This is a genomic window from Flavobacterium ovatum (assembly GCF_040703125.1).
Classification (GTDB): Bacteria; Bacteroidota; Bacteroidia; order Flavobacteriales; family Flavobacteriaceae; genus Flavobacterium; species Flavobacterium ovatum.
On record NZ_CP160035.1, the window covers coordinates 1095756 to 1211098 of the forward strand.

72 protein-coding genes and 1 tRNA gene (2 of these 73 cut by a window edge) are annotated in these 115343 nt (G+C 35.6%); 33 read left to right on the forward strand and 40 right to left on the reverse strand.

Translation table 11 applies throughout. The features are described 5' to 3' along the window. From ABZP37_RS04835 to ABZP37_RS04845, 3 genes are all read left to right on the forward strand, one after another. On the forward strand, positions 1-292 hold the 3' portion of the coding sequence (locus tag ABZP37_RS04835; RefSeq protein ID WP_366186088.1) for a TonB-dependent receptor. 2483 nt of this gene lie to the left of the window's left edge; 292 of the gene's 2775 nt are visible here — the last part of the coding sequence; its start codon lies off the left edge, out of view; it ends in the stop codon at positions 290-292. Between the two features lie 248 nt (positions 293-540). Continuing rightward, a complete protein-coding gene (atpD, locus tag ABZP37_RS04840) occupies positions 541-2052 on the forward strand; it encodes a F0F1 ATP synthase subunit beta (RefSeq protein WP_366186089.1) in 1512 nt (503 codons plus the stop codon). Positions 2053-2131: 79 nt separating this feature from the next. Then, complete coding sequence (locus ABZP37_RS04845) at positions 2132-2413, forward strand: F0F1 ATP synthase subunit epsilon (RefSeq protein WP_366186091.1); 282 nt, start codon at positions 2132-2134, stop codon at positions 2411-2413. Between the two features lie 505 nt (positions 2414-2918). On the opposite strand, the gene ABZP37_RS04850 is transcribed toward ABZP37_RS04845, so the two are convergent. Then, entirely contained in the window at positions 2919-5594 is a 2676-nt protein-coding gene (locus ABZP37_RS04850) for a reprolysin-like metallopeptidase (RefSeq protein ID WP_366186093.1), read from the reverse strand. A gap of 217 nt (positions 5595-5811) precedes the next feature. On the opposite strand from ABZP37_RS04850, the gene ABZP37_RS04855 reads away from it, so the two are divergent. From ABZP37_RS04855 to bioB, 4 genes are all read left to right on the forward strand, one after another. Further along, positions 5812-6744 (forward strand): bifunctional riboflavin kinase/FAD synthetase, encoded by a 933-nt coding sequence (locus ABZP37_RS04855; protein ID WP_366186094.1) that lies wholly within the window; start codon positions 5812-5814, stop codon positions 6742-6744. Positions 6745-6855: 111 nt separating this feature from the next. Continuing rightward, on the forward strand, positions 6856-7305 hold the full coding sequence (locus tag ABZP37_RS04860; protein ID WP_366186095.1) for a hypothetical protein: 450 nt from the start codon (positions 6856-6858) through the stop codon (positions 7303-7305). A gap of 78 nt (positions 7306-7383) precedes the next feature. Further along, a complete protein-coding gene (locus tag ABZP37_RS04865) occupies positions 7384-7821 on the forward strand; it encodes a hypothetical protein (RefSeq protein ID WP_366186097.1) in 438 nt (145 codons plus the stop codon). A 91-nt stretch (positions 7822-7912) separates the two neighbouring features. Beyond that, a complete protein-coding gene (gene bioB, locus ABZP37_RS04870; RefSeq protein ID WP_366186098.1) occupies positions 7913-8998 on the forward strand; it encodes a biotin synthase BioB in 1086 nt (361 codons plus the stop codon). 52 nt (positions 8999-9050) lie between these two features. Here the strand turns inward: bioB and ABZP37_RS04875 are convergent, their stop codons facing one another. Beyond that, complete coding sequence (locus tag ABZP37_RS04875) at positions 9051-11522, reverse strand: hypothetical protein (protein WP_366186099.1); 2472 nt, start codon at positions 11520-11522, stop codon at positions 9051-9053. A gap of 136 nt (positions 11523-11658) precedes the next feature. Then, the gene (locus ABZP37_RS04880; RefSeq protein WP_366186101.1) at positions 11659-19029 is read right to left on the reverse strand and encodes a T9SS sorting signal type C domain-containing protein; all 7371 of its coding nucleotides are present in this window, start codon (positions 19027-19029) and stop codon (positions 11659-11661) included. A 239-nt stretch (positions 19030-19268) separates the two neighbouring features. On the opposite strand from ABZP37_RS04880, the gene ABZP37_RS04885 reads away from it, so the two are divergent. Further along, positions 19269-19721 carry a RecX family transcriptional regulator gene (locus tag ABZP37_RS04885; protein ID WP_366186103.1) on the forward strand — a complete coding sequence of 151 codons (453 nt, stop codon included), beginning with the start codon at positions 19269-19271 and terminating at the stop codon, positions 19719-19721. Between the two features lie 205 nt (positions 19722-19926). On the opposite strand, the gene ABZP37_RS04890 is transcribed toward ABZP37_RS04885, so the two are convergent. From ABZP37_RS04890 to ABZP37_RS04930, 9 genes are all read right to left on the reverse strand, one after another. Next, the gene (locus tag ABZP37_RS04890; protein WP_366186105.1) at positions 19927-21081 is read right to left on the reverse strand and encodes a beta-ketoacyl synthase N-terminal-like domain-containing protein; all 1155 of its coding nucleotides are present in this window, start codon (positions 21079-21081) and stop codon (positions 19927-19929) included. A 118-nt stretch (positions 21082-21199) separates the two neighbouring features. After that, positions 21200-23152, reverse strand: coding sequence for an OmpA family protein (locus ABZP37_RS04895; protein ID WP_366186107.1), 1953 nt, complete (start codon positions 23150-23152; stop codon positions 21200-21202). Positions 23153-23163: 11 nt separating this feature from the next. After that, the gene (locus ABZP37_RS04900) at positions 23164-24093 is read right to left on the reverse strand and encodes a type IX secretion system membrane protein PorP/SprF (protein WP_366186109.1); all 930 of its coding nucleotides are present in this window, start codon (positions 24091-24093) and stop codon (positions 23164-23166) included. A 41-nt stretch (positions 24094-24134) separates the two neighbouring features. Continuing rightward, positions 24135-38657 (reverse strand): gliding motility-associated C-terminal domain-containing protein, encoded by a 14523-nt coding sequence (locus ABZP37_RS04905; protein WP_366186111.1) that lies wholly within the window; start codon positions 38655-38657, stop codon positions 24135-24137. 874 nt (positions 38658-39531) lie between these two features. After that, positions 39532-40803 (reverse strand): adenosylmethionine--8-amino-7-oxononanoate transaminase, encoded by a 1272-nt coding sequence (gene bioA / locus ABZP37_RS04910; protein WP_366186112.1) that lies wholly within the window; start codon positions 40801-40803, stop codon positions 39532-39534. Positions 40804-41347: 544 nt separating this feature from the next. After that, complete coding sequence (bioD, locus tag ABZP37_RS04915) at positions 41348-41965, reverse strand: dethiobiotin synthase (RefSeq protein WP_366186114.1); 618 nt, start codon at positions 41963-41965, stop codon at positions 41348-41350. 222 nt (positions 41966-42187) lie between these two features. Then, on the reverse strand, positions 42188-43333 hold the full coding sequence (locus tag ABZP37_RS04920) for a pyridoxal phosphate-dependent aminotransferase family protein (RefSeq protein ID WP_366186116.1): 1146 nt from the start codon (positions 43331-43333) through the stop codon (positions 42188-42190). Positions 43334-43399: 66 nt separating this feature from the next. Next, positions 43400-44014, reverse strand: coding sequence for a 50S ribosomal protein L25/general stress protein Ctc (locus ABZP37_RS04925; RefSeq protein ID WP_366186119.1), 615 nt, complete (start codon positions 44012-44014; stop codon positions 43400-43402). A gap of 110 nt (positions 44015-44124) precedes the next feature. Further along, positions 44125-45066 (reverse strand): ribose-phosphate pyrophosphokinase, encoded by a 942-nt coding sequence (locus tag ABZP37_RS04930; RefSeq protein ID WP_366186121.1) that lies wholly within the window; start codon positions 45064-45066, stop codon positions 44125-44127. Positions 45067-45283: 217 nt separating this feature from the next. Here ABZP37_RS04930 and ABZP37_RS04935 point away from each other — a divergent pair. Next, positions 45284-45363 (forward strand) — tRNA-Leu (locus tag ABZP37_RS04935). Positions 45364-45564: 201 nt separating this feature from the next. On the opposite strand, the gene ABZP37_RS04940 is transcribed toward ABZP37_RS04935, so the two are convergent. From ABZP37_RS04940 to ABZP37_RS04960, 5 genes are all read right to left on the reverse strand, one after another. Beyond that, positions 45565-48255 carry a DEAD/DEAH box helicase family protein gene (locus ABZP37_RS04940; protein ID WP_366186123.1) on the reverse strand — a complete coding sequence of 897 codons (2691 nt, stop codon included), beginning with the start codon at positions 48253-48255 and terminating at the stop codon, positions 45565-45567. A gap of 78 nt (positions 48256-48333) precedes the next feature. Beyond that, positions 48334-48687 carry a four helix bundle protein gene (locus ABZP37_RS04945; RefSeq protein WP_366186125.1) on the reverse strand — a complete coding sequence of 118 codons (354 nt, stop codon included), beginning with the start codon at positions 48685-48687 and terminating at the stop codon, positions 48334-48336. Positions 48688-48710: 23 nt separating this feature from the next. Continuing rightward, positions 48711-49688 (reverse strand): virulence RhuM family protein, encoded by a 978-nt coding sequence (locus ABZP37_RS04950; protein ID WP_366186127.1) that lies wholly within the window; start codon positions 49686-49688, stop codon positions 48711-48713. Between the two features lie 51 nt (positions 49689-49739). Further along, a complete protein-coding gene (locus tag ABZP37_RS04955; protein WP_366186129.1) occupies positions 49740-50093 on the reverse strand; it encodes a four helix bundle protein in 354 nt (117 codons plus the stop codon). 40 nt (positions 50094-50133) lie between these two features. Next, a complete protein-coding gene (locus ABZP37_RS04960) occupies positions 50134-51780 on the reverse strand; it encodes a site-specific DNA-methyltransferase (protein WP_366186131.1) in 1647 nt (548 codons plus the stop codon). Between the two features lie 361 nt (positions 51781-52141). Between ABZP37_RS04960 and ABZP37_RS04965 the strand changes: the two genes are divergently transcribed. From ABZP37_RS04965 to ABZP37_RS05010, 10 genes are all read left to right on the forward strand, one after another. Then, positions 52142-55309, forward strand: coding sequence for a TonB-dependent receptor (locus ABZP37_RS04965; RefSeq protein WP_366186133.1), 3168 nt, complete (start codon positions 52142-52144; stop codon positions 55307-55309). A 12-nt stretch (positions 55310-55321) separates the two neighbouring features. Then, positions 55322-56920: a RagB/SusD family nutrient uptake outer membrane protein gene (locus ABZP37_RS04970; RefSeq protein ID WP_366186135.1), complete on the forward strand. Its 1599-nt coding sequence runs from the start codon at positions 55322-55324 to the stop codon at positions 56918-56920. A gap of 19 nt (positions 56921-56939) precedes the next feature. Next, on the forward strand, positions 56940-58517 hold the full coding sequence (locus ABZP37_RS04975; RefSeq protein ID WP_366186137.1) for a DUF4955 domain-containing protein: 1578 nt from the start codon (positions 56940-56942) through the stop codon (positions 58515-58517). Positions 58518-58810: 293 nt separating this feature from the next. Next, positions 58811-62929, forward strand: coding sequence for a two-component regulator propeller domain-containing protein (locus ABZP37_RS04980; protein ID WP_366186139.1), 4119 nt, complete (start codon positions 58811-58813; stop codon positions 62927-62929). A 238-nt stretch (positions 62930-63167) separates the two neighbouring features. Beyond that, positions 63168-64355 carry a glycoside hydrolase family 88 protein gene (locus tag ABZP37_RS04985; protein ID WP_366186141.1) on the forward strand — a complete coding sequence of 396 codons (1188 nt, stop codon included), beginning with the start codon at positions 63168-63170 and terminating at the stop codon, positions 64353-64355. Positions 64356-64368: 13 nt separating this feature from the next. Then, the gene (locus ABZP37_RS04990; protein ID WP_366186143.1) at positions 64369-65940 is read left to right on the forward strand and encodes a sulfatase; all 1572 of its coding nucleotides are present in this window, start codon (positions 64369-64371) and stop codon (positions 65938-65940) included. 4 nt (positions 65941-65944) lie between these two features. Beyond that, positions 65945-67507, forward strand: a complete 1563-nt coding sequence (locus tag ABZP37_RS04995) for a sulfatase (protein ID WP_366186145.1) — start codon at positions 65945-65947, stop codon at positions 67505-67507. Positions 67508-67516: 9 nt separating this feature from the next. Continuing rightward, positions 67517-69235, forward strand: a complete 1719-nt coding sequence (locus ABZP37_RS05000) for a family 43 glycosylhydrolase (RefSeq protein ID WP_366186147.1) — start codon at positions 67517-67519, stop codon at positions 69233-69235. Between the two features lie 19 nt (positions 69236-69254). Beyond that, the gene (locus ABZP37_RS05005; RefSeq protein WP_366186149.1) at positions 69255-70367 is read left to right on the forward strand and encodes a hypothetical protein; all 1113 of its coding nucleotides are present in this window, start codon (positions 69255-69257) and stop codon (positions 70365-70367) included. Positions 70368-70950: 583 nt separating this feature from the next. After that, positions 70951-71754 (forward strand): DUF1080 domain-containing protein, encoded by an 804-nt coding sequence (locus tag ABZP37_RS05010; RefSeq protein WP_366186150.1) that lies wholly within the window; start codon positions 70951-70953, stop codon positions 71752-71754. A gap of 269 nt (positions 71755-72023) precedes the next feature. Here ABZP37_RS05010 and ABZP37_RS05015 read toward each other — a convergent pair whose 3' ends face one another. The 3 genes from ABZP37_RS05015 to ABZP37_RS05025 form a co-directional block, all read right to left on the reverse strand. Next, positions 72024-73523, reverse strand: coding sequence for a T9SS type A sorting domain-containing protein (locus ABZP37_RS05015; protein WP_366186151.1), 1500 nt, complete (start codon positions 73521-73523; stop codon positions 72024-72026). A gap of 145 nt (positions 73524-73668) precedes the next feature. Continuing rightward, the gene (locus ABZP37_RS05020; protein WP_366186153.1) at positions 73669-74970 is read right to left on the reverse strand and encodes an MFS transporter; all 1302 of its coding nucleotides are present in this window, start codon (positions 74968-74970) and stop codon (positions 73669-73671) included. 98 nt (positions 74971-75068) lie between these two features. Further along, positions 75069-76091, reverse strand: coding sequence for a LacI family DNA-binding transcriptional regulator (locus tag ABZP37_RS05025; RefSeq protein ID WP_366186155.1), 1023 nt, complete (start codon positions 76089-76091; stop codon positions 75069-75071). A gap of 374 nt (positions 76092-76465) precedes the next feature. Between ABZP37_RS05025 and kduI the strand changes: the two genes are divergently transcribed. From kduI to pth, 4 genes are all read left to right on the forward strand, one after another. After that, the gene (gene kduI, locus ABZP37_RS05030; RefSeq protein WP_366186156.1) at positions 76466-77308 is read left to right on the forward strand and encodes a 5-dehydro-4-deoxy-D-glucuronate isomerase; all 843 of its coding nucleotides are present in this window, start codon (positions 76466-76468) and stop codon (positions 77306-77308) included. Positions 77309-77326: 18 nt separating this feature from the next. Further along, positions 77327-78121 carry a gluconate 5-dehydrogenase gene (locus ABZP37_RS05035; RefSeq protein WP_366186158.1) on the forward strand — a complete coding sequence of 265 codons (795 nt, stop codon included), beginning with the start codon at positions 77327-77329 and terminating at the stop codon, positions 78119-78121. A gap of 21 nt (positions 78122-78142) precedes the next feature. Next, complete coding sequence (locus ABZP37_RS05040) at positions 78143-79318, forward strand: DUF4861 family protein (protein WP_366186160.1); 1176 nt, start codon at positions 78143-78145, stop codon at positions 79316-79318. A 400-nt stretch (positions 79319-79718) separates the two neighbouring features. Further along, positions 79719-80345, forward strand: a complete 627-nt coding sequence (gene pth, locus ABZP37_RS05045; RefSeq protein WP_366186162.1) for an aminoacyl-tRNA hydrolase — start codon at positions 79719-79721, stop codon at positions 80343-80345. Between the two features lie 226 nt (positions 80346-80571). Here pth and ABZP37_RS05050 read toward each other — a convergent pair whose 3' ends face one another. Continuing rightward, a complete protein-coding gene (locus ABZP37_RS05050) occupies positions 80572-81288 on the reverse strand; it encodes a DsbA family oxidoreductase (protein ID WP_366186163.1) in 717 nt (238 codons plus the stop codon). Positions 81289-81793: 505 nt separating this feature from the next. Between ABZP37_RS05050 and ABZP37_RS05055 the strand changes: the two genes are divergently transcribed. From ABZP37_RS05055 to ABZP37_RS05080, 6 genes are all read left to right on the forward strand, one after another. Further along, on the forward strand, positions 81794-82657 hold the full coding sequence (locus ABZP37_RS05055; RefSeq protein ID WP_366186165.1) for a hypothetical protein: 864 nt from the start codon (positions 81794-81796) through the stop codon (positions 82655-82657). Positions 82658-82698: 41 nt separating this feature from the next. Then, positions 82699-83748 (forward strand): substrate-binding domain-containing protein, encoded by a 1050-nt coding sequence (locus ABZP37_RS05060; RefSeq protein WP_366186166.1) that lies wholly within the window; start codon positions 82699-82701, stop codon positions 83746-83748. A 76-nt stretch (positions 83749-83824) separates the two neighbouring features. After that, complete coding sequence (locus ABZP37_RS05065; protein ID WP_366186168.1) at positions 83825-85342, forward strand: sugar ABC transporter ATP-binding protein; 1518 nt, start codon at positions 83825-83827, stop codon at positions 85340-85342. A 170-nt stretch (positions 85343-85512) separates the two neighbouring features. Next, a complete protein-coding gene (locus ABZP37_RS05070) occupies positions 85513-86484 on the forward strand; it encodes an ABC transporter permease (RefSeq protein WP_366186170.1) in 972 nt (323 codons plus the stop codon). A 5-nt stretch (positions 86485-86489) separates the two neighbouring features. Next, the gene (locus tag ABZP37_RS05075) at positions 86490-87986 is read left to right on the forward strand and encodes a mannitol dehydrogenase family protein (RefSeq protein ID WP_366186172.1); all 1497 of its coding nucleotides are present in this window, start codon (positions 86490-86492) and stop codon (positions 87984-87986) included. Further along, on the forward strand, positions 87986-88876 hold the full coding sequence (locus ABZP37_RS05080) for a carbohydrate kinase (protein WP_366186174.1): 891 nt from the start codon (positions 87986-87988) through the stop codon (positions 88874-88876). Before ABZP37_RS05075 ends, ABZP37_RS05080 begins: the two co-directional genes overlap by 1 nt. Before the next feature lie 384 nt (positions 88877-89260). Here the strand turns inward: ABZP37_RS05080 and ABZP37_RS05085 are convergent, their stop codons facing one another. Further along, positions 89261-90745 (reverse strand): mannitol dehydrogenase family protein, encoded by a 1485-nt coding sequence (locus tag ABZP37_RS05085; RefSeq protein WP_366186176.1) that lies wholly within the window; start codon positions 90743-90745, stop codon positions 89261-89263. Between the two features lie 138 nt (positions 90746-90883). On the opposite strand from ABZP37_RS05085, the gene ABZP37_RS05090 reads away from it, so the two are divergent. Together ABZP37_RS05090 and ABZP37_RS05095 are read left to right on the forward strand one after the other, a co-directional pair. Continuing rightward, positions 90884-91678, forward strand: coding sequence for an NUDIX hydrolase (locus ABZP37_RS05090; protein ID WP_366186178.1), 795 nt, complete (start codon positions 90884-90886; stop codon positions 91676-91678). 206 nt (positions 91679-91884) lie between these two features. Continuing rightward, positions 91885-93915, forward strand: coding sequence for a recombinase (locus ABZP37_RS05095; RefSeq protein WP_366186180.1), 2031 nt, complete (start codon positions 91885-91887; stop codon positions 93913-93915). Positions 93916-94065: 150 nt separating this feature from the next. Here the strand turns inward: ABZP37_RS05095 and ABZP37_RS05100 are convergent, their stop codons facing one another. The 17 genes from ABZP37_RS05100 to aspS form a co-directional block, all read right to left on the reverse strand. After that, positions 94066-95280, reverse strand: a complete 1215-nt coding sequence (locus ABZP37_RS05100; protein WP_366186182.1) for an MFS transporter — start codon at positions 95278-95280, stop codon at positions 94066-94068. 178 nt (positions 95281-95458) lie between these two features. After that, positions 95459-96829 (reverse strand): NADH-quinone oxidoreductase subunit N, encoded by a 1371-nt coding sequence (locus ABZP37_RS05105; RefSeq protein WP_366186183.1) that lies wholly within the window; start codon positions 96827-96829, stop codon positions 95459-95461. 178 nt (positions 96830-97007) lie between these two features. Continuing rightward, complete coding sequence (locus tag ABZP37_RS05110; RefSeq protein WP_366186184.1) at positions 97008-98444, reverse strand: NADH-quinone oxidoreductase subunit M; 1437 nt, start codon at positions 98442-98444, stop codon at positions 97008-97010. 9 nt (positions 98445-98453) lie between these two features. Next, complete coding sequence (nuoL, locus tag ABZP37_RS05115; RefSeq protein ID WP_366186185.1) at positions 98454-100337, reverse strand: NADH-quinone oxidoreductase subunit L; 1884 nt, start codon at positions 100335-100337, stop codon at positions 98454-98456. Positions 100338-100343: 6 nt separating this feature from the next. Continuing rightward, positions 100344-100664, reverse strand: a complete 321-nt coding sequence (nuoK, locus tag ABZP37_RS05120) for an NADH-quinone oxidoreductase subunit NuoK (protein WP_264620581.1) — start codon at positions 100662-100664, stop codon at positions 100344-100346. A gap of 1 nt (position 100665) precedes the next feature. After that, positions 100666-101178 (reverse strand): NADH-quinone oxidoreductase subunit J, encoded by a 513-nt coding sequence (locus ABZP37_RS05125; protein WP_366186186.1) that lies wholly within the window; start codon positions 101176-101178, stop codon positions 100666-100668. Next, entirely contained in the window at positions 101178-101723 is a 546-nt protein-coding gene (locus ABZP37_RS05130) for an NADH-quinone oxidoreductase subunit I (RefSeq protein ID WP_366186187.1), read from the reverse strand. The genes ABZP37_RS05125 and ABZP37_RS05130 overlap by 1 nt, the downstream gene beginning before the upstream one ends. A gap of 223 nt (positions 101724-101946) precedes the next feature. Then, the gene (gene nuoH / locus ABZP37_RS05135) at positions 101947-102999 is read right to left on the reverse strand and encodes an NADH-quinone oxidoreductase subunit NuoH (RefSeq protein ID WP_366186188.1); all 1053 of its coding nucleotides are present in this window, start codon (positions 102997-102999) and stop codon (positions 101947-101949) included. Continuing rightward, positions 102999-104048: a 2Fe-2S iron-sulfur cluster-binding protein gene (locus ABZP37_RS05140; RefSeq protein WP_366186190.1), complete on the reverse strand. Its 1050-nt coding sequence runs from the start codon at positions 104046-104048 to the stop codon at positions 102999-103001. The genes nuoH and ABZP37_RS05140 overlap by 1 nt, the downstream gene beginning before the upstream one ends. Positions 104049-104130: 82 nt before the next feature. Beyond that, on the reverse strand, positions 104131-105498 hold the full coding sequence (gene nuoF, locus ABZP37_RS05145; RefSeq protein WP_366186191.1) for an NADH-quinone oxidoreductase subunit NuoF: 1368 nt from the start codon (positions 105496-105498) through the stop codon (positions 104131-104133). Between the two features lies 1 nt (position 105499). Then, positions 105500-106030 (reverse strand): NAD(P)H-dependent oxidoreductase subunit E, encoded by a 531-nt coding sequence (locus ABZP37_RS05150; protein WP_366186193.1) that lies wholly within the window; start codon positions 106028-106030, stop codon positions 105500-105502. Positions 106031-106081: 51 nt separating this feature from the next. Continuing rightward, a complete protein-coding gene (locus ABZP37_RS05155) occupies positions 106082-107320 on the reverse strand; it encodes an NADH-quinone oxidoreductase subunit D (protein WP_366186195.1) in 1239 nt (412 codons plus the stop codon). Positions 107321-107355: 35 nt separating this feature from the next. Continuing rightward, complete coding sequence (locus ABZP37_RS05160; protein ID WP_366186197.1) at positions 107356-107877, reverse strand: NADH-quinone oxidoreductase subunit C; 522 nt, start codon at positions 107875-107877, stop codon at positions 107356-107358. Positions 107878-107879: 2 nt separating this feature from the next. After that, positions 107880-108428 carry an NADH-quinone oxidoreductase subunit B gene (locus ABZP37_RS05165; RefSeq protein WP_366186199.1) on the reverse strand — a complete coding sequence of 183 codons (549 nt, stop codon included), beginning with the start codon at positions 108426-108428 and terminating at the stop codon, positions 107880-107882. Between the two features lie 102 nt (positions 108429-108530). Then, positions 108531-108896, reverse strand: a complete 366-nt coding sequence (locus ABZP37_RS05170; RefSeq protein WP_366186200.1) for an NADH-quinone oxidoreductase subunit A — start codon at positions 108894-108896, stop codon at positions 108531-108533. A 230-nt stretch (positions 108897-109126) separates the two neighbouring features. Further along, positions 109127-109321: a cold-shock protein gene (locus ABZP37_RS05175; protein ID WP_108739554.1), complete on the reverse strand. Its 195-nt coding sequence runs from the start codon at positions 109319-109321 to the stop codon at positions 109127-109129. Positions 109322-109429: 108 nt separating this feature from the next. After that, the gene (aspS, locus tag ABZP37_RS05180; RefSeq protein ID WP_366186202.1) at positions 109430-111184 is read right to left on the reverse strand and encodes an aspartate--tRNA ligase; all 1755 of its coding nucleotides are present in this window, start codon (positions 111182-111184) and stop codon (positions 109430-109432) included. Positions 111185-111405: 221 nt separating this feature from the next. Here aspS and ABZP37_RS05185 point away from each other — a divergent pair, with 221 nt between their 5' ends. Then, positions 111406-111753, forward strand: coding sequence for a membrane-binding protein (locus ABZP37_RS05185; RefSeq protein ID WP_366186204.1), 348 nt, complete (start codon positions 111406-111408; stop codon positions 111751-111753). 182 nt (positions 111754-111935) lie between these two features. Next, on the forward strand, positions 111936-112283 hold the full coding sequence (locus tag ABZP37_RS05190; RefSeq protein WP_366186206.1) for a membrane-binding protein: 348 nt from the start codon (positions 111936-111938) through the stop codon (positions 112281-112283). A gap of 91 nt (positions 112284-112374) precedes the next feature. Here ABZP37_RS05190 and ABZP37_RS05195 read toward each other — a convergent pair whose 3' ends face one another. Next, positions 112375-115343 carry the 3' portion of an efflux RND transporter permease subunit gene (locus ABZP37_RS05195; RefSeq protein ID WP_366186208.1) on the reverse strand. It continues 499 nt past the right edge of the window, so the window shows 2969 of its 3468 coding nt (coding positions 500-3468); its start codon lies off the right edge, out of view; the stop codon is at positions 112375-112377.

Sequence of the window (115343 nt, forward strand, 5' to 3'; positions counted from 1 at the left end):
TACTCCAAAGCATAGAGTAAAAGCTACTGTTGGTAATACGAAACTTTTTAAAAATTTCGGATTCAATACAAGTGTAAGATGGAATGAAAGCTATTTATGGCAATCAACAATGGCTGATGGGATGATTTCTGCAGCAACTGTTGTAGACGCACAAATTAATTATGGGTTGCCAAGTTTAAAATCTGTTGTTAAATTTGGAGCGACAAACATTGGAGGTAAAGAATATACCCAGGTTTTAGGAGCTGGATCAATAGGGCATCAATATTTTGTTTCTTGGACACTTAATCCATAAAAGTAATTTTGACATATGATAGTTAAAACCACCTCCTTTTAAAGCGAGGTGGTTTTCTTTTTTGAGTAAATTCGTTGTATTTTATGGTGTGATAAATGATTCATTAAAAAAAGGAACTTTTTTATATAAAAAATTATTGATTTTTTGTTTTAAAAAAATTATCTTTGCAATCTGAAAAAACAGTCAATCAATATTTTTGGTTGTTTGTATTCATAAACCTAATTAGCTATTTATTAAATACATAAGTAATGTCAAGAGTAATAGGAAAAGTTGCGCAAATCATTGGTCCAGTAGTCGATGTAGTTTTCAACGGTAAAGATGTTGAACTTCCGAAAATTTATGATTCATTGGAAATCATAAAAAAAGATGGTACTAAATTAATACTAGAAGTACAATCTCATATTGGTGAAAACACTGTTCGTACCGTATCTATGGACTCAACAGATGGTTTGAGTAGAGGTTATGAAGTAGTAGGGACAGGAAATCCTATCCAAATGCCAATTGGAGCAGATGTTTACGGACGTTTGTTTAACGTGGTTGGAGATGCTATTGACGGATTGCCAGAGTTGCCTAAAACAGGTGAGAATGGAATGTCAATTCACCGTCAAGCGCCAAGATTTGAAGATTTATCAACTTCGTCAGAAGTTTTATTCACAGGAATCAAAGTAATCGATTTAATTGAGCCTTATGCAAAGGGTGGTAAGATTGGATTGTTCGGTGGTGCAGGTGTTGGTAAAACAGTATTGATTCAAGAGTTGATTAACAATATTGCAAAAGGTCACGGTGGACTTTCAGTATTCGCAGGAGTAGGTGAAAGAACTCGTGAAGGTAATGACTTACTTCGTGAGATGTTAGAGTCAGGTATTATTAAATACGGTGAGGAATTCATGCACTCTATGGAAAATGGAGGATGGGATTTGTCTAAAGTAGATTTACCAGGAATGAGAGAGTCAAAAGCTACTTTCGTTTTCGGACAAATGAATGAGCCTCCAGGAGCTCGTGCTCGTGTAGCATTATCTGGATTATCTATTGCAGAATATTTCCGTGATGGAGCAGGAACTGACCAAGGTAAAGATGTATTATTCTTTGTTGATAACATTTTCCGTTTTACACAGGCAGGTTCAGAAGTTTCAGCACTTTTAGGACGTATGCCATCTGCGGTAGGTTACCAACCAACATTGGCAACTGAAATGGGTGCTATGCAAGAGCGTATTACATCTACAAATAAAGGATCAATTACATCAGTACAAGCGGTTTATGTACCAGCGGATGATTTAACTGACCCGGCTCCAGCAACAACATTTGCTCACTTAGATGCTACAACGGTATTGTCACGTAAGATTGCTGAGTTAGGTATTTATCCAGCAGTAGATCCATTGGATTCTACTTCTCGTATATTGACTCCACAAATTCTTGGTGATGAGCATTATGACTGTGCACAAAGAGTAAAAGAGATTCTTCAAAAATACAAACAATTGCAAGATATTATTGCTATTTTAGGTTTGGAAGAATTGTCTGAAGAAGATAAATTAGCTGTTTCTAGAGCACGTCGTGTTCAACGTTTCTTATCTCAACCTTTCCACGTTGCTGAGCAATTTACTGGATTAAAAGGAGTTTTAGTTGATATCAAGGATACTATCAAAGGATTTAATATGATTATTGACGGTGAATTAGATCACTTGCCAGAATCAGCTTTCAACCTTAAAGGTACAATTGAAGAAGCTATCGAAGCTGGAGAAAAAATGTTAGCAGAAGCTTAATAATAAGTTATGAGTTATGAGTTATGAGTTTTTCAGTAAACTTATAGCTCATAATTTATAATTCATAACTCAATAAATTATGATTTTAGAAATTGTATCACCAGAGAGGTCTTTATTTCAAGGAGAAATTACTTCAATATCTGTTCCAGGTGTTGATGGGAGTTTTCAAATTTTAAATAATCACGCACCTATAGTTTCTATACTTCAAAAAGGAATAGTAAGTATTAATGCTTCAAGCTTTATGTTTAGTAAAGAATCAAATGATTTATTTACTAAAGTAAGCGATCAAAATTATACTTTAGCTATTTCTTCAGGAACTATTGAAATGAAAGATAATAAAGTAATTGTTTTAGCAGACTAAAATAATTAACTGAATTTTGATATTAAAAGCCCTACTATTTGTAGGGCTTTTTGTTGTTTAAGGTGTGTCTCCTTATGCCAAAGTATGGCTTAAGCTGGATTATGCCATTTGTGTTTTATGTCTAGAGAGTAAGAGTGATTCGCATTTGTTAGGTTGTGTGTATTAAAAGGTTTGTTGAAGAGTAATATGTTCTCGACTTTGTTTATTTTGATAATAGCCAAGTCAAGAAACAAACGCAAAGACTAAAAGGTGTTGTTATCCAAATGAGGTGATTAGTATGAGGAGTTGACAAGTAATACCAATAATGTTTGTAAAATTGTTCAATTGTCAGTTCGCACACAGTCGAGAATTGCTATTACTTCTCGACTGCGCTCGATGTGATAAAAATTAGATTGGACTATGCGGTTTTGGTGTAAAATAACTTTTTCATGGGGATCTTACTGCCAAAAAAAGCCGTGCTTAAGTATGAGCCGGCTATTCTTTTGATTGATTGTGTCTTTTGAAATTAATTCACAATGATTTTCTTTATTATTTTTTTATCACCCACTATTAATTGTAAAAAGTAAATTCCTGATTGCGCATTAGGGATTTGTATGTCTTTCTCAAATAGTTCTGTTTGTGGGAATTCTTTTCCGAGTACTTTTCTACCAAGTGCATCGAGTATTTCTATTCTTATAATACTGGTAGAATCACTTTCAAATTTAACTTTGAATTTACCATTGTTTGGGTTTTGATAAAGAGTGAAATTTAGAATCCTAAATTCAGGTTGTTTTAGTGTAAAGGTCTTAGTGCAAATTGTAATTGATGCGGAGTTTAAAGTTCCAGTATCGTCTGGGTATGCGTCTCTAATTCGGAAGGTCCAGTTTCCTTCAGGATTCTCTCCATTAAAAGCGGATAATGCGCCAAAAGGAGCCACTGTTTGTAGTGTGCTTAGCCCGCAACTTAAATCGGAGCCCGAGTCATCATAAGCTAATGATAAAGTTCCATTGGTATCGCTGCAACTTCTATTAAATAATTTGACAGTTGTTCCTCTAGGGCTTACAACTTCCATTTGTATGTCGGATAAAAAAGCATGTGTTAGTCCAACTTTAAAATTAATGTCTGAAACCTCACCTTCTGTAGCCTGATGAGTTATTGTTCTAGTGGTGTAGGTTGTGCTTTGTGCAATCGTGAAAGGGGTAGAATAGGTGTAATTATTACAAGAATAATCTATTGTGTATCCAATTGAAAATGCTTGGCTATTTAATGCATAATAGATGTTATTTGTTGGTTCAATTAGTAGTCTGCAGTTTTTCTCAGTTATATTAGGGACTGTAATGATTTGGGACCCATCATTTGGAGTACTTGAAGCAAGTGTTATTGGGTAAGTTACACCTCCGTCAATAGAAAGTTTAATATTGACATTTGTAGAACCGGGCAAATTGTTAGAATTGTTTACTGTCCAATTGATTGTTTCGTTTGTGCCCTGTGTCCAAGTTAAGTTTTCAGTATTTTGTGAACTTATAGAAAATGGTCCTTCTGTTCCGCTAACTGTTACAATCATCTCGTCAGAGTTTGTTTGCGCTGTTCCTAATGTGGCATTATCTCTACCAGTTAACACAAAATGAAGTGTTCTGGCCACATTTGAAACAGATTCCCAGCTGCTAGTTAGTTTATTAGCTAAAACATTGTTAAAAGGAGGCATGTATCTAGTTGGGTTGGTTGTAGGGTATAGGGATCGGAATAAAGGACCGCTATTTTTAGTAGTAAGAGCAAAGCTATTGGCTTGACTAGCACCATTGGATGCGGAATCATTTTGTTCCCAACAGTAAGTAATAGCATCTCCTTCGGAGTCAGAACCTGTTCCTTTTAAAATAAATGCGGTTCCTTTTGGAATGGTATAATCAGTTCCAGCATTTATTGTTGGCGGATTATTGGTGATTGTAGCGCTTACTGGACAGGATTTTGTACTTAAGTTATTTTGTATTTGTGAAATACTTGCAAATGAAAAGTAATCATCAGAGTTTGCTTGAATATCATAATCATCTGTTACACCAGCATATCCCATAATAGTAGATCCGCTTCCTGGCTCAACATTTACTCCCGTATCTTCAATTTCATGTGAAAAAGTATGATTTGCACCTAGTTGATGTCCCATTTCGTGGGCTACAAAATCAATGTCAAAAGTGTCTCCTTGGGGTTTTCCGTTGCTAGGAGAGGTATAGGCGCTCCCTTTTCCGTAAGGATTACTTGGGCTAGGATTATCGCAAACACAACCAATACAACTTGCATTTCCACCTCCTCCAGATCCTCCAAATAGATGTCCTATATCATATTCGCTATTTGTAATAACAGTTGTTAGAGTGTTTTGTAGTTCTAATGCCCAGTTTTCAAGTGAATTGGAGTTTGAATAGGGGTCGCTTGCTGCGTTAGTATATATTATTAAATCATTATTGGCTATAATGTTTAGTTTTACTGCTAAATCCCGATTAAATATTGCATTTACTCTTGTCATCGTTGCATTCATGGCGGCTAATGCACCTTCTTTTGTGCCACCATGATAAGTGGTATATTCTCCAGTACACGACAAGGCTAGTCGTAATGTTTTGAAAATCGTAGTATTCGATGAAAGCTTAGCTGTTTGACCTAATAGTTTTTTGTTTAATGCAATGTCTTCGGTTTTACAACTAAATGGAAGGCTTCCTTTGCTTCTGCTTTTTGAAGAAAATAAAATATATTTCGATTGTTCTTCAGGGTCAGATTCTATGAATTCAGTAGTAGTATCTGTTCTCAAAACCATAGTCTGGATTCCTTTTGGAGATATGCTAAAGTGCAATTTTGCTTTTTTATCTGTAATTCCTTTTCCTTCGTATGCTCTTATTTCGGGATATTTTGATTGTAGTTCAGGTTCAAAATTTGAGTATTCTTGTATTAAATACGTTTCTAAAACCCCCTCAATATTGGGTATAGTGATTTCAACGGCTGATTTTTTGGCTGTTTTGTTGTCTAGCTTTGTTAAGTATTGTTTTAATAATGGTAAATCAAGTTCAAAAAATAATTTTTTGTCGATTATTGATTCTACGGTATTTTTATTTGAAATAGTTGAAGGAGTAGGATTTACTCTTTTCCAAGGTGATTGATTTTGGGCATAAAATTGTAAATAGCTTGTAAAGACTAGTAATATTAAAGCATATTTTTTCATAATAAATACAAATATAGTAAATCAAAAATAAGGGATTTTAATTTAAAATATTAAACTTGAGCTCTTTTTAAATGGTATTTTCAATTGTTTTAGTAAAACAATCTTTTTCTTTAACTAAAAAGTAGAAAACCTTTATAAAAATAAGCCAAAATCAATTCTTGAAACGACTACAATTAAAATAGATATTATAAATTTGCAATACCATAAAACAATTACATTGAAGATTTTTCATTCTATAAAAGATTTTAATTCCTCTAAGAAAACAATTTTGACTTTGGGTACCTTTGATGGGGTACATATAGGTCATAAGAAAATATTGGAGAAATTAATTCAGAGTACCCAAAATAAGGAATATGAAAGTCTAGTGTTGACTTTTTTTCCACACCCAAGAATGGTACTTCAAGAAAAATCTGAAATTAAATTACTGAACACTATTCCGGAAAAAGTAAAGTTGTTAGAGGCAATAGGTATTGAGAATTTAGTTATACATCCCTTTGATGAAAGTTTTTCACGATTAACAGCCGAGGAATTTGTTACGACTATTCTAGTGGATCAATTTCGAATTCATAAAATCATCATCGGTTATGATCATCGTTTTGGAAGAAACAGAACGGCGGATATTGATGATTTAATAGGTTTTGGTGAAAAATATGGTTTTGAAGTCGAGCAAATTTTAGTTCAAGAATTAAATGATATTTCTGTTAGTTCTACAAAAGTTAGGAAAGCTATTGGTGAAGGGGATATTAGTCTTGCTAATAGTTATTTGGGGTATGATTATTTTTTGACAGGTTTGGTTTCTGAAGGAAAACGTTTAGGACGAACTATTGGCTTCCCTACCGCCAATTTAAAAATTAAAGAAGACTACAAGCTGATCCCTTTGAATGGGGTATATGTAGTAAAAAGCATTCTTAATAATGTAACTGTTTTTGGATTGATGAATATTGGTTTTAATCCTACCATTGGGGAGAATAAATTGTCAATCGAGGTTCATTTTTTAGATTTTGATGCTGATTTATATGATCAAGAAATTGAGGTCGCATTTTTGCATTATATTCGAGCCGAACAAAAATTTGATTCTTTTGAGTTGTTAAAAAGGCAAATTGAAAAAGACAAAAATGCGGCGCAGGCTTATATTAAAAAATTGCAGTAAATAGCAAAAGAATTCTTCATTCGTTCTGTATTTATTCAAAATTTTCCGTAAATTTGACATGTATTCCGTTGTTTATCAAAGAAGTATTTGTTAATTTTTAATATTATACAGATGAAAATATCAAAAGAATTTTTAAACGGTTTTCTGATTTTTATAGGTATTGGACTCTATTTTTTATTGATGGAGTTTGCGGGCTTATCTAATTTGTTCTATTTGCGTTTCTTTAATATCTTGTTCGTTTTTTACGGTGCCGACCGAACCCTGAAATCTAATTTTGCTGAAGGAAAGCTTCTTATTTCTGAAAATGCAATTTCGGCACTTTTCACGGCACTTATTGGTGTGTTCTTAAGTATTGTGGGGCTTATTGCTTATAGTTACTTACAAGGTGGGGATGAATTTGTACAAAGACTATCTAAGACTCTATTGTTTGGAGGAAACCCTTCAATTATGACCTATTCTATCTCATTGCTTTTTGAAGGAATTGTTTCCGCTGTAATTGTTACTTTTATTTTAATGTTAAGTTGGGATAATCGGTATGTTTCGAACAAGAATCACAATTAATGTTTTATAACTTCTAGCTCGGTTTTTTGTAGGTTTAAGATTATTTTTGTTTTATTTTTATTTAAAAAAAAAGGAAATATGAGAGTTTCAAAGGAAATAATAAATGGAAGTATCATTTTTAGTGGAATTGCTCTTTATTTTATGCTAATGAACGTGTTAGGGTATGCGGATTTGTTTTATTTGCGACTTTTTAATGTTCTTTTTGTTTTTTATGGAGTGAATAGATCTATTGAGATGAATCTTTCAGAAGGTAAAAAAAAATTTATTGAAAATGCTACATCAGCTATGATTACCTCGGTCATAGGGGTGGTTATGAGTGTTGTTGGACTAGTGGTATATAGTTACATAAAGGGAGGAGATGCTTATGTTCACTCTTTGTCTAAAACTTTTTTATTTGGCGGAAACCCGTCAATTGAGGCATATTCTATTTGTCTTCTTTTTGAAGGAATAGCTTCTTCTGTTATTGTTACCATGTTGTTAATGTTGTACTGGAATAACCGTCTCTCTACGGATTAATGCTGTTGTTGTATACTATTTAGCTTTTCGGTATTTTAGATTGCTTCATTAGAACTATTTGACTACTTTTGGAGCTTTAAAAAACGTATCGATGAGTATCACAAAACACAATTGGACAAAAGAGGAAATTATAGCTATATACAATAAACCTATGATGGATTTGCTTTACGAAGCAGCATCTATACATAGAGAACATCATGATCCTAATGTTGTTCAAGTTTCAACATTATTGTCTATAAAGACAGGTGGATGTCCAGAAGACTGTGGGTATTGTCCTCAGGCAGCTCGCTATCATACGGATATAGAAGGAAACGACTTAATGAGTGTTAATCAAGTAAAAGCGCAAGCATTACGTGCAAAGTCCGGTGGATCTTCACGTGTGTGTATGGGTGCTGCTTGGCGTAACGTTAAAGACGGTCCTGAATTTGACCAAGTGTTAGAAATGGTCCGTACGATCAATAAATTGGATATGGAAGTATGTTGTACCTTGGGAATGATTACTGAAAACCAAGCACAACGTTTAGCTGAGGCAGGATTATATGCTTACAACCATAATTTAGATACTTCTGAAGATTATTATAAAGAAGTTATTTCTACAAGAGGTTTTGAAGACCGTCTTCAAACTATAGAGAATGTACGTAAAACCAATGTTACTGTTTGTAGTGGTGGAATTATTGGTATGGGTGAAAGTGTTGAAGACAGAGCGGGAATGTTAGTAGCGCTGTCTACACTAAATCCTCAGCCAGAATCAGTGCCTATCAATGCATTAGTTGCTGTTGAAGGGACCCCTATGGAAGAAGAAAAACCAGTTGAAATCTGGGAAATGATTCGTATGGTAGCTACCTCCCGTATTATTATGCCAGAAACGCAAGTTAGATTGTCAGCAGGAAGAATGAATATGAGTAGAGAAGGTCAAGCTATGTGTTTCTTTGCTGGAGCAAATTCTATTTTTGCAGGTGATAAGTTGTTGACGACTCCAAACCCAGATGTTGATGAAGACATGAAAATGTTTGAGTTATTAGGATTAAATCCTCAAAAAGCATTTACTAAAGTAACACAACCACAAACTGTAGAAGCAGTTGATTCTCAATATTCATCATTAGGTGAAAAACCAAAATGGTCTCGGCCAGGTCATGAAATTGAGAGAAATTTAGAAGCCTCTCAAAAAGGAAAATAATAAAAGATTAGAAACCGTCTCAAATTTGAGGCGGTTTTTTTATGAATAGATTTTAATAAACAATCTTTTTTACTATTAATTGTTTGTTCTTTAAGACTATTTTGACCACTAAAATTTGATTTTCTGAAGGTAAATCAAGAGCAGTATATTGGTTGGAATTTATGTTTTTCCTTTTCAGCAATTGATTTCCTATTAAGTCTATAATTATAATTTCTTCGATATTTTCATTCAAAGATTTAATTTTTATACAGTGGTTTTTTTTGTAGATGAGGATGTCTTTTGAGCTTTTTTCTATCGAGTTTCTGGTGAGCTTGTCGTTAGTATATCGCAATATAAATCGATTGTCAAAGATACCCTTTTCTGATGTGAAAGTATAAGGTCCGTCTTTGATGTTTCTGATAGAGTTCGTTATTTTATCCTCAATATAAATGGGTTTATTGATGAAGTTGCCATCTACTTGTGATAAATTAATACTGAATTCACCTGAGATATCAGAACGATACCCTAACGGAACAATGTCCAATTCATCAAAGGGGAGGCCTTTTCCTTGTATGACAAGTTTTTTATTTCCAATAGTGCTATAAAAATCGATATAAGGATTGCTGTCAAAAGTTTGACCGTCAAAATTGTTTTCAAAATCATTTGACGCATTCGTTATGTAGCCTACTAAAATTTGTTTGTAGGCACCTTGATTATTAGTTAGATTTAACCAAATTCTATTTTTATTAATAACATTATTTCTTACGGTAGTGTAAGTTTTGAAAAATTGAGAGTTGTTTAATAAGGTATCTTCATTCCCTATCCGCATACTATTGCTGAATTTTATGTTTCCTGTGGTGCTTCCAGTTACAAAAAATCCTTGACCAGCGGCAATATTTCCAGTTGGGATGTCGGTATTTGTTCTTCCAGAAATTGTTGGGGTTTGAAAGGCTGCTACTCCTCCAGTTAAATTATAGGACGCATAATCGTCAGATGTATAGGCATATTTTCCACTACCTGCTGTTCCATTAGTGATATTAGTAGCCAATTGGATGGAAGTATTATGTGTCCAAAAAAAGAGTGTACCATCGATCAGAGTAGAATTTTGGGTAATAAAGGAATCTGCATCAATAGCTGAGGGGTAGGGGTTTCCAATAAGATTCGAGTGGTCATTTCCTGTTATTGGAGTACTAATTATTCCATTATTTGGTATTCCAATGAAGGAGGCTAGTTGAATATTTGGTGGATTGGGTGATTTGTTGCTTTCAGGGCCTCTAATGATATATCCTATCCCTTTATTCATAATTGTACTTGCGCTTTCTTGTCTCCAATTATTGATTGTTGCATTATAGGAATACCATTTTCCTGACAGTGTATTAGGGGAAACAGCGCCAATGGTAAATCCTGTTACAGGTGAAGACCAATAGGTATAGTCTAAATTACTAACGGGAGTTGTTTGCCTTTGATAGGTAATGGATCCAAAGTTTGTAGCGAAGTCATTAAGTTGAATTAGGCTGGCATTATTGTCAAATGTTAGTTTGCCTCCAACGATATTTAATCCATTTGTGATTTTAAGAGTATGTCCTCCATGAATTACAACATTTCCGGAATTAACCTGACAACTACAACATTCTATAGGGTTTGTTGAGGAGTAATAGTTGTTGAATACGATGTGATTGACGTTGCTGGGGTTTCCATTAGACCATGAAATTCCATCCCATGTGGTGGTATTAGAATTAATAGAGACTTCAGTAGAAAATGCTGATGAACAATAATTATTTGCTATTTTAAATTTGTGATTACCGGCATTGATATTTACTACGGTGGCGGTGTTTCCAATTCCTCCAGATTGAATTAAAGAGTTATCTTGATATAAGTCCCAGGTTCCAGGTGTAGGTAAGTTAATTAATGTTACTGTCCCTGTTTTGCTATTACAGTCGGGTTGTTTAATTGTATCTATAGTTGGAGTAGGTGAATTACAACTAACAATTCCATTAAATGAGAATTCATTAATACTAAAAGTTCCTGTAGTGTTACTCCCGCCCCAAGCATAGAATCGGAAAGTTATGTTTAGATTAATATTTTGAAATTCTGAACTTGATAGATCAATCGGCTGTGGAGTAGTTTCAGATCCTGAATTAAGAATTGTAGGGGTACTTATATTGTTAGTAAAACCATCTACACTAGATCTAAAAGCAAAGTTTATTGGCCCTGCCGTGGCTGAAATTTGTGCCTTATATTCTAAAGTAGTAAGGTTTAATTTGTAGCCTGATTGAGGGGTTATGCTGAATTCAAAATAATCATTGGTGTCAAGGTTTGACGTGTTCCAATCTCGTGCGTTATACCTGTTGCCTCCTGTGTTTCCGTTAATGCCAGTTCCTCTTCCTATTCCGGAGACATTGAGATTTTGGTCGAATGTTTGTCCATTAATGTAAGGATTCGTCAGGCTAGGGTTTGTATCATTAATACTATTTTTAAAAATACTTTGTCCATACGAGTTAAGTGGAATCCAGATAATTATTATATGAAGTAGTATTGTTCTCATTTGTCTATACTTTTACGATTCTATTAATCTTAAAAGTATAGACAAATGATTATTCTTACAATACCCACTTTTAGTGATTTTTCAAAAAAAAATCCCATCCGTTACTGGATGGGATTTTGAAATAGTATTTTACAGATTAAAAAACGATTTTTTTATTTATGGTTTTACCGTTATTCAGCTTCACTTTGATAAGTATCATTTGTTCTGTTGTAGGAATGTTTGTAAGTAATAGCTCTGGATTATTAATTTTTAATTTGTGCAAAAGTAATTTACCTGTAAAGTCAAATAATAATACTTCACTGATTAATTCAGAAGAAGCAATTTTAATTTCATTCTCATTTTGAGAAATGATTAGGCCATTATTTAGTGTTTCAATTTCTTCAACACCAAGAGTGTTTTGTATTTTATAAGTTAATACAAAACGGTTGTTGAAAATGCCTTTAGCGGTAGTAAAGGTATATCCGTTCTCTTTTAAGTTTTGTGTTGTATTGTTTAGTTTATCTTCTAAATAAATATTTTGATTACTTAATGTACCATCTGTTTTGTCAATTGAAATGGTGAACTCACCAGCAATTGTCGAACTGTATCCAAGTGGAACCAAATCTGTATCTTGAAAAGGTAAAGCTCTTCCTTGAATTGTTAAAGGGGTATTTTTATTAATACTATAAAAGTCAATAAAGCTATTTCCGTCATAACTTACTCCATCATACCCTCTGTCATAATCATTCGTAGCTCCAGTAATATAACCAATCAACATTTGTTTTAAAGCCCCTTGGGTATTAGTCAGTTTTAGCCAAACTCTATTTTTTTCGATTTTGTTCGTAGCTGTATTCTTTGCCGTTTTAGAGCTAGCAGCGGGTTTGAAAAATTTGGAATTATTCAATACTTCTCCAGAAGTGCCTAAGCGCATACTATTCGTGAAAGTTGCTGTTCCACCAGATAATCCTGTGGCTATAAAACCTTGTCCAGCACCAATTATTCCGTTTGTTACTTCAGGACTAGCACTTCCTGTGAAGTTGTAAGTTATATAATCATCTGATGTATAGGCGTATTTTCCGCTTCCAGCAGTCCCAATAGTTATATCCGTAGCTAATTGAATAGCCGTTCTGTGTGCCCAGAAGTACAAAGTTCCTTCTAATGCACTATTGTTAGCAAATAAAAAGGCATCTGCATCAACTCCAGAAGGATATGGGTTTCCGATAAGGTTAGACGCATCTCCTCCAACGATAGAAACCCCTATGTTACCATTGTTTGGTTTTCCAGAAAAAGGAGCTGTTACCACAGTAGAGCCTGTGTTAAAACCAGTTCCTTCCCCTCTAACAATGTAGCCGACCCCTGGATTCATGGAAGTTGAAGCACTTGCTTTTGCCCAATAATTACCAGAGGCATTAAAAGAATAATATAAAGTTCCTGCTTTAATTCCTCCTAAAGTGAAGCCGGCTACGGGGGATGACCAATAGGTGTAGTCTGTTTTTAATACAGTTCCTGTTGTTCTATTATAGGTAATGTTTCCAGAATTAATCGCATCATTATTAATTTGTACTAAGCTGGCGGTGTTTTCAAAAGTTAAAGAGCCAGATCCTAAAATTTCCACTTCATTAACTATTGTCATTGTTCGACCAGTTCCAATTGTTACGTTTGCTCCTCCAGTTACTTTGCAAGAGCAACCTAAAATATCAATGTTAGCGTCTGTAGCTGAAGAATAATTACCAGAAAAAACGAGTTTGTCATTTAATGAAACTGGAGAACCTTGACTCCAAGAACTTCCATTCCACGTATTTGTTTTTGATTTATTCAGAACAATAGTTTCGCTTGGAGGTGATGTGCAGCCTAAGCTTGTTGTTGTGAAATTATATAAACCATCATTTAAGCCTGTGATTGTCATTGTAGTTCCAGTAATAATATAAGTAGTTGTTGCTGTTCCAGTTTGATTAATGGTTCCTGAAGGTGGTAGACTACTTAGAACCACACTTCCAGTTTCGCTTATACAGTTTGGTTGGGTTATTGTTCCTATAGTTGGTTGTGATGGAATTGGGTTTACTGTTATTGTCGCATTTGTACTTGCATTTGTACAAGTATTTCCTGTTGTGGTAACAGAATATGGGAAAGAGCCGCTTCCAGTAGGAGTTCCGCTAATAGTTACTGTTGCTCCAGAAACAGTACTTGTAACACCTGCAGGCAATCCTATTACAGTTGCTCCAGTAGCACCACCTCCTAAAGTCATTGTAATAGCGGTCATAGCAGTGTTTTGACAAACCGTTTGATTAGAAGCCGCAGTGATTGTATGTGTTGGATTTACCGTTATAGTTTTAGTTGCAGTAGTAGTATCACAAGCTCCACCGGAAGTTGTTAGAGTTAAAGTAATGCTTCCTGATTCGCTTGCACTAGCTGTATAAGTTGCAGTTGATGGATTATTAGCGTTAGTCCAAGTTCCTGCGCCTCCAGTCCAAGTACCACCAGTTGCACCACCACCTACAGAACCGCCCATAGCAGCTGAAGTGGCTCCTTGGCATATGGCACTTACTGCCGTTCCAGCAGTTGCCGTAGGATTAGGATTTACCGTTATGGTTTTAGTTGCAGTAGTAGTACCACAGGCCCCACCAGAAGTTGTTAAAGTCAAAGTAATATTTCCTGATTCGCTTGCACTAGCTGTATAAGTTGCAGTTGATGGATTATTAGCGTTAGTCCAAGTTCCTGTGCCTCCAGTCCAAGTACCACCAGTTGCACCACCACCTACAGAACCGCCCATAGCAGCTGAAGTGGCTCCTTGACAGATGGCACTTACTGCCGTTCCAGCAGTTGCCGTAGGATTAGGATTTACCGTTATGGTTTTAGTTGCAGTAGTAGTACCACAGGCCCCACCAGAAGTTGTTAAAGTCAAAGTAATATTTCCTGATTCGCTTGCACTAGCTGTATAAGTTGCTGTTGATGGATTATTTGCATTAGTCCAAGTTCCTGTACCTCCAGTCCAAGTACCACCAGTTGCACCACCACCTACAGAACCGCCCATAGCAGCTGAAGTTGCTCCTTGACAGATGGCACTTACTGCCGTTCCAGCAGTTGCCGTAGGATTAGGATTTACCGTTATGGTTTTAGTTGCAGTAGTAGTACCACAGGCCCCACCGGAAGTTGTTAAAGTCAAAGTAATACTTCCTGATTCGCTTGCACTAGCTGTATAAGTTGCAGTTGATGGATTATTAGCGTTAGTCCAAGTTCCTGCACCTCCAGTCCAAGTACCACCAGTTGCACCACCACCTACAGAACCGCCCATAGCAGCTGAAGTGGCTCCTTGACAGATGGCACTTACTGCCGTTCCAGCAGTTGCCGTAGGATTAGGATTTACCGTTATGGTTTTAGTTGCAGTAGTAGTACCACAGGCCCCACCAGAAGTTGTTAAAGTCAAAGTAATATTTCCTGATTCGCTTGCACTAGCTGTATAAGTTGCAGTTGATGGATTATTAGCGTTAGTCCAAGTTCCTGCGCCTCCAGTCCAAGTACCACCAGTTGCACCACCACCTACAGAACCGCCCATAGCAGCTGAAGTGGCTCCTTGACAGATGGCACTTACTGCCGTTCCAGCAGTTGCCGTAGGATTAGGATTTACCGTTATGGTTTTAGTTGCAGTAGTAGTACCACAGGCCCCACCAGAAGTTGTTAAAGTCAAAGTGATGCTTCCTGATTCGCTTGCGCTAGCTTTATAAGTTGCTGTTGATGGATTATTTGCATTAGTCCAAGTTCCTGCGCCTCCAGTCCAAGTACCACCAGTTGCACCACCACCTACAGAACCGCCCATAGCAGCTGAAGTGGCTCCTTGGCATATGGCACTTACTGCCGTTCCAGCAGTTGCCGTAGGATTAGGATTTACCGTTATGGTTTTAGTTGCAGTAGTAGTACCACAGGCCCCACCAGAAGTTGTTAAAGTCAAAGTAATATTTCCTGAATCGCTTGCACTAGCTGTATAAGTTGCAGTTGATGGATTATTAGCGTTAGTCCAAGTTCCTGCGCCTCCAGTCCAAGTACCACCAGTTGCACCACCACCTACAGAACCGCCCATAGCAGCTGAAGTGGCTCCTTGGCATATGGCACTTACTGCCGTTCCAGCAGTTGCCGTAGGATTAGGATTTACCGTTATGGTTTTAGTTGCAGTAGTAGTACCACAGGCCCCACCAGAAGTTGTTAAAGTCAAAGTAATATTTCCTGAATCGCTTGCACTAGCTGTATAAGTTGCAGTTGATGGATTATTTGCATTAGTCCAAGTTCCTGTACCTCCAGTCCAAGTACCACCAGTTGCACCACCACCTACAGAACCGCCCATAGCAGCTGAAGTTGCTCCTTGACAGATGGCACTTACTGCCGTTCCAGCAGTTGCCGTAGGATTAGGATTTACCGTTATGGTTTTAGTTGCAGTAGTAGTACCACAGGCCCCACCGGAAGTTGTTAAAGTCAAAGTAATACTTCCTGATTCGCTTGCATTAGCTGTATAAGTTGCAGTTGATGGATTATTAGCGTTAGTCCAAGTTCCTGTACCTCCAGTCCAAGTACCACCAGTTACACCACCACCTACAGAACCGCCCATAGCAGCTGAAGTGGCTCCTTGACAGATGGCACTTACTGCCGTTCCAGCAGTTGCCGTAGGATTAGGATTTACCGTTATGGTTTTAGTTGCAGTAGTAGTACCACAGGCCCCACCAGAAGTTGTTAAAGTCAAAGTAATATTTCCTGATTCGCTTGCACTAGCTGTATAAGTTGCAGTTGATGGATTATTAGCGTTAGTCCAAGTTCCTGCACCTCCAGTCCAAGTACCACCAGTTGCGCCACCACCTACAGAACCGCCCATAGCAGCTGAAGTGGCTCCTTGACAGATGGCACTTACTGCCGTTCCAGCAGTTGCCGTAGGATTAGGATTTACCGTTATGGTTTTAGTTGCAGTAGTAGTACCACAGGCCCCACCAGAAGTTGTTAAAGTCAAAGTAATATTTCCTGATTCGCTTGCACTAGCTGTATAAGTTGCAGTTGATGGATTATTAGCGTTAGTCCAAGTTCCTGCACCTCCAGACCAAGTACCACCAGTTGCATCACCGCCAACTGAACCACCCATAGCTGCAGAAGTACTCCCTTGACAAATAGCTGCCAAAGCACCACCTGCATTAGCAGTAGGATTTTGGTTTACGGTTATAGTTTTGGTAGCTGTCGTTGTCCCACATGATCCACCTGAAGTTGTTAGAGTTAAAGTAATACTTCCTGATTCGCTTGCACTAGCTTTATAAGTTGCAGTTGATGGATTATTAGTGTTAGTCCAAGTTCCTGCACCTCCAGACCAAGTACCACCAGTTGCATCACCGCCAACTGAACCACCCATAGCTGCAGAAGTACTCCCTTGACAAATAGCTGCCAAAGCACCACCTGCATTAGCAGTAGGATTTTGGTTTACGGTTATAGTTTTGGTAGCTGTCGTTGTCCCACATGATCCACCTGAAGTTGTTAGAGTTAAAGTAATACTTCCTGATTCGCTTGCACTAGCTTTATAAGTTGCAGTTGATGGATTATTAGTGTTAGTCCAAGTTCCTGCACCTCCAGACCAAGTACCACCAGTTGCACCACCACCAACTGAACCACCCATAGCTGCAGAAGTACTCCCTTGACAAATAGCTGCCAAAGCACCACCTGCATTAGCAGTAGGGTTAGCGCTAACGGTAACGCTTATTGGATAAGTTGTACTAGTGCAAGAAGGAGTATAAGTAAGCACAGTTAAATTTCCGTTGTATGTACCGCTAGCAGTGCTATATGGTACATTAATTGTAATTGATCCAGACGTGCCACTCAAGCTATTAGTTTGATCGCTAAAACCAGCAGTGTTTGCGGCAGCATTAAAATCGATATTCCATTGTGCTGGGCTTCCAGTTGTTGCAGAATAAGAAAGTGAGGCTGTTGTTGATGTTTGACAAACTATAGGGTTAACTCCTAAAGTAATAGTTAATGTAGGATTTACTGTTACTGAAAAAGCAGAAGAATAAACAGATGTACAATTTCCGTTGCCTACTAAAGCTCTATACTCCCATGTACCAGCTGTTGAAGGTGATTCTGAATAAGTTGTTGTTGTGTTTGTGATATTAGTCCAAGAACCTCCATTTAATCTTTTTTCCCAACGTATAATTGTTCCCACGTATCCTGAACCTAATGTCATATTCCCTGTAGAACCATTAAGGCAAATAGGCGTATTTCCACCATTAACGGCTCCACCTACGGGAGTTTGGTCAACTGCGATTGTTCTTGTAGACGAATAAGTTTCAGGGCAAGAACCACTTTTTATTAATGCTCTGTATTGCCAATTACCGTCTGAAAAAGGTGTTTCAGAATAGGTTGTAGACCCTCCGTTTCCAACATTCGTCCAACCTCCATTGTTTACTTGCCTTTCCCATTGAATAATTGACCCTGTATGGCCACTTAAAGTCATGGTTCCAGTACTTCCTCCTTGACAAAAAGGTGTTGTTCCCCCAGAAATTGAGCCTCCGACTGTCGTTGGATTTATAGTTACAGTTACTGTGTTTGAATTTGTAGAAGCACAACTACCGCTCGTTACAACCGCTCTGTAATATCGAGTTGCGGTTAATGTTCCCATTTGTGCACTAGTTAATGTAGAAGATGTCGCTCCTGAAATATTTGAAAAAGTACTATTGTTTGTTGATGATTGCCACTGAATTGTCCCCGTTTGACCTGAAAGAGTAATATTTGAAGGTGAGCTACCATTACATATGGTTTGGTTTGAGGATGCTGTTCCTCCAGCACTTGTAGGACTTACTGTTATAGATACTGCTTTTCTTACAGTGGTGTAAGATGAATATATAGCTTCAACATAATAAGTTGTTGTAGAAGTGATTGTAGGAGTTGTATATGATGCACCTGTTTTTAAAAGTGTTCCTCCACTTGCGGCATCGTACCATTTGTACGTAGCTCCATTGGATGGGTTAGCTGTAGCGGTCATTGTTGAAGTACCTGAATTACAAATAGAACTTGTTGACGCAGATGCGTTAACTGAACTATATCCTCCATTGCTTATAAAAGTTGCAAAGTTTGATAATGCTGACCCTCCATTGCAAGAAGCGACTTTAATGTTTCCAATCGTTATTAAATCTGATGCTCCACAATTATTGTCAGATTTTAAACTCCCACCTGGCTCAATAGTTATGGAGGACCCTTCTGCTAAAGCTAAATTTTTATTATTACCTCCGTCAAAATCAAGAATAGCTTTATCTCTAATGATAAATTGTATTGGACCTAAACAAGTAAGGTTGAAATCAACATTCATGGCTACAATGGTTGGGGTAGTGCCATCTCCAATGTATACGATTTTATTTACACCTATGCATGAATTTAAAGGACTAGAACTCGCACTGTTATTTCCGCAATCGTATGAGCTGGCATTGATATTCCCTGTTAATGTACATTGTGAATTAACATTGTGAACAAAAAAGAATAACATTATTAAAACCCTAAATATTTGTCTCATAAAAGTAATATGATCTCGTGATGAACGAATTTTCAACTCGCAAATTTATTATTCCCTAACTTAATTACGAATTAAAGACGATAATAGGTTTTTTTTATCGATTAAGTGTATGATTTAACAGTTGTTAAGTGTATTTATGATTGATAGAGAGGGTATTGTGAATTATTATTGAAAATTATTTAGTTACTATGTTAGATGAATTTTGTAATTTTCCCTTTTTAAAACACTATAAAAAATCAATGCATATTCTCCAAGAAGTAAAACGAAAAATAGAATTTTATTGTATTTACCAAGATCGTTGCCATGAAGAAGTAATTTCTAAATTACGCGAAATGCAAATGGATAGAGATGAGGTTGATGTCATCATAAGCCAGCTCATTACTGATAATTTTCTAAATGAAGAGCGTTTTGCCTGCAGTTATGCTCGGGGGAAACACCGTATCAAGCATTGGGGTAAAATTAGAATTACCAACGAACTGAAATTTCGAAAAATCAATCAAACCTTAATTAAAATCGCTTTAAAGGAAATAAAGGAGGAGTATGATTCTAATTTTGAAATTTGGTCTCAAAAACATTGGGAAACGATAACCGAAAAGAATGTCTTGAAAAAGAGAAAAAAATTCTGTGATTATTTTTTAAGGAGAGGGTTTGAGTCTTTTTTGGTTTATGATCGCGTCAAGGAATTGGAGTAAAATAATCCGTACGATTTTGGGACGCTGATAAAACGGATTTTCTAATGCAAAGACACGGATAAAAACAGATTTTTTTAATTGAGGTTATGAGGTGTTTTTTTTGGGAACACAGATTTTAGAAATTTAAGAAATCATAATAATCTTTGTAATAAATGATAAAAAAGTATTGTAATCTATGTTTTTTTAAAATCAAAAATTGTTAATCTTAAATACTCAGCAATATACTCACAGCATTTCCGCCAAAACCAACCGAATTCACTAATACTTTTCGAATCGGTTTTGTTTGTTGTTGTGCTTTCGCAAAAGGAACAGGGATGAATTGATTGTATTGTAACATCATGACTGCTAATTCAATACTTAACATGCCCGAAGTACCAAAAGTATGTCCTGTCTTCCATTTATTGGTAGTTAACAAAGGCAAATTTTCACTGAATATTTTCTGAATTGCTTTGTATTCTGTCAAATCACCTTTTACAGTTCCGGGTGCATGCATAACAATAGCATCAATATCTGACATGTCAATATTTGCTAAAGCCATTTTCATCGATTTTTGGAAACAAATTGCTTCTGCTGAAATCGAAATATTATGTTCCAAAATTTCAGTAGCATAACCAAAACCTTCCACATAGGCCAGAGCATTTTCTTTTTCACCCAATTCCAAACAGCATACTGAGGCACCTTCGCCCAAAATCATAGTGTTTTGCTTTTTATCTAAATCCAAAGCTCTGTTAGGATATTCGTCTTGATTTTTAGAATAGATTTTTAATGCTCGCATTTGCCCAATGGTAAAATCGGTCAATGGTGCTTCACTACCACCAACCAAAAATTTTGTTGCCATCCCAGCTTTCAACCAAGCAATTCCGTTCAATAGAGAATGTAAGGCAGTAGAGCAAGTAATAGAATGGGATATTTCTGGACCAGTAGTTTGTAAATCATGTGCAACCCAAGAAGAAATATTTCCCAACGTAGTAGTAGGGGAGGCGAGCGTCTGTGCTTTTCCAGATTCCAAATATTCTTTATAGTGTTTTTCAAATAAGTCCGTCGCACCTCGAGAAGAACCAATATTGATTCCAAAATCATCCCCTTTTGTCCAGCCAGCTTGAGCAATGGCTTGGCGCGAAGCACTGATAGCTAGTAAAACTGTTTTGTCCAGCGATTTATACTTGGAGTCCGATGCGCTTAATTTTTTTAAGCTAATAGCATCTTCATTGCTAATAGCGCCCACTAAAGTTTCTTGATGGTCCAAAAACTGTTTAGAAAAACAAGTTTTAGAATTCAAGTAATTGTTCCAGATTTCAAGTGGTTTCGAACCCAAAGGAGAGATAGAGGCTAAGGCAGTAATGGCAATTTTTTGTGACAAGGATATCAAATTTAGGTTGCAAAGATAATCAAAGGTTTTAGTACCCCAAAGATTCTATACTGTAATGCAAAAAGGGTTTGACTTTATTTAGTCAAACCCTTTTGTAAGTTTAATTTTTTTAATCTACTGCAACAACAATAAATTCACTTCGTCTATTCAATTGATGTTGTTCTTCAGAACAATTAGAATTGTTTGTTGGCTCGCAAGAACAATCATTCAATAATTGTGACTCACCATAGCCTTTAGCGGTTAGTCTACTGGTTTCAATTCCATTTTTAATTAACCAATCCCTTGTTGATTTTGCTCTTCTGTCTGACAATGCCTCATTGTAAGTAGCGGTTTGTCTGCAGTCAGTATGGGAACGAATATCGATTTTTATTTTTGGATATTCTTTCATTACAGCTAAGACTTTTTCTAGCTCAAAAGCAGCGTCTTTTCTAATAAATGATTTATCTAAATCAAAATAAATTATAGGTATGTTTAATGTTTTAGCTAAATCAGAACCGATCCCAAACATTTTTATACGTTTGTCTAGGCCAATTGAAAGTTCACTATCACCCATTTTTTTGTCAATACTAATTTTACCTTCATTAGTTTCAAAATCCCTTTTCTCGGCTCTGACATAATATTTTTTACCACAATCTATGTCTTTGTAACGATATTTACCTGTTGCATTAGTGTACGTTTCTTTTATAAAAGTGAAATTTTCATCAAGTAAACTTACTCTTGCATTGTCGATTGGTTTCCCTGTTTCATTTTCTGAAATAGTACCAAATAGGTTTTGTTCACATTTTAGTTTTCTCGTTTCCGAGAATTTATAAATATCGTCATAACCATGTCCACCATCTCTATTGGAAGTAAAAAATCCTATTCTACTTTTACTGTCAATGAAAAAACCAAAGTCATCTTTATTTCCGTTAATAGGTTCTCCTATGTTTTTAACTTCACTAAAGGTATTTCCTTTTATATCCGTTACAAAGACATCTAGACCTCCCAATCCTGGACGTCCATCAGAGGCAAAGTACAATTCGTTGTCATCAGAAATGAATGGGAATGTTTCTCTTCCTTCAGTATTAATGCTTTTTCCTAGATTTTCTGGTTTAGAAAATGTTCCATCAAAATTAATAGTCACTTTAAATAAATCAGATTGACCTAGTGTTCCTGGCATGTTGGATGCAAAGTACAACTCTTTGTCATCTGGACTCAAAGCTGGATGCGCAATGCTATAGTCATCACTATTGAAAGGGAGTTCAATAATATTGGTCCATTTATCATTTTCTAGCGATGCTCTGTATATTTTTAATAAAGTTATTTTTTGACTGTCTTTACCTTTTTTTCCATCCAAGAAGTTGTTACGTGTAAAGTACATTGTCTTACCATCTCTAGTAAATATTGGAGTTGATTCGTGAAATTTTGAATTAATTTTGTTTGCAAATCTAACGGGTTTCCCTAAACGGCCATTTGGAGTAACTTCTGCACTATATAAATTGGTAAAAGATTGATTGGTCCATTTAAATACTCTTCTATATACACCTACAGTGTCTCTTGCAGATGCAAATATTAATTTGTTTCCAAAGAAGGCAGTTCCGTAATCTGAGTAGTTTGAGTTTATACCTGCATCTTCAATATTGAAACGACCCGAGTTTGCTTTAATGTCTTCCAGGTAATCTTTATTAGAAGCATATAATTTTGCTCTTTGATCATTACCAGATTTGGCATTAAATTCTTCCAGTACTTTATTAGCTCTTTTGTATTCACCAATAGACTTTAAGCATTGTGAAAATCTATAGTAATATTCAGGTTCTTGGTTTGCATTCATCGCAAATAACTCTTCGTACCATCTACCTGCTTTACTCAATTCAGCATTAAAATAGTAAGCGTTGCCTAATTTTTGGAACATTTTTTCATCCTTATAGCCTTTTTCAGCTACTCGTTCATAAGTTTTAATTGCATCAATAAAGGAAAAACGCTCATATTGTTTGTCAGCAGCTTCAACACTTGCTTTTTGTGAAAACGCTTGAAGTGCTGCTAAGAATAAAAAAGTACTGTATATAATTTTTTTTAATTTCATTTTCTTAATTATTAGAAGAATCTAGGAGAAACGATTCGGTCATATTTATTAAATAATTCGTATCTCAAAAATATCTCATGTGACCCTGAATTATAATGTGCTAATTTGGTCGTTTCTAAATCGTAACCATAGCCGATAAACCACGAGTCGGTGGCTTGAAAACCGACCATTGCACTAACTGCAGCACTCCATCGGTAAGAAAGGCCAGCGACAAATTTTTCATTCACCATAAAGTTTGCTGAAAGGTCAAGTTGTAACGGTGCTCCTTGCGTTATTTTAGTTAAAAATGAAGGTTTGAATTTGATGTCATCAGTTAAATAATATACATATCCAGCTGTCAAAAAGTAATGTAAACGTTCTTTGGCAATATAACTTATCGAACCACTTCCTTTGTATTTATCAAAATGAGAGGTTTCGATAAAGTTTGGAACAGATAATCCAATATAGGAATTGTCAGAGTAAAAATAAACCCCAGCGCCTATATTAGGAGAAAATCTATTATCAACGTTGCCGTCACCAAAACTTTTATCGGGTGTTAAATAGGTAAGTTTGTTGAAATCAATATTAAGTAAATTCACAGATGCTTTAAGTCCGAATGATAATCTAAAGTTGTCTGAAGTTTGAACGCTGTATGAGAAATTGAAACCTACATCCGTTTCATCTGTTGGTCCGATTTTATCATTTAATATCGATAGTCCTAAACCCATATTACCTCCATTTATTGGCGAATGAATTGAAACATTGTTTGTAACTGGCGCACCTTCAAGTCCCACCCATTGGGTACGATGTAATACAAAAATGCTCATTTTTTCTCGCATACCTGCATAGGCTGGGTTGATACTCATACTGTTGTACATGTACTGAGTGAATTGCGCATCTTGTTGTCCATAACTAAAAGTAGTCATGAATATTAAAATCAATATGGTTATTTTACTTTTCATTTTTTTTTATTTAAAACCTAAGACATTTTCTCAGAAATTGATTATCTATTTAAATATAAGTAACCTGCTTTTTGATGTAATACTGCATCAGTGTCTTTGTAGTTTACAATGTAATAGTATGTTCCTGTAGGCAATTCTGAAGACTGACTTACCGTTACTCTTCCTTCTGAAATTCCTTTAAATGCTCTGTCGGTATTGTTGTATTGTTCTCTTTCGAATACTAATACACCCCATCTATTATAGATTTGCACTGTGTTTTCAGGATAACATTCTAACCCTCTAACATAAAACACATCGTTATCACCATCACCATTTGGTGATACCGCTTTTAACGGCTCCACAACACAACCAACGATACCCACTACTGTTGATTCTTCTTCAAAACTACTTGTACTTGACGATACCGCGGTTACATCTACTCCAAATCTAGTTTTACCAATAACAGAAGCTTGATTAGAAACAGTTCCGAATCTAATATCATCTTGAGTCAAAGAGTATGTGGCATAATAAGCAGTAGTGTTTATTTCTCCAATTGCTAAAATAGAGATTGGACTTCCTGTCACGACAACTCCTGGTAATAAATCAGAAAGACTTATATTATATAGGGTAACATTTCCAGTATTTTGAATTTTGAAGTTATACTGTATTTTTTCACCAGCTTGTGCAAAACCATCGTTGTTTTCATCGACAAAGACACCTGTTTTTAATAAAGAGATTATTCCTTTTTGTTGTAAAGGGGTCTCTGTTTTGGTGTCATTATCTACTGTTGTTCCGGAGATATCTTGAACATTATTTCCTTTAGGGTCTTGACCTTTAGCCAAAGCAGTATTAATTACTTTACCATTGTCAATATCCGCCTGAGTTAATACATAGGTGCCTTTTATAGTTGCATCAGTATCACCTGGTAATAAAGTAATAATAGTATTGTTGCTAATGTTTGGAATTAGTGGATCTGTCACTTTAATGTTGATTACAGTCACGTCACCAGTATTTTTCACTGTGAAGAAATAATTTATTTTTTCTCCAACTTGAGCAAAACCATCATTGTTTGTGTCTACAAAAGCGGCAGTTTTAACTAAAGCAATCGAAGGATTTTGAGACAATGGAGTCATTGTACAATCCAAACATTCAGGATCTTTAGTACAAGTCGTGCAAGGCGTAGGATCGGTAGAAGTTCCCGTTACAGGATTTCCTTTAGGATCTTTCGCAGTTGCAGTTGCCAAGTTGTAAACGATACCTGCATTGATATCCTCTTGTGTAAGAGTATGAGTAGCAGTGAATGTAGTGTCATCAGAAGTTCCTATAGCAAGAATTGCAATTGGACCTCCAGAAACTACTGCATTATTATCGGTTACAGTTACATTAGTTAAAGTAACGTTTCCTGTGTTTTTTACTACGAATGTGTAGTTGATTTTATCCCCAACATTCGTTTTTCCATCACCGTTAGTATCTACATACCTACCATCTTTAGTAATCGAGATCGAAGGATTTTGAGACAATGGCGTCATTGTACAATCCAAACATTCAGGATCTTTAGGACAAGTGGTACAAGGTGTTGGATCGGTAGAAGTTCCTGTTACAGGATTTCCAACAGGAGGAGTACCTTTTGCTAAAGCTAAATTGTAAACAACTCCTATGTTGATGTCTTCTTCAGTTATATTATATAATGCTGAAAATGTATTTGTATCACTTTCATTACTATTCAAGCCTATTGGCCCACCATTTACAGTTACTTTGTTGTCTGTTACAGTTATTCCTGTTAGAATTGAACCACCAGTGTTTTTTACCGTAAAGGTATATTTAATTTGATCTCCTACGTTTGTTTTTCCATCAGTGTTAGTATCAACATAAGTTCCTTCCTTTGTAATAGAGATAGAAGGGATGTAAACAGAAACTTTAACAATTGCATCGTCACAGTTCGTAGTTAAGTTTATGTTTTCACATATTTTGTAAACCAATTCATAGTCACCCGCTGGTGTTCCAGGCGCAATTTTTACGTCAGTCCCAACAAGTGTGATTCCTGCATTAGTTGCAGAAACAAAAGAAGTAGTCACTTTAGTTGGATCAACAAGAACTCCGTTTAATTTATCATTCACCAATACATTAGTGAAAGCTGTACCACCTGCTAAACCGTTTACGGCAGTAGGAGCAGTGTCATTATTAGCTTCGATAGTTGCAGCGGATACTTTTACTTTAACAATTGCATCGTCACAGTTCGTAGTTAAGTTTATGTTTTCACATATTTTGTAAACCAACTCATAGTCACCCGCTGGCGTACCAGGCGCAACTTTTACGTCAGTCCCAACAAGTGTGATTCCGGCATTAGTTGCAGAAACAAAAGAAGTAGTCACTTTAGTTGGATCAACAAGAACTCCGTTTAATTTATCATTCACTAGTACATTAGTAAAAGCTATTCCGCCTACTAAACCGTTTACGGCAGTAGGAGCAGTGTCATTATTAGCTTCGATAGTTGCAGCGGATACTTTTACTTTAACAATTGCATCGTCACAGTTCGTAGTTAAGTTTATGTTTTCACATATTTTGTAAACCAACTCATAGTCACCCGCTGGTGTTCCAGGCGCAATTTTTACGTCAGTCCCAACAAGTGTGATTCCAGCATTCGTTGCAGAAACAAAAGAAGTAGTCACTTTAGTTGGATCAACAAGAACTCCGTTTAATTTATCATTCACCAATACATTAGTGAAAGCTGTACCACCTGCTAAACCGTTTACGGCAGTAGGAGCAGTGTCATTATTAGCTTCGATAGTTGCAGCGGATACTTTTACTTTAACAATTGCATCGTCACAGTTCGTAGTTAAGTTTATGTTTTCACATATTTTGTAAACCAACTCATAGTCACCCGCTGGCGTACCAGGCGCAACTTTTACGTCAGTCCCAACAAGTGTGATTCCGGCATTAGTTGCAGAAACAAAAGAAGTAGTCACTTTAGTTGGATCAACAAGAACTCCGTTTAATTTATCATTCACTAGTACATTAGTAAAAGCTATTCCGCCTACTAAACCGTTTACGGCAGTAGGAGCAGTGTCATTATTAGCTTCGATAGTTGCAGCGGATACTTTTACTTTAACAATTGCATCGTCACAGTTCGTAGTTAAGTTTATGTTTTCACATATTTTGTAAACCAACTCATAGTCACCCGCTGGTGTTCCAGGCGCAATTTTTACGTCAGTCCCAACAAGTGTGATTCCAGCATTCGTTGCCGAAACAAAAGAAGTAGTCACTTTAGTTGGATCAACAAGAACTCCGTTTAATTTATCATTCACTAGTACATTAGTGAAAGCTATTCCGCCTACTAAACCGTTTACGGCAGTAGGAGCAGTATCATCATTAGCTTCGATTGAAGCAGCAGACACTTTCACTTTAACAATTGCATCGTCACAGTTCGTAGTTAAGTTTATGTTTTCACATATTTTGTAAACCAACTCATAGTCACCCGCTGGCGTACCAGGCGCAACTTTTACGTCAGTTCCAACAAGTGTGATTCCGGCATTAGTTGCAGAAACAAAAGAAGTAGTCACTTTAGTTGGATCAACAATAACTCCGTTTAATTTATCATTCACTAGTACATTAGTGAAAGCTGTTCCGCCCACAAAACCGTTTACGGCAGTAGGAGCAGTATCGTCATTTGCTTCGATAGTTGCAGCAGATACTTTTACTTTAACAATTGCTTCGTCACAGTTTGTAGTTAAGTTTATGTTTTCACATATTTTGTAAACCAACTCATAGTCACCCGCTGGCGTACCAGGCGCAACTTTTACATCAGTCCCAACAAGTGTGATTCCGGCATTAGTTGCAGAAACAAAAGAAGTAGTCACTTTAGTAGGATCAACTAAAACATTGTTTAATTTGTCATTCACCAATACATTAGTGAAAGCTGTTCCGCCCACAAAACCATTTACGGCAGTAGGAGCAGTATCATCATTAGCTTCGATTGAAGCAGCAGACACTTTCACTTTAACAATTGCATCGTCACAGTTCGTAGTTAAGTTTATGTTTTCACATATTTTGTAAACCAACTCATAGTCACCCGCTGGTGTTCCAGGCGCAACTTTTACGTCAGTCCCAACAAGTGTGATTCCGGCATTAGTTGCAGAAACAAAAGAAGTAGTCACTTTAGTTGGATCAACAAGAACTCCGTTTAATTTATCATTCACCAATACATTAGTGAAAGCTATTCCGCCTACTAAACCGTTTACGGCAGTAGGAGCAGTATCATCATTAGCTTCGATAGTTGCAGCGGATACTTTTACTTTAACAATTGCTTCGTCACAGTTCGTAGTTAAGTTTATGTTTTCACATATTTTGTAAACCAATTCATAGTCACCCGCTGGTGTTCCAGGCGCAACTTTTACGTCAGTCCCAACAAGTGTGATTCCGGCATTAGTTGCAGAAACAAAAGAAGTAGTCACTTTAGTTGGATCAACAAGAACTCCGTTTAATTTATCATTCACCAATACATTAGTGAAAGCTGTACCACCTGCTAAACCGTTTACGGCAGTAGGAGCAGTATCATCATTAGCTTCGATTGAAGCAGCAGATACTTTTACTTTAACAATTGCATCGTCACAGTTTGTAGTTAAGTTTATGTTTTCACATATTTTGTAAACCAATTCATAGTCACCTGCTGGTGTTCCAGGCGCAACTTTTACGTCAGTCCCAACAAGTGTGATTCCGGCATTAGTTGCAGAAACAAAAGAAGTAGTCACTTTAGTTGGATCAACAAGAACTCCGTTTAATTTATCATTCACTAGTACATTAGTGAAAGCTGTACCACCTGCTAAACCGTTTACGGCAGTAGGAGCAGTATCATCATTAGCTTCGATAGTTGCAGCAGACACTTTTACTTTAACAATTGCATCGTCACAGTTCGTAGTTAAGTTTATGTTTTCACATATTTTGTAAACCAACTCATAGTCACCCGCTGGTGTTCCAGGCGCAACTTTTACGTCAGTCCCAACAAGTGTGATTCCTGCATTAGTTGCAGAAACAAAAGAAGTAGTGACTTTAGTTGGATCAACAAGAACTCCGTTTAATTTATCATTCACCAATACATTAGTGAAAGCTGTACCACCTACTAAACCGTTTACGGCAGTAGGAGCAGTATCGTCATTCGCTTCGATAGTTGCAGCAGACACTTTCACTTTAACAATTGCATCGTCACAGTTCGTAGTTAAGTTTATGTTTTCACATATTTTGTAAACCAACTCATAGTCACCCGCTGGTGTTCCAGGCGCAATTTTTACGTCAGTCCCAACAAGTGTGATTCCGGCATTAGTTGCAGAAACAAAAGAAGTAGTCACTTTAGTTGGATCAACAAGAACTCCGTTTAATTTATCATTCACCAATACATTAGTGAAAGCTGTACCACCTGCTAAACCGTTTACGGCAGTAGGAGCAGTATCATCATTAGCTTCGATTGAAGCAGCGGATACTTTTACTTTAACAATTGCTTCGTCACAGTTTGTAGTTAAGTTTATGTTTTCACATATTTTGTAAACCAACTCATAGTCACCCGCTGGCGTACCAGGCGCAACTTTTACGTCAGTCCCAACAAGTGTGATTCCGGCATTAGTTGCAGAAACAAAAGAAGTAGTCACTTTAGTTGGATCAACAAGAACTCCGTTTAATTTATCATTCACCAATACATTAGTGAAAGCTGTACCACCTACTAAACCGTTTACGGCAGTAGGAGCAGTATCATCATTAGCTTCGATAGTTGCAGCGGATACTTTTACTTTAACAATTGCATCGTCACAGTTTGTAGTTAAGTTTATGTTTTCACATATTTTGTAAACCAACTCATAGTCACCCGCTGGCGTACCAGGCGCAACTTTTACGTCAGTTCCAACAAGTGTAATTCCGGCATTAGTTGCAGAAACAAAAGAAGTAGTCACTTTAGTTGGATCAACAAGAACTCCGTTTAATTTATCATTCACTAGTACATTAGTGAAAGCTGTACCACCTACTAAACCGTTTACGGCAGTAGGAGCAGTATCATCATTAGCTTCGATAGTTGCAGCGGATACTTTTACTTTAACAATTGCATCGTCACAGTTTGTAGTTAAGTTTATGTTTTCACATATTTTGTAAACCAACTCATAGTCACCCGCTGGCGTACCAGGCGCAACTTTTACGTCAGTCCCAACAAGTGTGATTCCGGCATTAGTTGCAGAAACAAAAGAAGTAGTCACTTTAGTTGGATCAACAAGAACTCCGTTTAATTTATCATTCACTAGTACATTAGTAAAAGCTATTCCGCCTACTAAACCGTTTACGGCAGTAGGAGCAGTATCATCATTAGCTTCGATTGAAGCAGCAGACACTTTCACTTTAACAATTGCATCGTCACAGTTCGTAGTTAAGTTTATGTTTTCACATATTTTGTAAACCAACTCATAGTCACCCGCTGGCGTACCAGGCGCAACTTTTACGTCAGTCCCAACAAGTGTGATTCCGGCATTAGTTGCAGAAACAAAAGAAGTAGTCACTTTAGTTGGATCAACAAGAACTCCGTTTAATTTATCATTCACCAATACATTAGTGAAAGCTGTACCACCTGCTAAACCGTTTACGGCAGTAGGAGCAGTATCATCATTAGCTTCGATTGAAGCAGCGGATACTTTTACTTTAACAATTGCTTCGTCACAGTTTGTAGTTAAGTTTATGTTTTCACATATTTTGTAAACCAACTCATAGTCACCCGCTGGCGTACCAGGCGCAACTTTTACGTCAGTCCCAACAAGTGTGATTCCGGCATTAGTTGCAGAAACAAAAGAAGTAGTCACTTTAGTTGGATCAACAAGAACTCCGTTTAATTTATCATTCACCAATACATTAGTGAAAGCTGTACCACCTACTAAACCGTTTACGGCAGTAGGAGCAGTATCATCATTAGCTTCGATAGTTGCAGCGGATACTTTTACTTTAACAATTGCATCGTCACAGTTCGTAGTTAAGTTTATGTTTTCACATATTTTGTAAACCAACTCATAGTCACCTGCTGGTGTTCCAGGCGCAACTTTTACGTCAGTTCCAACAAGAGTGATTCCAGCATTCGTTGCCGAAACAAAAGAAGTAGTCACTTTAGTTGGATCAACAAGAACTCCGTTTAATTTATCATTCACTAGTACATTAGTGAAAGCTATTCCGCCTACTAAACCGTTTACGGCAGTAGGAGCAGTATCATCATTAGCTTCGATTGAAGCAGCAGACACTTTCACTTTAACAATTGCATCGTCACAGTTCGTAGTTAAGTTTATGTTTTCACATATTTTGTAAACCAACTCATAGTCACCCGCTGGCGTACCAGGCGCAACTTTTACGTCAGTCCCAACAAGTGTGATTCCGGCATTAGTTGCAGAAACAAAAGAAGTAGTCACTTTAGTTGGATCAACAAGAACTCCGTTTAATTTATCATTCACCAATACATTAGTGAAAGCTATTCCGCCTACTAAACCGTTTACGGCAGTAGGAGCAGTATCATCATTAGCTTCGATTGAAGCAGCGGATACTTTTACTTTAACAATTGCATCGTCACAGTTCGTAGTTAAGTTTATGTTTTCACATATTTTGTAAACCAACTCATAGTCACCCGCTGGTGTTCCAGGCGCAACTTTTACGTCAGTCCCAACAAGTGTGATTCCGGCATTAGTTGCAGAAACAAAAGAAGTAGTCACTTTAGTTGGATCAACAAGAACTCCGTTTAATTTATCATTCACTAGTACATTAGTAAAAGCTATTCCGCCTACTAAACCGTTTACGGCAGTAGGAGCAGTATCATCATTAGCTTCGATTGAAGCAGCAGACACTTTCACTTTAACAATTGCATCGTCACAGTTCGTAGTTAAGTTTATGTTTTCACATATTTTGTAAACCAACTCATAGTCACCCGCTGGCGTACCAGGCGCAACTTTTACGTCAGTCCCAACAAGTGTGATTCCGGCATTAGTTGCAGAAACAAAAGAAGTAGTCACTTTAGTTGGATCAACAAGAACTCCGTTTAATTTATCATTCACCAATACATTAGTGAAAGCTATTCCGCCTACTAAACCGTTTACGGCAGTAGGAGCAGTATCATCATTAGCTTCGATAGTTGCAGCGGATACTTTTACTTTAACAATTGCTTCGTCACAGTTCGTAGTTAAGTTTATGTTTTCACATATTTTGTAAACCAATTCATAGTCACCTGCTGGTGTTCCAGGCGCAACTTTTACGTCAGTTCCAACAAGAGTGATTCCAGCATTAGTTGCAGAAACAAAAGAAGTAGTCACTTTAGTTGGATCAACAAGAACTCCGTTTAATTTGTCATTCACTAGTACATTAGTGAAAGCTGTACCACCTGCTAAACCGTTTACGGCAGTAGGAGCAGTATCATCATTAGCTTCGATTGAAGCAGCAGACACTTTTACTTTAACAATTGCATCGTCACAGTTCGTAGTTAAGTTTATGTTTTCACATATTTTGTAAACCAACTCATAGTTACCCGCTGGCGTACCAGGCGCAACTTTTACGTCAGTTCCAACAAGTGTGATTCCGGCATTAGTTGCAGAAACAAAAGAAGTAGTCACTTTAGTTGGATCAACAAGAACTCCGTTTAATTTATCATTCACTAGTACATTAGTGAAAGCTGTACCACCTACTAAACCGTTTACGGCAGTAGGAGCAGTATCGTCATTCGCTTCGATAGTTGCAGCAGACACTTTCACTTTAACAATTGCATCGTCACAGTTTGTAGTTAAGTTTATGTTTTCACATATTTTGTAAACCAACTCATAGTCACCCGCTGGCGTACCAGGCGCAACTTTTACGTCAGTCCCAACAAGTGTGATTCCGGCATTAGTTGCAGAAACAAAAGAAGTAGTCACTTTAGTTGGATCAACAAGAACTCCGTTTAATTTATCATTCACCAATACATTAGTGAAAGCTGTACCACCTACTAAACCGTTTACGGCAGTAGGAGCAGTATCATCATTAGCTTCGATAGTTGCAGCAGACACTTTTACTTTAACAATTGCATCGTCACAGTTTGTAGTTAAGTTTATATTTTCACATATTTTGTAAACCAACTCATAGTCACCCGCTGGTGTACCAGGCGCAACTTTTACGTCAGTTCCAACAAGTGTGATTCCGGCATTAGTTGCAGAAACAAAAGAAGTAGTCACTTTAGTTGGATCAACAAGAACTCCGTTTAATTTATCATTCACCAATACATTAGTGAAAGCTGTACCACCTGCTAAACCGTTTACGGCAGTAGGAGCAGTATCATCATTAGCTTCGATAGTTGCAGCAGACACTTTCACTTTAACAATTGCATCGTCACAGTTCGTAGTTAAGTTTATGTTTTCACATATTTTGTAAACCAACTCATAGTCACCCGCTGGCGTACCAGGCGCAACTTTTACGTCAGTCCCAACAAGTGTGATTCCGGCATTAGTTGCAGAAACAAAAGAAGTAGTCACTTTAGCAGGATCTACAATAACATTGTTTAATTTATCATTCACCAATACATTAGTAAAAGCTGTTCCGCCCACAAAACCATTAACGGCAGTTAGAGCAACGTCGTCAATTGCATCGATAACAGGCTTGGCTACTGTTAGTGTAACTTTTGCCTCATCACAATTAAGAGGATTTATGTTTTCACATATTTTGTAAACCAATTCATAGTTTCCAGCAGGAGTTCCTGCGACAACATTTACATCAGTTCCCACAAGAGTGATTCCGGCATTAGTTGCAGAAACAAAAGAAGTAGTCACTTTAGTTGGATCAACAAGAACTCCGTTTAATTTATCATTCACCAATACATTAGTGAAAGCTATTCCGCCCACAAAACCATTCACAGGAGTTGTAGCAACATCATCAATTGCATCGATAATAGCAGAAAACACTTTAACTGATACAGTTGCTGTTGAACAAGCGCAATTAGCAGAAACACTACATATTTTGTATGTTAAACTATAATTACCTGATGGTGTCCCAGGTGCTACTAATACATTTGTTCCAGAAAGAGTAATTCCAGAATTTGTTGAAGAAACAAATGAAGTTGTAACTTGTGAATTAAGTACTGGTTGATTGTCAAAGGTATCATTGCCTAAGACGTTAGTAAATGAAGTACCACCTGTAAATCCATTAACTGAATTTCCAATGTCATTTTTAGCTAAAATTTTGGCTTCATTGATGTTAATTGTTTGCGTTGCTGTAGATATATTTAAACATAAGTCTTTAGCTGTCCAAGTTCTAGTTATAGAATAAGATCCATTACAGTTTGGAGTACTAGCAACGTCTTTATATGTTAAAGTAACATTACTACAATTATCTGTTGCTACTGCTTGTTGGAAAGAAGGAGTAGCAGTGTATGAAATTGATGTTTCAGCAGGTAGAGTTTCGAATATTGGCGCTGTAGTATCTTCAATAGTAATTACTTGCGTAAAAGTAGTGCTTGTGTTTAAACAAACATCTTTAGCAATCCAAGTGTTGGTGTATGTCCCGCTATTAGCACAAGACCCCGCTACAAAAGCACCAGAAGTTTTAGTATATGTTACCGTTCCACCACAATTGTCAGTAGCAACAGGAGCTAAAGCTTGTGCAGTAGTCAAACCGCTAGCATCACTACATTGAATAGTTTTGTTTAAAGAACTTGCTGCTGAAGTCCAAGTAGGAGCAGTGTTGTCAATAATAGTTATTACTTGTGTAAAAGTAGTACTTGTGTTTAAACAAACATCTTTAGCAACCCAAGTGTTGGTGTATGTCCCGCTATTGGCACAAGACCCTACTACGAAAGCACCAGAAGTTTTAGTATATGTTACCGTTCCACCACAATTGTCAGTAGCAACAGGAGCTAAAGCTTGTGCAGCAGTTAATCCACTAGCGTCACTACATTGAATAGTTTTGTTTAAAGAACTTGCTGCTGAAGTCCAAGTTGGAGCAGTATTGTCAATAATAGTTATTACTTGCGTAAAAGTAGTACTAGTGTTTAAACAAACATCTTTAGCAATCCAAGTGTTGGTGTATGTCCCGCTATTGGCACAAGACCCTACTACGAAAGCACCAGAAGTTTTAGTATATGTTACCGTTCCACCACAATTGTCAGTAGCAACAGGAGCTAAAGCTTGTGCAGTAGTCAAACCGCTAGCATCACTACATTGAATAGTTTTGTTTAAAGAACTTGCTGCTGAAGTCCAAGTTGGAGCAGTGTTGTCAATAATAGTTATTACTTGCGTAAAAGTAGTGCTTGTATTTAAGCAAACATCTTTAGCGATCCAAGTGTTGGTGTATGTCCCGCTATTTGCACAAGACCCTGCTACGAAAGCACCAGAAGTTTTAGTATATGTTACCGTTCCACCGCAGTTATCAGTAGCTACAGTAGTTAAAGCTTGTGCTGCAGTTAATCCGCTAGCGTCACTACATTGAATAGTTCTGTTTAGGTTTTCTGCAACAGTAGTCCAAGTTGGAGCAGTGTTATCAATAATAGTAATTACTTGCGTAAAAGTAGTGCTTGTATTTAGACAAACATCTTTAGCGATCCAAGTGTTGGTGTATGTACCGCTATTAGCACAAGACCCCGCTACAAAAGCACCAGAAGTTTTAGTATATGTTACCGTTCCACCACAGTTGTCAGTAGCTACAGGAGCTAAAGCTTGTGCAGCAGTTAATCCGCTAGCGTCACTACATTGAATAGTTTTGTTTAAAGAACTTGCTGCTGAAGTCCAAGTAGGAGCAGTGTTATCAATAATAGTAATTACTTGCGTAAAAGTAGTGCTTGTGTTTAAACAAACATCTTTAGCAATCCAAGTGTTGGTGTATGTTCCGCTATTGGCACAAGACCCCGCTACAAAAGTACCAGATGTTTTAGTATACGTTACTGTTCCACCACAATTGTCAGTAGCAACAGGAGCTAAAGCTTGTGCAGTAGTCAAACCGCTAGCATCACTACATTGAATAGTTTTGTTTAAAGAACTTGCTGCTGAAGTCCAAGTTGGAGCTTTAGTATCTTTTACGTTTATTTTTAAAATTCTTTTAACTGATTTTCCACATTCGTCAGTAGCGGTCCAAGTTCTAGTTAAGACGTAATTGTTTGCGCAATTACCATTTGTTTTTACTTCATTAAAGGTAACTACAGCATTTCCACAATTATCAGTAGCAGTTAGTGTTTCTGCAGCGGGAACACTGTCACATTCTACTGTTATCTCATCAGTGATTGTTGATGGTGTTGTGTAGTTTGTAGAACAACCAAATTCAACATTATGTTGTCTTCCATTACCTGATTGACTTCCATTTCTAGATATAACACCTACTCTAAATATTAAACCCGTAACACCTTGGTATCGTGCAGAAATGTTAACTTGTGGGTTCGAATTTGAAACTCCATTATATTCTGTGGTTCCTGCAGTTGCAACAATCCATTGTGAACTATTACTGATCGTTAATTCTGTTGGACTATCAACAGTATAATCTGCAGTTAATTCAGTCCAGTTCTGTTCAGCAAAATTATTATTTCCATCTATATCACTAAAATTAGCATAAAATGAAGGCATATTTACCAGCGCATTTGTAGTAGCATCATAAAAATCGATTTTATATTCGATCCATGCTTGTTGTCCCGTTCCATTTACTGAGAAATTTGTTTGAGGTGTAAAACCATCTGTAGAAGTACTGTTAGAATTATCATCTAAAAGTTTAACGGTTGCATTTTGTAATCCATTTATTTTTACTAATGCATAGATATTTGGTGCAACGTTTGGAAATTTAAAGACTTCATTTAATAAAAAAGTATTTATATTTCCGTCCCCTGAAACTTCAGTGTAACTAGTGAATTTTAAAGCTGGCATGTTTTCACATAATGGTTGGTTGTTAGTGTTTCCATTAGGAAAACTGGTGAAAGTTGGATAAATATCGTCACTGATTGTAAAAGTAGCTGTTGTCGTTGCTGTATTTCCACAATTATCTTTAGCTGTAAAAGTTACAGTCGCTGACCCTGTAGCACCACATAAATTTGATAGAGCAGTGTAATCGTGAGTCCAAGTTATTGATGTATTAGAACAAGTTGTTGTTGCGCTAGCGCCACCATGAGTACTTAGCCAATTATTTAATTCGGTAGTATTGCCAGAACCATTACATTGTGCCTTGAAGTTTGCTGCAATTGTGGTAATTGTAACCGTTGATTGTTTAGGTGTTGGTTTGGATTTTGAAATATTGTTAGTTAAATCAGTATCATATTCATTTCCAGAAACGGAAGCAATATTTTCATAAGCCCCTGTTGCTTTTACTTTTGCAGTAATAGTTAGCGTAGCGGTTCCTGAATTTTCAATTGAACCTATTGTCCATTTTCCTGTTGAAGAATTATAGTTGCTAGAACCATTGTCACTTACATAAGTGTAGCCTGAAGGCAATAGGTCGCCTACGATTACTCCAGTTGCATTATTTGGACCATTATTGGTGACTTTTAAAGTAAAAATCACATTTTCACTAAAATTTGGAGAACTATTATTGACTATTTTAAGGATTAATAGATCAGCTTTGACATAAGTGATTGTAATGCTGGCTTGGTTTGAAACAAGTCCAGTTGTATCTTTAATAGTGTATTTGATAGGAGTAGGGTCAGCTTTAAATGTTGCTAATGGGGTAAAAGTAACCATCCCATCAGAATCAACGGACCAAGTTCCTTCACCTGAGACAATTAATGAGTTTTGAACTCCAGATAATGTTTGATTTAAGTCTACCGTACCTTTATCTAAATTATTGTTTGCATCAGAGTCATTTAATGTTACATTAAGACTTACGTTTCCAGTAGGTTGATCAGTTTTGGAATCCTTTACTGCAACTGGTGCTGTTGGTACGTCAAATGAAACTTCTCCGAAGCTTAATGAGTATTGTCTAACATTAGAGTTGCCAATTGATCTACCATATCTAAATTTTACAGTGTTGGTATTTGGATAATTTACTACTGCAATGTAGGGGGTGTCAGTTATCTTAATCGGGTCTACTGAGCTAGTTTCCCCTTGAAACCTTGTGAAAGGTGGGGTCTTTGTAGTAGATACAGTTAAAGTTGTAGGGGTATTTAAGGTGTAATAGGCAGTACTAGGAATAATTGCTTCAAAATATTCGTTACCATCAATGTCTAGGGCCTCTAACTTAAATGAATTAAGTTCAACAAGAAGTTTTGAAGAGGTGAAATAAGTTCCAGATTTATAAAATTCAAATATAAACTCGACATAACCTCCATCTTTTGTTGTTTTTATCGTGGGCTGAAATCTATTTAGAAGAAGGCCGGATCCATTATTTGCATTATCTACATCTACGAGTACAGCATCTTTTATACCGTTAATAGTAACAACGGCATCCACTTTAACACCGTCAACTGTGACAACATTGTAATAAATGTATTTAGCACCTGCAGTTTTATCAGTACCACTTCCATCTATGTAGGTTGGATTTTCGAAAATAGGCACTTGAGCTGATATTATTGAAGAAACAAATAATGTTACTAATAAAAAGGTAATAAAAATTGCTTTTTTACTAAAAAAGTTCAAACCGTAATTGTTTTCCATATTATAAATTCTTGTGGTATTTTACCTTTTAATTGTAATAAATAGTATCTGAAAAAGATTACACTATTTAGTTTAAAGAGTGCAAATTATAAATATATTGTAGGAAAAAAAAGGTGAATAGCCTTGAGTTAATAAATACTCGATTAAATAAAGAAAAAAACGTTGTATGACAGATTTTGTTAAAACTAATGTAAGAAAATATATGTTTTTGTCTGTTTAAGCCGCATTATGATAACAATTAAATTGAGATTTTAATTGTTATCATAAAAATCAATAACACTTTTTTAAAATAGGGATATTTTTTTAACAATTGTTTTTTTAGCTTAATCTCATTTTTAAATTTAAAAGTGTTTAAAGCCCTTTCAATCAGGTTGTAGTTTTTCTTTAATTGAGCATCGGTCATTACATAAGGAGGTGAAATGTAAACGATTTTCCCAACAGGGCTTAGAATCACTCCGTTTTCGAAAAAGAAATTATATAGTTTATTACGGAAAGCACCATAATATGATTCTTGGTTTTCGGTTTTAATTTCCAAAGCAAATTAACGCCCAAAACGCGAGTTGTTTTTACTTTAGGACGCTGTTTTATTTTATTTTCAAAAGCCAAATGACTGCTGTGAACCCGTACAATGTTTGCTTGCTATAAATATATTGTAGGAAAACGAAGGTGGATAGCCTTGAGTTGATAAATACTCGATTAAACAAAGAAAAAAACGTTGTATGACATATTTTGTTAAAACTAATATAAGAAAATATACGTTTTTGTCTGTTTAAGTCGCATTATAACAACAATTAAATTGAGACTTTAATTGTTGTTATAAAAATCAATAATACTTTTTTAACAATTGGTTTTTTAGCTAAATCTCATTTTTAAATTAAAAAGTATTTAAAGCCCTTTCAATCAGGTTATAAGTTTTTGTCAATTGAGTATCGGTCATTACATAAGGAGGTAAAATGTAAACGATATTCCCAACAGGCCTTAGAATCACCCCATTTTCGATAAAGAAATTGTACAATTTATTTCGAAAAGTACCATAATACGATTCTGCATTTTCGGTTTTAATTTCCAAAGCAAAAATAACGCCCAAAACGCGAGTTGTTACCACCTTGGGATGCTGTTTTATTTTGGATTCAAATACCAAATGACTTTTATTTACACGAGCAATGTTAGCCTGCATTTCGTCCGATTGTAACAATTGCAAACTCGCCAAAGCCGCTGCACAACCCGTAGGATTGGCCGTAAATGTATGCCCGTGAAACAATGCTTTGTTGATGTCGTCATCATAAAAACCATCAAAAATTTCTTGAGTAAAACTCGTAATCGCCATAGGGATAGCGCCACCAGTTAAGGCTTTCGAAATACACATCATATCGGGCATTTCGGTCAAGTAATCGCAGGCAAAATTCTTTCCTGTTTTTCCAAAACCCGTCATCACTTCATCAGCAATTGTAAAAACCTGATTTTCTTTGCAAATTGCAATTAATTTATCCAAAACTTCGGCTTCATACATCACCATTCCAGCCGCACCTTGTACCAAAGGCTCAAATATAAAAGCAGCAAATTCATTGGTAACCGCCAAATCCTTCAAAGTTTTCAGTGACAGTTCTTCATTTCCAGCGGTAGGAACAGGAATTCGTACCACTTCAATCAAAGAATCTTTAAAAGCTTCCATGAAAAACGAAATACCACTTGCCGCCATCGCTCCAAAAGTATCGCCATGAAAAGCGTCTTCAAAAGCGATAATTTTCGTTTTCTTCACCCCTTTATTAAAAAAGTACTGCATCGAAACCTTAATCGCAATCTCCACAGATGTCGAACCGTTATCCGAATAGAATAGTTTATTTTGATTCGCAGGCAAAACCGCTATCAGCTTTTCCGAAAGTTCCACCGCAGGCTCATGCGTAAATCCGCCAAAAAGCACGTGTTCCAAAGTCGTCAACTGCTTATAAATCGCATCGGCAATCACAGGATTCGAGTGACCATAAGGGTTCACCCACCAGGACGCAATCGCATCAATATACTCCTTGCCGTCCTCGTCCCACAACAAGGCGCCTTCGCCTTTGACAATCGCAATAGGTCTTTGTGCTGTTTTATGTTGTGTATAAGGATGCCAATTGTGCTTTTGATTTCTTTCTGCTAATGTCATGGGTGTAGTTTGTGGCAAAGATACACAGTCATTCTAGAACACCCTTGTTTGGTAGGTTGTTTTTTTCTAACCCTCGAAGGGTTTCAGATCCTTCAAGTGCTGATGACGTAAAATATAATGAATAATTTGGGCGTGCCACCATCTAGAAATAGGGGCAACAATCTTTGCGGTTATAAGCCCCTATTCCTAGCAGCTGTCAGGCTTTCGGTGCTACTTCGGTAGCTCACCTCAATCCTTCACGCGAGCGCTATAATCGATTATGATTGTCAATATTCATTGACGTTTTTGAAATAGACGGGTTGAAACCCGTCCCTGTAACGTGTGTCGAGCCTACGGCTCTTTACGCTCAATGTGTTGAATCTGTATGATGACAAAATCAATCTCGAAGTGTTGGGACTTTAATTGTTATTCTTCTTCGATTCAATGTGATAAAAACCCTTTGTGAACCCTGTGCTTTCTCTGTGTCTTAGTGGTTAAGTCAAAAATCAACAATCGTTAATTAAAAAAAAATCTTTGTGCCTTCTCCGTGTCTTTGTGGTTAAAATCACAAATTCAGCAGCTTTTCTCGAAACAAATCCGCATATTCTTTAACTACATTTTGGTCAAAATAAGGCTCTTGTTCAATTCGGCCCAAAAATTTCACTCCTGTTTTCTTCAAAATAATCGATTCTGTTGCTTGATTTTCATCACCACTAAAGATGATTCCAGCAACCTGTAGATTCCTATTTTTCAAAGCTTCAATAGTCAACAAAGTGTGATTGATACTTCCTAAATAATGTCTCGAAATCACAATTATTTTATAATCGGGTTTGATGAGATCAATAATGGTATCGTTATCATTTAGCGGAACAAATATTCCACCAGCAGCTTCAATAACCAAATGGTTTGCGGTTTCTGGTTCTGTGATTTGGTTGATGTCAATCGTAATTCCGTCCAATGCCGCCGCATGATGCGGACTTGCAGGAGTCAGCAACGCATAGCTATTGTTGTGAAATTTCGATTTGGCATTCGACACATACGATTTTACCTTTATAGTGTCCGAATTTTCTAAATCTCCCGCTTGTATGGGTTTCCAGTAATCAGCTTCTAATGATTGGGTGATAATAGCCGAGGCAACGGTCTTGCCAACATCGGTAGATATTCCTGTGATAAATAATTTCATGTGTTAGTATTTCGCAAAGATTCACAAAGATAGAAAAGAAGATTCACAAAGTTTTTATAAAACACTGTTTCGAAAAGCAACATTTTCTTAATGGTCTAATGTAAAACGTGTACAGCTTCAAGATGTAGAATTTGCTATAAAGTTGTATGGAGTTAATAAAACGCTTAATTTTCTTAATGGTTTAAAAAGATAGTTGTTAACTTAAATGCTAGTATAATTGTTTTAAAACACAAAAGAACTCAGTAAAGATAGTAGTTCTGTTATTTCCTCTTTTGTGTTATAGCTATGCAAACAAAAACGCAAACGTTCTTGGCCTTCGGGAACAGTAGGCGATAAGATGGCTTTGACTTCAAAACCTTTCTCTTGCAACTGCCTTGCAATAGTTTTTACTTTTTCGTTCCCTGGAATAATCGCGCATTGTATTGCCGACTTGGAACGAACAAATAAAGGTTGCAATCCTGCCATTTTTTTCTCTTGGTTGAACCACAATATGTTCTCTCGTAAGCGAGATATATTTTCAGATTGAGCTTCTAAATTTCGATAAGCAATTCCAATCGTCGCTACAGCATGCGGATTCAGTCCAGTGGTATATATAAAACTTCGAGCAAAATTGACTAAATAGGATTGTAAATCTTTCGATCCTAAAACGGCTGCCCCATGACAACCCAATCCTTTGCCAAAAGTCATAATTCGGGCAAAAACTTGGTTTTCGATTCCTAAATATTGTACCAGTCCTTGTCCGTTTTCGCCATAAACACCAAGGGCATGAGCTTCGTCAATGACCAAATAGCAATTGTATTTTGTAGACAGAATGGCTAATTGTCCTAAATTGGGACTGTCGCCGTCCATAGAAAAGACACTTTCTGTAGCAATGTAAATGGGAGTATTGGAGGTGTTGAATTTTAGAATCAAGCGTTCTAAATCTTCAAAATCGTTATGGTCGTATTTGTATGCTTTTGCGTGTGACAACTGAATTCCGTCACGAATCGAAGCGTGACACAATTCGTCATACAAAATGAAATCGCCTTTTTGTGGAACTGAACTAAAAAAACCCACGTTAGCATCATAACCAGAATTAAATATCAAAGCTGATTCCGATTGGTGGAAGTTGGCAATTTCTTTTTCTATTGTAGAATATACTTCATGGTTTCCAGAAATGAGTCTAGAACCAGTAGCGCCGTTTTGAGTGTAATTAGTATCAAGTAAATATTGATGCGTTTGCTCAAAAATAACTTTGGACTGCGAAAATCCGATATAGTCATTAGATGAAAAATCTATTCTGTTGGAAGTGGTTCCCAATTGTCTTAACGCATTGGAATCTGTTCTTTTTTGGAGTTTGGCAAGAAGTGATTGAGGAAGTGTCTTCATGAACCAAAGGTAAAAAAAAAGACTGTCTTTTGGGACAGTCTTTTTGGTAGAGTATTTGAAAAAATATTATTTTTTCTTTCCTTTTGCAGGAGCTCCTTTTGCTGCTTTCGCTGCTTCTTGAGCTGCTTTCATAGCTGCACGAGAAATTCTTACTTGACAAACAACTGTGTTGTCTGGGTGCATGATTGCGTACTCAGGTGCACCAACTTGTGTAACGTACAATTTGTTACCCATTTCAAGTGGAGTAATGTCAGCTTCAACAAAATCAGGAAGATTTTTTGGTAAAGCTTTAACTTTTAATTTACGATTGTTCAAACGTAAAACACCACCTGCAAGAACACCTTTAGATACACCTGTAACTTTTACAGGAACTTCAATAGTAACTTCTTTATCTTCAAAAGTTTGAAAGAAATCTAAGTGTAAAATTTTGTCAGACACTGGGTGAACCTGAATGTCTTGTAAAATTGCATTTAATGATTTACCATTTTCCAATTCAATCACAACTGTATGTGCGTTTGGAGTGTAAACCAAAGTTTTAAATGCTTTTTCTTCTGCTGAAAAGTGCACTGGTTGATCTCCTCCGTATAAAACGCAAGGAACCGCTCCAGCATTACGTAAGGCTTTAGTTGCTACTTTGCCCACGCTTTCTCTTTCTGATCCTTTAATTGTAATCGACTTCATTGTAAAATATATAATTGTTAATAATTCATTTTTTTAGTCCTAAGCATTTAGTCCTAAGTCTTTAGTAAATTTTCTGTAGTCTGTAGTTTTTTACTAAGGACTTCTTCTAGTTACATCAAAAACTTCCCGCTGATAGAGTTGTTGTGTTGTACCATGTGCATTACTTCTGCAAATAATGGTGCACAACTTACTACTCTGATTTTTTTAGATTCTTTCTTTAATGGAATAGAATCGGTAACGATTAATTCTAATAACTTAGAGTTTTCTATTTTTTCGTAGGCATCTCCAGATAAAATAGCATGTGTACAAATAGCTCTAACGCTTAATGCTCCTTTTTCAATCATTAAGTCAGCAGCTTTAGCAAGTGTTCCACCAGTATCAATCATGTCGTCTACTAGTATTACGTTTTTGCCTTTTACTTCACCAATTAATTCCATGGTTGCAATAACGTTGGCTTCTTTTCTTTGTTTGTAACAGATAACCACTTCTGAATTTAAAAATTTAGAATAAGCATAGGCTCTTTTAGATCCACCCATGTCAGGTGATGCGATCATAAGGTTGTCTAATTTTAGACTCTCTATATAAGGTAAGAAAATAGTAGAGGCAAAAAGATGATCTACTGGTTTTTCAAAGAATCCTTGAATTTGATCTGCATGCAAATCCATAGTCATGATACGAGTTGCTCCGGCAGTTTCTAATAATTTAGCCACTAATTTAGCTCCAATCGGAACTCTTGGCTTGTCTTTTCTGTCTTGTCTTGCCCAACCGAAGTAAGGAATTACAGCAGTAATGTGTCTTGCTGATGCGCGTTTTGCAGCGTCAATCATCAATAAAAGTTCCATTAAATTATCTGCAGATGGAAAAGTTGAGCATACAATAAATACACGTAATCCTCTGATAGACTCTTCATAAGAAGGTTGGAATTCTCCATCACTATAGGTAGACATTGTCATTTTTCCTAGTGGGATACCATATTTATCAGCAATCTTCTCAGCAAGATAGACACTTTGTGAACAAGCAAATATTTTAGCTTCTGGTTCTGTATGTGACATTTAATTTGTTGTTTTGTAGTTAGTTAGTGTGCCCTGTTTTTACGAACTGCAAATTTAGAAAAAAAATCGAACTCTGAAAGAGAAAATTTTAGTTTTTTTATTAGAATGTTTTGATTTTTTTTATACATTTGCACCGTGTTAAAGAAACAAGATGTTTGACTACCATTAAATATCTCTTTATTGCGTTGAAATGACTGTCGTCATTTCTGTCTGCTAAGCCCGGATGGCGGAATTGGTAGACGCGCTGGTCTCAAACACCTGTGGGAAACCGTGCCGGTTCGACTCCGGCTCCGGGTACTTAAAAGCCTCTTAATCGTATGATTGAGAGGCTTTTTGCTTTTTAGGGGTAAAAGGGTGGCCAACTTTTTTGTATCTACTTTCCACTTTTACTTCTTTTAATAGTTTTTAATCCTAATATTAAATAATTGGATAAAAAAACTCCCATAAAGCTTTTGCAATATGAGAGTGTTTGGTATTAGGAATTTTTCTAATAGTATTCTAAAGTTCGCTTATAATTTGAATGAAATTTTTAGCCGTATAACATCCCTCAACATTTTTGTTTTCAAATACCATAAAGTATTTGTAATTATTACCAGATTTTTCAGCCCATTTCTTTCCTAAGATATTTTTAGCTTTACTATCATCGTTATCCAAAAAGTCTCCTTTTGTTTCTACTAAGATAATGTTGCCTTTTTGAGTCTGTAAAATAAAATCAGGATAATGATTAGTGCTAAATCCATTTAAATAAAAACCTTTGTCTTTGCTTACTGAATTTCTATGCCAAAATAAAATGTTTTCTTGCGATGCTACATCCATTATTAAGCGCTGTTCGAAGCTGTTCATATCGCCTTCTCGTTCATACAAAGATTTGTCTATTTTAGCACCCTCTTTGGTATGAACTAGTGTTTCTTTAAATTTAAAACTTGGTTTCACGATAATTTTATTGGTGTCTAACAATCTGCCGAATTCTTCTTTTGCAAATTGGTTTGACAACTCAATAATTTTAGCTTTGATTTTATAAACGTAGTTGTACTCATTATTAACGGCATCAATTATTTCTTCTGTCGTGAACTCACTAAAGATGCGTTCTATGTATTTTCTAATTTCGGGCTCTGTAATTGGAGTCATGTTCCCGATTTTAGAAATCATTATATTCGTAATGTCTTTTACTTGTTTCTCTTTCGGTTTCGCTACAATAGCATTTACAAGTAGTTTTTTGGCTTGAATGCTAAATTTAGAAATCATGGCATCTTTACGTACTTCGTCATAATCTACTTTTACAATTTCAGCACTAACGCTATTGAAATCAATTTCAATATCTTTTGAGGAAAGTTTAAAATTGGATAATAATTGTTCTTTGTTTAAGAAAACTTCGCCCTGACTTAACTCTTCAAAAATTAATTCTTGACTTAAGATATCGGCATCAAGTTTTTTGTAAAATTGAGGTAATTCAATATTTTCTGCTACTTGATGGAAGTGTTCTACTATTTTATATCTTTTTGGCTCTTTTCCCATTTCTCTTAAAAGGTATTCCGTATTGTCTCCAGTATCTGTAGTCAATCTAGTTTCAAATGCTTTGCCTTCCTCAATTGCTTTTTGTGTGATTTTATTTAGTGCTCCTGTTTTAATTGTTGACGAAGTGTTTTGTGTTGGATCATAATCAATAGCACTTACATTAATATTCGTAATATCAGCATCATCAAAAGATTTATCTGTTACAACTTCTGTACTGCCAAACAATTCATTAGTCAATGCTTCTTTATCCGATAAAGGAGCGGTTGCTGTTTCGTTTATAATTTCTTCGGCATAATAATCTTTGTTACTAAAACCTGCATCTTGTAATCCTTTAACAATATTGTCTAAAGTTTCATTGAATTTAGCCGAAGCAGTTAAAACGAAAGAAAGATTCAATAACGGTTCTTTATGTTTGATTACATAAGGTTGGCGCAAAACACGTCCTAAGATCTGTTCTACTTCCACTGCGGAAGATTTGTCGGCCAATGAAGCAAGGATGTAAGCAAATGGACAATCCCATCCTTCTTTTAAAGCATTGATTGTTATGATGTATCGAACAGGACATTTTCCGTCCATCAAATCAATTCCTTTTAGCTCGTCCAAACCACTGACTTTGATCTTGATTTGTTCTTCGGGAATTTTTAACTCGATTAGTTTTTCTTTAATCTTAATATAGGTGGTATTGTCGCTTCCTTTGATATTAGATTGCGCTTGAAATAAAATAATAGGTCGTATCATTTTTCCACCATCCAAATGTTCTTGAATCGCCAATTGTTCTAACTGTCTTTGTAAATGCAAAGCACTATTAATTACCTCTTCTTTTCGGCTATGGTTGTAAACGATAACAGGTAATTTTACCATGTGTTCCTTCTTTAACTCAATGGCATTTACATAACTAACTATGTTACTATTTTTCTTTGGAGTTGCAGTTAGATCTAAAATAAAAGAAGGATTAAGATTTTGGAGCATTTCAATACTTAAATCACTTTCGGCATTGTGACTTTCATCAACAATGACTAATGGGTTTAAGCTTCTAATCACGTTTATTAAAGCGCTTTCGTCAGTGTCGGGCAAAACTAAATCTTGTGCCACAATACTATCTCTAAAAGCTTCCAAAGCGCCATTTTGTTGGTATATTTTGCGGTCGTCTTTTTTCTTAGAATTGATTCGTAAACTGCTGAAATTGAAAACAAAAATATTTAATTGTTCGGAGACAGAGGTAGGGTTGAAATTTGCGCCTTGCAAGAGGCTCTCTTTTTCATAAACTTCTACACTATGGTTGAATAAAGTATTTAATTTTTGACGGTAAGGGTGTGCCGAATCAGAAAGATTGGAGGCTGTTTGTTGCAGCAGATTACTCCAGGGCACAAGCCAAACAACCGCCTTAGGACGACTACTGTCATAACTGCTAAATATAGAGTGAATAGCATTGCAAGCAATGAAGGTTTTACCTCCAGCTGTTGGTACTTTTATAGCAATGTGTGGTGTGTTTTTGATGTTATCTTTATAGGGTGTCATTCCGCTATAAGTACCGTCAAGTTTCAGTTCATAGGCACCAACTTTGTCTTCCCAATACTGTTTAAAGGCAAGGGTTGGTGTGTCATAATTTTGGAGATATTCTAAAAATACATCTAAATCGGTAATAACTTGTTGCTGATAGGATTTTAACTCCATTTTTATGAGTTATGAGTTATGAATTATGAATTATGAGTTGTTCAGTGCAACTCCTAATTCATAACTCCTAATTATTTTCTATTTTTTACTTTTCGTTGTAATAATAATGCTTTTTAAAATTTTCAATAGTTCAGAAGCGTCCTGATTTATACTTTCAAATTCAGCTTCTGTTATGTAATTGGTTGCTTTTAATAATTCAAACCAATACATTGATTCGTCACATTCTTTTTGAGAAATGGCAAGTTTATGAATAAAATCAGCTTTGCTTTCTCCGTTTAACGCTTCACGTACATTGGCGCCAATTGATGTTCCTGAACGTAATAGTTGCTTGCTCAATACGTATTCTTTTCGCTCGGAAGTCAGTAATTGATATAACTTTACGATACGTATGGCAAACAGAAAACTTTTATTTTTAATAATACTTTCACTCATAACTCCTAATTCATAACTCCTAACTATTTCCCCAATCCCTTAACAACTTTGTCAAAGTCGGAGATTATTTTTTGGGTTTTATTAAATGTCTCATATTCTTTTATCGCCTTTTTATCAGCAGTAATTTTTTTTATTTTGCCTTTTCCTTCAAGTACTTTATAGTCATTGAAAGTAAGGAATTTATTCACGCTAGTAGCTAATCCTTGCATTGTGAACGTGTTTTCTCGTTCTATCAACCCTTCAATGTAATCAAAATAACCCGTAACGGTTCGCTCTAATTGTTTGATTTCTTTTTCCTGTAAATAATTTTTAGTAATTATAACATCCGATTTTAGTATTCTTCCTTCGGGTGCGTTTTTCCACGAAGTTAATCCCATATTTTCTTTTTTGCTATCAGCTGAGATAGCAATAATTTCGGCTGCAGTATTGCCTGTTATGGCAAAATGGAATTTATTTTGAATCGTTGCGTAAAAGGCTTTAGTTATTTCGGCATTGTTATCGTAATCAATGGAGCACTCTGCAAAAATATCGGTTACTTGTTGGTATATTCTTCTTTCGCTTGCACGTATGGAACGAACTCTTTGTAATAACTCTCTAAAATAGTCTTTGCCAAAAAGTGTTTGTCCTTGTTTTAACCGATCATCATCAAGTACAAATCCTTTAATTATGTATTCTTTTAGGGTTTGCGTTGCCCAAATTCTAAACTGTGTCGCTTTGGTCGAATTTACTCTATAGCCTACAGAAATTATAGCATCTAAATTATAGAATTTTGTATTGTATATTTTACCATCCTCGGCAGTATGTTCCAAAATGGAACTAACTGAATTTTCTTCTAGTTCGCCCGATTCAAAAATATTGATTAAGTGCTTTGTGATAGCAGGTCTCTGTACCCCAAATAATTCAGCAATAGCTTTTTGAGTAAGCCAAACTGATTCGTTTTGAAGCAAAACATCTACGCGAACCACTCCGCTTGGGGCGGTATATAATATGAAATCAGTCATTTTTATAAAGTTATGAATTATGAATTATGAGTTGCCCGGAAAAACTTCTAATTATTTTTTATTTTTGGTTGTAGTAATAATGCTTTTCAAAATTTTTAATATTTCTAGGGCATCTTTATTTATACTTTCAAATTCAATTTCTGTTATGTAATTCGTTTCTTTTAATAATTCTAGCCAATACAAACTTTCGTCACATTCTTTTTGAGAAATGGAAAGTTTATGCACAAAATCGGCTTTGCTTTGGCCATTGATTGCCTCACGAATATTTGCTCCAACTGAAGTTCCAGAACGTAATAATTGTTTAGACATTACAAATTCCTTTCGGTCAGAAATAAGTAATTGATATAATTTTACAATTCTAATTGCAAACAAAAAACTCTTGTTTTTAATAATACTCTCACTCATTTTTTGAATACCCAAAAATTCATAACTCATAACTCATAACTCAAAATTTAGTTATATCTCTTGGGATTTTCTTGAAGATAATATGATGCTTCAACATAAAATCTTTTTCTAACAAACAATTGTCAGCATAGATGATGTATTGACTGGCTTTGTGTTTTATTCGTGCCATAAAATCATAATCTACTGTAGTAACAGCATCTTTGGTATAATAAAAATAATAATCGGTTTGGTCTTTTGTGCCAATGCGAAAATTGTCTTGTTCTAAATTTTGAATTTTAGCAAATGCCGTTCTGGTCTCCGAATACCAAATGTATTTCAGGATATTGTCAATACCAACGGCTTCGTTCAAAACGTCTTCTTCCAGAAATAAAGGTTCGCCCAATTCATAATAATCAAAACTACCGCCTGTGCCTTCTATGGCTTTTTTATCTTCCCCGTAGCCATTTATGACTCTTTTTACTCGCTCGGCAGTAATAGTATTGGCGTAGTCTTCCATTTCTATTAAAATGAACTTTCTGTTGCCGCCATCTTGCTTGTTCAAATTTAAAACTGCATGAGCCGTTGTTCCTGAACCTGCGAAGCTGTCGAGGATTATGTCGTCTTCATCAGTAGCAATGGTCATAATTTGCCTTAATAACATTTCTGGTTTTGGGAAGTCGAAAATTGATTTCCCAATAAGTTCTGTGATCTCTTTGGTTCCCTTTATAGAGTGAAAATTTTTATTATCCCAAGTTGTTTTAGCAGTTTGAGTTAGTTTTCTTTCTTTTTGAAATATTCTAATTTCATTGTCATTGCCTTTATAAGCAATTAAGTCTTCATTTTGTTTTCTAGCTTTATCAGTGCCCCAACACCAAACACTATCCAACCCTTCGACCGTGCTTGCAAATACTTGCAGCCAACTTTCTACAGGATCTACACTAACTTGAAATAATCCATTACTGTCTGGATTATTTATATCTACATAAAAGGGGTAACGAAGATTTGGTCGGTTATTAGAATTGAAAGACTTAACATTTCTATTTCTTAACCCTTTTAAATTAAATCCTCCTTTTTCATCAAAATACACATATTTTGTTCCTTCAACTTCAATTTCATTTAAGTAAAGATCATTTGCTTTTTTAGCAAAAACGAGAATATATTCATGTGTTTTAGCAAAAAAACCATATCGTCTCCCTTCAGGTTTTACTATAACTGTAATTGTAGAAATGTAGTTAGATTCTCCAAATATTTCAGTACATAAAAACCTTAGATTTGTCATTTCATTTTCATCAATACTAATAAAGATTGCACCATTGTCAGCTAGTAATTTATGTAATAATTTCAATCTTGGGTACATCATACACAACCATTTGTCGTGACGTGTTAGATCTTCGCCATCACTACCCACGACTTCGCCCAACCATTTTTTAATTTTTGGGTGGTTTACATTGTCATTATACACCCAACTTTCGTTTCCGGTGTTGTAAGGTGGGTCAATGTAGATGCATTTTATCTTGCCTTCGTATTCGGGCAAAAGGCTTTTCAAGGCTTCCAGGTTGTCGCCGTGAATTATTTTGTTACCACTGTTGTTGGGTTCCGTTTGCTCAATGCCATCCGTAAAACCATATTGTGGTTCTAATATTTTATAAGGCACATCTTGATGATGGTTGATTACTTTTTCTTTTCCAATCCAGTTTAGTGTAGGCATTGCAATTCTTGTATTTTATTAAGTTGGGTAAAAATAGGATATTATTGTCAAACAATTATGGGAGTTCTGTAACGGTATCAAAAAAACAGTGTCAAAACGATCAATATAAGTGCCAAATTTTCGGGAGTTAACCTTGTTTAATTATTTTAAATCATCATAAATACTACTATTTTTGATAGGGGATTTTTTAATTATTAATACGTAGCCCCCCTGTTTTACTGAGTTTTTTTAGAGTACGAACAAAATACACCTCTTCAAAGGTCGATTTGTACCACTTTTTTCTCTTTCGATAAAAGTAATTTTACCTTATTGAAATTGATTACTAATAACCAACTAAACCATTATGAATAAAATTAACTACATGAAACAAAAAAAGAAGTTATTGATTTCTGACTTTAATAGAATGATTGCACTTGTTTTATTACTCACTATACCAGTGATCGCAAATGCACAATCAAAAGTTGTGACAGGAAAAGTACTAGATGAGTTAAGTGATCCATTACCCGGAGTTACTGTAATGGTTAAAGGAACCAAAACAGCTACTCAAACTGATGGTGACGGAAATTTTAAATTACAAGCAAATCCAACGAGTCAACTGACTTTCTCTTACATCGGGTTTAAATCAAAAACAGTTTCGATAAGTAATAAAGCTATAATCAATATTACTCTTGAGGGAAACACAACTTCACTTGATGAAATAGTGGTAGTAGGATACGGAACTCAAAAAAGAAGTGACCTTACTGGTTCCGTAGGGAAATTGTCAGTGGAAGATTTACAAAAAGCACCTGTACGTTCTTTTGACGAAGCTTTGGCGGGACGTATCGCAGGGGTACAAGTAACATCCTCTGATGGTCAGCCAGGATCTGGAGTGAATATCGTCATTCGTGGAAACAATTCGGTTACGCAAGACAATTCTCCTTTGTACGTAATTGATGGCTTTTTAATTGAAAACCCAAATAACAACGCAATCAATCCACAAGATATTGAGTCATTAATTGTTTTGAAAGACGCATCTGCAACAGCTATTTATGGTGCTAGAGGAGCAAATGGAGTAATCGTTATTACAACTAAAAAAGGAAAATCAGGAAAACCAGTATTTAGTTTTGATGCTTCCTATGGTTTTCAAGAGAATTTGAAAAAAACAGATGTTTTGAGTCCTTATGAGTTTGTCAAAGCGCAAATTGAATTTGATCCAACACCAATTTCTGGTAATAGCTACAAATCACCTACACAGATTTATTTGTCTGACGGAAAAACGTTGGATTATTACAAAGGTATTGCGGGCAAAGATTGGGAAGGTAAAGTGACCAGAGTAGCTCCTATGAAAAATTATAATTTTGCTGTAAGAGGCGGGAATGAAAAAACAAAATACGCTTTCTCTACTTCGTTAAATGACCAAGATGGGATTTTGATTAATTCCAACTACAAACGTTTTCAAGGCCGATTGAATGTAGATCATACCATTAATAAGAAGTTTAAATTAGGTTTTAGTACCAACTATAGCCACTTGGATCAAACAGGAATTAGTCCATCACAATCACAATTTAGTTCGTCTACAAATATTATGTTCTCAGTTTGGGGATACAAACCTTTGGACTCAGGTTTGACAAATCTTGAAGAAGAACTTTTGGATCCAGATGTGAATCCTGTAAATGATTATAGAGTAAATCCATTATTGAATTTGAGTAATTTGTATCGTTTGAATACCACTAAAAATTTCAATACAAATGCTTATTTTGAATATAATATTATACCAGATTTAAAATTGAGGGTTACAGCTGGCGTTAACGAAACAAGAGTACAGCGTAACTCTTTCAATAATACCAATACGCAATACGGATATGTAGGCAGTAATAATGGAATTAATGGTTCTATTGATTATGCGCAAAAAAGCAATTGGTTAAATGAAAACACCTTGACTTGGAATAAGAAAATTAATAAAAAACATTTAATTAATTTACTCGGTGGTTTTACATTACAAAAAGAAACTACTAAAAATTATGGTAGAAGCGCTAATCAAATTCCACTAGAGTATGAGTCTCTTGGTTTGAACGGTTTAGATAAAGGGACGCAATTACGAGTAGACACTTTTGAATCCTTATGGTCAATGGCTTCATTCTTAGGTAGAATAAATTATAATTATAATTCTAAGTATTTGTTTACAGCTTCTATAAGAGCAGATGGTTCTTCAAAATTTCCTGCAGACAATCATTGGGGGTATTTTCCATCGGCGGCTGTATCATGGAAATTTAGTAATGAAAACTTCCTTAAAAACAGCAAAGTTTTATCAGAAGGAAAAATACGTTCTAGCTACGGTCAAACAGGAAACAATAGAGTGGGAGATTTTGATTACTTGACAAATTATTACAATCCCTTAGAAAGTAATTATGTGTTTGATAATAATTATGCTCCTAATGTAGTGGCAACCAACTTGGGTAATTCTAAGTTAAAATGGGAAACTACAGAGCAAACAGATTTAGGGTTGGATTTAGGGTTTTTTAAACAGCGCATTACCATATCGGCAGATGTGTATAAAAAAACAACCAAGGACTTATTGTTAAAAGCTTCTTTACCACAATCTTCTGGATTTAATACTGCAATCAAAAATGTGGGGAGTATTCAAAATCAAGGTTTAGAGTTGACTTTGAATACAGAGAATATTAAAACTAAAGACTTCTCATGGTCTACTTCTTTTAATATTGCTTTTAATGAAAATAAAGTTTTGGCTTTGAGTGATAATCAAACGACTTTAGAGAGTACGTTGCGTTGGGATACACAATGGGAAAATACGCCTGCATACATCGCAACAATCGGAAAACCATTAGGAATTATGTATGGTTACATGGCTGATGGTACTTACAAGTATAGCGATTTTGATAAAGATGGAAGTGGTATATATACTTTAAAATCTAATGTAACTACAAACGGAAATAGCCGAGCCAACATTCAACCAGGAGACATAAAATATCAAGATTTGAATGGTGATTTGATTGTAAATGCTGATGATTATACTGAAATAGGTCATGGGTTACCAAAGCATACTGGTGGATTTACAAACAACTTTAGGTATAAAGGGTTTGATTTGAATCTGTTTTTCCAATGGTCTTATGGGAATGATATCATGAATGCCAACAGAATTGTTTTTGAAGGAAATACTAAAACGGCCTCTTACTTGAATCAATTTGCAAGTTATGCTGATCGTTGGACTCCTGAAAATCCAGATTCTGATATTTATAGAACAAGAGGATATTTTGGAGGAGGATATTCTTCACATTATGTAGAGGATGGTTCTTTTCTTAGACTTAAAACGGTTTCTTTTGGATATAATCTAGATGCTAAAAGAATAAAATCAATCGGTTTAAAATCAGTTCGACTTTATGTTTCTGCTCAAAACTTGTACACTTGGACTAAGTATTCTGGACCAGATCCTGAGGTGAACACTTATAATTCAGCTTTAACATCTGGATTTGACTACTCAGCGTATCCAAGATCAAGAACAATCACTTTTGGTACTAACATCTCATTCTAAAAAATAAAAAAGATGAAAAAGACACTATTATTATTACTTATAACTGCACTAGGAGTCGTATCATGTGACGATTTCTTGAATACTGAACCGATCAATAAAATTTCAATCAAACAATATTATACCGATGAAGCGGGATTAACCCAAGCTTTGGCAGGTGTTTATGACCAGCTAGGTAGTGATGCCTTGTATGGAAACGGTATGTTTTTGCGTTACAATGGCTGTACGGATGAGGGATATTATGCTCGAAGCACCGTTTCAACAGGTGTGTTTGTAAATAATTTTGACCCAACAAACTCTGACATCAATAGTTTATGGCAAAGTTGTTATTTGGGAATTAATCGTGCTAATGATTTAATTGCTAATGTAGACTTGCCCGTGATGGATGAGAATAAACGAAAAATTATTCTAGGGGAAGCTATATTTCTAAGAGGGTATTATTACTTTTTATTGGTATCTCACTTTGAAAATATTCCTTTGATACTAACACCAACAACTAGTCCTAATGATGTTTATGTGGCACAAACACCTATGAAAGACGTTTATAGACAAATTCTAAAAGACATGACAGATGCGGAAGAGAAAGTCAGTACTTCAACAGAATTTGGTTATTCCAGTCGTGTTTCAAAAACAGTAGTACAAGGAATTTTGGCTAGAGTTTGTTTGCAAATGTCAGGATACCCAATGAACGATGCTACTAAATTTGCAGACGCATTATCATGGGCCAAAAAAGTACAAACTTCAGGGGAACATGGACTGCGAACTACTTATAATTCTAGTTTGACCAATAGCGCATACAGTCAAATTTTTATTAATCATGCTCAAGATGTTTATGATATTAAAGAAAGTATGTGGGAGATTGATTTCTTAGGAAACAGAAGCGATGGAAACCTAGAGACTGGTCGTGTAGGGAATACTAATGGAATTACCATGACTAGTGCAGCTCTAACGCAAACATTAGGATATAGTTATGGTTTTATCAAAGGAACCGCACGACTGTATAAAGGGTATAAGACGGGAGATTTACGTCGTGACTGGGTGTTAACGCCGTTTACTTATAACAACGCTACTGGTGCCAAAGTGCCAATAACAATAACGACTGGTTACGGAAGAGATTGTGCGAAATGGAGAAGAGAATTTGAGTTGTCATCCCCAAAAAATAAAAACCATGGACCAATTAATTTTCCAGTATTACGTTATGCGGATGTATTGTTAATGATTGCCGAAGCTGAAAATCAAGTAAACGGACCTACAACTATTGCTTATGACGCATTGAATCAGGTAAGAAGACGTGGTTTTGGTCTGAATATCGCAACAGCTAGCGTAGTAGCAGATGCAGCCGCAGGACTGTCTAAAGCAGATTTTCAATTGGCAGTAGAGAACGAACGTATGTTGGAATTGTGTTTTGAAGGGACACGTCACCTGGATTTAATTCGTTGGAATAAATATGTGAGCACTATGAATTCTGTTGGGAATGAAATCGCAACCAATGGAGGAGCACAAGCTTATGGAGGTTTGGGAGGTAAAAATGTTACTGCACGTCATTTGGTTTATCCTATACCCGCCAAAGAAAGATCGGTGAATAAAAAGTTAGATCAAAATAAAGATTGGTAGTTTTACAAATAGTTTAAAAATGATACAATTAAAAATAAATAGGATGTTTACACCAAGAATAAACCAACTGTGTTTAGGAATGTTGTCTTTATTTATGGGTACTACTTTTTGTAATGCCCAAAAACAAGCACAAATTTTCAAAAACTATCAAAAGGACGCCACTGTGCTCCCCGATTTTTCCTATGCGGGCTATCACAATGGAGAAATTGGAATTCCGAACGACTTGAATTATAAGGTTTTTGATGTAACTGCTTATGGCGCAAAACCCAATGATGCTGTTTCGGATAAAGTGGCCATTCAAAAAGCGATTCAAGCGGCAAATGCAAATGGTTCTGGGATTGTTTTTTTTCCAAAAGGACGCTTTTTGGTGAATGAAGATGGGGATGATTTGTCTCGAATAGTTTCCAAAGGAAGTAAAATCATCTTTAGAGGAAGCGGATCTGGTAAGGATGGCACCGAATTGTTTATGAAAAATACTTTGCAACCTACAGATCCAAAAAAAATGTGGACTGTACCTACTTTGTTTTCTTTTACCAGTAATGGTAGCGATAAAAAAGTGGGAGATGTTGCGGCTTCCGCCAAAGTAGGAAGCTTTGATTTAGAGCTGAGTACTAGCAAAGGATTGAAAGCAGGAGATTGGATTGTTTTGAAGATTCTAGATACTAATCCAGATTTCATAAAGTCGGAATTTGGTGAAGTAGCAGTGAATCCTACTTGGACGTATATTACAGACAAAGGTTTGGAAATACGTGTGATGTACCAAATTGCAAAAATAAAAGGACAAACGATCACATTGGCAGCGCCGATTCCGTATGCAGTAGATGCTAAGTACAAATGGGAAGTGTATAAATTTGCCAATAGTGAAGAAATTGGTATCGAAGATATAGCCTTTGTGGGCAACTGGAAAGAGAAGTTTGTGCATCACGCTTCTTGGATACACGATAGTGGTTATTCGCTAGTGAGTATATCAAAAACCACCAATTCATGGATGAAAAATTGTCGTTTTACGGATTGTAGTTCGGCAGCAACAATTTCGCAGTCTGCTAATTTTACGGCTTTGAATTGCATAATTACAGGCACAGGTGGTCACAATGCGATTGCTTCTAATGGTAGTACTAATGTTTTGATTGCAAAATGTGTTGACGAAGCTTCGCAATGGCATTCTTTTGGCGCATCGCATTGCTCGATGAATACGGTGATTTGGGATTGTACGTATCCAGCAACGACTTGTTTTGAGTCCCATTCTAGTCAGCCTCGCAATACGTTGCTTGATGGTGTGACAGGAGGATTTATGAGCAGTAGAGCAGGTGGATCTGTTTTTAATATGCCCAATCATATGCAAGGATTGGTTTTGTGGAATTATACACAAACGAGCCCTGTATTGAAAAACTTCGAATTTTGGCCTCCCAAAGAAATTTACTGGAAATTGTTGAAACCCACCATTGTTGGATTCAAAAGTGAAGGAACTACTTTCATTAAAGAGCAATTGCGTTATGGTGAGTCACTAGATGGTTTGGTTGAACCGGCTTCCTTGTATATCGCTCAATTAAAAATAAGACTTAAGAAAGTACCTGCTTGGGTTAGCGAACTTCCTTAATTTGTTTAATTCTTGAAAATAACACCTCTTTTTCGTACGCTTGTCCTACGAGAAGTAGGTGTTTTTTCGGTTATTTAATTGGGGAATATTTTTGTAATCTTGTGCTTTGCGTGAGTGATGGAGGCAGGCTACCGAAGTAGCGCCGAGAGCCCGACAGCCTAATGCAATGTGGCCGATGCGCGCAAACAACTTTTGGCCAGATTGAGTTAGGGTGGCACGCCCAAATAATTTTAAGAAAGACTTGGCTTGATTTTAATTTGTACTTTGGAGGATTAGTAATAGTGTATCGTAATATGAAAAAAAGTATTTATCTCATTTTGTTTTTGATTTTGGTGGTTCCTTTTCAATTCGTTTTTGGGCAGGAATCGGATAATTTAAAATTCAAACATTTTTCGTCGAAAGAAGGGTTGTCACAGAGTTCTGTGATTACCATTTTTCAGGATAGTAAAGGCTATATTTGGTTTGGCACCAGAGATGGTTTGAATAAGTTTGACGGGAACAAATTTACCATTTATCGTTCTAATTATCGCGATAATAAGAGTTTGAGCAACAGTTGGGTGACTTCTATTTATGAAGATAGCAAAGGTATTTTGTGGATAGGTACGAAGGACGGGCTGAATAAATACAACGCTAGTAAAGATAATTTTAAGCAGTATCATGCGTCAAATAAAGGCAATAGCATTTCGAATAACGAGATTTGGGGAATTACTGAAATTTCGCCTCAGGTTTTGATGGTAAGCACATCTAAGGGGATGAGTAAATTGAATACCAAAACAGATGTTTTCAACCATTGGTTTCATGATTTAAAAAATAAAAACTCGATTAGTGACAATAGAACCCGAGGTTTTTTGAATACAAAAGACGGTAGATTGTGGATTATGACGGTTAACGCTATTGATGTTTATAATCCTAAGAAAAATAGTTTTGCTCACTACAATTATCCTGAAAGAACTTTGAAGGAATCGCATGTTAACAATGCGCCAACACTTTTTGAGGCCAAAAACGGAAAAATATGGATGGGCTATGAAGGTGGGTTGGCACTTTTTAATCCTCAAAAATTGATTTTTGAACCTTATAAAATGGGAGTAACGAGTTCGGTGCGAACCTTGTATGAAGATAAAAATCATCATTTATGGATAGGTACATATTCGGGTTTGTATATTTTGAATAGCCAAAAACAAGAGGTTAAGAAGTATGTTCATAACGAAAATGATTCCAAAAGTTTGAGTCAGAATTCGATTTATAAAATCATAGAGGATTCCAAAGGAGATGTTTGGATTGGAACTTGGGCAGGCGGAATTAATTATTTTGATCGTAATTTTGATCGTTTTAAACAATTGACGGCAGGGACTAAAAATACCATGCTGAATTACAAAGTAGTGAGTTCTATAGTGGAAGAATCTCCAAATACATGGTGGATTGGAACTGAAGGAGGCGGACTGAATGTGTATGATAGAAGTACAGGATTGTTTAGTTATTTTACAAAAAATGATAATCCTAATAGCATTAGCTCCAACAATATCAAGTCGATGATTAAGGACAGAGAGGGGAATCTGTGGATAGGAACGCATGATGGAGGACTGAACTTTTTGAATAGCAAAGCAAAGCCTTATCGATTTTATCATTTTGATAAAACTGTTTCGGATGGTTTAAATATCAAGGATTGCAGGATTTTGTCTTTGTTTGAAGATAGTAATCGAAACATTTGGATAGGAACTTTGACCAATGGCTTGATTTTTTACAATAGAGAGACACAAATGTTTACAAAATTGCAAAAAGGAACTAAATCTATCTCCTGTATTGTAGCATCGTCTGATCCAAAATATATTTTAATTGGTGGTACCAAAGGATTGGAAAAAGTAACTATTGATACTCAAAAAATAAGTGCTATTTCATTGCAAAGTGAGAACGATGATTATCATTTGATTAAATCAATTAATTGTATTTATGAGGATACAAATAAAAATTATTGGCTAGGAACCGAAGGTCAAGGCCTATTTGTTTTCCATTCGAAAACTAAAAAAACTGTTAATTACGGCAAAGCAGAGGGATTGCCAAATGAAATAATTTACGGCATTGTACCCGATAAAAATGATTTGTGGATAAGTACAAATGATGGGCTGAGTAAATTGGATTTGAAAACGAATCAGTTTGAGAATTTTGATGAATCGGATGGGTTGCAGGGAAACGAATTTAATTACGGCTCTTTTTTGAAAACCTCACAAGGAGAGTTGATTTTTGGTGGACAAAATGGGCTGAATTATTTTTATTCTAAAAGTATAAAACCCAATACTCATTTTCCGGCATTGGACATTTATGCACTAGAAGTGAATAATAAACCTTTCCTGAAAATCACCGATTCTATCAAAGAAATTAAGCTGAAATACAATCAAAATGATTTTAACATTGATTTTGTGGCCTTGTCCTTTTCGCAACCAAATAAAAATAATTATGCGGTAAAACTGGAAGGTTTCGACCAAGAGTGGAGTTACATTGGCAACAAAAAAACGGTTACTTATACTAATATTGATGAAGGAACTTATGTTTTTAAAGTAAGATCGTCCAACAGTAACGGTCTTTGGAACGAAAAAGAAACTACAATAAAAATAAAAGTATTGCCTGCACCTTGGCATACTTGGTGGGCGTATTTGATTTATTTTCTTCTTATTTCGACGGCTTTGTATTTTGTTCGAAAGTTAATTATGATTCGAGTAGAAGAAAGAAACGAACTTAAAAACGAGAAGATTGAAAAGGAAAAGCTAGAAGAAGTTAATAAACTGAAATTACAATTTTTTACCAATATTTCTCATGAGTTTAGAACGCCGCTTACTTTGATTGTAGGGCCAGTGGAACAGTTGGTGAAAAACAAAGGCAATAATGATTTTGTAAAAAGAAACCTTGATACGATTCAGCGCAATACCAAAATTTTACTGCAATTAATTAATGAATTATTGGACTTCAGAAAAAGTGAAGACGGGAAATTCAAACTCAATGCTTCCAAAGATAATTTGATTCCGTTTGTCAAAAACATCAAACTTTCTTTTGAAGAATTGGCACGACAAAAACAGATTAATTACGTTTTTTCGACCACAGATGCAGAAATTGAAATTTGGTTTGATAAAATCAAGATGAACAAGATCTTTTTTAATTTGTTATCCAATGCTTTTAAGTTTTCGAGTGATAACAATAATTTGTTTCTCAATATTTCTAAAGTCAAAAACACAGAGCCTTCCGAGATAAAAGAGTTTGTGAAAATAGATATCATCAACTTTGTAAAGGTTATTCCAGCAGAACATATCAAGTTTATTTTTGAACGTTTTTATCAATTAGATCAAAAAGATGCTGAAACTGGTACCGGAATCGGACTCTCGTTAACCAAAAATTTGGTTGAACTTCACAAAGGAAAAATAGAAGTAAATAGTTCTGCCGAAAACGGAACTTGCTTTAGTGTGTATTTGCCAATAGGTAACGCGCATTTGTCTGCTGAAGAATGTGTAGATGAATATGATGAAACATTGGTAAACTTAGATTTTCAAAAACCAATTTTGACTCCTATGATCCCAATGTTGGAAGACGAAGAAACGGAGGAAGAAATCGCTGCATTTGATAAAGCAGTACCCACGGTTTTGATAGTAGAAGATAATTTGGATGTACGCAATTTTGTAAAAAGCATCTTTGCAAATAAATACAATGTACTGGATGCCGAAAATGGAAAAGATGCTATTGAAATTGCTCAAAAAGCACCAGTCGATTTGATTATTAGTGATGTGATGATGCCCATCATGGATGGATTTGAGTTGTGTAAAAAAATAAAAACGGATATTATAACCAGTCATATTCCAGTCATTTTATTAACAGCCAAAACCTCAGATGTACATCGCGATGAAGGCTATAAATTGGGAGCCAATGCTTATATTACTAAACCTTTTGATGCCGAAATTTTAGGGATTAGAGTAGATAATTTATTGGGAACTAGAAAGCAGTTAATATCTAAATTTAAAAAAGATATTATTCTAGAACCGAAAGAGTTGACGATCACTTCTGCCGATGAGGTTTTTCTCGAAAAAGCCATTAAGATTGTAGAAGACAATATCTCTGATACCGAGTTTAATGTAATTACTTTTACCGAACAAATGAATATGAGTCGCTCTGTTTTGTTTCGAAAAATGAAAGTACTCACAGGACAATCTATTAATGAATTTGTGCGAACGATTAAACTAAAAAGAGCTGGGCAATTATTGATTCAAAGCCAAATGAATATATCGGATGTGGCTTATGAAGTTGGGTTTAATGATTTGAAATATTTTAGAAAATGTTTTAAAACCTTATTCGAAGAAACTCCTAGCAGTTATAGATCCAAAAACGCAGTAGATAAAAATATTCCTTTTGAGGACGACGAAGAGGATTCTTAATTATTCAGTTACTATAAAAAGCAGTTTGTAAGGAACTGCTTTTTTTAGGTGTCGATTCTGTTAAAATATTGTTTGTAGTTGTAGTTTGCTGTTTTATATGTAGTTATGTTTTATATGTTTTGATATAATGAGCTTTTTACCCCCTACATAAGGACAATTTATCGCCTATTATTGTTCGAAAAGCGGCGGATATTGCAACTTAATTAGAGCATTATAATTAATTATCAAATAAAATAAAATGAGAGTTGTAAAATCATTTATCGCCCTACTATTTATTGGCAGCTTGTTGCAAGGCTGTATGTCTTCAACCACGATCAATAAACCGATTAAAAATTCAGAAGAGCAATTCAGCCTATTGTTAGAGGAAGCAGAAAAAGCCGATAGGATTCCAAGAACATTGGATGAGAATGGAAATATGCATTGGGCAAATCCAAAATTTGACTGGACAGAAGGCTTCTTTCCTGGTAGTTGTTGGTATCTCTATGAAGCCACCAAGGACGAAAAATGGAAAAAAGCTGCTGAAAAATTTCAAGGATTATTTGAAGATCATAAAATGAGACAAGACAACCATGACTTGGGTTTTGTTTTTAATTGCTCGTATGGTAACGGCTATCGATTGACCAAAAATGAAAAATTCAAAGCAGTGATGATTCAAGCTGCCAATTCATTAATCACACGTTTCAACCCTACCGTAGGATGTATTAAAAGCTGGGATGTAGATTCAGGCTGGCAAGCAACTAGAGGATGGGAATTTCCGGTAATCATTGACAATATGATGAATTTGGAATTGCTGTTCAAAGTGTCTGAAATGACTGGTGATTCAAAGTATAAAGAAATTGCCATAGCGCATGCCAATACAACCATGAAAAATCATTACCGTCCGGATTACAGTTCTTTTCATGTAATTGATTATGATCCAATAACTGGAGCAGTACGTAATAAAAATACGGCTCAAGGCTATGCTGATGATAGTTCATGGGCAAGGGGACAAGCTTGGGGGCTTTATGGATATACGGTTTGTTATCGTTATACCAATGACAAAAAATATCTGGAACAAGCAGAGAAAATCGCCAATTATATTCTGACGTACAAAGGAACTCCCAAAGACGGAATACCATATTGGGATTATGATGCGCCAAAAATTCCAAATGAACCTCGTGATGTATCTGCGGCAGCGGTTACGGCCTCAGCTTTAATGGAGTTAGATAAATATTCAAAAGAATCGTATTCGAATGAGATTAATACCATAATGACCTCATTGGCTTCAAGCGAATACACGGCTACAAAAGGTTCTAATAAAAATTTTATATTAAAACACAGTGTGGGTAGTATTCCGCATGGGAATGAAATTGACGTTCCTTTGAACTATGCCGATTATTATTATCTGGAAGCTTTGGTACGTTTGACTGAATTACCAAAAAAATAAATCAATATAAAGGATGAAAAATTTAGGAATCTACTTGTTGTTTGCCTTTGTTTCGATAAGCAGTCAATCACAAATCAAGAAAAAAGCAGTTGTGGCAACCAAGCCCAATATTTTAATTATTTTTCCCGACCAATTGCGCAGGTATAGCGCAGGATTTTGGTCAGAAGCGCCGTATCGCCAGCACGTGATCGGGAAACCAGATCCAGTGGTAACGCCAACCATTGACAAACTAGCAAAAAATGGTGTGGTCGTGACCAAAGGGATTAGTAATTTTCCTTTATGCAGTCCCTACCGTGGGATGTTACTTTCTGGAATGTATCCTGAGCAAAACGGAATTTGGAATAATTGCAAAAAAGACAGAGACGAAAGTCTGAAAGATGACGTGCAAACCATTACCGATTTGTTTTATGGCGCTGGGTACAATACGGCCTATTTTGGAAAATGCCATTGGTTAAAAAATGAGCCTTTATTTGATACTAAAGGAAATTATAAAGGAACGCTTGAAGCTCCTGGAGGGAATTATGTCAATGAATACGACACGTATATTCCGACGGGTGTAAAAAGACATCATATCGAATATTTCTATCAGGCCTTAAAAGACGAACATTTTAACCCACATATTTATTCGAGTGACCCCGCAGCAATTGATGGAAAAAAGGATGGAGAGTTGTTTTTACCTAAAATTTATTCACCAAAAAATGAAGCGGCAAAAATTGTAGATTACCTTAAGAATGATCGGAATCAAAGAGATACTTCTAAACCATTTTGTATGATTTGGGCAATGAATCCGCCACATAATCCTTGGGACGAAAAAAACACCGATATGGATATGCTTCATCAATATTATGATACAGATAAGTTTCCTAAATTAGATACGTCATTAGTAGTCCGTGAAAATGCCGATTTAAAAGTAGCCAATTATGCTCGTCATTATTTTGCAAATGTGACCAGTAGCGATGCTTATATGGGCGTAGTGATTGAAGAACTCGAAAGAATGGGAGCTTTAGACAATACCATTGTTATTTTTACTTCAGATCACGGTGAAATGTTAGGAAGCCACGGACACGAAGGGAAAAATTACATCGAAATGGAATCAATGGCGATTCCGTTTGTGGTACATTGGCCAAAAGGTTTGAAAGCTGGAATCCAAGATTTAATGTTAAGTGCGCCAGATGTATTACCAACGGCCATGGGATTAGCAGGTTTATCACAGCAGATTCCAAATACGGTTCAAGGAACAAATTTTTCTGATTTGTTGCAAAATCCGAAAACAACAACAGTCAAAAAGCCAGAAGCAATTCTACTAATGTTAGGCAATTCAAGAGGAGTTCTGACGGATAGATATACCTTATGTATTGAAGAAAATAAAACGCCTTGGGACAAAAAAGAAGTAAAAGATTTAGCTCGAACTTTTATTTATGATAATAAAAATGATCCGTATCAATTGAAAAAAATCAGTTTTAAGGAACAGCCCGAAGTGGCAAAAAAGCTTTTGGTACAATTGGGCGAGAAATTAAAAATGGCTAACGACCCTTGGTACAAAAGCAAAAAATACAATGATTTAATTCCTTACCCAAAAAACTAGCGATATGAAATTTGGAACCATAGTTTTAGCAGCAATAAGTATGTTGTCAGTAGGCTGTCAATCTCAAAAAAAGAAAGTAATCACAAACTCGGATAAACCTAATATTTTAATCATCTTTCCAGATCAATTGCGCCGTTATAGCGCTGGATTTTGGTCGGAACCAGGCTATAAAGAATATGTAATTGGAAAATCAGATCCTGTTTATACACCAAATATCGATCTGTTGGCCAAAAATGGTGTGGTTGTAACTAAAGGGATTAGTAATTTTCCGTTGTGTAGTCCGTATCGAGGTATGCTGATGTCTGGAATGTATCCTGAACAAAATGGAATTTGGAATAACTGCATTAAAGGGCGTACAGAGAATTTAAAAGACGAGGTACAAGCCATTCCTGATTTATTTTTAAAGGCAGGATATAATACATCGTACTTCGGAAAAACGCATTGGCATATTACCGAACCATTATTCGATAAAAAAGGAAATTATGTGGGGACGGACAAAGAACCTGGTGGGAATTACGTAAATACTTATGATACCTATGTGCCTAATGGAAGACCCCGTCACGGGATAGAATATTTTTACCAATCTGTAAAAGACGATCATTATAATCCTCATATTTATTCGAATGATCCTGGGGCAATTGAGGGTAAAAAAGATGGTGAATTGCATTTGCCAAAAGTGTTTTCACCTAAAAATGAAGCTGCTAAAATTGTAGATTATTTACGCAATAGTAGAGGGCAAAGAGACACTTCAAAACCCTTTTGTATGATGTGGGCACTCAACCCTCCACATAGCCCATGGGATGATGGGAATACCGATATGGAAACTTTAAAAGAATATTATGATACCGATAAATTCCCGAAAATAGACCATTCTTTGGTGGTGCGTGATAATGCAAGTTTGGAAGTGGCCAAATATGCACGTAATTATTTTGCCAATGTCACTAGTACCGATAAATATATCGGAATTGTTTTGGACGAACTCAAAAAAATGGGAGTATTGGACAATACTATCGTGATTTTTACCTCAGATCATGGTGAAATGTTAGGGAGCCATGATGATGAAGGCAAGAATGTTATCGAAATGGAAGCTATGGCAATTCCGCTAATTGTACATTGGCCGAAAGGCTTAAAAAAAGGAATTGTAGACGTTTTGTTCAGTGCACCAGATGTATTGCCCACAGTGATGGGATTGGCTGGATTGAAAACTGAAATTCCAGCTGAAGTACAAGGACTGAATCTTGCCGATATACTTGAAAATCCGCTGGCAACTAAACTCAAAAAACCAGAATCACTATTGTTGATGCTTTCACATTCTCGTGGTGTCTTGACAGATAGGTACACGCTTTGTGTGAACGAAAATAAAAAAGCCACCAAAGAATTGGGTGAAACCTTTTTCTATGACAATTTGAAAGATCCGTACCAATTCAAAAAAATTAGTTTGAAGGACGAACCAGAAGTTGCCAAAGAATTATTAGTCCAATTGGGTATTAAATTAAAAATGGCTAACGACCCTTGGTACAAAACCAAAAAATTCAGTTCGCTAATTCCATATCCAAAAAATAAATAAAGCCAAGTTATGTTCAAAAAATGCTTGTATATTCTGCTACTTTTAGTATTGACACACTGCCAATCTTCCAAGCAAATGGATGCTATGCAAACTACCGTTTGTAACCCAATGGATCTCAACTATAGATTCAGTTTAGACGGTGTTTCCCGTCGCGAAGGAGCCGACCCAACTGTAGTTTTGTATCAGGATGAATATTATCTATTTGCATCAAAATCGGGTGGGTATTGGAATTCAAAAGATTTAATTCACTGGGATTTTATTACTTCTACTGACTTGCCTTTTGAGGATTATGCCCCTACGGCTGTCGTTATTAAGAATACTTTGTACTTTATGGCTTCTAATAATAAAGCACCGATATCGATTTATAAAACTACCAATCCTAAATCTGGAAAATGGGATGTGGCCAATGCCAATTTTCCTATAGCCATGACCGATCCAGACTTGTTTTTGGACGATGACCGACTGTATTTGTATTACGGCTGCTCAAATGTAGATCCCATTTATGCAGTTGAGTTGGATTTGAAAACACTAAATCCCATTTCGAAACCGATTGAATGTTTTAATAGTAACAAAGCCATTTATGGGTGGGAACAATATGGAGACTATAACGATCAACCGGGGAATCCGTGGATCGAAGGTGCTTGGATGAACAAATACAAAGGCAAATATTACCTGCAGTATGCTGGACCTGGAACACGTTTCAAGAGTTATAGTGACGGATTGTACGTTGCCGATCATCCTCTAGGTCCTTTTACAATAGCCAAACACAATCCTATTTCAATTAAACCAGAGGGATTTGCAACAGGAGCGGGTCACGGCAGCACGTTTGAAGATAAGTACGGTAATTTTTGGCATATTGCCACGATGGTACTCACCGTCAAAGATAAGTTTGAACGACGATTAGGACTCTTTCCAGCATTTTTTGATAAGGATGGCGTTTTGGCTACTTATACGACTTTTGGTGATTTTCCCATTCGAATTCCAACTAAAAAAGTTAGTCAGCCCGAAGCATTATTTCCAGAATGGATGTTGCTATCTTATGGAAAACCGATTTCGGTTTCATCAGAAATTGAAGGACATGAAAAAAACAACGCTTCCGACGAAGAAATTAGAACGTATTGGAGTGCCAAAACTGGAAATTTAGGAGAATGGATTAGCATTGATCTACAAAAAGAAGCTGTTGTAAAAGCCGTACAAATTAACTATGCCGAAAACGACACTCATTTGTATGGATACAATTCCAATCAAAAACACCAATATCTTTTAGAATATTCAGTAGATAATAAAAATTGGAAGACAGCTGTCGATAATCGTAAAAATCAAAAGGATGTGCCCCATGATTACGTTCAGTTAGCCAAATCTATAAAAGCACGTTATTTAAAATTAACTAATTATTCGGTTCCTGATGGTACCTTTGCATTAGCCGATTTTAGGATTTTTGGTAATGCTCAAGGCAAAAGCCCCGCTGCTGAAACCGATTTTAGTATCATTAGAAATTCAGCAGACAAAAGAGCGGTAACCCTACAATGGAAACCCCAAAATGATGCTATAGGACATAATGTGAGGTACGGAATAGCTCCCGATAAGTTGTATCATACCTACCAAGTTTTGAACAAAAAGGAGATAACGATTAGAACTTTAAATGCAAATCAAACCTACTATTTTACAGTTGATGCCTTTAATGAAAATGGAATTGCGAAAGGAACAAAAGTGGTTGAGCTAAGATAATTGAAACACAAAACTAAAAATGAAAACAGGAATAATTATAGCATCATTTCTTTTTGTAGGATGGGGATGCAGTCATAAAATAGCAAATGGAAATCAACATACTTCTGCTAGTAAAACAAATGTAAGTATCGTTGGCGAAAAGTTTTATATCAACGGAAAACCAACTTACCATGGTGTAAAATGGAACGGGCATCCAATCGAAGGTTTGCTTATGAATTCCAGAATGGTACAAGGAATTTATGATGATGAAAACCCCGTAACTCGTGAAGCCATAAAATACCCGGATACCAATCAATGGGACCCCAATCGAAATACCAATGAGTTTGTACAAGCCATGGACGAATGGTACCAACACGGTCTAAGAGGTATCACCTTAAATTTGCAAGGCGGAAGTCCATTGGGCTATGGGAATAAAGGATGGATAAACACGGCAATTGATCCAGACGGAAATCTCAAGCCCGCTTATATGCAACGTTTGGATAAAATCTTAAAAAAAGCCGACAATATAGGAATGGTTGTCATTTTGGGGATTTATTATTTTGGTCAAGATCAATTTGTAAAAGACGAAACTGCCGTCATTAAAGGTGTTGATAATACCGTCAATTGGTTATTCGAAAAAGGATATCGTAATGTTCTTATCGAAATTGACAATGAATGTGATATCAAAGAATACGATCATGCCATTTTAAAACAAGATCGTGTGCATGAGTTGATGGAGCGGGTACATAATACACAAAAAAATGGCTACCATTATTTAGTAGGAACCAGTTACAAAGGACAAGCAATTCCAAAAACGAATGTTGTAAAAGCTTCCGATTTTATTTTACTGCACGGTAATAATGTGGTTCGAAAAGGACAAATTGAAGAAATGATTGCCCAAACCCGTCAGGTCGAAGGCTACAAACCAATGCCTATTGTTTTCAATGAAGACGATCATTATGATTATGAGAAAACAGGAAACAATTTTGTAAGCGCCGTTGAATCCTATACTTCATGGGGGTTTTTCGACTTCAGAAGAAAAGAGGAAAAAATGGAAGAAGGATTTCAAACCATTCCTGTAAACTGGAAGATTAGTTCAGAACGCAAAAAGGATTTTTTTAATAAAGTAAAAGATATTACGACTGGCAATTAACTTTAAACAAAGGTGCTTAGATTTCTTGACTTAACCCAAACCCTATAAATAGGGTAAAATGGTTTAAGTCAAGATTTTTTTATAGAACTTATTTTTCAATTATCATCAATTTCAGAATTGTATAAGTTGTTTTTTGTTGCCAATTCCAGCCATCCACTATAGCCTTACGGAATAAAGTTTTTTTTACTAGGTCGTTACAGGAGCTTCCTTCGGTCGCTCTGTAACTCCCGTAAAAAACAACTTTATTCCGTCAGGGCTACCGTTCCTGTCTGGGGCAGAAGTATGAAAAAACGATTTAGGTTTTAATCTTAATCGACTACAATTCTAGATTAGTACATTATCTGGGTGTATGTATTAAAGCCAAATTATTCAAAATAACTCCCAATGATTTTAAAAATAACTCCCTAAATTTACAAGAAAACCTAATCAACTTGCATTAATAACGTTGTGAAACTCTACAAATATGCAATTTTAAAAGCCATGAAATCTGTTGATTTCAGGGATGAAAAATGACATTCAAAGATATTTATATTCGCGCATTATAATAGAATTATTTTTTTTAACCACCATAAACATAGCCACCATGAAATTTAAAAATCTATCTCAAATTGCCACTATTCTAGTTATATTATTAGTTTCCTTTTTTAGTAACGCACAGTCAAAAGAGACTGGTTTTGTAAGTCTTTTTAATGGAGAAAATCTCGATGGTTGGTATTTGAAAATAAAAAATGGTGATGCCGATTTGGCAAAAAAAGTATATGCTGTAGAAAACGGTATGGTGCATGTATTCAAGGATTTTCCTAAGGAATACGAATTGAATACTGGTGTAAATGCAACACATGGTTTATTCTATACCAATAAAAAATACAGTAGATTTATTTTTAAGTTCGAATACAAATGGGGAACAGGAATCGCCAATAATTTTGCTCAATTTCAGTACGATGCCGGAATGTATTACCACGTTGTTGATGACAAAATATGGCCAAAAGGTATTGAATACCAAGTTCGTTACGATCAGACTAAAAACAGGAATCATACCGGTGATTATTGGGCTAATGGATTGAAATGGTACTCGAAAGACAGTACGACTTTCTGTTTGCCATCGGCAGGAGGACAGGCTGTTTTGGGGCACAAAGGAGAACACCTTGCCTCACAAAATGTAAAGTTTAATGCACTAAACAACAAATGGAACAAATGCGAAGTGATTGTGATGGGTGATAAATATTCAATTCACAAGCTAAATGGCAAAATCGTTAATATGGCTACCGATCTGCCATTCAGCGAGGGAGTAATTGGTTTGCAATCGGAAACAGCTGAAATTTATTACCGTAACATTGAAATTAAAGAATTTGATGAAATTGTTCCGATGGAAAAATTTCTTAAATAATCGTAAGTCATGAAAAATCGATTTAAATAAGCATTTTTACTTAGCACTTAATTGGTATTGTTTTTTGGAACCCCGATACCGCACGAATCCTTTCGTGTGGTTTTTGTCATTTAAGCTAAATGACAAATTTATAATTTGTACTTCTATAACTTGAAAAACAAGGTTGTTCTGTAAATATGAAAGTTTTGGTTACAGCAGAACATACAAAACCCAGTATATTTTAAGTTTTAAATTCACAATAAGGTTTTGTATTATTCGAACACTACCATTTATTTCTTAATCAACTTAATACTTTTGGAAGAATTTCCAGTTAGATTTAAGATATAAACTCCTGCAGATAGATTCAAAATCTCCACATTCAGGATCATCTCTACCTCGTTGGGGCTAATATTTTTCATTATAACAACTTTTCCTGTAGAGCTAATCAAACTAACTTTATTGTATTGATGACCTTCATTTAAAACCAATTTTAATCTAGAAGTGAAAGGGTTTGGACTTATTGTTTCAATCTTTTTTTTTAGATTGATTTCAGTTGTTCCTAACAAATTGGTGTTTTTAGGTATAAAACCAGTAACAGCATATAAGGTTTTTCCGCTTGGAATACCTACAGAATATTCAGGAAAATTCACAATTTTATCGGCTAATGCTATCGCTATTTTTTTAGGACCATAATACACTTTGCTGTCGTCGGACCAAGGGGTATTGGTAGGGCTATAAGTATGATTGTTTTGTAAGCAAGAATTTCGATAAACAAAATTCGGGTTGTTGGAATTAGTATGTTGGCTTGACCAAGGTCCCATAATCGCAAAATAATCAGGTGCATTTGTTTTTATAATTGCTGGCCCAGGTTCGCTAGCATCAACAGGAGGCATGTCAACAGGAAGAGTGATATTGTTAAATTCGATTAAGTTATTTCCGTTGTCACCAGAGTGAAAACTTATTTCTTGTTTAAAGTCATTGTCATAAACCACATTATATTCTACATTTGACCCTTGAAGTGAAATATGTCTAACATGGGTGACTTTACAACCTGTGATAAGATTGTCTCTACTTTGAATGAAAAAGTATCCTTCTGCACCTCCCGCTTTTCTATGACAGCCATCTACAATTAAATCTCGTAAAGTAATGTGTTCCCCCACACAACGTAAAGGGTCATTAGCACTGTTCAAAATAGTGACTTTGTCTAACCAACAATTATTTGTCGTTCCGGATAGTCTTACGGATACATTGTCATTTGTTATTTCTCTGTTTTCATCCAAACTGTAGTTCCAAGCATAAACAGGGGTTCCCCATCCCCCTTGAATGGTAAGGTTGTAAATACCACATTTGCTCACATTATAGAAAGTAAAAGCATTTCCTCCAACCATAGTGATCGTGCAAATAACACCTTCTCTAGTTTGTCCAATAAGGGAAACGTTTGATTTCATTGTAATACTAGCATCAATTGTGTAATTCCCATCATTAAGTGTTAATAGTCCTTTTTGTCCTGAAGTGAGACTATTTGATAAAGTAACAATAGCAGTATTTATTGCAGCACTATTTCCTGCATTTATAGTTGCCTTTTTTTCGAAATTGGCATCATTCACAAAAGGGATTCCGCCTATAACACCTGCATTGGCCCAACGACTCATTTGTGGGTAATTGGTGCTATTGGCATCGATTGCGGTTTGGTTAATGGTAACGCCAGGGTCTCCAACACGTAGTTGTGCTTGACTAATAGTTGATATAAAACAGAATGCTGCGAGTACAGATAGTTTGAATTTTTTCATTTGGTTTAGTATGTTTTTAATGAAGTAATTGTATGCTAAATTAAAGTTTACTACTAATGGTAATAGGGTGTTAATCGCTTTTAGAGAAGGTACATATCGGTCAAAAAAAATCCCCAAAACATTTATGTTTTGAGGATTAAAAAAATTATTTCACTTGTTGGAGATTGTCATTCAGAGGTGTCATGTTTGGCATTAGCAATTGAACAAATCCTAAGACTACTAAATAACAGGAACCAGCGACTAAGAAAGCCCAGAAATAAGCAGTATTATCAGCATTGTCCAATAAGCTACCCAAAATTTTATTACTTATTATAGAGGCAACGGCTCCAACCATTCCACCTAATCCAATGATGGTTGCTATTGCTTTTTTTGGGAATACGTCAGGAACTAAGGTAAAAATGTTGGCAGACCACGCTTGGTGTCCTGCAGCTCCTATTCCGATTAAGAATACCGCCACCCATTTGTTTTCTGCAAAGGCAACATAACAAACCGGTAAAATTAATAAAGCACAAAGTAATAAAGTTATTTTTCTTGATTTGTTGATCGACCATCCTTTGTTGATGAAATATCCGGATAAATATCCTCCAAATATGCTCCCCAAGTCGGCCATGAAATACATGATAAAAAAAGGCAAACCAATATCTTTTAATTTTAAATCGAAAGTATCTGATAAGAATTTTGCACCCCAAAAGAGGTAAAACCACCAAACAGCATCAGTAGTTTTAGCGATAGCAAAAGCCCAAGCTTGTCGTTTTTTAATAATTTTTATCCAAGGGATTTTTGTTGTGTCTGTCTCTATTTCAGAATCACTGTTGATGTGTGCCAACTCTTCTGGGCTTACTTTTGAATGTTCTTCTGGTTTTTTGTAGGTTCGCAGCCATATGATAATCCAAATAGTACTTAAAGCTCCTGTGATTAAAAACGGAATCTGCCAGTTAGTCCCATCTTCTTCTACGATCCAACCTACGACAAATGGCGCTGCGATAGCTCCAATACTTGTAGCGGCATTAAAAATCCCAGTAGCATAGGCGCGCTCTTTTTTGGGAAACCATTCTGCAACGGTTTTTATGGCGGCAGGAAAGTTTCCTGCTTCTCCAAATCCTAACCCAAAACGAGCCAAACTAAAACCTATTATACTAAATGCAGGAGTTACAAAAGCATGAAGCATACCGAACAAACTCCAAATTCCAATTGAAACCGTGTATCCTATTTTTGTTCCTAAACGATCTATAATTCCACCCATAGTCAGCATACCAATCGCATAAGCTACTTGAAAACTGATAAGAATATTAGCATAATCATTATTAGTCCAATTGAATAATTTTTGTAGTGTAGGAGCCATCACCCCAATGATGCTTCTGTCAAAATAATTGATGGTGGTAGCAAATAATAGTAAGGATAGAATACGAAATCGATAGTTTCCGATTTTGTTTTTTATTGTAGTCATATCTTGGTTTTAATAGTTGATTTTGTAAATATATAAAATAAATACAATCGATTGTATTTATTGCCAAAAGATTTGTTTTTAAAAAATTCAGCGAAGTTTTAGGTTTTTTTCCTAGAAGAATTCCTAATAATCAATTCAGGTTCAAGAATTTTAGTTTGATTGATTCGAAGGCTGGCTGTGGTTTTGATTTGTTCGAATAGCAAACTAGCGGCTACTTTTCCCATTTCAAAATCGGGCTGTTTGATGGTGGAAAGTGAGGGTTCGATTACGGCGGAAACCGCTTCGTTGCTAAAACCTACGAAGGCAATATCTTGCGGAATTTTGATTCCTTTTTCTTTTAAATACTGCATGGCACTGATAGCAGAAATATCGTTGGACGAAAAAACGCCATCTACTTTGGGAAGCGCAAGTAAATTTTCGGCCATGGTAACTCCGTCTTCTTTCATTAAAAAGGATTCAAAAATATAGTTTTCTTTAATCGGAATGTTATGTTTTTCTAATGCTGCTTTGTACCCATTGGTTCTACGCTGGTACAATTGAGAGTTTTGAGGCCCGGCAAAGTGAACTATGTTTTTACAACCTTGTTCTATTAAATGTTCGGTGGCTTCTTGGCTTATTTTGAAATCGTCAATGATGACATTGGTACTGTTCTCTAGAGTACAAGGTCGGTCAAAAAAGAGAATTGGAAAACCTTGGTTTTGGTATGCTATAAAGTGATCGTGGTTGGTCGTTTTCATAGAAACAGAAATCAAAACACCATCGACTCTATTGGATAATAAGGTATTCATTAATTTTTTTTCTCTTTCATAATCATCTAATGATTGACAGATGATGACGTCGTAGCCAGCGTCAAAAGCTGTTTCTTCGATTCCTGCAATTACTGATGAGAAAAATTGACGTGCAATTCGAGGTACAATAACACCGATGGAATGGGTTTTATTCGTCCTTAGTTTTGATGCTAAACTATTGCGCTGGTACCCCAATTCGTTGGCCTTGCTTAGAATTTTATCTTTCGTTTTTTGAGATACACGCGGACTGTCGTTAAGTGCTCGTGATACGGTTGAACTGTCAATTTCTAAGGCTTTAGAAATATCATGAATGGTTACATTGTTGTTTTTCATGGTCATGGATTGCGTTCAAAGGTAAGTGTTTATTTCAAAATAAAGATTTAGTGATTGCTGTTGGTATTTTAATTTCATTTCTATGACTTAATAAATATATTGTAGTACTGGTTTGCGTGAGGGATAGCCCCGAAGGGTCGGGATGGAAATCCTTTTTTTGGGTTTTTTTTTGACCCAAAAAAGATTGAAACGGATAGCCTGACCCGCTCCCGACTTTTCGGGATTCGACGGGGCACGCCCATATTATTTTTAATATTCGTTGCTCTACTCTTTATTGTTGATAGCAAATGTAGGTATTTCAAAAATAAATACAATCGATTGTATTTTGAATTATTATTTGTATATTTATCAAAATTTTAAAAATAAATAGTGTTATGGAAAATAAATATGAATCCCGTTACGCAGCAGCTCCTCAAGATGTAAAGTCTTATGATACGGCAAGATTACGCAAGGAGTTTTTGATCGAAAATATATTTACAGACAATAAGGTTACTTTGGTGTATTCTCATTACGACCGCTATATTACAGGTGGTGTTAAGCCAGTTGCTGAAACGGTGGTATTGGAAAGTATTGACCAATTGAAAGCGAGTTATTTTTTGGAACGTAGAGAACTTGGAATTATTAATGTTGGTGGGCAAGGAACGGTTACGGTAAATGGCGTAGCATATGAACTGAATCATAAGGAAGCTTTGTATGTTGGTCAAGGGAATGAGAAGGTTTCGTTTACTAGTACTGATGCGGCAAATCCTGCTTTATTTTATATCAACTCTACTCCAGCGCACAAAGCCTATCCAATTAAAAAAATTGGTATTGATGATGTCGAAGTGGTAGAATTGGGTGCTCCTGAAACAGCAAACAGACGTACACTTAGAAAATATATTGTAAACAGTGTGGTTGATGTTTGCCAGTTGCAAATGGGAATGACGACTTTGCATTCTGGAAGTGTTTGGAACACCATGCCAGCGCACGTGCACGACCGTAGAATGGAAGTGTATTTCTATTTTGAAATTCCAGAAAACCAAGCAGTTTGTCACTTTATGGGACAACCAGACGAAACTAGACATATTTGGATGGGGAACAACCAAGCGGTGATTTCGCCACCATGGTCGATTCACTCCGGTTCGGGGACTAGCAATTATTCTTTTATTTGGGGAATGGCTGGTGAAAACTTGGATTATGGAGACATGGATTTTTGTAACATCACCGATTTAAGATAATTCTAAATAAAAAAATATATGTCAATTCAATTATTTGATTTAACAGGCAAAGTAGCTTTGATTACAGGCGGTACTCATGGATTGGGTCAGGCTATGGCTGAGGGTTTGGGTAATGCGGGGGCTACTTTGGTCATTAATGGTGCTTCGTCTCAAGAAAAATTAGACAAGGCTGTGGCGGGTTACACTGCTATGGGAATTACCGCACACGGTTATCTTTTTGATGTTACGAATGAGGAGCAAGTAATCAAGAATATTGCTGCTATTGAGAAAGAGGTTGGAAACATTGATATTTTGGTAAACAATGCAGGAATAATCAAAAGAATTCCACTTGAAAATATGGAAGTTGCCGATTTTGAAGAAGTAATTAAAGTCGATTTAGTAAGTCCGTTTATTATGTCCAAACATGTGGTCAAAGGGATGATTGCTCGTAAGCAAGGAAAAATAATCAATATTTGCTCTATGATGAGTGAATTAGGACGCAGTACTGTTGGTGCTTATGCCGCTGCAAAAGGTGGTTTAAAAATGTTGACTAAGAACATGGCGACCGAATGGGCAAAACATAATATACAAATTAACGGTATTGGTCCAGGTTATTTTGCTACCACGCAAACCGAACCAATTCGTGTGGATGGACATCCGTTTAACGAATTTATTTTGGGGAGAACGCCAGCGGCTCGTTGGGGAGATCCTGAGGATTTGCAAGGAGCGGCTATCTTTTTAAGTTCAAAAGCAAGTGATTTTGTAAACGGGCATATTGTGTATGTAGATGGTGGTATCTTGGCCACTATCGGTAAGCCGTCAAACGAAATTTAATTTTGCCAAAAAACCATTTTTATGAAATTTTTCAAAATAATATGTAGTACTGTTACGGCTTGCCTTTTGTTCTCTTTTGGTTCGAAAGAAAAGGTGATTACCGTAAAAGTAAAGAATGTCTTGAATAAAGAACGCTCTTTTGAAACGGTGACTTTGACCAAAGATTTTTTGAAAACCAATGAGATCAAAAACTTAGGTGTTCGAGACAGGAAAACGGGTAAGTTACTCGTTACTCAATTGGTTGATACGGATGGCGATGGAGTTATGGACGAGTTGTTATTTCAACCCGTTGTTGCTGCCAAAACTACTCAGGAGTTTGAGGTAGTTCCTGTAACTGAGCAAGAAAGACCGAAGTCGATTGACTACTGTTATTCTCGTTTTGTACCCGAACGTACCGATGATTATACTTGGGAAAACAACAAAGTGGCTTTTAGAGTGTATGGCCCTGTGGCTCAAAAAATGATTGAGGACAATGTTAAGGGGGGGACACTTTCTAGTGGTGTAGATGCTTGGTTGAAAAGAGTAGAGACACCTGTTATTAATAAATGGTATAAGAAAGTTGTTGATAAAACCGGTAGTTATCATGAAGATACAGGTGAAGGTTTGGATAATTTTCATGTTGGTGCGAGTAGAGGTGTAGGTGGAATTGCAGTAAAAAACAAAGACCAGTATTATTACTCTAAAAATTATACGCAATACAGAACGATTACAACAGGCCCTATTCGTACTAGTTTTTATTTAAACTATGAAGACTGGGATGCGAATGGAAAAAAGATTGTAGAGTCAAAAATTATTAGTTTAGATTATGGTAGTCGTATGACTAAATTTGAAACTTCATTAGAAGGCTCAAAATCTATTGCTGCTGGATTGACACTTCATGAAAAGAAAGGTAAAGTAGCGGGTAATAAGAAAAACGGTTGGGTAAGTTATTACGAGCCAATTGGGGATTCTGAAATAGGAACTGCTATCGTGGCGGAAAAAAAATACTTTTGTAGTTTTGAGACTTATGACACACCAAAAGCAGATTTAAGCAATGCGTATGCCAACTTAAAAGTAAAAAACAATAAGGTGGTTTACTACGCAGGTCACGGCTGGAAAAAAGAAGGTCAAATCAAGAATGCTGCAGAATGGCAGAATTATTTGAATGAGTTTTCAGAAAACATAAACCATCCTTTGGAGGTTTCTTTGGGGAAATAATTTTAATCGAAAATAATAATAAGTCCTTTTACAATTGCATTGTCATTTGTAAAAGGATTTTTTTTGTTTAAGAAATGCATTAAATGCGTCAGTTCGAGTGTTTTATAATCCAAATGCGATAGCTTTTGGATTATAAAAAGTATCGAGAACTATTATGGAAAATAAAACGAGTTCTCGATACATTTTTTTCTCCGCTCCGCTGCGTAAAAAAACACTCGAACGACGGGATTTATAGTTTGTAGTTTAACGTCAGTTCGAGTGTTTTTAAATCCAAATGCGAAAGTTTTTGGGTTTTAAAAAGTATCGAGAACACTAGTAGTGGATTTAAGTTTATACAGGAATTGGAAAACTACCCTGGTGCATTATTCTTTTTTTAAACAAATACTCTTATTTTTGCCGCATGATAAAATGGATACAACAATTGTTTTCATCTGAATCGAAAGAGGATAAAATCGATAATATGAAGAAATTTTTAATAGTAGGACTTGGAAATATTGGCGCTGATTATGTGAATACCCGCCACAACATAGGTTTTAAAGTAGTTGATTTTTTGGCTCGAAAAGAAGCAGTCTCTTTTGAAACGGTAAAGTTGGGAACAATGGCCGAATTTAGATTCAAAGGCCGAACTTTTTTACTATTGAAACCCAATACCTATATGAATTTGAGCGGTAAAGCCGTGAAATATTGGTTAGATAAAGAAAATATTCCGGTTGAAAATCTGTTTGTAATTACAGATGATCTGAATTTGTCTTTTGGAGCTATTCGAATTAAACCCAAAGGAAGCGACGGTGGACACAATGGTTTGAAAAATATTAATTTCGAACTAAATTCGAATGTTTATGCTCGTTTTCGCTTTGGAATCAGTGATGAATTCAAAAAAGGAAAACAAGTCGACTACGTTTTAGGAGAATGGACTCCTGAAGAAGAAGCCAAACTACCGGAACGTTACGAAATGGCTACCGAGATTATTAAGTCTTTTGGAACAGCAGGCTTGGAGCTTACCATGACTTCTTATAATGGGAAATAATTGGTAGTTGCATTATATAAATACCATATTGTAATACTAATGTCAGTAGTGCATTCAATTTACCGTTTTAATATAGTTTCTTTTTACCATTAAGAAATTAAGAAAATTTAGCTTTAATATTGCTTAATTTCTTGATGGTTTAAAAGAATAACCTATTTTTTATTTGGGTTAATCCAAAGAATAAATGGTGAAAATTTGCGCCCTTAGTGTCTTCGTGGCAAAATAATTAGTTACAACCTTCAATCCCGCAACTATCACCTTCGTCAGTGTTTAGTAAAGTAAGTTTAGGTCCAAAGCTACCTTCTTCCCATACTTTTTCGAGTGTTTTAACAAAGGTCTCTACATGTTGTGCGCCAGAAACTGCATATTTATTATCGAAAACAAAGAAAGGTACGCCTTGTACGCCTATTTGTTGTGCCATAGCGATGTCATTTTGAACTTCTTGCTCGAAAGCATTGGAATTTAAAACTTCGTCAACAACTGATTTTTCTAAACCTACTTCTTGTCCAAGTGTGGCGAGAGTAGGCAAGTCGTTTACATCTTTTCCATCGGTCATGTAGGCTTTAAATAATAACTCTTTTAGGTTGTCACCAACATTATGTTTCTTGGCTAAATGCAATAGTCGGTGCGCATTATGTGAATTGGCTAGAATGGCTTTGTCAAAATTGAACTCAAGTCCTGTGTTTTTGGCATTTTGAGTCATGCTGTCTACCATTTCTACTGCCCAGTCTTTGTCTTTTCTATACTTTTCGGCTAAGTGATCATAAATATTGTCCTCTTTTGAAGCTACAAAGTTAGCGTCCAGTTGAAAACTCTTCCATTCGATTTCGATAGCATCTTTGTGACCAAACTGTTCCAATGCATTTTCAATTCTTCTTTTACCTATGTAGCAATAGGGACACATAACGTCTGACCATATTTGTATTTTGAGTGTGTTTTCCATTTTGTTGTTATTGTTTGTATATACAAATGTAGTGAAGTCTTTTTATAACTGTGTATAGTTTAGGATTTTATTAGGATTTCAATTTTTGCAATCTATTGTTGATAAGTGTATTGTGTTTTATTGTGAAAAATTTCAACTAAGGTTGTAATGGTTTGATTCCCTGTTATTGTCGTTTGGCTGCATTTCAACGACTAAAAGATAGTTTTTTTTACCTCCTAAAGTAGAAATGACTTGTATTTTTAATGTTTTACGATAACGTAATAGTTTATTTAACTTACAAAACTAAATAATAAACGTATTTTATACGTAATTATATTTTCATTGTAAACCCTTGAAAAATATAGAATACTGATAATATTATTGGAATAAATATCAATTATATGTTTTTTTTGTTGCTTTAAAAAATACATATGTCAATATTAGTTATATCTTTGCTTTAATGAAACGTAAATAATACGTTTTATAAAAAAGCCAAAAACAAATTAACTAACTAGAATTATTAATTATGAAAAAAGGATTGAAAAATGTGTCAGTTGTAACGGGAGCTACACTGAGAAAAAAATTAACTTTACAAGTATTGGCTTTAGCGATGCTATTTGGAGCAAATGCTGTTCAGGCTCAAGGAGAGAGAGTAAAAAGAGTTGATGATACTTACGAGCCGTTTACTTTCGGTCTTCATTTGAAAAACATGCACCTTTGGCATGGATTTGTAGTGACTCCTGGTCCAATGGCTGCCACTAATTTAGAATTCAATACAAGAGATAAAAAATTCACTTTTGGTGTATGGGGTGGTGCAGGTGCTGCTTCTGATGTTGTGAATAAATCAGGGCAACAAGTAGGAGCTAACTATAAAGAATTCTCAATTTATACCGTATATCGTTTCTCAAACAAATTTTTTATCGAAGCGGTTACTCATAACAACTACACTGGAGTTGAAGAAAGAGGAGATGTATTGCACTATTGGAGTTATGATAAAACACAAGGATATAATTTCGTAGATTTAAACTTCGGATACCAAGTTACTAAGAATACTTCGTTGTATTTAGCAACAATTTTAGGTGGTGGTTCTGGGGATTATGAAGTACAGTCAGACGGTTCTTTCAAAGATTCTTATACACATTATTTAGAGGTAAAAAGTAAAGTATGGGAAAAAGGAAGCAGTCATCTTTCACTTTTTGCAGGTGGTGCTTGGTCTTTTATCACTGATAAAACTTTCTACACAGAAGGAAAAGGGAATTTTATCAATGTAGGAGCTACTTTGTCTAAAAATGTAAAACTTGGATCGTATGTTTTACCAGTTGATGTAACAGCAATGTGGAATCCAGAAAAACAAAAAACAGTTTTACAAGTTGACTTAAAAATATTTTAATAAAAAAAACTAATATACATTAACAACCTAAATTACAAGTTATGAAAACAGTATTAAAAAAATTAGTTAAGCCATTATTGATGTTGGCGATTATAGCAACTGCAACAAGTTGTATCGATAAAGACAAAAATGAAAAAGGAGATGCTGAAGCATCGGTAGCAACAGAATCTAAATTTGAAAGTGAGAAAGATTTAAAAGGGATGAAAATTGGTTATTGCACACCTTCATTAGATGCTCCTTATTACCAAGCGCTTTTGACAAGTATTAAAGAAACAACAGAAGCTAACGGAATGGAATTTTTGTCTGCAGATGGTCAAGGGGATATCAATAAACAAATCGCAGCTTGCGAGGATTTGATTACCAAAGGAGTTGATGCTTTGTTATTAAATCCAAAAGATCCAGATGCTTTGGTTGGAGTTACTAAAATTGCTAAAGCAGCAGGTATTCCAGTATTTATTATTGACAGTTCAATTGATCCTTCGGCTGATTTTGTGACTACTATTCAATCTAATAATTTGGCAAACGGTGAATTAGCAGGTGAATGGGCAGCTAAGAAATTCGGGTCTAAAAAAATGACTATCGCTTTGTTGAGTGGAAACGCTGGAAACCCAGTTGGAAAAACGCGTAAGCAAGGACTATTACAAGGAATTACTGAAGAGCAATTAAGAACTTTAGGATATATCAATCTAAATGTAGTAACACAAGCTTATACTGATTGGACGTATGCTGGTGGTTTGAAAGCAATGGAAGATGTACTAGTTGCACACCCAGATGTGAATCTTGTTATTACAGAATCTGATGTTTGTGTGTTGGGTGCGATCAAAGCAATTGCTCAAGCAGGAAAAACAAAAGACATCTTAATTGTGGCCGGTGCCGATGGTCAAAAAGAAGCTATCAAATATATTATGGATACTGATTTTTATGGTTGTACTGCAATGAATAGTCCAGTTCAAATTGGAAAAAATTCAGTCGAAGCTGCCATTCAATACATTAATGGTAAAAGAGATTTTTCTAAAATATCGTTTACTGCACCTTTGTTAATTACAAAAGAAAACGCTGCTAAATATTACAACCCAAAAGCATTGTTTTAATCTAATAAAACCCGTTTTGGGTGTACTTATTAAAAACTAAAATTTACACCCAATGGGTTAATAAAACTAAAGTAGTATGGAAAATATAAAAAGTGAATACCGAGTTGAGATGACTGGCATAACCAAAAGTTTTGGAGTTGTTTCTGTTCTTGAAGGGGTTAATTTGAAAGTTAAACATGGTGAAATACATGCTTTACTCGGGGAAAATGGAGCTGGAAAATCTACTTTAGTTAAAATCTTGAGTGGAGTACATCAAAAAGATGGTGGTAAAGTTTTGCTTAACGACGAAGAAATTAATCCAAAAAACACCCACGACGGACAAGTATTAGGAATTAGTGTTGTGTATCAAGAGTTGTCATTAGTTAATGATTTATCAGTTGCCGAAAATATTTATTTGCACAAATTGGGAGCTAGTAAATTTTGGATGAACTGGAAAGAAATTACCAAAGACGCTCAAGACTTAATTGATTCTTTGGGATTTGTGATTGATGCATCGGCCATTGTTAGAGATTTAAGTATTGTTCAAAAACAAGTGGTAGAAATTGCAAAAGCACTTTCTGAAGACACCAAAGTGTTGATTCTAGATGAACCAACAACTGTTTTTGATCCACATGATGCTCAAAAATTATTCACCAACCTTTTGAGACTGAAAAATGATGGAATGTCTATCATTTACATCTCTCACCATTTGGATGAAATATTTAAAATAGCCGATAGTATAACCGTATTAAAGGATGGAATTGATACTGGAAGCATGGCTACCAAAGACATTAATAAAGATAATGTTATCAAATTAATGATTGGTCGTGAGTTGGATGATTTATACCCAATTCGTGATGCAATAGAAAAAAATACTCCCGTTTTTGAAGTTAGAAACCTATTCGGTAGTGACGGTTTTGTAAAAGATGTTTCTTTCTCTGTTTGTCCTGGTGAAGTAGTTGGAATTGCAGGTCTGGGAGGAAGTGGAAGAACCGAAATGGCAAAACTTATTTTTGGTGCCGATAAAAAGAAATCGGGAACTTTAATCCTAAACGGAAAAGTAATTAAAAATGATTCGCCTTTTGACGCCGTTAAAAATGAAATAGGATTTGTGTCTGAGGATAGAAAGGAAGAAGGAGTCTTTTTACCACTTTCGATTAGAAGAAATATAAGTATTACCAATTTTAAGCCTATCTCTGATAAATTTGGTTTTATAAAGTATCAAAAAGAATGTGATAATGTAGACGGTTTAATTTCGAAACTGAATATTAAAACGCCAAGCAGTGAGATGGATGTTCATAATTTGTCTGGTGGAAACCAACAAAAAGTGGCGTTAGCAAAATGGCTAAGTATTGATAGTAAACTGATCATTATTGATGAACCAACAAGAGGTGTAGATGTTGGTGCTAAAATAGAAATTTATCACCTCATAAATGAAGTTGCAAAAAAAGGAGTTGGTGTTATTGTTATTTCTTCGGATATGCCGGAGATTATGGGGATTGCAGATCGAATTCTAGTTATGCACAAAGGAACCATATTTGGCGAATTGCCAAAAGAAAAATTCTCTGAAGAAAATATTTTAAGATATTCTATTGGCGAAGAATTAAAAGCATAAACTAAAAGCTGTACCCGTTTTTAAACTTAAAAAAAACAGTTAAACATTCAATAATTAAGTAAAATTAAGCCTTAATAAACTTAATTTCTGAATGATTAAATAGAAGTTTTCAAAGGGTCAAAAGCGTTAATCTCAAGCAAAAACTCTAATAACATTAAATTTAAATAATTATGAATACATCTATAAATAAACAAGCAAATGGACTGGGCGGAATGTTGAAGTTTATAATCAAACACAACACCATCTTTATTTTTGTTCTTCTGGTAATTTTTTCAGCATTGATTTCAGACGTGTTTTTCACAGAAACCAATCTTTCTAATTTACTAAAACAAGTATCTGGTATCGGAATAGTAAGTATCGGAATGTTGATTGTAATCTTAACAGGTGGTATTGATTTGTCTGTTGGTTCTATTGTAGCATTATTGGCCGTTACTTTTGCCATCTTGGTCAACGTAGTAATTCTGCCAGTTGCTATTTTACTAACAATAATAATGGGATTTGCTTTGGGGAGTTTCTCCGGATATTTGATAGCGTATCGAAAGATGGCGCCCTTTATTGCAACCTTGGCCCTGATGACTATTGCTAGAGGTTTAGGGTTTATTTATTCTAAAGGTTCTCCTGTAACTTTTGATTCTCCAGGAGGTGCATTCATGTCTGATTTTGCAAACAAATCAACTTTGGGAGTGCCGAATATTGCTACTGTCTTTTTTATTATTGTTGCTTTGGCTGCAGTAATGTTAAAATACAATGTTTTTGGAAGATTGGTTATCGCAATGGGAAGTAATGAAGAAGCATCTCGTTTGTCAGGAATTAGAGTGAGTAAATATAAGTTTTTAGTATATGCCATTTCAGGTTCATTGGCCGCTATTGCTGCTATTGTTACTGCTTCAAGAACCAATCTTGGTTCTCCAAACATGGGTGTAGCTTGGGAATTGGATGCCATTGCAGCCGTTGTTATTGGTGGTGCAAGTTTAAATGGTGGAAAAGGAAATGCAGTAAATACTCTGATGGGAGTGTTGATCTTGGGATTGATTGGAAATATTTTAAATCTTCTAAATGTGCCATCTTATCCACAACAAGTTGTAAAAGGTGCGATCATCATCTTAGCCGTATTATTTCAAAAAATCGAAAGCAAAAAATAATCATCATGACACATTATAAATTAAATAGCGGAAATTTAGTTAAAATTTCTACAGGGGTTGCTGTACCCCAATACAACAGAGAAAATGTAAAAACGGGTATTGTTCACGTAGGTGTTGGTGGTTTTCACAGAGCCCACGAAGCGATGTATTTAGATCAATTATTACATGATGTTTCCAATTCAAATTGGGGAATTTGTGGAGTTGCTTTGTTGTCTTTTGATCAAAAAATATACAATACGCTTAAAGATCAAGACGGTCTATATACACTAGTTGTAAAAGAACTAGATGGGACTTTAACCAAAAGAGTGATAGGATCTATTGTTGAGTATTTATTTGCTCCCGATAGTCCAATAGCTGTGATTGAAAAAATGGCACATCCAGATGTAAAAATTATAACACTTACCATTACAGAAGGTGGTTATAATTTGAACGAAGCAACGGGTACTTTTAATTTTAGCAACCCTCAGATTATACACGATAGTAAAAATCCGGATAGTCCAACAACTATTTTTGGGTATTTAACACAAGCTATAAAATTACGTAAAGAACAAAATGCGGGTGCAATTACCATCCTTTCTTGTGATAATATACAAGAAAATGGTCATGTGACAAAGAAAATGCTTTTGTCTTATATAGCATTTGCGGAACCAGATTTACTTGATTGGATTAATGACAATGTGTCTTTTCCAAATAGTATGGTCGATAGAATTACGCCTGCTACTATGCCAGCGGATATTGCGGAACTTAAAGAAGTTTCAGGAATTGAAGATCAATGGCCAGTAGTTTGTGAATCTTTTCAACAATGGGTAATCGAAGATGATTTTATTGCAGGAAGACCAAACTTGGAGTCTGTTGGAGTTCAATTTGTGAAAAACGTAGCTCCATTTGAAAAAATGAAACTCGGTTTACTTAATGCAGGTCATTCTGTTGTTGGAATTTTAGGTAGTTTGAGAGGGTATTCAACTATTGATGAAGCGGTTACTGATCCAAATATTGGAACTTTCTTAGCCAATTATTTAGATGCTGAGGTTACGCCAATTCTTCGTGATTTGGAAGGAATGGATTTAACAGCTTACAAGCAAACGCTTATAAATCGTTTTAGTAATATTTATATCAAAGATCAAATCGATAGAATTTGTTCAGAAACTTCAGCTAAGATGCCAAAGTTTATTTTGCCAACAGTGCAAGAACAATTAAAATCGAATAAAGCAATTAGCTATGCCTCATTTGTTATTGCTGCTTGGGCAATTTATAGTCTAGGTTATAACGAAAAGAAGGAAGCAATCAATATCAAAGATGCTTTGCAAGAAACGCTTTTGGCGCAAGCCAAATTAGCACAAAATAATCCGAAAGTATTTTTAGAACTAGAAGATGTTTTTGGAAGTTTAAGTCAATCGGAGATCTTTAGTGATGCTTTCGCGAAAGCGTATCAAGATATCGTATCTTTTGGAGTTGAGAAATGTATAGTGGAGATGAATAGCAACTTTTTAAATGAGAAATAATGATAAAGGCAACCTGTTTTGGAGAAGTATTGTGGGACGTATTTCCAACTCATAAAAAGATTGGAGGAGCGCCGCTTAACGTTGCAGTGAGATTAGAATCAATGCAAAACCAAGTGGCCGTCATCAGTAGTGTTGGAATGGATAAAAAAGGAGAGCTATTGCTTGACTTTATGAAAGAGAACAATGTGGATACCAAAGGTGTTCAAATTGATGCTAATTTTAAAACAGGCAAAGTAAAAGTAGTCTTGGATGAAACAGGTTCTGCTTCATACGATATTATGCAACCTCGTGCTTGGGATAAAATCCAATTAACAGAGGTAGCACAAGAACTAACCAAATCAGCCGATGTTTTTATATACGGAAGTTTAGCCTCTAGAGACGAAACTTCAAGAGCGACTTTATACGAATTGCTTAAAATTGCAAAATATAAAGTGTTTGATATTAATTTGCGCAAGCCGTATTATTCTGCAGATGTTTTGTCGCATTTGATGAATGAAGCTAATTTTATCAAATTCAATGATGAAGAGATTTTTGAAATCGCGGGGTTATTAGGTGCAGATGCTCAATCTTTGGAAGAAACAATTTTGTTCATCGCTCAAAAAACCAATAGTGATTGTATTTGTGTAACGCTAGGGAGTAAAGGTGCTATTTTGTATTTTGAAGGGAATTTTTATTCTAATCCTGGATATAAGATCACGGTGGCTGATACCGTTGGGGCTGGAGATTCCTTTTTGGGAACACTTATCAATAAATTGGTAAAAAAGGTAGATCCACAAGACGCTATAGACTATGCTTGTGCCGTAGGTGCATTGGTAGCAAGTTACGAAGGTGCTAATCCAAAAATCGGCGAAGCAGAAATCAACAAATTAATGGGCAAAATAGTTTCGTAAACGAGGCTTTTTAAATAGTAAAATAGATGTTTTCTCCATTAAGGAATTTTGAGGATTAAGGCTTAAAGAATCTTAATTTCTTAATGGTTTAAATTTTTAAATTTTGAAAGATGCCAGAAAGTAACCTTGTTGTGTAAGAGGATTATTAGTTCACCGATTTACAATTTTTAACTTGAACATTTTAGAATTTGTCGTAAAACTTCATGATGCAAATCATGAAGTTTTTTTATGCTCCAAAGTTTTACTTTTACTTAATAATTCCAAAAACTAGCACAATATAGTTTAATCTGATTTTTGACACATTAAGCGCAGTCAAGATTATTAGCGGTTTTCGACTGCGATCGAACTGACAATTGATCTATTTTATAAACATTCTGTAGGTAATTAGTTGGCATTCCAGTTTTGGATGCAATCTTTTATTTTGTTTTCTCTAAGTTGTGAAAGTGCTTCCAAATAATAAGTAGTAAATGTTTCTTCCTCACTCAAATCCTCAAAAATAGACTTGATTTGAATGAATTTCATTGGGCTCTGGATCGAAAGCGCCGCCGTTCTAATCAAGGTTCCGCTTTTTGTATCTACAATATCATAAGGATTTTCGTTGTCGTCCATACCGTCATTGTATTTTGCCCAAGCGGCAATGATGAAAGCCGCGTTTTTAACGTGCATGCCGTTTTCTAACTGGTACTTAACCGTTGGTAAAATAAACAAGGGAACCTTAGCCGAACTTTCTTGACAAATCCTAAATAATTGGTCATTGATATGCGGATTTTGGAACCGTGAGACCAAATTCTTTTTATAATTATCAATGCTTTTTTGGTCCGTATCGATTAGCGTAGGTGTCACTTCAACATCCAAAAAAGCTTTTAGGAAATACATAAAATCTTTGTCGTTTGCCGTTTCATAGACCGTTTTATAACCATGTAAAGTTCCAAGAATTCCCAAAATAGTGTGGCTGGCATTCAGTAATTGCAGTTTCAGATTTTCAAACGGTACAATGTTCTCCGTATATTGCACGCCAACTTTATCCCAAACTGGTCTATCATGAATAAATTTGTCCTCAATTACCCATTGGGAAAAAGATTCACAGACTACAGGCCATTGGTCATCAATATGAAAATCTTCTTTCAGCGTATGTACGTCGGTAGAATTGGTAATGGGAGTAATCCTATCGACCATCGTATTTGGAAAACTAATGTTTTTCGAAATCCAATTCAAAATATCAGGCTCCGTAATACTTACATAATTATATAGTGATTGCTTCATCGTATCACCATTAGATTTGATGTTATCGCACGAAAGAATTGTGCAACCAGGCAGGTTTCGAAGTTTTCTCAATTTGAACGACTGTGTCAAATATCCAAAAACCGTTTTAGGACTAAAAGGGTTTTTAATATCCTCCTTCACAGCCGGATGATTAATATCAAATTCTCCCGTGATCTCATTCAAGTGATAGCCATCTTCAGCAATTGTAAGAGATATAATCTTGATGTCGGGATGAGCCATTTTTTCAATAACCGCCAACGGATTTTCTGGTCCATAAAAATACTCTACAATCGAACCTATAATTTTGGCTTTATGAGAGCCGTTCTTTTCCTTGGTGTAAAGCGTGAAAAGTCCGTCCTGATCTTTTAAAATATTGTAGATTTTCCTGTCTGATTCTAGTAAATCGACCCCGCAAATCCCATAGTTCAACTCTTTGTATTTGTCAATCAATTCATGAATGTAATATGCTTGATGCGAACGGTGAAAGTTACTCACTCCAATGTGTAAAATACTGGTGTTTATTTGGTCTCTGTCATAGGAGGGAACAGAAACATCTTTAGGCAAAGAAGCTAAGTTTTCTGCATTAAGATAAAAAGATTTTGCCATAGTTTTTAGGGTGCGCTACAAAGTAGAATTTAAAACGTTAAAATTACGTAATTAATATACGAAAACTCAAAAAATCTTCCTCTCGGATAATATTTAGTGCGGAATAAAAAAATTAAAACAGCTATATTTGTGTGATGTATGAATGTATGGCAAATCCAACTTCAAATTATGGACTTTAGAAAAATAAGTAACTTATCAGTAGATTGTGTGATTTTTGGACTTGGGTCAGATAATTTAAGTGTTTTGCTCGAAAAACGTAGCTTAAATTTATACAATGATAACTATCCAATAATTGACGATTGGATTTTGCCAGGCGAAAATGTGTTTAAAAGCAACAGCTTAGGGCAATCGGCAGATAAAATTTTAAAGGAAGTTACTGAGGATTTTTTTTCCAACAAAAAACAATTCAGAACCTATGGGAGTCACAAACGTGTAAAGTCCGATAAAGATTTGCTATGGGTTCGTAGTCAAGGTGCAGAAGCCAGAACCATTACAGTGGTTTATTATTTGACGATGCCTCAAGAAAACATTACTATAGCATCAGATAGTAATTTTAAATGGTTTCCTGTAGAATCACTTCCTGAAGTAGGTTTTGATCATCAATTGATTATTCATGATTCGTACGAAGATTTAAAAACCAAAATCACTACTGAACCCGTTTTGTTTGATTTGGTTCCTATAAAATTCACTTTGAACGAACTCCAAACGGCTTTTGAAATTCTACTAAATATCGAATTGGACAATCGAAATTTTAGAAAAAAGACACTTACCAAACCCTACATTGTTCCGCTAGACGACAAAAAAAAAGTAGCTGGTTCCAAAAAACCTTCTAAACTGTATATGTTTAGCAAAGATGTCTATGAGAAAATCGCTGAAAAAGATTTTATGATAGGAACGATTTTGGCTTTGATGTTGAAATTTTTTCTGTGTTAAATTTATTTTGTACAACGGCCGTATTAATCTGAAAATCCAATTTTACTAATTTTATAACATTCAAATTTTTAGCTGTTTATCGATGATTATTTTCATCACATTTTTGCTGAATATTTACTTTTACTTTTTAGTATTACTATTATTTTATTTTATAATTTCGGGCAAATAAAAAAATGATTTTTTATTCTAATTAATTCATTCAGCGTATGAATGTAAGGCATCAGTTTCAGCAAGATAAAACGATTAAGGAACTATTTGAAAATCATTTCGATAAGGGGCTTTATGCTGATGAAAAATTGTTGTTTCTTGTTGACTTGATTCATGTTTTTAGACCCAAATATCCAAATCAAGTAGAGCAAATTTTATTAGATGAATGTATAGAATTTCTGCAAAGTAATCCACATTATATTACTCTTTTTAGAGATTATTTTAAAACCGTTATTAGTAAAAATAAGTTTTCTAGACTGTTAACTGATTCGGGTATTTTAAATGACAATCATTTTGTTAAGGAAATTAAGAAAAGGTTGTTTGAGAAAATCTTACCGTTTCAGCCTGAAAAAGGAACGCTGCAATTTGTTTTAAATCAGGTTTTTTATCTTAGTACTGATCCAATTTGGATTAATAAAATTCCGTATGACCAAATTGTTGTTGTGTATGAATTATTAGGTTTTACTCATATTTATGAAAATATAAAACAAGAAACTCCTTTTTCTGAAATTGTTATTGCAATGCAAATTCTTGCACAAAGAATGAGCGGTAGAGCCTTAGAAAATGACGTAATCAAAATGGTTCCGGAATATTCTAATTTCGAAAGTCCTTTTTTGGGTTTTGAGAAAGAATTGAATCATTTGGAGGATATTGTTAGAACCAATAATTGTCATTATATTCATTCAACAGAATTGGTTTATAAACAGCTTTTATTGCTTCATAAACAATGCAATGATTTTGTAGATAGGGCTTTTTTAAATAGTTCTAAATTTGGGATCTCAATGTCTGTGAACCAAAATTTACTTCGTATTCGACAACAGTTAGTTCGTATCAAAGAATTATTGCCGCTGTTGGTAGTAGAAGATGAGGAAGGAAAAAAAAGAAATAGTACTTTAGTTTTATTAAAGCTGATTCGATATAACTGCTATAAAAATAATATTCGAAAGCTTTTCCTCGAAAGCACACAATTGATTTCATACGAAATAACACAACACACCGCAAAATCAGGTCAAAAGTATATTACTGATGGATACAAAGAATATTTTTCGATGTTCTACAAAGCAATTGGTGGTGGTTTTATTGTTGGCTTTTTATGTTTGTTTAAATTGCTTTTTTCTAAAGTAGACACTTCATCATTTGGTCATGCTTTTTTATATAGTTTTAATTATGCTTTTGGGTTTATAATGATCTTTTTGCTAGGTTTTACATTAGCAACAAAACAACCCGCAATGACAGCTGCAACTATTGCGCAAACTTTGGACGAAGGCATGAAGAGAAAAAATCAATCAAAAGACAAGCACACACTTTTTGCGAAATTATTTGCTAGAATTTTTCGTACCCAGTTTATCGCTTTTGTTGGAAATGTACTTTTTGCTTTTCCAGTTTCACTGTTTTTAATATGGCTTTTGGATTTGGGTTTTGGGATTAATTATGCCGTGCCAAGAGCGGGAAAATTAATTAATGATTTAAGTCCGATTCATTCCTTAGCTATTATTCATGCTGCTATTGCTGGAGTTTACTTGTTTTTTTCAGGCATAATTTCAGGAAATATTTCCAACAGAAATAAGCATTACCAAGTAGCGTATAGAATTCAAGAAAATCCATTTTTAAAACAAACTTTTGGTATTCAAAGAACCCAAAAATTATCCAATTGGATAAATCTTAATTGGGCAGGTGTTATCTCCAATATGTGGTTTGGGATTTTCCTTGGCAGTACAGGCTCACTGGGTTTGTTTTTTGGGGTAAATTTAGATATTCGTCACATCACCTTTGCTAGCGGAAATTTTGCTTTGGGTTTGTATGGAAACCATTTCGAAATAAATTTTTGGACGCTATTTTGGTCCATCATCGGTATTGGAATAATTGGTTTTGTCAATTTCATTGTTAGTTTTTCGTTGTCATTATTTTTGGCTTTCCGTTCCAGAAATATTCCTTTGTCAGAATTAATTTTACTCAACACCTCTATTTTTTATTATTTCAAAAAAGCTCCTTTAAATTTCTTTTTTCCGTTGAAAGATAAAGTGAATTAAAGGTCTTACATTTCTTGATGTTAGCCAAAATTGTATTGTAACTTCCAAAAACCCTTTGGGTTGAACGGTTTTTGAGTTCTTATTTTATAAAGTAATCCGATAATAAAGGGAGTACGTTCAGACCGACTGAATGAATGTTGAGAAAATTTTCTAACGTAAAGCTTTAATTCGAGAAACCAAAAACGCAATTATAAGTCCGAATATTCCAATGAAGGCAAATGAAAAGCGCAGTCCAAAAAGTTCTGCGATATATCCAATAACTGGAGGCCCCATCAAGAAACCTAGAAAACTAACACTAGTCACCATGGCAATAGCCTCACCAGGAGGGATATTTGGTGTTTTTCCAGCCACACTATAAAGTGTTGGGACTATAGTTGAAACGCCTAATCCGACTAACATAAAACCAACAGTTGCAGGAATCAAAAACGGAAAAAATACAGCCATAAATAATCCGGTTGAAATCATAAATCCGCTAATTTGTATTACATTTTTACGACCAAATTTGGTGATTAAACCATCACCCAAAAAGCGCCCAGTTGCCATCATAATCATAAAAGAAGTATAGCCTAAGACGATTAACGGACCTGGGGCTTTTACAATTTCTTCAAAATAGACACCACTCCAGTCAAACATAATTCCTTCGCTGGCCATACAACCAAAACCTATAATTCCCAACCAGAGTAACGCTGGATCGGGTTTGGTGAATAGTTTTTTCTTCTCGTCGCCCTTTGATGTTTCTTTGGCTTTGATCAGAAATTTATAGTTTAGGCCTACCAAAAGTAAAACGATTACTGCGACAACCAAAAAATGTTGGTAGGGTGTCATTTTAAATGCCAACATTCCGATGCCGATTAAAGCCCCCGTAAAACCTGCAAAACTCCATACCCCATGAAAGGAAGACATGATGTTTTTGTTGAATAATCGCTCGGTATAAACACCTTGTGTATTGACTCCAATATTATTCATGTTGCCAAATAATCCAAAAAGATACAAACCTAAGGCTAGTTGCCAAGCATTAGTAGCCAAACCCATATTGGACAAACAAACGGCATACATGATTAGGGAAAACACAATCAGTCGATGGCTACCATAACGGGTTACCAATTTACCCGAGAAAGGCATCATTGTTAATTGCCCCAATGGAAGTGCTAACAAGATGCTCCCTAAATCGGCTGGACTTAAATCCAAGGCTAATTTGATATCTGGAATTCGACTTGCCCAAGTGGCAAAGCACAATCCCATTCCGAAATAAAAAGAGGAAACCGCCCAACGAATTCGTAATAAATAAGATTGTTTGGCTTTTCTAAAACTCTTTTTTATTTTTCCTTGCGCGCTGAAATTGCCTATAAAATTTAATCGAATCAAAATAGTTGTTTTGCTGTTGAAGGTGCAAAAATACGAAAGATGGTTTTGTGAAGGGAGAATTCTTAGATTGGATTTTTGATTTTAACGTTTGATGATTTTACAAATACAAAAGCAGCCGAAATAATTTTCGGCTGCTTTTGTATAATTATGTACCTGTTCTAAAACAGAATAAGGCGTTTTAAGCTAATAAATCTAATACTAGTGACGGGAAGAAACCTAAAGCAATATTAAGCACGATAGCGATTACGGCAACGGCATAGATTACAAATGGTGTCGCTGTTCTAGCTTCATTTGGTTCTTTGTTGTACATCGCTAGGATTAATTTGAAATAATATCCAACTGAGATGATAGAGTTGATTACGGCTACAATCACTAGAGAAATATATCCTGCTGCAATAGTTTGGTTGAATAAAAACAATTTAGCAAAGAAACCTGCAAAAATTGGAATACCTGCCATAGATAACAATGCCGCTGTTAATATCGCTGCCAACAAAGGATTTGTTTTTCCTAAACCATGGAAGTTATTGATGTCTTCGTTGTTTTTGTTGTAGGTTACGTAAAGAATCACACTAAATGCCGCGATTCCTGCCAAAGCATACGCTGAGGTATAATACAATAATGTTCCTGCTGCATTGGTAGCAATCAATAAAGTCATTAACATAAAACCAGCGTGTGAAACTCCAGAAAAGGCCAACATACGTTTTACATTCACTTGACGCAATGCCATGATATTACCAACCGTCATTGAGGCCATAGAAACGATTACAATTATCAATTGAAATTGTTCTGAAATCTCAGCATTCATTGCAGTTAATAATTTGAACAAAGTAGCAATCGCAACCACTTTTGCCAATGTGCTCATTAAAGCAGTAGTCAAGGCTGGTGAACCTTCGTACACATCGGGAGCCCAAAAGTGGAAAGGTACTGCTGCAATTTTGAAGAACATTCCAACGGTTACCAATATAATTCCGATAGGAAACCAAACTGGTAACTCAGCTGAGTAAGATAGTTCACTGATTTCAGTTACGTCAAAAGTTCCCATTGCTCCGTAGATCAAACAGATTCCAAATAATATAATTCCAGAAGCAAAAGAACCCATCAAGAAATATTTCATTCCCGCTTCGTTACTTTTTATATTTTTTCTATCGCTTGATGCTAAAACGTAAAGAGAGATAGATAGAACTTCGATTCCTAAAAAGAACATCGCTAAGTTTCCAAAAGAAACCATAGCAACTGCTCCCGAAAGTAAAAACAGTTTTATAGCAATAAAATCGGATAATTGCGATTGATGGTGCTCATAAAATTTATGACTCAACGCAATTAGAAAAATCGTCAATACAATAAACAAGGCCGAGAACGAAGTTGAAAACTTGCTCACGATAATCATATTGTTGTAATAAGCCTCAGGAGAATTGAATTCAGAGATATTCAATCCTAAAACAGCCAACAATCCAATAATACTAATCGGAATAATCGCTTTTCTGAAATCGAAAATTTCCAATATTAGGCATAAAATACCTAGTCCTACTATAGCTATTAATGTATTCATTATTTTATTTATGATTATTTCATTTAGGATTTAGGATTTCTGTGGAAACCGATTCTAAAGCCTTAAATGTGTTATTTTTTATTATTTCGTTTCAAATGAATGATATTCCTCTCGGTTTCCTATAAATCTGAAATCAATCCCGAATTGTCGGGACGTTAATCTTCAATCTGAAATCTATTTATCTATTGATCACCGTTAAGATATGCTCTAGACTCGGAGTAATCAAATCATTAATTGGCTTTGGATACAATCCAAAAATAAATAAAACCGCAACGATAAGGACCAATGCCAATCCTTCATTGAAATTTACTTCAGCAAAAGGTTTTGAATTTGTTTCTCCCAACATTACGTGTTGGTACATTTTCAACATGTAGTAAGCGCCAAGGATAATCGTTGTTCCACCCAAAATGGCAAACCAAATATTAATTTGTGACAAACTATATAAAACGGTAAACTCACCGACAAAGTTAAAAGTGGTTGGCAAAGCAACCGATGCCAAAACTAATATCATAAACAAAGAAGCGAATTTTGGAGTTTGAGTACGAATCCCGCCCATTTCTGCAATTGTTCTTGTTTCGTATCTTCTATAAATGATTTCGGCAATAAAGAACAAACCAACAACCACAAAACCGTGAGCAATCATTTGTAAAACTGCACCACGAAAACCATCAAGGTTCAAAGCATAAGCACCTGCTGCAATCAACCCAACGTGAGCCAAAGAAGAGTAAGCCAATAATTTTTTCAAATCTTTTTGGCGTAAAGCTACTATCGAACCGTAGATAACACCTGCAATTCCAAGTGCAATCATTATTTCTGAATGTCCTTTTGCCGCATCTGGAGCAATAGGCAATTGCCAACGGATAACACTATATAATCCCATTTTCAACATGATACCCGAAAGTAACATCGTTCCAACTGTTGGTGCTTTTTGGTACACCTTTGCTTGCCAAGTATGAAAAGGAATCAACGGAATCTTAATCGCATACGCTAAAAAGAATGCTGCAAAAATCCAGATTTGCTCGTCAACGGATAAGTCCAAAGCATATAAATCTTCAATCATAAAGCTTCCTGCTTTTTGGTACAAATACACAAAAGCAACTAGCATGAATAACGATCCTGCCAAAGTATAGATAAAGAATTTAACCACTGCGTTTTTGCGGTCTTCAGCATCGCCGTTCCCCCAAATCAAAGCAATAAAGTAAATCGGAATCAGAGCCAATTCCCAGAAGATATAATATAAAAGTCCATCCGCAGCCAAGAATGTTCCTGCCATAGCAAAAGCCATAAACAAAATCAAACTGTAAATGCTTTTGGCGTTTTTAAATTCTGTTCCAAAAGAAGAGAAAATAATAATAGGCGTCAAAGCTGTCGTTAATAACAACATCGCTATAGACAAACCATCCGCTGCCAAGGCAAACGAGATTTTAGGTTGATTAATCCAAGGGGCAACAAAGTTAATGTCTTCGCCAAGGTTAAAGCTGTTAAGTAGTGCAACACTAACTCCTAGCGCTACTAAGCTAAAAAGTAAAGCTACTTTTGAAGCTAGTTTATCGCCTGATAGAAAGGTTAAAAAAGAACCAACTAAAAGAATTATTAATAGAATAGATACGTTCATAATATATGATTATTGAGCTAAAAATAAAAAGGTTAGAATGGCACTAAGTCCCAAAACAAAAATAAAGACGTACAAACCAATACTTCCGCTTTGTACTTTTTTTCCTTGATACCCTATTTCGTTCGTGATTTTTCCAAGTCCCAAAACTGCAGATGATAGTCCAGTTTCTACTTGGTCTCTGAAAAAGTTAGACAAACCATTGATTGATTTTACGAAAACAAAATCGTAGGCTTCATCAACATAATATTTGTTATATAATGTCTTCGCAATTCCAGTGATATTTTCGTCTGATTCTGGAACTTGTTTTTGTTTCAAGTATTTCGAAAAAGCAATTCCTATTCCAACCAATCCACCAACAACTGCAATCGCCATTAGAGAATATTCTTGAGTTCCAAAGTGATGCGTTTCGTGCGCTTCTTTCGAAAACAATGGGGCAAGATATCCGTTCAACCAACTATTTGTTGGTAAACTAATCAATCCACCGACTGCGGCCAAAATTGCTAAAACAATTAAAGGAAACGTAATCAGCGCTGGACTTTCGTGTAAATGATTTTTTTGTTTTTCAGTACCTCTAAAATCATTGAAGAAAGTAAGGTATAGTAAACGGAACATATAAAAAGCAGTCAATAGCGAAGCTAAAGAAGCAATAAACCAAAGTACTTTATTGTGTTCGAAAGCGACCATCAAAATTTCATCTTTCGAAAAGAAACCTGAGAAAGGAGGAATTCCTGAAATCGCTAGTGATGAGATTAAAAAAGTGAAGAAAGTAACTCCCATCCATTTTTTCAATCCACCCATGTTGCGCATGTCTTGTTCGCCATGTAAAGCATGAATCACAGAACCAGAACCCAAGAACAAACAAGCTTTGAAGAAAGCGTGTGTGATTACGTGGAAAACGGCAACTTCATAAGCTCCCAATCCTAATGCTAAAAACATTAAACCTAATTGAGAAACGGTAGAGTAAGCCAATACTTTTTTAATGTCTGTTTGAACTAAAGCTATCGTTGCCGCTACCAATGAAGTAACTGCTCCAACAATGGCGATAATGTTTTGAACATCGGGAGCCAAATCAAATACATAATTCAAACGCGTAATCATAAAGATACCTGCTGTTACCATGGTTGCAGCGTGAATCAAAGCCGAAACTGGCGTTGGTCCTGCCATCGCATCCGGTAACCAAGTGTATAACGGAATTTGTGCTGATTTTCCACAAGCTCCTATAAACAAACAAAAAGCTGCAATAGATAAAGTAGTTACGTCTAAGTTTGTCGCTCCTGAAATAGCAGCTTGTAAACTATTGTAATCCAAAGTTGAGAACATAGAACCCAAGATGAAAATCCCGATTAACAAACCTAAATCTCCAATACGGTTCATGATAAAAGCTTTCTTAGCTGCATCGTTGAAGTCTTGATTTTTATGCCAAAATCCAATCAATAGGTAAGAACACAATCCAACACCTTCCCAACCAATGAACAATACCAATAGGTTGCTACCTATTACCAACGTAATCATGAAGAAGATGAAAAGGTTCAAATACGCAAAAAACTTGTGCATATTCTCATCATCGTGCATATAACTGATAGAGTAGAGGTGTATCAAAGAACCGATTCCCGTTACAAACAACAACCAAAGAACAGAAAGTTGGTCTAATAAAAAACCAAAATCTACCTTGAAGTTGCTAATCTGAATCCAATCAAACAATTGGATCTGAATCGCTTCTTGACTTGCGTTAATACGAGTAAAGAAGCACAATGTTACTGCAAATGATAATACTACGGTCAATGTACCTAGTATTCCAGAAGCTGTTTTGCCAATGCTTTTTCCGAAGAAGATATTAAATAAAAACCCTAAAAAAGGAGCTAATAATAAGAGTAAAGCTAAATTTGTATCCATTATAGTTTATCCTTTTAAATTTTTTAATTTATCGATACTGATCGTACCCATGTTCTTAAATATAGAAACCAATATTGCCAATCCTACAGCAACTTCTGCAGCGGCAACCGCCATCGAGAAGAATACAAATATCTGACCTTGCGGATCTTGGTGGTAAGTCGAAAATGCTACAAACAATAAGTTAACTGCATTCAACATAATTTCGATAGACATAAATACAATAATAGCATTTCGTCTGTACAAAACGCCACAAACGCCAATACTAAAAAGTATGACAGAAAGGAATATGTAATTCTCAATACCTATTTCGTTTAAAATATTGCTCATTTTATTTTTCTATTTTTTCTTTCTTAGACAATAATACCGCTCCAATCATTGCAACTAATAATAGTACAGACGCAAATTCAAAAGGAACCATGTATTCGTTCAATAATACTTTTCCAAGTACTTTTATCGATTGGTAATCTTGACCAGTAGAAGTGTATTCACCCACAATTGGTTTCGAATTTATGAAAATAAGAATCAAAACAATACAGATTAAACTAAAAGCGACAATCGCTCCCAATCTCGTAATCCTTGGGCGATGGACTTCTTTCTTTTCGTTCAAATTCATCAACATGATGGTAAACAAGAATAAAATCATAATCGCTCCCGAATACACAATCACGTGTACAATTGCCAAAAACTGGGAATTCAATAATAAGTAATGACCTGCAATCGAGAAAAAACAAATTACAAGGTAAAGTGCACTGTGAATAGGGTTTCTACTAAAAACTGTCAAAAAAGCTGTTGACAATGTAATAGCGCCCAAAACACAAAATATAATAAGTACTGTTGACATTAATTAGCGTTTTTAAGTTGAGTATTTTGCATCGCCACATCAAGAGGCATTACTAATTTATCTTTTCCATAGATGAAATCTTCTCTTTCGTAGCTAGAAGCGACCAAAAGTTTTGATGTAGTCAAGTAAATAGCATCTTTCGGACAAGCCTCTTCACACAACCCACAAAAAATACAACGCAACATATTGATTTCATATATTTCCGCATATTTCTCCTCACGGTACAAGTGTTTTTCATCTGCTTTACGTTCCGCAGCTTTCATCGTGATGGCCTCCGCAGGACATGACAAAGCACACAAACCACAAGCCGTACAGTTTTCTCTACCTTGTTCATCGCGTTTCAACTGGTGTTGCCCACGATACACAGGACTCATTTCACGTACTTGCTCAGGATACTGAATCGTAACTTTTCTGGTGAACAAATGTTTCAATGTAATCCACAATCCCTTAAAGATTGCAATGAGGTACATCCGTTCCAAAAAACTCATCTCTTTGTGCGAGACTTGCTTTTTTCTTCCCGATAAGGATATGGTTTCTATTGCCATTTTTGTTTAATTTATTTTTTTGTAGCTATTCCTGCTATCCGTTGCAATCTTTTATTTTTTAAAGAAAAAAATAAAAGGATTTTCACTTCTATCAGGGCTAGGGCATTGTGCTATTAATTATATTTAAATTTCAATTTGAAGATCTGTTTTTAAATCTTCACAACTTAAATGTTCTTATATCTCTTATAGGATTTAAAAAACTTATATGTTTTTCAATCAAATATTAAAATCCCAAAAACACTGCGATCTCTGATCTCAACATTACAACTCCTGTAATAATGATATTCAAAATAGACAACGGAATTAATATTCTCCATCCCAAATGCATCAATTGGTCATATCTAAATCTTGGAATAGTCCATCTCACCCACATGTAGAAAAAGATGAAGAAACATATTTTTGAAAACAATACTCCAATTCCGATTACGTTTCCAATATTTACGCCCCAGTTTTCAACAACCCATTGCATTCCAGGATAGTTGTAAGCTCCAAAGAACAATACTGCCAAAATAGTAGAAGAGATGAACATATTTGCATATTCAGCAAAAAGGTAAAAACCCATTTTCATAGATGAATATTCTGTATGGTAACCTCCAATTAATTCTGTTTCACATTCCGCTAAGTCAAATGGCGTTCTGTTTGTTTCTGCGAAAGCACAAATCAAAAAGATAAAAAATGAAAGCGGTTGGTAAAATACATTCCAATTCATTCCAGATTGTTGCGCTGCAATTTCTCTCAAACTCAATGTTCCTGTCATCATCAACAATGCGATGATTGACAATCCCATGGCAACTTCATAAGAAACCATTTGTGAGGCCGCACGAACTGCTCCAATCAAAGAGAATTTATTGTTTGATGCCCATCCACCAATCATGATTCCGTAAACACCTAAAGATATTACTCCAAAAACGTATAACAATGCCACATCAATATCAGTAGCTTGCAAGATAACGTCTCTCCCAAACACATGAATCTTATCTCCCCACGGAATAACAGCACTCGTCATCAATGCCGTACTCATGGCTATTGCTGGCCCTGTGTAAAACAAAAATAAGTTGGGAGTGTTAGGTTCAAATTCTTCTTTTGCAAACAATTTCAAACCATCAGCAAGCGGTTGTAAAATTCCACCTTTACCCGCTCTGTTGGGACCAATACGGTCTTGCAACCAAGCGGCAACTTTACGCTCTGCCAAAGTGGAATACATTGCCATTACCATTGTAATTGCAAAAACCACTAGGATAACGATGCTTTTTTCTATTATAAATGCACTATCCATTATTTATCAGAATTTAATTTTTCACCGTCAATTTTTTCATCATAACCAATATCAGACATACTGATTTTTTTACGGTCGCCTTCTCTACCTTTTAAGATTCCTTCTTCAGTATTGATGGTTACCGTTTCTAATTTCTGAGTGTAATTGTTTTGATTGATAACCGAATCTTTTTCGAATTTTCTTGGCCCTTCAATTACCCAGTCAGAGGGTTGTTTGTGGTCAAAACGACAACTGTTACAAATGAATTCTTCTACTTCATGGTACTCATCTTTGCGACCAGTAACACGTTGAATTTCTTCACCAAACATCCAAATTGTTGTTTTTCCACAACATCCTGGAGTCTTACATTCTCTGTGTGCGTTGTAAGGTTTGTCAAACCAAACTCTCGATTTGAAACGGAAAGTTTTATCAGTCAAAGCACCTACTGGACATACATCAATCATATTTCCAGAAAATTCATTGTCAATGGCTTTAGAGATACAAGTCGAAATATTCGCATGATCTCCTCTGTCCATTACTCCGTGTACTCTATTATCTGTCAATTGATCGGCAACTTGCACACATCTTTGACACAAAATACATCGGTTCATATGTAATTGAATATTTGGACCAATATCTTCTGGTTCAAATGTTCTTTTTTCTTCGATAAAACGAGTTTTTGATTTCCCGTGTTCAAAACTTAGGTTCTGCAAATCGCATTCTCCTGCTTGATCACAAACTGGGCAATCCAAAGGGTGGTTGATTAACAAAAACTCGGTAACAGATTCTCTTGCTTCACGCACTCTGTCTGAGTTTTTACTGTTAATTTCCATACCGTCCATGCAACCTGTAACACACGAAGCCATTAATTTTGGCATCGGTCTTGGGTCAGCATCACTACCTTTTGCAACTTCAACCAAACAACAACGGCATTTTCCACCGCTTCCTTTTAGTTTTGAATAATAGCACATCGCTGGCGGAACTGATTCTCCACCTAACTTACGTGCTGCTTGCAAGATGGTTGTTCCTGCTTCAACTTCAATCTCTTGACCGTCTATTGTTACTTTCATCGTAATTTTGTTTTTTTAGTTTAAGGTTTAAAGTTTCAGGTGCGGTACGTGAAACTAAAAAAACTTGAAACTTGAAACTATTTTATACCGTTTGCTTCGTTACCAAATGCTTTACTTGCGAAAATGGTTCTGCTACAAAGTGATTTCTATTTTTAATTTTTTCAGGGAAACGAATATGATATTCAAATTCTTCTCTAAAATGACGGATAGCTGCTGCTACTGGCCATGAAGCCGCGTCACCTAATGGACAAATCGTGTTTCCTTCGATTTTACTTTGAATACTCCATAGTAAATCGATATCTTCCTCACGACCTTGACCGTTTTCGATTCTCCATAAAACTTTTTCCAACCATCCAGTACCTTCACGGCAAGGAGTACATTGACCACAACTTTCGTGGTGGTAAAAACGAGAGAAATTCCAAGTGTTACGTACGATACAAGCGGTGTCATCATAAACAATAAAACCTCCAGAACCTAACATAGATCCTGTTGCAAATCCACCATCACTTAAGGATTCATAAGTCATCAAACGGTCTTCACCATTTGTAGTTTTATAAATCAAATCAGCTGGTAAAATGGGCACCGATGACCCACCAGGAATCAACGCTTTTAATGGTCGGTCAGAATACATTCCGCCTAAATATTCGTCTGAGTTCATGAACTCGTCTACAGTAAGACCCAATTCGATTTCGTATACACCAGGATTTTTTACATGTCCCGAAGCCGAAATTAATTTAGTCCCAGTAGAACGACCCACTCCAATTTTTGCATAATCATCCCCCGAATTGTTTACAATCCAAGGCACAGATGCAATTGTTTCTACATTGTTTACAACTGTTGGGTTTGCCCACAATCCCGATACTGCCGGGAAAGGTGGTTTGATACGTGGATTTCCTCTTTTTCCTTCCAAAGATTCGATCAAAGCTGTTTCTTCACCGCAGATATAAGCTCCAGCACCACAATGAACATGAAGTTCTAAGTCGTAACCAGACCCTAATATATTTTTTCCTAGCCATCCTGCTGCTTTCGCTTCGGCAATGGCTCTTTCTAATATTTTGTAAACCCACATGTATTCTCCACGAATGTAGATATATGATAGGTTGGCTCCCAAAGCAAAACTAGAAGTAATCATTCCTTCGATCAATAAATGAGGGAGAAACTCCATCAAATAACGGTCTTTGAAAGTTCCTGGCTCAGATTCGTCGGCATTACAAACTAGATGTCTTGGTTTTCCTGATTTTTTGTCAATAAAACTCCATTTCATTCCAGCAGGGAAACCCGCACCACCACGACCACGAAGTCCTGATTTTTTTACTTCTTCAACTACTTCGTCCGGAGTCATCGCTTTTATAGCTTTCTCAACAGAGGCGTAACCACCTTCTTTGCGATAGACTTCGTAAGTTCTGATTCCTGGAACGTTTATTTGGTCTAATAATATTTTTTTTGACATCTTATTTATCGTGTAATATTATTTTATTATCTCTACAATCATCAATAATTTGATCGATTTTGTCTTTGGTTAGATTTTCTTTATAAAAATCACCTAGTTGCATCATTGGAGCATAACCGCAAGCACCCAAACATTCTACACCGCGAACTTCAAAAAGTCCGTCTGCAGTTGGTTCACCTATCTTTACACCCAATTTTTCACAAGTATAATCCATTAAATCTTCTGTTCCTCTTAAGCAACAAGAAGACGTTTGACAGAATTCAAACATGTATTTTCCAATAGGTCTGCGGTTGTACATCGTGTAAAATGTTACCACTTCGTAAACTTCGATTGGTAGGATTTGTAAAATATCGGCTACTTTATCTTGTAATTCAATACTCAACCAGTTGTCATGAGCGTCTTGAACGTCATGTAAAACCGGTAGTAAAGCTGATTTACGTTTGTCTGCTGGGTAATGACTGCATAATTCTTCTATGCGTGCCATTAACTCAGGAGTCATGTTTATTTCTTGTTTGTAATGTGTTTTTTCCATTTTCTTTTAAATCTGCGATCAAAAATCGTTAATCTGCAATCTGAAATTTTTTTATGCGTCTAATTCTCCTGCAATTACATTCAAACTCGACAAGATTACAATCGCATCGGATAACATTGCTCCTTTAATCATATCTGGATACGCTTGGTAGTAAATAAAGCAAGGCCTTCTGAAGTGTAATCTATAAGGAGTACGGCTTCCGTCTGTTACCAAGTAGAATCCTAGTTCACCGTTACCCCCTTCAACAGGATGATAAATTTCGGCAACTGGAATAGGAACTTCACCCATTACAATCTTGAAATGGTAAATCAAAGATTCCATATTATTGTAAACATCTTCTTTTGGAGGAAGGTAATAATCAGGAACTTCGGCATGGTATTCATTTCCTGCTGGCATTTTTGCCAACGCTTGACGAATGATGCTCAAACTTTCCCAAACTTCGGCATTACGAACGCAAAAACGGTCGTAAGTATCACCTGATTGCCCTACTGGAATATCAAATTCGAAATCTTCATAAGAACTATAAGGTTGTGCAACACGTACGTCGTAATCTACACCTGCAGCACGTAAGTTTGGCCCTGTAAATCCGTAAGCCATTGCTTTTTCGGCAGTGATTGGTCCTACATTTACAGTTCTATCAATAAAAATTCTATTTCTTTCGAATAGGTTTTCGAATTCTTTCCAAGCTGGAGGAAACTCTTCAAGAAAAGTGTTTAATAATTCGAATGCTTTTGGTGTCCAGTCTCTTTCGAAACCACCTATTCGACCCATATTTGTAGTCAAACGAGCGCCACAAATCTCTTCGTAGATTTCGTATACTTTTTCTCTAAATTGAAAAACATATAAGAAACCAGTATAAGCACCAGTATCCACACCTAAGATAGAGTTGCAAATAATGTGGTCTGTGATTCTAGCCAATTCCATTACGATAACACGTAAGTATTGCGCACGTTTAGGAACATCAATATCTAATAGTTTTTCTAAGGTCATCCACCATCCCATATTGTTGATAGGAGAGGAGCAATAGTTCATTCGGTCTGTAAGTGGAGTGATTTGGTAGAAAGGACGATTCTCAGCGATTTTTTCAAATGCACGGTGAATGTATCCAATGGTTGGCTCTGCTTCTAAAATACGTTCACCATCCATCAACAAGATATTTTGGAAAATACCGTGTGTAGCAGGGTGTGTAGGTCCTAAATTCAGAATCGAAAGCTCGCTTCCGTCTTCATTTAGTTTCTCTTTCATTATTTTAGCATAGCGATGCTCTGGTGGTAATAATAGTTCTGACATTTATAGTATGTGAAAAATTATATTTTTTGTATTTTCTAGCTATTGCTAGCGGTTCTTCCAAAGAAACGATCGTCCTTATCTGTACGTCCGCCATCTTCTAATGGGAATTCTTTTCGCATCGGAAAGGAAACCATTTCATCCATGTTTAAGATTCTCTTTAATTGTGGATGCCCAACAAAGTTTACACCGTAAAAATCATAAGTTTCCCTTTCCATCCAGTTTGCGGAAGGGAAGATAGTGCTTATTGTTTTTATTTCTGGAGTTTGTCCGTTGATGAAGGCTTTGATTCTGATTCTAGTATTCTCATACCAGTTATGCATATGATACACGATTACCATTTGTCTGTCTGCTTCGTTTTCTGGATAATGCACACCGCATAAATCCGTTAAGAAGTTAAAACGTAATTCGGGATCATTTTTTAAGAAAAGTATAATGGCACTTATTTTATCTGCAGGAACTTCTACGGATAATATGTCTCTTTCTTGTTTGAAAATAAAAAGAATATCGCTAAAAGTAGCTGATATTTTATCTTGAATTTGAGCTGTTTCTAATGCCATTTTTATTTGATATTGTATGAAGCTAATAATTCTTGGTATTCCGGTGAACTTCTACGTCTCACAGATTCTGATCTTACTAATTCTTGTAATTTCATTACTCCATCAACAATTTGTTCTGGTCTTGGTGGACATCCTGGTACATAAACGTCCACTGGAATTACTTTGTCAATACCTTGTAAAACTGAGTAAGTGTCAAAAATCCCACCTGATGAAGCGCAAGCGCCAACAGCAATTACCCAACGAGGTTCTGCCATTTGCTCATATACTTGACGTAGAATAGGTCCCATTTTTTTAGAAATAGTTCCCATTACCATCAACATATCTGCTTGACGAGGAGAAAAACTCACGCGTTCAGAGCCAAATCGTGCTAAATCATAGTGAGAGGCCATCGTTGCCATAAATTCAATTCCACAACAAGAAGTTGCGAAGGGTAAAGGCCAAAGAGAGTTTGCTCTTGCTAGTCCTACCACATCATTCAATTTAGTAGCGAAAAAACCTTCTCCAACAACGCCTTCTGGTGGCGCAACCATCTTTGTATTAGAATCGCTCATTTTGTAAAAGTTATGAGTTATGAGTTGTGAATTCTTAACTTTATATTTTATCTAAAAAATTTAGAATAATTGTAAAAATTTATTTCCCCTTTGGGGTTGGGGTTATTCCCAGTCTAATGCTTTTTTCTTGATGATGTAGAAAAAACCTACCAAGAGTAAAAGCATAAAAATTACCATTTTAATCAGTCCTTCGATTCCTAATTCCTTAAAATTAATCGCCCATGGATATAGAAAAATTACCTCTACATCAAATAATACAAACAAAATGGCTACCAAGAAATACTTTACTGAAAACGGAATACGGGCATTTCCTACGGATTCTATTCCGCACTCAAAATTTCTGTCTTTTATTTCAGACCTTCTCTTTGGTCCTAATTTTCCAGAAACAATTATGGTTCCAACTACAAACCCTACTGCTAGTAGGCATTGCATCAATATTGGAATGTAATTTAATTGGTCAGTTAGCATGTTTTTTGTTATAATATTGTTACGTAGCTACAAAGATATAATTCGAACAAGTAAATCACAACATAATTTTAATAATAAGTTATAATATTTTCTTAAATATTTACAATCTAAATAATGTGATATTGTAATAAAACAGCGGTTATTTTACTTTTATTGTAAAAAAAAAGACGTTCCAACATATGTTGGAACGTCTTTAAACATTCTTTGGTAATAAAAACTAATTTTTATTCTTAGATAACTGCTACTTGAGCTGCAACCTTTCCTTTTCTTCCTTCTTCTTCTTCGTAACTTACTCTGTCACCTTCGCGTAATTCTTCCGCGTTGATTCCTGAAGCGTGAACGAAAATGTCTTTTCCTGTTTCTTCGTCTGTAATGAATCCGTAACCTTTAGACTCATTGAAAAATTTAACTGTACCTGTACGCATTGTAATAGTAATAATAATTTATAATGAGGCAAATGTAATATTTAATATAATACGAATACTAAATTTGTTTGTTTTTTTGTAAAAATAATTGATTTTCAGCGTTTTCGCTTATTTTTTTACATTTAAATTAATATGTAACTCGTTTAATTGTGAACTATCAATTGCTGATGGAGCATCAATCATAACGTCTCTTCCTGAATTATTTTTTGGGAAAGCAATAAAATCTCTGATAGTTTCTTGTCCACCTAAAATAGCAACCAGACGATCCAAACCAAATGCCAAACCTCCGTGTGGTGGTGCTCCAAATTGGAATGCATCCATTAGGAAGCCAAATTGTGCTTTAGCTTCTTCTTCGGTGAAACCTAAATATTTAAACATTAATTGTTGTGTTTCTTTATCGTGAATACGTATTGAACCACCTCCAATTTCATTTCCGTTCAATACCATATCATAAGCATTGGCACGCACTGTTCCTGGGTCAGTTTCCAGCAAATGCATGTCTTCTGGCTTTGGTGAAGTAAATGGGTGGTGCATGGCATGATAACGACCACTTTCTTCGTCAAATTCTAATAAAGGGAAATCAACTACCCATAAAGGTGCGAATTCCTCTGGTTTTCTTAATCCTAAGCGAGTTGCTAATTCCATTCTTAGTGCAGAAAGTTGTGTTCTAGTTTTGTTTGCTGGTCCAGACAATACAAATATCATGTCTCCTGCTACTGCACCAGTTATTTTTGCCCAATTGGCTAAATCGGCTTGGTCGTAAAATTTATCCACGGATGATTTGTACGTTCCGTCTTCGTTGCATTTTGCATACACCATTCCAGATGCACCCACTTGAGGACGTTTAACCCAGTCAATTAAAGCATCGATTTCTTTTCTTGTATAGCTTCCTGCTCCTGGAACTGCAATTCCTACTACTAATTCAGCAGCGTTGAAAACTGGGAATTCTTTGTGTTGCGCAAATTCGTTCAATTCCCCAAACTCCATTCCGAAACGAATGTCTGGTTTGTCGTTACCGTAGGTTTTCATCGCGTGCTCATACGTCATACGAGGGAATTTATCTACTTCAACACCTTTTATTTCTTTTAGTAAGTGACGTGTTAGGCCTTCAAAAATATTCAAAATATCTTCTTGATCTACAAATGCCATTTCGCAGTCAATTTGCGTGAATTCCGGTTGTCTGTCTGCACGTAAGTCTTCGTCACGAAAACATTTCACAATTTGGAAATATTTATCCATTCCACCGATCATCAATAATTGTTTGAAGGTTTGTGGTGATTGTGGCAATGCATAAAACTGTCCTTCGTTCATACGGGAAGGAACTACAAAATCTCTAGCTCCCTCAGGAGTAGATTTGATTAAGTAAGGCGTTTCTACTTCGCAGAAATCTAAATCAGAAAGGTACTTACGCACTTCCATAGAAACTTTGTGACGGAATAACAAACTGTTTTTCACAGGGTTTCTTCTAATATCTAAGTATCTGTATTTCATCCGGATGTCTTCACCACCGTCCGTTTCATCTTCAATAGTGAAGGGAGGAGTTAAAGCTGTATTAAGGATGTTTAATTCTGTAACTAAAATTTCGATTTCACCCGTTGGAATGTTTTTGTTTTTAGCTTCACGCTCAATTACGGTACCTTTTACTTGAATGACAAATTCACGACCTAAGGTTTTTGCTAATTCAAAAACAGTTTTTTCAGTACGACCTTCGTCAAAAATAAGTTGAGTGATACCGTAACGGTCTCTTAAATCAACCCAGTTCATAAAACCTTTGTCTCTAGATTTTTGTACCCAACCTGCTAAGGTTACTTCCGTATTTATGTGTGATGCGTTCAGTTCGCCGCAATTATGACTTCTATACATATCAAAAATTTTATATTATTTCGCCGTTTTAGGCTCGTCTGCAAATTTAGGACTAATTATGAAGAATGGATTCAGAATTTTAATTTTTTGTTCAGGTTTTCATTTTCAGTTCTTTTTCCAATGTTAAGTTTTTACCAATGTTACCAAATTGTTATTAAATTGTTTTTTTAATGTAAAATCTAACTGTATCTTTGTAGTATTAACCACTAAAACTTATAAAAATGAAAAAATATATAATAATTACACTAATGTTAGTTTCGGGAATATTATTCTCTCAAAATATTCAACCTAAGTTGGAAGCCGTAAATAAGATGGTGAAAGCTACTTATTATCATGATAATGGGGGAGTTATGCAAGAAGGATTCTTTAAAAACGGGAAACTTCAAGGTGAATGGATTTCCTATGATGAGACAGGGAATAAAACGGCAATTGCCAATTATGATCAAGGAAAAAAAGTAGGTAAGTGGTTTCACTGGAACCGTAGTTCTTTGAATGAAGTTGATTATTCAAATAATAGAATTGCTTCTGTGAAAAACTGGAAAAGAGAGGCTATTGCTGATGATAACTAATAGATTAGAGAATTCTATTTAAATGAGTAAGGCTTTCGGATTATTTTCGAGAGCCTTTTTTTATGAAAAAAAACATTCCAATGTTAAGCTTTTAACAATGTTATTAAATTGTTACCAAATTGTTTTTTTAATGTAAATAATGTTTTTACATTTGATAAACAAACCATTAAAACTTTTACACCATGAAAAAATATATCATTTTAGGAGCAATGTTAATTTCAGGAATGTTATTTGCTAATGAAGGAAAACCAAAATTAGAAATAGCAACAAACAATACTGTTGTAGCTACTTACTATTATGATAATGGTCAAATTCAACAAAAAGGAGCTTTTAAAGAAGGAAAGCTTCATGGAGAATGGGTTTCATATGATGTAAATGGCAAAAAAGTCGCTATAGCTGAATATAATAATGGACAGAAAGTAGGGAAGTGGTTCCTTTGGAGTGAAGAAGCGTTAAATGAAGTTGATTTTTTGGATAATAAAATTGTAGCCGTTAAAAACTGGAAAACTGAAAATTTATTAAATAATTAATATTTAAAATATTATTTTAAAACTGATTTTATAAGAGACATAAAAAAAACCATTCGAAAGAATGGTTTTTTTTATGTCTCTTAGTTGTTAATTATTTTTTCTTTTTAGCATTTTTCCAAAGTTTAAGTAGATTGACTAAGTAATATAGAACAGGAACTACAATTAAAGTAAGGAAGGTGGCGAATACCAATCCAAAAATTACTGTCCACGCTAATGGTCCCCAGAAAATTACGTTATCACCTCCAATATAAATCTTCGGGTCAAATGTGCTAAACAGAGAGAAGAAATCAATATTAAATCCAATCGCTAGTGGAATCAAACCTAAGACAGTGGTTATTGCTGTCAATAATACAGGTCTCAATCTGGCTTTTCCTCCAGTTACGATAGCTTCAAAAATATATTCTTTAGCTAAGATGGTATCTTGCGGTACGTTCAATTCTTCTTTTTTACGGCTTAATAATAATTCCGTATAATCCAGCAGTACCACCCCGTTATTCACCACAATACCTGCGAGGGAGATAATTCCCATCATAGTCATCATAATAACGAAAGGCCATCCGGTTACCATTAATCCTAAGAATACTCCAATGAAACTTAAAAATACAGCTACCATGATAATAGCTGGTTTTGAAATCGAGTTAAATTGGAATACTAAGATTAACATAATTAACCCCAATCCAGTAAACAAGGCTCCCATTAAGAAAGACATTTGTTTGTTTTGCTCCTCAATTTGTCCTGTAAAATCAAATTTCACTGTTTTTGGTGCGTCAAAATCAGCCATTTCCGCTTGAATTTGAGTTACAACTGCTCCGGCATCTGTAAATCCAGGTGATAAAGCAGAGTATAATACTACCACACGGTTCAAGTCTCTATGTTTGATAGCACTAAAAGAAGAACTGTTTTTTTGAGAGGCTACTGTTGACAATGGAATCTCTTTGATTTGGCCTGAAGCCATATCTCTAAAAGTGATGTTTTGATTGAAAAGCGTACTTTGGTTATAACGGTTTTCATCATTAAAACGAACATTAATGTCGTAATCTTCACCGTCAACTTTGTAAACTCCTGCTTTTTCTCCAAAAACAGATCGCCTTAATTGATTGCCAACTTGTCCAGCAGACACTCCCATTTCACCTGCTTTTTGACGGTCAACTATAACTTTCATGGCAGGTTTACCTTTGTTGACATCTACTTTTAATTCATCAATACCAAGGATATTTCTACCGTTTAAGAAATCTTTCATCTTTTCGGCAGTTACAATCAGTTCGGTATAATCATTTCCTTTTATTTCGATGTTTATCGGATAACCAGCAGGAGGACCAGCAGCATCTTTTTCGACAGAAATAGAAACACCGGGATAGATGTCTTTTAGTGCTGCTTGTACTTTTAATCGCATTTGCTCTGAATCTCTACCGTTACGAAATTTGTATTCTCGCATCGAAACCTTTATTTTTGCTTTGTGTGGCATCTCTGCTGTAGAACCACCATCGGTTTGCGGATTTCCCGCTCCCTCACCAACTTGAGATACAGCAGACTCTGACAAATAGTTAGTACCATCTGCTTCGTTGATGTATTCCTTAGAATCCAAAACAGCATAGACTCGTTTTTCGATATCCTTGGTTAGTTGGTTTGTTTTTTCGATATCGGTTCCTTGTGGGTATTCGATATAGATAATAATTTGTTTTGGTTTGTTGTCTGGGAAAAATTCTACTTTCGTACGTCCACTTCCAACACTCCATCCAAAATAGGTAATTAGGACAGCAAAGAATAGAAAAAACATTCCTACCACAACGATATATGGTGTTTTACCAGATAAAAAGAATTTTAACCATCTCTCATAACCGTTTTCTAATTTAGTCAAGGTATTTTGTTGAAAGTTCAATGTATGGCCTTTGATGACATATTTGTACAACCAGAACATTCCAGCAGTAAATATCATTAAGGAACCTAAACCACGAACGGTACCTCCAAAAATAAGAATCAGCGTTCCAAATCCACCTAAAATAATCGTTAAGCGAATGAGTTGTTTTTTACTTAATACTTTGTCTTTGATATCCATAAATTGGGATACCAACACAGAGTTGAAAAAGATAGCAACAAATAAGGATGAACCTAGAACTACCGAAAGTGTTATGGGGAAATAGATCATAAACTGCCCCATAACTCCTGGCCATAAACCAAGTGGCACGAATGCAGCAACTGTTGTTAGGGTTGAAACTATAATTGGTACGGCAATTTCTCCAATACCTACTTTGGCAGCGTCGACCTTGTTCATGCCTTCATCTTCCATGAGTCGATAGACGTTTTCGACAACTACAATTCCGTTGTCTACCAGCATTCCGAGTCCCATGATCAGACCAAATAGAATCATGGTATTCATGGTGTAGCCCAAGGCGTTCAAGATCATGAACGATAAGAACATCGACATCGGAATCGCAAAACCGACGAAAAGGGCATTCCTGAAACCAAGGAAGAACATCAATACTCCGACAACTAGTATTATTCCGAAAATAATATTGTTTACCAAATCATCTACTTGATTCAATGTTTTTGAAGAGGAATCATTTGATAATGTTACGCTCAGGTCTTGTGGTAAATAGTTTTCTTTTGAATCGGCTAGAATCGTTTTAATTTTTTCAGCCGCTTCAATCATGTTTTTTCCTGCTCGTTTTTTGACATCAAGCATTACAACACTTTTGCCAAACTCACGGGCATAAGTAGTTTTGTCAACATTTTTGAAGCTAATTTGAGCGACATCTTTAAGGTAAACAGGGCCTTGTTCATTTTTAACAACAAAATTTTCTAGATCAGTAGGCTTTTCAATTTCCCCTTTAATACTTATGGTTCTTCTTTGTCCACTAGAAATAATATTTCCAGCTGACATGGTTACATTTCCATTGCGAACGGCATTGATTATATCATCAAAACTTACTCTTGAAGCCGACATTTTGAAAATATCAACAGCAATTTCAATTTCTTTTTCTTGAGCACCACGAATATCTACTTGCTTAATTTCTGAAAGACCTTCAATTTCATCTTTCAAATATTCACCAAATTCTTTTA

What these genes read in the sequence shown, in the direction of transcription:
- atpD (WP_366186089.1), top strand. Translation starts at nt 541, where the DNA reads ATGTCAAGAGTAATAGGAAAAGTTGCGCAAATCATTGGTCCAGTAGTC.
- ABZP37_RS04845 (WP_366186091.1), top strand. Translation starts at nt 2,132, where the DNA reads ATGATTTTAGAAATTGTATCACCAGAGAGGTCTTTATTTCAAGGAGAA.
- ABZP37_RS04850 (WP_366186093.1), bottom strand. Translation starts at nt 5,594, where the DNA reads ATGAAAAAATATGCTTTAATATTACTAGTCTTTACAAGCTATTTACAA.
- ABZP37_RS04860 (WP_366186095.1), top strand. Translation starts at nt 6,856, where the DNA reads ATGAAAATATCAAAAGAATTTTTAAACGGTTTTCTGATTTTTATAGGT.
- ABZP37_RS04865 (WP_366186097.1), top strand. Translation starts at nt 7,384, where the DNA reads ATGAGAGTTTCAAAGGAAATAATAAATGGAAGTATCATTTTTAGTGGA.
- bioB (WP_366186098.1), top strand. Translation starts at nt 7,913, where the DNA reads ATGAGTATCACAAAACACAATTGGACAAAAGAGGAAATTATAGCTATA.
- ABZP37_RS04875 (WP_366186099.1), bottom strand. Translation starts at nt 11,522, where the DNA reads ATGAGAACAATACTACTTCATATAATAATTATCTGGATTCCACTTAAC.
- ABZP37_RS04880 (WP_366186101.1), bottom strand. Translation starts at nt 19,029, where the DNA reads ATGAGACAAATATTTAGGGTTTTAATAATGTTATTCTTTTTTGTTCAC.
- ABZP37_RS04885 (WP_366186103.1), top strand. Translation starts at nt 19,269, where the DNA reads ATGCATATTCTCCAAGAAGTAAAACGAAAAATAGAATTTTATTGTATT.
- ABZP37_RS04895 (WP_366186107.1), bottom strand. Translation starts at nt 23,152, where the DNA reads ATGAAATTAAAAAAAATTATATACAGTACTTTTTTATTCTTAGCAGCA.
- ABZP37_RS04900 (WP_366186109.1), bottom strand. Translation starts at nt 24,093, where the DNA reads ATGAAAAGTAAAATAACCATATTGATTTTAATATTCATGACTACTTTT.
- ABZP37_RS04905 (WP_366186111.1), bottom strand. Translation starts at nt 38,657, where the DNA reads ATGGAAAACAATTACGGTTTGAACTTTTTTAGTAAAAAAGCAATTTTT.
- bioA (WP_366186112.1), bottom strand. Translation starts at nt 40,803, where the DNA reads ATGACATTAGCAGAAAGAAATCAAAAGCACAATTGGCATCCTTATACA.
- bioD (WP_366186114.1), bottom strand. Translation starts at nt 41,965, where the DNA reads ATGAAATTATTTATCACAGGAATATCTACCGATGTTGGCAAGACCGTT.
- ABZP37_RS04920 (WP_366186116.1), bottom strand. Translation starts at nt 43,333, where the DNA reads ATGAAGACACTTCCTCAATCACTTCTTGCCAAACTCCAAAAAAGAACA.
- ABZP37_RS04925 (WP_366186119.1), bottom strand. Translation starts at nt 44,014, where the DNA reads ATGAAGTCGATTACAATTAAAGGATCAGAAAGAGAAAGCGTGGGCAAA.
- ABZP37_RS04930 (WP_366186121.1), bottom strand. Translation starts at nt 45,066, where the DNA reads ATGTCACATACAGAACCAGAAGCTAAAATATTTGCTTGTTCACAAAGT.
- ABZP37_RS04940 (WP_366186123.1), bottom strand. Translation starts at nt 48,255, where the DNA reads ATGGAGTTAAAATCCTATCAGCAACAAGTTATTACCGATTTAGATGTA.
- ABZP37_RS04945 (WP_366186125.1), bottom strand. Translation starts at nt 48,687, where the DNA reads ATGAGTGAAAGTATTATTAAAAATAAAAGTTTTCTGTTTGCCATACGT.
- ABZP37_RS04950 (WP_366186127.1), bottom strand. Translation starts at nt 49,688, where the DNA reads ATGACTGATTTCATATTATATACCGCCCCAAGCGGAGTGGTTCGCGTA.
- ABZP37_RS04955 (WP_366186129.1), bottom strand. Translation starts at nt 50,093, where the DNA reads ATGAGTGAGAGTATTATTAAAAACAAGAGTTTTTTGTTTGCAATTAGA.
- ABZP37_RS04960 (WP_366186131.1), bottom strand. Translation starts at nt 51,780, where the DNA reads ATGCCTACACTAAACTGGATTGGAAAAGAAAAAGTAATCAACCATCAT.
- ABZP37_RS04965 (WP_366186133.1), top strand. Translation starts at nt 52,142, where the DNA reads ATGAAACAAAAAAAGAAGTTATTGATTTCTGACTTTAATAGAATGATT.
- ABZP37_RS04970 (WP_366186135.1), top strand. Translation starts at nt 55,322, where the DNA reads ATGAAAAAGACACTATTATTATTACTTATAACTGCACTAGGAGTCGTA.
- ABZP37_RS04975 (WP_366186137.1), top strand. Translation starts at nt 56,940, where the DNA reads ATGATACAATTAAAAATAAATAGGATGTTTACACCAAGAATAAACCAA.
- ABZP37_RS04980 (WP_366186139.1), top strand. Translation starts at nt 58,811, where the DNA reads ATGAAAAAAAGTATTTATCTCATTTTGTTTTTGATTTTGGTGGTTCCT.
- ABZP37_RS04985 (WP_366186141.1), top strand. Translation starts at nt 63,168, where the DNA reads ATGAGAGTTGTAAAATCATTTATCGCCCTACTATTTATTGGCAGCTTG.
- ABZP37_RS04990 (WP_366186143.1), top strand. Translation starts at nt 64,369, where the DNA reads ATGAAAAATTTAGGAATCTACTTGTTGTTTGCCTTTGTTTCGATAAGC.
- ABZP37_RS04995 (WP_366186145.1), top strand. Translation starts at nt 65,945, where the DNA reads ATGAAATTTGGAACCATAGTTTTAGCAGCAATAAGTATGTTGTCAGTA.
- ABZP37_RS05000 (WP_366186147.1), top strand. Translation starts at nt 67,517, where the DNA reads ATGTTCAAAAAATGCTTGTATATTCTGCTACTTTTAGTATTGACACAC.
- ABZP37_RS05005 (WP_366186149.1), top strand. Translation starts at nt 69,255, where the DNA reads ATGAAAACAGGAATAATTATAGCATCATTTCTTTTTGTAGGATGGGGA.
- ABZP37_RS05010 (WP_366186150.1), top strand. Translation starts at nt 70,951, where the DNA reads ATGAAATTTAAAAATCTATCTCAAATTGCCACTATTCTAGTTATATTA.
- ABZP37_RS05015 (WP_366186151.1), bottom strand. Translation starts at nt 73,523, where the DNA reads ATGAAAAAATTCAAACTATCTGTACTCGCAGCATTCTGTTTTATATCA.
- ABZP37_RS05020 (WP_366186153.1), bottom strand. Translation starts at nt 74,970, where the DNA reads ATGACTACAATAAAAAACAAAATCGGAAACTATCGATTTCGTATTCTA.
- ABZP37_RS05025 (WP_366186155.1), bottom strand. Translation starts at nt 76,091, where the DNA reads ATGAAAAACAACAATGTAACCATTCATGATATTTCTAAAGCCTTAGAA.
- kduI (WP_366186156.1), top strand. Translation starts at nt 76,466, where the DNA reads ATGGAAAATAAATATGAATCCCGTTACGCAGCAGCTCCTCAAGATGTA.
- ABZP37_RS05035 (WP_366186158.1), top strand. Translation starts at nt 77,327, where the DNA reads ATGTCAATTCAATTATTTGATTTAACAGGCAAAGTAGCTTTGATTACA.
- ABZP37_RS05040 (WP_366186160.1), top strand. Translation starts at nt 78,143, where the DNA reads ATGAAATTTTTCAAAATAATATGTAGTACTGTTACGGCTTGCCTTTTG.
- pth (WP_366186162.1), top strand. Translation starts at nt 79,719, where the DNA reads ATGATAAAATGGATACAACAATTGTTTTCATCTGAATCGAAAGAGGAT.
- ABZP37_RS05050 (WP_366186163.1), bottom strand. Translation starts at nt 81,288, where the DNA reads ATGGAAAACACACTCAAAATACAAATATGGTCAGACGTTATGTGTCCC.
- ABZP37_RS05055 (WP_366186165.1), top strand. Translation starts at nt 81,794, where the DNA reads ATGAAAAAAGGATTGAAAAATGTGTCAGTTGTAACGGGAGCTACACTG.
- ABZP37_RS05060 (WP_366186166.1), top strand. Translation starts at nt 82,699, where the DNA reads ATGAAAACAGTATTAAAAAAATTAGTTAAGCCATTATTGATGTTGGCG.
- ABZP37_RS05065 (WP_366186168.1), top strand. Translation starts at nt 83,825, where the DNA reads ATGGAAAATATAAAAAGTGAATACCGAGTTGAGATGACTGGCATAACC.
- ABZP37_RS05070 (WP_366186170.1), top strand. Translation starts at nt 85,513, where the DNA reads ATGAATACATCTATAAATAAACAAGCAAATGGACTGGGCGGAATGTTG.
- ABZP37_RS05075 (WP_366186172.1), top strand. Translation starts at nt 86,490, where the DNA reads ATGACACATTATAAATTAAATAGCGGAAATTTAGTTAAAATTTCTACA.
- ABZP37_RS05080 (WP_366186174.1), top strand. Translation starts at nt 87,986, where the DNA reads ATGATAAAGGCAACCTGTTTTGGAGAAGTATTGTGGGACGTATTTCCA.
- ABZP37_RS05085 (WP_366186176.1), bottom strand. Translation starts at nt 90,745, where the DNA reads ATGGCAAAATCTTTTTATCTTAATGCAGAAAACTTAGCTTCTTTGCCT.
- ABZP37_RS05090 (WP_366186178.1), top strand. Translation starts at nt 90,884, where the DNA reads ATGAATGTATGGCAAATCCAACTTCAAATTATGGACTTTAGAAAAATA.
- ABZP37_RS05095 (WP_366186180.1), top strand. Translation starts at nt 91,885, where the DNA reads ATGAATGTAAGGCATCAGTTTCAGCAAGATAAAACGATTAAGGAACTA.
- ABZP37_RS05105 (WP_366186183.1), bottom strand. Translation starts at nt 96,829, where the DNA reads ATGAATACATTAATAGCTATAGTAGGACTAGGTATTTTATGCCTAATA.
- ABZP37_RS05110 (WP_366186184.1), bottom strand. Translation starts at nt 98,444, where the DNA reads ATGAACGTATCTATTCTATTAATAATTCTTTTAGTTGGTTCTTTTTTA.
- nuoL (WP_366186185.1), bottom strand. Translation starts at nt 100,337, where the DNA reads ATGGATACAAATTTAGCTTTACTCTTATTATTAGCTCCTTTTTTAGGG.
- nuoK (WP_264620581.1), bottom strand. Translation starts at nt 100,664, where the DNA reads ATGAGCAATATTTTAAACGAAATAGGTATTGAGAATTACATATTCCTT.
- ABZP37_RS05125 (WP_366186186.1), bottom strand. Translation starts at nt 101,178, where the DNA reads ATGTCAACAGTACTTATTATATTTTGTGTTTTGGGCGCTATTACATTG.
- ABZP37_RS05130 (WP_366186187.1), bottom strand. Translation starts at nt 101,723, where the DNA reads ATGGCAATAGAAACCATATCCTTATCGGGAAGAAAAAAGCAAGTCTCG.
- nuoH (WP_366186188.1), bottom strand. Translation starts at nt 102,999, where the DNA reads ATGGATAGTGCATTTATAATAGAAAAAAGCATCGTTATCCTAGTGGTT.
- ABZP37_RS05140 (WP_366186190.1), bottom strand. Translation starts at nt 104,048, where the DNA reads ATGAAAGTAACAATAGACGGTCAAGAGATTGAAGTTGAAGCAGGAACA.
- nuoF (WP_366186191.1), bottom strand. Translation starts at nt 105,498, where the DNA reads ATGTCAAAAAAAATATTATTAGACCAAATAAACGTTCCAGGAATCAGA.
- ABZP37_RS05150 (WP_366186193.1), bottom strand. Translation starts at nt 106,030, where the DNA reads ATGGAAAAAACACATTACAAACAAGAAATAAACATGACTCCTGAGTTA.
- ABZP37_RS05155 (WP_366186195.1), bottom strand. Translation starts at nt 107,320, where the DNA reads ATGTCAGAACTATTATTACCACCAGAGCATCGCTATGCTAAAATAATG.
- ABZP37_RS05160 (WP_366186197.1), bottom strand. Translation starts at nt 107,877, where the DNA reads ATGGCATTAGAAACAGCTCAAATTCAAGATAAAATATCAGCTACTTTT.
- ABZP37_RS05165 (WP_366186199.1), bottom strand. Translation starts at nt 108,428, where the DNA reads ATGAGCGATTCTAATACAAAGATGGTTGCGCCACCAGAAGGCGTTGTT.
- ABZP37_RS05170 (WP_366186200.1), bottom strand. Translation starts at nt 108,896, where the DNA reads ATGCTAACTGACCAATTAAATTACATTCCAATATTGATGCAATGCCTA.
- ABZP37_RS05175 (WP_108739554.1), bottom strand. Translation starts at nt 109,321, where the DNA reads ATGCGTACAGGTACAGTTAAATTTTTCAATGAGTCTAAAGGTTACGGA.
- aspS (WP_366186202.1), bottom strand. Translation starts at nt 111,184, where the DNA reads ATGTATAGAAGTCATAATTGCGGCGAACTGAACGCATCACACATAAAT.
- ABZP37_RS05185 (WP_366186204.1), top strand. Translation starts at nt 111,406, where the DNA reads ATGAAAAAATATATAATAATTACACTAATGTTAGTTTCGGGAATATTA.
- ABZP37_RS05190 (WP_366186206.1), top strand. Translation starts at nt 111,936, where the DNA reads ATGAAAAAATATATCATTTTAGGAGCAATGTTAATTTCAGGAATGTTA.